We start from the raw sequence: 114622 nt of genomic DNA on the forward strand, positions 1-114622 counted from the left end.
GATTCCCACTCGCGGCGAGCCGGTCGACGAGCTCGGAGAGCGAGCCGATAGCCACCAGGGCCACCTGCGCCTTGTCGAAATCAGTGCCGGGCGTCGCAAGGTAGTCCATCACGGCGTCCGTCGCCTCGAGGATCGCAGAGGTGTCTTCGTCGCTTGTGCCGAGGATCGCCTGGGTCGTATGCAACGACAGCGGAAGGATGACGTCGAGGTAGAGGTCGCCGCCGGAGCCCGTCAGCGCCTCGAGACGCGAGGTCGCCTGATCTGCCAGCGACGACGGCAGATCAGCGAGAACCGTCTTCGTGAGGTTCTTCGCCAGCGATCGCCGAATCAGGGATTGCTTGGGCGGGTCGGAGAACACGAGCCAACGAGCGAAGAACTGCTCGACCGGGAGCACCACTCGGTACTCCTCCGGGGGCAGATCAGCGACCCCCGCGGGGACGCCGCGTGCTCGTAGCCGATCGTCCCGGGACATCATGGTCACCAGAGCGGACGACAGGACGTACCAGGATCCGGTCTCGTCGTTCCAGACGACGTCACCGCCGCCCCGCAGCCGCGCGTACGCGGCGTGCGGGGCGGCGATGGCCGCCTCGACCAAGGATCCGGAACCTGTGTCTGACACGGTCGCGGATCCCGGGGTCACGGTGCGAGCACCTGACCGTTGAACCGCGGAACGAGCTGCAGCTCGCGGATGTCGTCGTGGGCGAGCGCCCACATCAGCCACCGCTCGACGCCGAGGCCGAAACCTGCGGTCTGCAGCGGGGAGTGATCCTTCATCTGCAGGTACCAGGCGTAGTCATCCTCGGGTACCTCATGATGAACCAGCGCCTCGCGAGCCTGCGCCCCGGTGACATGTCGTTCGCCACAGCCGACGACCTCGCCGATGCCGAACAGGAGATCCCCGTTGAGCGACGTGCGCTTCTCGTCATCGCCGTACGCCTGATAGAACGGCACCGACAGGTGGTCGAAGTGCGTGACCCACACGAACGGATCGATCTCGTTCATCAGACGCCTCTCACCGAATCGGGTGAGAACGCGCCAGCCACCTTCGTCATGACGCACCGACTGTCCGTCATCGCCGAGGTGCGCGACGGCTTCGTCGAGGGTCAGCCGGGTGAACGGCGCCGATCGCACCATGGCTTCGAGGTGTGCCGTGCCTCCGGCGTGCTCGTTCAGCTGATCGCTCAGTCTCTCGAGCGCGGCTGAGGCCAGAGCGCGGACGTACTCCTCGGAGAGGGCCATGACATCTCCGAGATCGCCGAGGATCTCGGCCTCACTGTGGAAGAACTGGTTCAGATGCGTCTCGTCTGCGTCCTCGCCGCGGAAACTCGGCATCAGATACCACGCGCCCTCCGGAGCGAGTCGGCATCCGTACTCCAGCATGAACTGCATGGAGTCGGCGAGGTAGGTGTCGACCCCGAACATGCTCACCTTCACGGGAAGGCTGTCACTTCCCAGCCCCATGGGACTGGAGATCGTGTTGGTGGTGATCGGAAGGTGCAGATTCTTCGCACCTTTCGCCGCCCAGAATCCCGCGGACTCCTGCAGGACGAGATCCTGAAGCTCGACCAGGAGTCGAGTCCTGGGATCGTCGAGAATCTTCAGGAACCGATCAGGTTCGACGACGAATTCATTGATTTCACGGACACTGCTCATTGCAGAGTTCCCCCCTTGGTTCTGCGTTGGATTCGCGCCGACGGCGAATTCGAGACACGCCGTCGGCTCAATTGGTGTCCGAGCCTAACCAGTGCCCTTCGAATCGCGAAACGCGACTCGCCGCTGTCCGACGCGATCAGATCGGTCCCCTCGAACCGCTCCGCGAGGCCGACTAGGATGGACGGACACCCACCGCTCGGAGTCATCGACGCGCGCCGTCCGTCGAGTTGCGAGGCCGCGTCGGCCGAGGTCGGGTGATCGAGGAACCGAGGTATAGGTGACGAAGCACGCGCTCTCCATGCAGGATGCGATCTTGAAGCTCCAGGAGTACTGGGCAGGCGTCGGGTGCATGGTGATGCAGCCGTTGAACGCCGAGGTCGGTGCCGGTACGGCAAACCCTTCGACAGCACTCCGGGTGCTCGGTCCCGAGCCGTGGAGCGTCGCCTACGTCGAGCCCAGCGTGCGCCCCGACGACTCTCGCTACGGCCTCAACCCGAACCGTCTGCAGACCCACCACCAGTTCCAGGTGATCTTGAAGCCGGAACCGGGCAACCCGCAGGAGCTGTACCTCAAGAGTCTCGAGGCCATCGGCGTCGACCTTCAGGCGCACGATGTCCGCTTCGTCGAAGACAACTGGGCCTCACCGGCGCTCGGCGCATGGGGGCTGGGGTGGGAGGTCTGGCTCGACGGCATGGAGATCACCCAGTTCACCTACTTCCAGCAGCTGGGAGGCATCAACCTGAGCCCGATCCCGGTGGAGATCACCTACGGGCTCGAGCGGATTCTCATGGCCCTCCAGGGTGTCGACCACTTCCGTGACATCGAGTACTCCAGTGGCGTCTCGTACGGCGAGATCTTCGGCCAGTCCGAGTATGAGATGAGCCGGTACTACCTCGACGACGCGGACATCGAGACCTCGAGACAGCTGTTCGACGCGTATGCGCTCGAAGCCCGCAGGCTGGTGGAGAACCGGCTTCCCGTCCCGGCATACAGCTTCGCCTTGAAGTGCAGCCACGCGTTCAACGTTCTCGATGCCCGCGGTGCCGTGAGCACGACGGAACGCACCAAGGCCTTCGCCCTGATGCGGAACCTGGTCCGCGACTGCGCACGTCTCTGGGTCGAGATCCGTGACGAGCTCGATCACCCCCTCGGCGAATCGCCGGTTCCACACGCGGCGGCACACGCCGACGCCGTTCCCGTGGACCCCGAGACAGCCCCCGCGGACGTGCTGTTCGAGATCGGACTCGAAGAGCTGCCGTCCTCGGAGGTCTCGGCGATCGCCGAGAGCGTTCGCCATCTCCTCGAGGGCGCCTTGGCAGCGACCCGCCTCGGCTTCGAGGATCTCCGGGTGGACAGCACCCCCCGCCGAGTCGTGGCGCGGCTAACCGCCGTACCCGCCATAGAGTCAGAGCTCGAGCATGTGGCCCGTGGTCCCCGCTGGACCGCGGCTTTCGATGCCGACGGCGCCCCGACCAACGCCCTGAACGGATTCCTCCGGAAGAACGAGGCGACCGTCGACGAGATCGTCGAGGTCGACGTCAACGGCGTCCGCCACGTCGCCGTGAAGCGGACACTCCCCGGCCGCTCGGTGACCGAGGTGCTCTCCTCCGTCTTCGAGCAGGTCGTCCGAGGGCTCCGCGCCGACAAGAACATCCGATGGTCGGATCCCGAGCTGAGCTACGCGCGCCCGATCCGGTGGTTGCTCGCGCTCTGGGGCTCCGTGGAGATCGCGTTCACGGTCTCCACCGTCACCTCGGCGCACAGCACCAGGGTGCTGCGGACCAGCGAGCCTCCCGTGCGCGATGTGGGATCTCTCGAGGAGTTCGACCGGATCCTTCGCGAGGAGAACATCATCCTCGATCGGGAGGAGAGGCGTGCGCTGATCGTCACGGCCGCCGAGAGGCTCGCCGCATCCGTCGGCGGCGTGATCGACGTCGACGGAGACTCCGGCCTCATCGACGAGATCACCGATCTCGTCGAAGCCCCCGGTCCGATCCTCGGCTCGTTCAGCGCCGAGTATCTTCAGGTTCCGTCGTCTGTGCTCACCACGGTCATGAAGAAGCACCAGCGCTACCTCCCGATCTGGGTGGACGGCGCACTGAGCAACTCGTTCATCATCGTCGCGAACGGTCCGTTCGATGAGGCAGTCGTCCGCGGCGGCAACGAGAACGTGCTGCGTGCCCGGTTCGAGGACGCGAAGTTCTTCTGGCGCGCGGATCTCGAGAAGACCCCAGCCGAATTCCGGCTGATGCTCGACAAACTGCTCGTCGAGGATCGTCTCGGTTCCTTCCTCGACCGTTCGCGACGGATCGAAGCGCTCGCCACGGAGTTCGCTGAGCTCGCTGAGCTCGCCGCAGAAGATCGTGCGGTCGTCCGAGAGGCCGGTGCTGTGGCGAAGTTCGACCTCGCCTCGCAACTCGTCATCGAGTTCTCCGGCCTTGCGGGCACCATGGCGAAGGAGTACGCGCTCCGCGCCGGCCTGGACGAGGCGACGAGCACGGCGATCGAAGAGATGGAGCGCCCGCGCTTCTCCGGCGCGGTTCTCCCCGAGACCACGCCCGGTGCCGTGCTCTCGCTCGCGGACCGTTTCGACCTGCTCACCGGCCTCACCGCCGTCGGGATCAGCTCGACCGGCAGCTCCGATCCGTTCGGTATCCGTCGAATCGCCGGCGGGATCATCGGCGTGCTGCGCAGTCGGCCCGACCTCAGCATCTCCATCGGCACCGGCATCGCCCGCGCCGCATCCGGACTGTCCCTCCAGGGACTTGAGGTGACGGACTCCGTCCGTGCCGCTGTGGTGGACGTTCTCGAGAAGCGCTATTCCCAGCAGCTCGTATCCGAGGGACACGATGTCGCGATCGTCCGCGCGGCCCTCCCCCTCATCGACAGCCCCAGCGCGGCCGATCACGCGATCGAGACGATCGAGACCTGGCTGGGATCAGAGAACTTCACCGCGGAGTTCGAGGCGCTTCTGCGCGTCGTCAACATCACCCCCGCCGATATCGTCGGCGAGATCGATGGCGGTGGAGGGACCGAAGACGTCGCTTTCGCCGAGCACGTGCGAGTCTTCGACTCCGCTCTGACGGAGAACGACGGCATCGACGTCTTCCTCACCGAGCTCCGACGTCTGGCCCCCCACATCGACCGATTCTTCAACGACGTGCGCGTGCTGGACGATGACCCCGCTGTCCGTCAGACACGACTGGGTCTGCTCGGAGTGATCGCTGGACGCGCCCGCGCACTCGCGGAGTGGGCCGAACTCAAGCCGCTGCTCCCCTGAGGGCCGCCGGCCCGAGAGTTCGAGAGAGAAGGTGCGCGCCCCCAGTGGGCGCGCACCTTTCTTCACCATCGGCCGAGAGCCACCGAGAGAACTGCTATGGCCGCAGGCCCTGCCGTCGACGTGCGCAGGACCGTATCGCCGATCAGCACGCGTTCCGCACCCGCGGCAGTGAGCTTCGCGATCTCCGCGTCGGAGATACCCCCCTCGGGGCCGACGACGAGCACCAGGTCACGCCCATCCGGCTCGACAGCCGACAGACGCGTCGTTGCACCGGGGTCCAGTATCAGCACGCGTTGAGACGACGCGCGCTCCATGAGCTGTGTCGTGGAGACCGGCGGTGACACCGCCGGCAGCCACGCCCGATGCGACTGCTTGGCGGCTTCTCGGACGATCGTCGTCCAGCGTTCGCGCCCCCTGACCGCTTTGGGGCCTTCCCACCGAGACACGCTCCGGCTCGCCTGCCACGGCACGATCTCATCGACGCCGAGCTCGCAGGCCGCCTGCACCGCGAGCTCGTCGCGATCACCCTTCGCCAGCGCCTGGACCAGGACCAGTCGCGGAATCGATGCGGCTTCCTCCGACCGTGCGGAGATGCGCACATCCACGCGAGACGGAGCGACCTGCTCGGCGACGCCGGTCAGCCAGACGCCGGCCCCATCGCCGATCGTGATCGCCTCGCCGACCCGCACCCGACGCACGACCGCTGCGTGCTTCGCCTCCGCACCCGTCAGTGACACGACGCCGCCGACCACGGCGTCCGAAGCGGATTCGAGGAGGAAGTGCAGAGCCATGGGTCAGTGCTGTCCGCGGAACCGGTCGCGGAGCTTGGAGAACAGACCCTGCTGGAACTGCGCGAGCTGCGGACCCGGGGACTTCGCCTTCTTGGCGAAGTCCTCGATGAGTGCGCGCTGCGCCGAATCGAGCTTGGTGGGTGTCACGACCTGCACGCCCACGCGGAGGTCGCCGCGCTGCGTGCCGCGGAGCGGCGTGATACCTCGCCCTTTGATCGTGAGCACGTCACCGGACTGCACGCCAGGACGGATCTCGAGGTCCACCTCGCCGTCGAGCCCCTGGATCGCGGTCTCGGTTCCGAGGATCGCATCGGTCATCGACACCTCGAGCGTTGCGAGCAGATCGTCGCCGTCACGGCTGAAGGCCGCGTGGGGGTTCACCGTGACCTCGACGTACAGGTCGCCGTGGGGGCCGCCTGCCTTGCCCACCTCGCCGGAGCCGGGAAGCTGCAGACGCAGACCGGTCTCGACGCCTGCCGGGATGTCGAGCGACACGGTGCGGCGCGAGCGCACACGGCCCTGCCCTCCGCAGGTTCCGCACGGGTACGGGATCGTGGTGCCGTAGCCCTCGCACGTGCCGCAGGGCTGCGAGGTGACGACATTGCCGAGCAGACTGCGCACCTGGCGCTGCACGTGGCCGGAACCGCCGCAGATGTCGCAGGTGACGGGCGATGTGCCTTCCTGGCAACAGGACCCCTGACAGGTCTCGCAGAGCACTGCCGTGTCGACCTCGATGTCACGATGCGCGCCGAACACGACATCGCCGAGGTCGAGGGTCACGCGGACCAGAGCGTCCTGGCCGCGTTCCCGACGTGAGCGCGGCCGTCCGCCACGTCCGCCGCCCTGCGCGGCACCGAAGAACGTCTCGAAGATGTCGCCGAAGCCACCGAACCCTCCGAAGTTCCCGGCCGCGCCGTCTCCGCCGCCCATGTCGTAGCGACGGCGCGACTCGTCGTCGCTGAGCACGTCGTACGCGTGGGTGACGAGCTTGAACTGCTCTGCGGCATCCTCCCCCGGATTCACATCCGGGTGCAGCTGCCGCGCGAGGCGCCGGTACGCCTTCTTGATCTCATCGGTGGAAGCGTCCCGGGACACCCCGAGAACCTCATAATGGTCCGCCACAATCGCCTTTCTGCGCGTGTCTGTCGTCTGGGAGCCGCGGTCAGCGGCTCGCCTCGTCTTCATCGAGCATCCGCGTCAGGTAACGGGCGACCGCCCGCGCTGCCGCGAGGTTGCTCGGATAATCCATGCGTGTCGGTCCCATGACGCCGACACGTGCCATCCCGCTGGGGGCGGCGTAGTTGCTCGCGACGATCGAAGCCTCACCGAGGCCGAACGGCGCATTCTCCGTACCGATGCTCGCCGCAAGGCCGTGCTCGTCGGTCACCATCTCGCTCATCAGCCGCAGCAGGGTCACCTGTTCCTCGATGGCCTCGAGGAGCGGATGGATGCTGCCGCGGAAGTCCTGCTCGCGGCGAGCGAGCGTCGCGGCACCTGCCATGACGAGCTTCTCCTGACGGAACTCACCCAGCTCGTCGATCACGATCGCGGCGAGCGTGCGCAGCGCCGCGTCGTTGGGCGTGTCCGCCATGGCGAGGAGGCCCTGCAGACGATCCGCCGCGTCGCTGACGGCACGGCCGGTGATCAGTGCGGAGAGCCGAGCGCGCAGCAGCGCCAGCTCCGTCTCGTCGAGCTCGACCGGGAGCGGCACGATGCGCTGCGACACACCACCGGCATCGGTCACGAGCACGATCAGGAGCCTGTTGGGGGCGAGCGCGACGAGTTCGAGGTGCGTGAGGTGCGCGCGAGCGAACGACGGGTACTGAGCGAGTGCCACCTGGCCGGTGAGCTGGGTCAGCACGCGCACGGTGCGAACCATGAGGTCATCGAGGTCCGCCGGCTCCGCAAGGAAGGACTCGATCGCCGAGCGTTGCGCCGCAGACATCGGCCGCAACTGGGCGAGGTGATTGACGAAGACGCGGTAGCCCTTATCGGTCGGCACCCGGCCGGACGACGTGTGCGGAGCCGTGATCAGCTCCTCGTCTTCGAGCAGCGCCATGTCATTGCGGATCGTCGCAGCAGACACGCCGAAGGAGTGCCGGTCGACGATCGAGCGGCTGCCGACGGGTTCGTGGGTCTCGACGTAGTCCTGCACGATCGCGCGGAGAACCTGGAGTCCTCGCTCGGTGACCATCGACTTCCCCTTCCGCTGGCACTCGGATACTCAGAGTGCCAATTCTACCGGTGCGCAGAGCTTTCCGCCGCCTCGCCGCTCGACTCCTTCGTGAACGTCCTCGCCGTGCGAACCGCCTACGATGACGAGCATGACGTCCGATCCCCAGATCACCCTCCGCGCCGGCACCGTCCAGGGAACCACGACGGACGGCATCCACCGCTTCCTCGGCATCCCCTACGCCGCGCCACCCTTCGGCGAGAACCGCTTCCGCGCGCCGCAACCAGTCGCGGCTTGGGACGGCGTGCGCAGCGCCACCGCGTTCGGTCCCACCGCGCCGCAGCTCCCCTATCCCGGGGCGATCGGCGAACTGCTCGGCTCGGTCCACATCCCCGGCGACGACATCCTCACGGCGAATGTCTGGGCGCCTGCGAATGCGGCCGGTGCGCCCGTCGTGCTCTGGATCCACGGCGGTGCTCTGGAGCGCGGCACGGCTGCACTCTCGCTCTACGACGGCGCCGTGTTCGCGAGGGCAGGCATCGTCTTCGTGTCGATCAACTACCGCCTCGGTGCCGAGGGGTTCTCGGTGCTCGATGATGCCCCGCGCAACCTCGGCGTCCGCGATGTCGCCGCCGCACTCGAATGGGTGCATGCCGAGATCGCGGCGTTCGGCGGCGACCCCGCGCAGACCACCGCGATGGGGGAATCCGCGGGAGGAGCCCTCGTGGCCGCTCTCCTCGCTCGCGAGGACTCCCGCGCGCTGATCGCGCGCGCCATCATCGAATCGGGTCCGCTCGAGGCGCAGACCCCCGCCAAGGCCGGTCGCGTCACCACCCAGATGGCGAAGCGACTCGGGGTCCGCGCCGATCGCGCCTCGTTCGCCGCCATCCCACCCGAGGATCTCCTCGAGGCCCGCCGTCAGCAGTCGGCCGGCTCATCACCGCTCGGCGGAGCGCCCGGATTCCAGGTCGCGATCGACCCCGAGAGCCTCCCGCAGTCGCCGCACGACGTCCTCGCAACGATCGACACTCCGCTGCTGATCGGCACCAACACCGACGAGTACCGGCTGTGGTTCCCTCCGGAGGCGCTCGCCGGCATCAACGAGACGAAGCTCTTCCTCGCGTCGCTGGCCCTGCGCATCCCCCGCCGCGCGGTGAAGGCGTATCGCGACGAATGGCCCGGCGCCTCCACCGGCGAGGTCTTCGGTCAGCTCGCCACCGACATGATCCTGCGCCGCGGGCTCACCCGTGTGGCACAGGCGAAGCCGTCATCGACGTTCGTGTACGAGTTCGCCTGGCCGAGCCCGGTGCGCGATCTGCGTGCTGCGCATGCCCTCGAGCTCGGCTTCGTGTTCGACAGGCTCGACGATGAAGAGGCGCACCGGCTCGCCGGGCCGGATGCGCCGCGACGTCTCGCCGTGGAGATGAACGCCGCCTGGGTCGCGTTCATCACGACCGGCGACCCCGGCTGGCCGGCGTATGGCGCATCCCGCACCACGCGCCTGTTCGACACCGCCACCACGACGGTCCCGCAGCGCCGGACGACCGGGCTCGATCTGCTCCCGCGCTGAGCGTCAGTCAGTCAGTTCCCGCACCACGGCGTCTGCGAGCAGCCGCCCGCGCAGCGTGAGAGTCACGCGCCCACGCAGCGCAGATGCGGCGTCGACCATCCCGTCGGCGATGAGTCCTGCCACCCGTGTGCGGCTGCCCTCCGGGAGCTCGGCGACGGCGATCCCCTCGGCGAGGCGGCTGAGCAGGAGCACACGCTCCAGCGTCCGGGCCTCGGCGTCCGGACGCTCGGTGCCGGCGGCCGGAGACTCGGCGGCGGCGAGGCGCTGCGCGTAGGCGGCGGGGTGCTTCACGTTCCACCAGCGCAGACCGGCGACGTGGCTGTGCGCGCCGGGACCGAAGCCCCACCAGTCGCTCCCCCGCCAGTACGCGAGGTTGTGGCGTGATCGCTGCTCGGGGCTACGTGCCCAGTTGCTGACCTCGTACCAGTCGAACCCGGCCGCTCCGAGTCGCGCATCGGCGAGCTCGTACATATCGGCCTGCACATCGTCGTCCGGAGTGGGGACCTCACCGCGTCTGATCTGTCGAGCGAGCTTCGTGCCGTCCTCGATGATCAGCGCATAGGCCGAGATGTGGTCCGACTCCAGCGCGAGAGCGGCATCGAGTGACGCTTCCCAATCGGCGAGCGACTCCCCCGGCGCACCGTAGATCAGATCCACGCTCACCGCGAGACCGGCGTCCTTCGCGGCAGCGACGGCGGTGCGCACGTTCTCCGGCCGGTGCGTGCGGTCGAGGGCGGCGAGCACGTGCGGCACAGCCGACTGCATCCCGACGGACAGGCGCGTGACACCGGCCTGCGCCAGAGTGCGCGCGACCTCGGGCGTGACGGTGTCGGGGTTCGCCTCGACCGTCACCTCTGCTCCGTCCGCCAGCCCGAAGGCCGAGACGGCGGTGTCGAGCATCCGCGCCAGGTCTCCGGCCGGCAGGAGCGTGGGCGTTCCTCCGCCGAAGAAGACCGTGTCCATCGGGCGCAGCGCGCCGGCGTCGCCGAGCACCCGGCGCGCAAGAGTGATCTCGGCCTCGAGGGTGCTCGCGTAGTCCTCCTGCTTCGCGCCGCGGAGCTCGCTGGAGGTGTAGGTGTTGAAGTCGCAGTACCCGCAGCGCACACGGCAGAACGGGATGTGCAGGTACGCCGAGAACGGCACGCTCGTGTCGATCGGCAGATCGTCGGGAAGCTGACCGTCGGCCGGTGCCGGATCCCCCAGCGGAAGAGGTCCCGCCATCAGAGCGGGGTCGCGTAGAGCGGGGAGATCGCCCGGAGGTAACGGGCGAAGAGTTCGCGACGGCGACGCTTCACGAGCGCGGGGACTGTGCGGTACAGCAGAGAGTTCGGGGAGTCGAAAGCGCGCACGGTGAACCAGACCTCGTCGTTGTCCTCACGCCAGACGAGGTCGAAGGACTCCTCGCCGCTGACGACCGAACCACCGACGGTTCCCAAGACGAAGCCGATCCGGCGAGTCTCCTCGGTCACCGAGATGACGCGGAGCTCCGCGTCGGCGCGCATGCCTCCCACACGGCCCCGCAGGTGCAGCGTCATCCCGGGGCCGACGAACGGCATCCCCTCCGCGTCGTAGCGAGGCTCGACGTCGCGTTTGCTCGGCGCGATCGGATTGCCCTCTGCATCGAAGCTCACGCCCGCGTAGGCAGGACCGGGCGCGGGACGCACGTCTTCGACGTCGAGACCGGCGGCGCGCTGGGCGGTCCAGGAGAGCAGCGCCTCGCCGGCGCTCTGGAAGCGCTCGACCCCGCTGCCGATCCGCCAGGAATCCTCCGCCGGGATGCTGCGCTCCGGCGGATACTGCATCAGATCGGGCGCGTGGGTCGCACCCACGGCCGCATAGTCCACCGTGTCGTCTCGGAAAGTCCCGCGCCGCATGATTTCCACCCTACTGGGGGTTACCTGAGCGAACACCCCCACGCGCCGCCGCACGACACATCGCCGCGCCGAGCAGCGCCCATGCGGCGTCAGCGCGAAGCCGCGGCGATCTCGGACTCGACGATGCGGATATACCTGCGCGATACCGAGAGCTGCAGCGCGCGGAGCGCCGGAGAGGCGAGATGCCAGAAGAGGTTCGACGGGCACGAGAGAGATCGTGCGGTGAAGAGGTCGCCGTCGAGGACGAAGGACTCCTCCCCGTAGAGCGGATGCCCCGGGCGCGTCTCATAGCCGAAGCCCTCACGCCCCGCCCACACCACACGCACAGGCTCGGCGAACCGGACACCGAACAGCCGCTTCGCGAGAACACCGTCTGCATCAGCGTCCGGATCCTCCGCAGGGACCTCGAAACCGGCTCGTCGCTTGAACTCCCATGAACTCACCAGCGCAGCCACGGCCTGCCGAGCGTGCACGGGAACGGAGATGGAGCGCTCTGTGAGACGCAGGCCAGCCGGCGCGGCATCGAGCGGATGACGGGTCACCCCGCGCTCATATGCCGGGAACGGCATCCCTACTTCTTGTCCTTGCCGTCGACGTCACCGGAGAGCGCTGCGATGAACGCTTCCTGGGGCACCTCGACGCGACCCACCATCTTCATGCGCTTCTTGCCCTCCTTCTGCTTCTCGAGGAGCTTGCGCTTGCGGGTGATGTCACCGCCGTAGCACTTGGCCAGCACGTCCTTGCGGATCGCGCGGATCGTCTCGCGGGCGATGATGCGTGCACCGATCGCGGCCTGGATGGGCACCTCGAACTGCTGACGGGGAATCAGCTTGCGCAGCCGCTCCGCCATCATCGTGCCGTAGCTGTAAGCCTTGTCCCGGTGCACGATCGAGCTGAATGCATCGACCTTCTCGCCCTGGAGCAGGATGTCGACCTTCACCAGGTCCGCCTCCTGCTGGCCGGAGGGCTCGTAGTCGAGCGAGGCGTACCCCTGGGTCTTCGACTTCAGCTGATCGAAGAAGTCGAAGACGATCTCACCGAGAGGGATGTTGTAGCGCAATTCCACGCGCTCCTCGGAGAAGTACTCCATGCCCAGCAGCGTTCCACGACGCGACTGGCACAGCTCCATGACCGTGCCGACGTAGTCCTTGGGGAGCAGGATGGCGGCCTTCACCATCGGCTCCGAGACCGAGCCGATGCGACCGTCGGGGTACTCGCTGGGGTTCGTGACCGTGACGGTCTCGCCGGTGTCGGAGGTGAGCACCTCGTAGATCACGCTGGGAGCGGTGGTGATCAGGTCGAGACCGAACTCGCGCGCGAGGCGCTCGGTGATGATCTCGAGGTGAAGCAGACCCAGGAATCCGCAGCGGAACCCGAACCCGAGCGCCACGGACGTCTCGGGCTCATACACGAGCGACGCATCCGACAGCTTGAGCTTGTCGAGCGCCTCGCGCAGCTCCGCATAGTCGCTGCCGTCGATCGGGTACAGACCGGAGAACACCATGGGCTTGGGATCCGTGTAGCCGGGGAGCGCATCGGTCGCCGGCTTGCGCGCGGTCGTGACCGTGTCGCCCACCTTCGACAGGCGCACGTCCTTCACGCCGGTGATGAGGTAGCCCACCTCACCGACGCCGAGTCCCTTCGAGGGAATCGGCTCCGGGCTGGACACACCGATCTCGAGGAGTTCGTGGGTCGCGCCCGTCGACATCATCTGGATCCGCTCGCGGGGCGAGAGGCTGCCGTCGATCATGCGCACGTAGGTGACGACACCGCGATAGGCGTCGTACACGGAATCGAAGATCATGGCGCGCGCCGGAGCATCCGCGTCACCCTTCGGGGCCGGGATCTCCTCCACGAGGCGGTCGAGCAACTCCTCGACGCCCACGCCCGTCTTGCCCGAGACGCGGAGCACGTCCTCCGGCTTGCCGCCGATCAGCGAGGCCAGTTCTTTGGCGTACTTCTCGGGGTCGGCAGCCGGGAGGTCGATCTTGTTCAGCACCGGGATGATGTGCAGATCGTTCTCGAGGGCAAGATAGAGGTTCGCGAGCGTCTGCGCCTCGATGCCCTGAGCCGCGTCGACGAGCAGGATCGCGCCCTCGCACGCTGCGAGGGAACGGGACACCTCGTAGGTGAAGTCGACGTGGCCCGGGGTGTCGATCATGTTGAGCGCGAACACATCGTTCGGTCCCTGAGCCTGTCGAAGGGCCCACGGCATGCGCACGGCCTGGCTCTTGATCGTGATGCCGCGCTCGCGCTCGATGTCCATGCGGTCGAGGTACTGGGCGCGCATGTCACGGTCAGCGACGGCGCCGGTGATCTGGAGCATGCGGTCGGCGAGGGTCGACTTGCCGTGATCGATGTGCGCGATGATGCAGAAGTTGCGGATCTGCGCCGAAGGCGTCGCGGCAGGCTGAAGTGGAGTGAGAGCGCGTGGTGACATGTCCCGTCGATTCTACGGTGAGGGGCGAGGATTCCAGATTCCGCGGGCACGAGCCGCAGGCACGCAGAATGGGCGGCCCCTTTCGGGACCGCCCATTCCGGGGTGCGCAGGGTTTACTTGGCCCAGCCCACGTTCTCCCAGTGGTTCGTGCCGGTGACCGACTCGAACTGCGAGGGACCGTAGTTCACGAGACCCTTGGCGACCGCGTACTGGTTCGGACGCGCCGCCAGCGGGATCGTGACGGCCTCGCTCATGATGATCTTGTCGATCTCCTTGGCGATGTCGAGACGAGCGTCAGGGTCCAGCTCGGCGTTGGCCTTGGCCCAGAGTCCATCGAGTCGCTCGTCCGCGACGCCCGGGAAGTTCTGTCCCGAGTCGGCGGGGTTGAAGATCGACTCCGTCGACGAGATCGGGTAGGGCGTACCCTGCCAGGCGAAGATCGTGGCCTCGAAGTCACGGGTCTCCGTGGTGATGTACTTCGTGAAGAAGTCCGCAGAGGGAACCGTGTCGATCTTGACCTCGAAGCCCGCCTTGGCGGCCATCGGCTGGATCTGCTGCGAGAGCAGAGCCGAGTTCGGGGTCTCCGACGGGATGACGAGGCGAACGGTCAGCTTGGTGCCGTCCTTCTCGCGGATTCCCTTGTCGCCCTCGACCCATCCGGCGTCCTCGAGCTGCTTCTTCGCCGCGTCGACGTCGAAGGCGATGTCGGCGCTGTCGTCCTCGTAGCCGTTCTGGCCGTTGAGGAAGATGAGGTTGTTCAGAACCTCGGGCTCGACGCCGAGCGGCTCGATGACGGCCTGCGCCATGATTTTCCGGTCGAGCGACTTCGCGAACGCCTGACGCACCTCGACGTCCTGGAAGACACCGGCGGTTCCGTTGAGCGTGACGTGGCTGTACGTCACGCCCTTCGAGCTCAGGATCTCGGAGTCGGAGCGTGCCTTGGCGGACTCCAGCGTGTCGACGCTCGAGTTGATCGGGATCGCGTCGAACTCCTTGTTGGCGAACGCGTTGCCCACCGTCGAGCGGTCCGTGGCCTTGAAGTTGATCGTGTCGAGCTTCGGCTTGTCGCCCCACCACTGCGGGTTCGGCTCGAACGTGATGGTCTTGCCGGTCGCGTCGAACTTGCTCACGACGAAGGCGTTGCCCGAGACGAAGGTCGAGCCGTCCGGCGCGAACGGTCCGTTGGCCCATGCCGTGTTGAAGCTCTCCGGGCTCGCGGTGAGCCAGCGCGGGTAGATGCCGCCGAGGATCGACGGCCAGTCCGCGTTCTTGTTCGCGAACGTGATGAGCACGTCCTGGTCGTTCTCGCCGGCCTCGACCGACTCGATGTCGGACCACACGTTGGTCGACGTCGGCGCGTAGGCCTCCACCTTGCCGTTGAGGGCGTTGAACATGCCCTGGATGTCCTGGTAGCCGATCGCGGTGCCGTCCGACCACACGGCGTCGGGGTTGATCTTGACCTCGACGACCTGCGGGTCCTCGCTCTTCAGCTCGACCGACGTCGCGAAGTTCTTGTCAGCTTCCCAGCTGCCGTCTTCCTTCACGACGACGAATCCGGGGAGGAACAGGCTCGAGATGGTGTTGTCATCGACCGTGCCGGAATCGAGGTTGTACAGGTTCCAGTTGGCCGGCGTCTCATCGAGCGGCAGGTTCAGCGTGCCGCCGTCTGTGATCGCGTCACGGTCTGCGGCCACCCACCCCGTCGCGGGCAGCGCCGACGGCGAGGAACCGCCATCGCCCTTGTCTCCGCCCGTGTTTCCGGGCGCGCATGCAGAGATGGCCAGCGCGACGCTGGCCAGCCCGGCGAGAGCCGCCCACTTCTTGGAGCTCGACTTCATCGATCTCCCCCTTCTGTCGTTATGTGCAGAGTGCACAGGACTCGTCCGCGGACCTCAGCGCTCGAAGCGCCCAGTCGCGGAGCAACATGATCGATGATCACCCCGGAAGCCCGCGCGCCAGGTGCGTGTTGTCCGGATCGTTACCTAGTTGTCGTTGAAACGGTGTCACGCACGTCCGATTCCCACACACATGACAACATGAGACGCAAGAACTGCGGGTCCATTCATCGCAATCAGTGAAGATATGCCGGTGTTTTGGACAGACGACGAGGCCACGCCTAAAGTAGCCAAGCCGCAACAGACCTCAGGTGCGCGGCGATCCCGCGCCGAAGGAGCTCCATGATCGGATTCATCGCCAAGCGATTGGTGAACTATCTCATCCTCACCGTCATCGCCACGCTGGCCGGATACGCCCTCGTCTCGACCACGCTTCAGCCGGCGGCGCGATTCATGGGCAAGAATCCCCCGGTCCCGCAGTCGTCCATCGACGCCGCGCTCGACAAGATCGGCGCGAACCCCGACGTCTCGCTGCTCCAGCGCACGATGGACTGGCTCGTGCAGCTGGTCACGACCGGGTCTCTCGGAATCTCCGCGCGCGGAACGCAGGTGACCGCCGACATCTTCGACCGCGCGGGAACCAGCCTGCGGCTGCTGATCATCGGCTCCATCCTCGGAGCGATCTTCGGCATCCTGCTGGGCGTCTGGGGCGCGATCCGGCAATACCGTGCGAGCGATCAGATCATCACCTACGCCTCGTTCACGGTGCTGGCGACCCCCATCTTCGTGATCGCGGTCGTGCTCATGATCGGCGCGACCTGGCTCAACAACGCCGCCGGACAGCAGCTCATCAACTTCACGGGCGAATACAGCGTGGGCGTCACCGGATTCTGGCCGGTGATAGGCGACCGGTTGACGCACTTGCTGTTGCCGACGATCGCGTTGACCGTCACGGCGGCGGCCTCGTACTCCCGCTACCAGCGCAGCGCGATGCTCGACGTGCTCTCCTCCGACTTCATCCGCACCGCGCGCGCGAAGGGGCGCACCCGCGGGTCGGCGATCATGCGCCACGGCGTGCGCGTGGCGCTGATCCCGATGTCGACGTTCTTCGCCTACTCCTTCGGCACGATCCTCACCGGTGCCGCAGTGACGGAGAAGATCTTCAGCTGGCACGGAATGGGTGAATACCTGATCGACTCCGTCTCGAACAACGACATCAACGCGGCGACGGGATCGATCCTGTTCGCCGCGATCCTGGTGCTCATCGCGGGCACACTGGCCGACGTCCTCTACGCGGCCCTCGACCCCCGAGTGAGGATGTGAGATGACCCTCGATCCCACACAGCTGGACGCGCCGGTGCTCGAACCCGAGACCGACAACGCTCCCTCCATCCCGCGCTGGCGGCTGATCCTCCTGCGCACCTTCTCCGCGAAGCGCGCGTGGATCGGCGCCATCGCACTGGTGCTGATCTTCCTGCTGGCCTACGTCGGCCCGTTGCTGTATCCCTGGTCGTCGACCGACCAGGACTACCTCGCCTTCAACAAGGGCCCGAGCCTCGATCACTGGTTCGGCACCGACACGATCGGGCAGGACATCTTCGCCCAATCGATGGCAGGGCTGCAGAAGTCCCTTTTGATCGGTCTGATCGTCGGACCGCTCACGGCGATCATCGCCGGTCTGGTCGGAGCGATCGCCGGCTACGTCGGCGGCGTCTGGGACCGCGTGATCGTCTGGATCATCGATCTGCTGCTCGTCCTCCCGAGCTTCTACATCCTGGTGCTGCTGAGCCCGCTGTTCAAGGACCTCGCCTGGGTGGCCCTCGTCGTCTTCCTGCCCCTCTTCGGCTGGATGGTGCTCGCCCGCGTCATCCGCGGACAGACCATGTCGCTGCGCGAGCGCGACTACGTCAAGGCCGCGCGCTTCATGGGGGTCGGCGGCTTCACGATCATCCGCCGCCACATCCTCCCCAACGTCGCCTCGCTGCTCATCATCGATGCGACCCTGGGTGTGGGTGCCGCGATCCTGGCCGAGACGACCCTCAGCTACTTCGGATTCGGCATCCAGCCGCCGGACGTGTCGCTGGGCACCCTGCTCGCCGCGGGAAGCGCCGCAGCGACCACCCGCCCCTGGCTCTTCATCCCCCCGGCGATCCTCCTCGTCGCCACCGTGCTCGCATCGAGTCTGCTCGGAGATGCATTGCGTGACGCCGTCGACCCGACATCGGAGAACAACCGTGCCTGAACCCCTGCTCCGCGTCCGCGACCTCAACGTCACCTTCGAGACCAAGGCACGCACCGTCCACGCCGTGCGCGGCGTCAGCTACGAGGTCAACCGCGGCGAGTTCCTCGCGATCGTGGGCGAATCCGGCTCCGGCAAGTCGGTGTCGTCGATGGCCGTCATGGGGCTGCTGCCCAGCACCGCGAACGTCACCGGCTCCATCACCTACGACGGCAGGGAGCTCCTCGGCTCCACCGACCGGCAGCTCTCCAAGATGCGCGGCTCGGATATCGCGATGGTGTTCCAGGACCCGCTGTCCGCACTGACCCCGGTGTACACGATCGGTCAGCAGATCATCGAAGGTCTGAAGCTGCACCAGCCCGGTCTCAGCACGCAGGCACTGGAGGCCCGGGCGATCGAGTTGCTCGACGTCGTCGGGATTCCTGAGCCCCGCCGTCGCGTGAAGTCCTTCCCCCACGAGTTCTCGGGCGGAATGCGCCAGCGCGCCATGATCGCGATCGCGATCGCGAACAACCCCAAGCTGATCATCGCCGACGAACCGACGACCGCGCTTGACGTCACGATCCAGGCGCAGATCCTGGATGTGCTCCAGACCGCGAAGGACATCACGGGCGCAGCCGTGGTGCTCATCACGCACGACCTCGGTGTCGTCGCCGGCAACGCCGACCGCGTCGCCGTGATGTATGCGGGCCGCATCGTGGAGACCGCGCCGGTCGACGATCTGTTCGAGCGGCCGACCATGCCGTACACGATCGGGCTGCTGCGCTCGATGCCGAACATGGTCGACAGCCGCTCTGCGCGACTCGTGCCGCTCGAGGGGCGCCCCCCGCTGCTCACCGAGATCCCGACGGGGTGCCCGTTCGCCGATCGCTGCCCCGCGGTGATCTCGGCGTGCCGCGACATCGAACCCGACCTCGTGCCCGTCGCCCCGATGCAGGCGGCCGCGTGCATCCGTTCGACCGAGATCGTCGACGGCCGACTCCCGCGCGACGAGGTCTTCTCCCCGCCTGCTCCGGTCGAGGAGATCGTGCGGGAAGTCGAGACCCGCGGCACGGTGCTCGAGGTGGAAGGCGTGAAGCGTCATTTCCCCCTCACCAAGGGCACCGTGTTCCGCCGTCGCATCGGCACCGTCCGCGCGGTCGACGGCGTCAGCTTCGAGCTCAAGGGCGGCAAGACTCTGGGTCTGGTCGGCGAGTCCGGCTGCGGCAAGTCGACCACCGTCATGGAGGTCATGGAACTCGCCAAGCCTCAGGCCGGACGGATCGCCGTCAACGGCGTCGACACCGCCACGCTGTCACCGTCCGAGCGCCGCGCTCTGCGGACCGACATCCAGATCGTGTTCCAGGATCCCGCCGCATCGCTCGACCCGCGCATGACGGTCGAGGAGCTCATCGGCGAGCCGCTCACGGTGCACGATGTCCCGGCGAAGGAGATCTCGCGGCGAGTGCGACGGATGCTCGAGCTCGTCGGTCTCGAGCCGAGCTACGCCCGACGGTATCCCCACGAGTTCTCCGGTGGCCAGCGTCAGCGCATCGGCATCGCCCGTGCGCTCGTGGTCGAGCCGAAGATCCTCGTGCTCGACGAGCCCGTGTCCGCGCTCGACGTCTCGGTGCAGGCCGGTGTCATCAACCTGCTGGAAGACCTCAAGCAGCAGCTCGGCCTCTCCTACCTGTTCGTCGCGCACGACCTCGCGGTGGTGCGCCACATCGCCGACGACGTGGCGGTGATGTATCTCGGACGCATCATCGAGTACGGCGACTCCGACGCGATCTTCAGCAACCCGCGTCATCCGTACACGCGCGCGCTGCTGTCCGCTGTGCCGATTCCGAACCCGCAGATCGAGCGCACGCGTGAACGCATCCTGTTGTCGGGCGATCTCCCCTCGCCGACCGAGTCGATCACGGGATGCGCGTTCCGCAAGCGCTGCCCCCTGTATGCGATCCTCCCGCCCGAGCAGCAGAACGAATGCGAGACCAGGGCTCCCGAGCTGCGCACGGTGGAAGGACGCGATGTGTCGTGCCACTGGGCGGAGCAGGACATCCTGCAGCCGGCGTGAGTCAGCGAGGTCGCGGGGCAGGACGTGCAGACGACCAGGTCGTGATGCGCGGTGCGTCCGGGTGGTGGATCAGCGGCGCATTGGCCGCACTGTTCGTCTTCATGCTCGCCGATGCGGGGATCCGCTCCGAGTGGTCCACGATCCTCCTCGCCGCGCCCTGGATGGCTGCCCTCCTGATCCTGTGCTGGGCACTTCTGATCCGTCCCTGCCTCGTCGTCTCGCCGGAGGGACTGACGATCGTGAACGTGCTGCGCACGCACACGCTGCCGTGGGGTGAGATCGCCGGCCTCCAGGTGCGCTATCAACTGATCGTCACTCGGACCCACGGCGCGATGGTCCGGGCGTGGGGCTCCCCCACGGTGCATCCGCGCCGAGATCAGGAAACCGACGGATCACCGCTGCCGGCCGGCCGCCGTTTCGTCGGCGTGGTCGAGGCGATCGAGCAGGCGCGCGAGGAGCTCGGGCCGCCGGAGCACCCCCGCACGGAATCCGCCACGACCTTCGCGTGGGCTCCCGTCCTCGCCTTCAGCATCGCGGTGGCGCTCGGCATCCTCTCCGCGAACCTGCTGGGCTGACCGGCACGACGGCCCGGACGGGCGCCCGCGCCGAGCGCGACAGGACGTTCTAGGCTGATCACGTGAGCGTCCAGATCGTCCTCGTGCACGGCATCCGCACGTCCGCCACCATGTGGCGCTCCCAGGTCGCGTATCTGGATGAGAACGGCTATGCCTGCACGGCGGTGGATCTCCCCGGGCACGGCACGCGGATGGACGAGGACTTCACGCTCCACGAGGCGCTCCACACGATCGATGCCGCGGTGCGTGCTGCTGCCGAGCGAGGTCCCGTGCTCCTGGTCGGGCACTCCATGGGCGGACTGCTCTGTCTCGCGTACGTCGGCGGCGGCACAGAACCGCCCGTCACCGCGCTGATCGCCGCGTCCTGCACCGCGTTCCCCCGCGGAACCAGCCTGTCTGCCTACCGGATCGTCGCGCGCGCGGTGGATCGGCTCCCGGATCGCGGGCTCTGGCTCACCGAACGCATCCTCGACGCGACGATCCCGCTCGAGACGCGCGCCGACTTCGCGGCCGGTGGCTACGCGCTCGATACGCAGGACCGCGCCCTGCAGAGCCTTGCCGATCTCGACATCGCGGCCGCGCTCGAACGCATCCGCATCCCGCTCTGGTTCGTTAACGGGCAGTACGACCAGCTGCGCGTCAACGAGAACCTCTTCCGACGGCTCGCACCGCATGCCGAGCTGATCATCGTGCCGCGCACGACGCACCTGGTGACAGCCATGCGCCCTCGGGTGTTCAACGCCGTGCTGCAGCTCGCGATCGCGACGGTGGAGACGCAGTCGATCTCATGACCGGGCTGGCTGCCGCGCGAGAGCGGTGAGCACTCCCCCGACGATCGAGAGCACCGCCGCGGCGACGAAGACCAGCCAGAACCCGCCGACGAGCGCGACCAGCCCCGCGCCCAGCACCGGCCCGATCAGCTGACCGAGCGCCGCCGTGACGTTCACGATGCCGAGGTCCCGCGCGTGGTCCTGCTCGTCCGGCAGGAGATCCGCAGCGAAGGCGAGTCCGACGGTCGAGAACGCGCCGTAGCCGAGCCCCATCAGCGCCGCCGCGACCATCGTCATCTCGAACGTGGGCACCAGGGCGATCGCCACGCCCGAGGCGGCCTGCACCACTGTCGCCGCGACCGTCAGTCGCCGCCGGTTGCCGGTGCGATCGGAGATGATCCCGGTGAGCACCGAGGCCAGCACCACGAACACCGTGTAGACCACGATCAGCAGCAGGAGGTTGTCCTGCGCCGCCGCGTTCGGTTGCCCGAGGCCGTGCAACAGGAAGAACAGGAACAGCGCGGTCCCCAGCGCGTTGCCGATGTTGGTCACCAGACGGCCGGAGAGCATCCATGCGAAATCGCGGTCGCGCAAGGATCCCAGTCGGCGCCTGCCCTCGCGGGGTGGCCGCATCTGCGCGGTCGCGGGCGGATCTGGCAACAGCAGCGCCGCCGCCGTTCCCGCCACCGCGATGATTCCCGCGAGCAGCAGATAACCCGCCTGGATCCCGAGCCCCAGGAGCACGACCAGCCCGACACCGAGCACGATGCCGACCGCCTGGCTGGAACCCACGGCCGCGGATGCCGCCCCGCGCTGCGTCGAAGGCAGCTGGTCGGCGATGAGAGCGGTGAACGCCGCCGACGACACGGCGACGCCGATCGAGACGCCGACCCATGCGGCCCCCACCGCCCACGGGCCTTCGGCGTACCCGGTGAGGACGAGGCACACGGCCGTGAGCCAGACGCCTGCGAGCGCCCACGGTCGCCGGCGTGGTCGTCCCACGCCGGCCCGATCCGACAGTGCACCGGCCGCCGGTCCAGCCACGATGCCGGCCAGCCCACCGATGCCGAGCACCAGACCTGAGGAGACCACTCCGCGGATCCAGTCGTCCTCCGGAGTGTCGAGCTGCAGCGGCAGCAGCAGCTGCACGGGCGTGAGCTGCACGGTCCAGATCGCCAGCCACGCGAGCGTGAACACCGTCATCCAGCGGCCGCCGACCTTCGTCGTCGTGGTCATCGCGTCTCCTCCGTCTGCATGGTGCGGGGCTGCGCGTGCTCTCTGCGTGCGCTCGCGATGAGGTCGCGGTACCAGTCGTACGAGGCTTTGGGAGTGCGCTCCCCGGTCGCGAAATCCACATGCACCAGACCGAAGCGCTGAGTGTAGCCGTCGGCCCACTCCCAGTTGTCCAGGAGCGACCACACGGTGTACTCCTCCACAGGGACGCCGCCGGCGACGGCCTCGGCCACTGCGGCGATGTGGCGGGAGAGGTAGTCGATCCGGTCGTGATCGTCGACCCGCCCGGCACGGTCCCGCTCCGGGAACGACGCCCCGTTCTCCCCGATGATCACGGCGGGCATCCGCGGGTGGCGGGCATGCAGATCGATCAGGAGGTCGCGGAGCGCCTCGGGCACGATCGGCCATTCCGGACCGAACCCGGTGACCGGCGCGCCCGGCGTGGGGACGATGTCGAACGGGATCGGGCTCGCCGGATCGGCGGCCGTGACCGTCGTCGGGTTGTAGAAGTTGATGCCGTAGAAGTCGATCGAAGACCCGATCGCCTCGAGGTCGCCGTCGAAGACGGGCATGTCGGGGAGGCCGAACACCGCGAGGTCCGGGTACGACCCGGCGAGCAGGGGCTCTCGGAAGACGCCGTTGTGGATCGTGTCATACGCCAGGGCGGCTGCCCGGTCCTCCGGCGTATCGTGCAGCGGCTGCACCCAGGTGTGATTGTTCACGAGCCCGACCGCGGTGGCGCCGTGTGCGCACAGGACAGTTGCGGCGCGGGCATGCGCGAGAAGCTGATGGTGCACGGTCGGCAGGGCATCGAACAGCAGCTGCCGCCCTGGAGCGAGCACCCCTGTGGCGTATCCCTGCAGCGTGGTCATAGCCGGCTCATTGAGCGTGTACCAGTGCGTCACCCGGTCGCTCAACCGCTCGGCCACGATCGACGCGTAGTCGGCGAACCGCTCGGCGCTGTCACGATTCAGCCAGCCACCGTCCTCCTCGACCGCGCTCGGCATCTCCCAGTGATACAGGGTCGGGAACGGCGTGATGCCTGCGTCCAGGAGCGCGTCGACGAAGCGGGAGTAGTGGTCGAGCGCGGCGCTGTTGCCGGATCCTCGGCCATCCGGTTGCACGCGCGCCCATGGGATCGAGAACCGATAGCGGTCGAGCTTCAGTCCGGAGGCGAGCGCCACATCGGCGTCCGGGTGCCGATAGCTGTCGCACGCAGGGTCTGCTGTCGAGCCGTCCTTCACCGCTCCGGGCGTGGCGATGAAGTCATCCCAGATCGATAGCCCTCCGCCATCCGCACGGGGTGAGCCCTCGATCTGCTTGGCGGAGGTAGCGGCAGACCAGCGGAAACCGGCAGGCAGGACCAGGCGGACGGGATCGGGGCTCATTGCGCTCCTTGACGTCGATGTCGGGATAAGGATGATTCTGCACCCGGTGCCACGCCTCCCGCGACTGAGTTTCGAGATTGCTCTGCCATTCGCCTCCACCGGACACCGCGCCACGACCTCGTTTCGCGTGATCCTGCCCACTGCTGGTAGAGTTGGTTCTTGGCTTGCGTGTGGGTTCTTCCCTCACGACCGTCGTGCAGCAGCCCTCTTCTGATGCCGACACTCCGAATCACTCCTGTACAGAAAGTGTCCACACGTGGCAAACATCAAGTCGCAGATCAAGCGCAACAAGACCAACGCCAAGGCGAACGAGCGCAACAAGGCCGTGAAGAGCGAGCTCAAGACGCTCATCCGTTCGACCCGCACCGCCGTCACCGCCGGCGACAAGGCCGCAGCTGAGGCGTCGTTCAAGAAGGCGTCCGTCAAGCTCGACAAGGCCGTCAGCAAGGGTGTCCTGCACAAGAACCAGGCGTCGAACCGCAAGTCGGCTCTCGCCAAGCAGGTCTCCGCTCTCTGAGCTGAAGCATCTGAGAAAGGCCCGTCCCGTTTTCGGGGCGGGCCTTCTTCGCATCCTCGCCGCATGTCCGGGAGGCGACGTCGTACGACTAGTCCTCGCCGAACGGCTGCCGCGTCGCGATGACGGTGACCATGCGCTCGAGCGCGAAGATCGGATCGCGCGCAGCGCCCTTCACCTCACCATCGGCCCGAGCGGTCGCCTGGATCGCCAGGCCCAGGGAACGCTCGTTCCAGCCCGCGAGGTCGCGGCGGGCACGATCGACCTGCCAGTCCTTCATGCCCAGACGCTGGGCGAGCTGCCTGCTCGGCTCACGGTTTCCTGCAACCCGGGCCATGGTTCGCAGTTTCATCGCGAACGCGGCGACCATGGGCACCGGGTCAGCGCCGGACGCCAGTGCGTGCCGCAGCGCGATCAGCGCCTCGCCGTAGCGGCCGGAGATCGCGGTGTCGGCGACGACGAACGCCGACACCTCCACACGTCCGCCGTAGTACTTGGTGACGATGTCTTCCGTGATGTCGCCATCGACATCGCCGATGAGCTGCTGGCAGGCGGCGGCCAGTTCGGTGAGGTCGTCGGCGAACGCCGATACGAGTGCCCGCAGCGCGGGAGGCGCGATGCGCTTCTTCGCCGTGCGGAACTCCCCCGCCGCGAAGTCGACCCTGTCACCGTCGCGCTTGATCGCCGGGCACGCGATCTCGATCCCGCCGCCTGTGCCGGCGCGGAGAGCGTCGAGCAGCTTCTTGCCGCGAACGCTCGCGCCGGTGTGGCGCAGAACCACGGTCGCCCCCTCCTGCGGGTGCTCGAGGTACGAGACGGCCTCTTGGATGAAGGCGTCGGAGCAGCGTTCGACGCCTGAGACGCGCACCAGTCGCGGTTCGCCGAACAGCGACGGCGAGGTCAGCGCGAGCAGCGTGCCGGGGGCGTAGTCGTCGGCGCGGACGTCGGTCACCTCGAGCGCGGGGTCTTCGGCTCGCAGGTAGTCGCGGACGCCGGCGATCGCACGTTCGGCGCAGATCTCTTCGGGACCCGAGACGAGCACCAGAGGCGCCGGCCGAGGCTCCCGCCAGGAGACCTGAGGGATCTTCGTCGGCTTCGCCCCGCCACGGGATGAGGTACGCGGAGCAGCCATGCCCCCAGCCTACCCGGGGCCGCCGACGCTCGACTCGGTCCACACCTGCAGTTCGCCGGCCTGCATCCCGATCAGAATGCGCCCCTGCTGGTCGGTGCGCAGAAGGTGAGAGCCGGTCGCCTCCAGCAGGGCGAGGGCATCCTCGCGAGGATGCCCGTAGTCGTTGCCCGTGCCCACGCTGAAGATCGCGAGCGTCGCATGCACGGCCTCGTAGAGACCGGGCTCCTGATCCGCGCTCCCGTGGTGCGCGACCTTGACCACCGCGTACCCACCGGTGAGTTGCGCCGTGCGCATCAGCATCCGCTGGGGCGCCGCCGACAGGTCTCCCAGGAACAGCGACCGCGGTACCTCTCCCCCGGCGAACTCCACCACGACGCTGGCGTCGTTCCCCGCGGGAAACGCGACAGAGTCTCGTTGCGGCCAGAGGACCCGCCACGACGTGGCACCGAGCACACCGTGAAGACCGGCCGACGCATCGTGCAGGACGGCTCCCCCGGCTTCGAGCCGGTCCAGTGACCGCTGGTCCGCCTGATCCGACGTCGGCCCGTGGAGCACCTCGCCGACGCGCCCTTCGACCGCCTCGACCCCACCCGCGTGATCCAGATCGAAGTGCGTGAGCACGAGGAGATCGATCCGCTCGACACCCAATGACCGCAGACACGAACGGAGCGCGTCGGGTTCCGGCCCGGTGTCGATCAGCGCGATGTCGCCAGCGGACCGCACGACGAGTGCGTCGCCCTGACCGACGTCGCACGCGGCGATCGCCCACCCTTCCGGGGTGCGGAGGGGGGCCAGGGGCCCATCGAGAGCGGCCAGGCCCGCGCCCCCGCCGGAGACGACGATCAGCACGATCGCAGAGCACCTTCGGCTCCATCGCCACCACGACTGCGCGCGTCCGGACAGTGCGGACGGCCTCCGCAGCAGTACGACGCCGATGGCGGCGCTCACGGCCGCGACGAAGAGCGCGCTGGGGATGCCTGCGGGGAGCAGGACCTGCGCCAGCGGCACCTGCGCAGCCGTCGTCGCCGTGGTCGCGATCCACGCCGTGGGCAGCCACGCCGACGCCGCCAGCAGATCGGCCAGCAGCGGCACGGGCGCGGCCAGACACGCGAGCATGCCGACGACAGTCGCCACGGGGGCGGCGGGCGCCGCGAGCAGGTTCGCCACGACACCGATCAGCGACTGCTGCTCCGCGAACAGCGCGATGATCGGACCACAGACGAGCTGTGCAGAGAGCGGCACCGCGATCGCCAGGGCGAGCGGAGCGGGCAACATGCGCGCAAGGCCCCGTGCGAGTGGGGGCGCGAAGAGGATGAGGGCCGCGGATGCCGCAGCGGACAGCGCGAATCCCGGTGTCGCCGCCAGCCACGGATCGACGAGGAGGATGCCGGTGACGCCGAGCGCGAGCATCCCCGCCCCGGCTCGGGGCCGACCTATCAGCACGGTGAGCATCGCGATGCCCGCCATCACGGCGGCGCGGATGACGCTCGGCTCCGGGGTGACCAGGATCACGAAGCCGCTCAGTGCCGCAGCCGAGAGCAGCACGCGCAGACCTCGTCGACATCCGCACAGCGCCGACAGCCAGAAGACGGCGCCCACGACGATCGCGCAGTTCGCCCCGCTGACGGCGGTGAGGTGGCTGAGGCCGGTCGTGCGCATGTCGTCGTTCAGCTCGGTGGACACCGCGCGGGTGTCGCCCACGGCGAGCCCTGGAAGCAGCCCGGCACCGGGTTCCGGGAGCCGTGCAGCCCGCTCGATGAACGACTGCCGCAGATCAGCCGCGACGCCGAATACCCCTTGTGCCGCCTGGACGATCTCCGCCTCACCGGCGTAGATCACGAGGACCGACCGCTCTCCCGCATCCGTCGCCGCCGCCTCGCCGACCACGCGGATCTCCGCCCCCAGGTCGAACCCGTCGCCCGGCTCCACCCCGATCCGGACCGGCACCGACACCGAACGCGGCTCGCCTCGCACGCCGATGCTCGCCGTCTGTGCCTCGAACCACAGCCGTCCATCCTGACCGACCGATGCCGACGACGTGATGCCCGCGATCACCTCCACCACACGCCCGCCGGATTCGACGGCCTCCGTCCGTGCCGGCAGCGCCGAGCCGACGGAGATCAGCGCGGCCGTCATCACTGCGAGGGTCACGATCGCGAGGCCCGCACCGGTGGTCGCGTGGGCGCGACGCCACGCGACGACGAGGATGCTCACCGCACCGAGCGCGCATCCGCCCGCGATCCACCACGTCATCGGTGCCGAGAAGACCCCGAGCAACGTGACGGCCCACGCTCCGACGGCGACCGGCAGCAGACGCACATCCGACCGCGTCACGCTCCCGCCGGTTTCACTCGCATCCGGCCACGCTAAGACGCAGCAGGGACCTCGCGCGCAAGCGATTGCGCGACCACCGGAGAACCTCTCGTCGACGTCAGCCGTGCAGACGGAGTCGGGTGTCGTCCCGTTCAAACAGGTTCCGGCGACCGATTTCGACAGCGAGAACCTCGGCCAGACGCAGGCGGCTCGCAGCGGCGGCGGCTCGATGTGGGTCTCATCGAGCCGCCGCCGGATCCGCAGCGATCAGTCGCCGCTGCCGACCATGGCCGGCAGCGGAGCCGTCGCCCGGTGCCAGTCGAGGATCTGCTCCCCGGTCATGAAGACCGACCGCTCGTCGTTGCGGATATGGGTGAGCGCCTGATCGAAGTAGGTCAGGCGATGCGGCGCGGCCATGATGTACGGGTGCACCACGAGGGCCATGACGCGGGCGGATTCCTCCGCATCCTCGGCGAGCTGATTGTACTGATCGGTGGCGCGCTGGAGGTACTCGCGCGCCGGATGGTGCTGGATGAGCATCATCGCCACGTCGTTGCACTCCTGGGTGTACGGGATGCTGGTGAGCGGCGTCGTCTCGGTGCGCAGTTCAACGGGTTCATCGTCGAGCACCCAGTCGCAGACGTACTCGTAGCCGTTCTCCACCAGGATCTCCGGCGTCTCCCAGGTCTCGGTCAGCCCGGGACCGAGCCAGCCACGCGGATCCTTCCCTGTCACAGCCCGGATCGCTTCCGTGGTCCGGCGGATGTCCTCGCGCTCGTTCGGGACCTTCTGCATGTTCTTCTGCCCATAGCCGTGGCCCATGAACTCCCATCCGCGCTCCAGAGCGGCGTTCGAGATCGCCGGGTAGGTCGCGACAGCGCTCCCATTCACGGCGAGGACGACGGGGATTCCATGGGCGTCGAGCACCTTCAGCAGCCGCCAGAACCCGACCCGGTTGCCGTACTCGTGCCAGCACCAGTTCGGCACATCGGGCGTGGGCACGCCGCCGGCGGGTGGCGTGAGCACGGTGCGAGGCATGGGCTCGTCGTCTTTCCATTCCTCGATGTTGACGATCACCCAGACAGCCACCTTCTTGCCGTCCGGCAGCGTGCGGTGCGGCCGCTCGGAGATCGGGCTGTAGTCGAGACGTTCACTCGGTCTCATGATTCCTCCTAGTCGGTGATGGAGATGGACAGGGTCGGGAGTCCGGTGATGTGCACCGTGACGCGGTCGCCTGATTCGATCGCGGACACGCCTGCCGGAGTACCGGTGTAGATGAGATCCCCCGGCTCGAGGGAGTAGAGAGCGCTCAGCTGAGCCACGATCTCCGGCACGCGCCAGATCATGAGGTCGAAGCTGGTGCGCTGACGGGGTTCGCCGTTGACGGCCAGCACGAGGGCGCCGGTGTCGATTCCCGCGACCTGCGCGCGCGGGACGATCGTGCCGCACGGCGCAGACCGATCGAACGACTTGCCCGGTTCCCACGGGCGGGCCTGCGTCACCGAGGCCCTCTGCAGGTCCCGACGCGTCAGATCGATGCCGGCCGCGAAACCGAACACGGCATCCATCGGATCGCCGGACGGATCGGGGCGCTCCCCTATCGCGATCACGAGCTCGCCTTCGTACTGCAGATCCGCGGTCGCGGCGGGATAGGGGATCTCCGCACCGTCGAGTTCGATCGCATCCGAGGGCTTCTGGAAGAAGAAGGGGTCATCACGTTCGTCCCCCTCGCGCATCTCTCGGATGTGGTCGACGTAGTTGCGTCCGACGCAGTAGATCCGGCGGACGGGGAACCCCTCGTCCGAATCAGCGATCGGTACGAGCTTCTGGTCGGTGGGCCACAGGGATTTCAATGTTCACTCCTCTGAACGGTGGTGGATGCGAGCCGACTGAAGTCGACGTCGCGGAGGACGAGCGCCAGGACGGCCGAGACGACGGACAAGCCGGCGATCTGGATGAGACCGGCGACGTTCCAGCCGGCAGCACTCACGATCAAGCCGAACAGGAGTCCGGCGAACCCGGCCGGGATGTAGATGCAGCTCGTGAAGAGGCCAGACGCGCGAGACGAGTGGTCTTCGCTCATGCTCTTCACCAGCGCGGTCGCCAGACCGACGTAGATGCCGGAGCTCGCCACCAGCCCGAAGAAGAACGACCATGTGGCGTGCCACGCGAGGTCCGTCGGTCCGGCGAACAGCGCGACACCGCAGACGGCCTGGGCGATGCTCAAGACGAAGATCACTCGCTTCGGATTGAACCTGTCGATCAGGAGCCCGCCCAGGGGCGAAGCGAAGGCAGCGAGCCCCGACAGTCCGATGGCGAAGGCGGCTTCGGCACTGCTGAAGCCGAGATGCTCGATGGTGAAACTCGCGTACATTCCGATGTACCCGAAATCGATCAGACCGAACAGAATGGTGATCACGCCCAGGATGAGCGGGTTGCGGCTGAGGAAGGTGGTCGAACCACCGATGTGATGCGCGATCTCGGTCGAGGACCGCTGCTCCGTGAATCGTGATCGCACTCCCACCCACACGAGCAGCGCGGCGATGATCCCGATGACGCCGAACGCGATCATCGGAGCGCGCCAGGTGTCGAACTGCTCGTGCAGCAGGACGCCGAGGTTGGGTCCGATGAGCGACCCGGTCGCGAAGGCGACGTTGACCGACCCGATCGCCACTCCGCGTCGGCGAGGGAAGGCATGCGACGCGATCGTGAGGATGGCGACCAGCTGCAGCGCCTCGCCGACGCCGGAGAGCACCCGCCAGGCGACCATGTCCCAGAATCCAAAGCTCATGACCGTCAGCACGGTCGCCGCGGAGAAGAGGATCGTGCCGAGGATGAGCACGTTCTTGCGGCTCCAGCGACGCAGTGCGATCCCAGCGGGAATGCCGGTCAGGCCCATTCCCAGCGCGAACAACGTCGACTGAAGTCCCGCCTCGGGCAACCCGAAGCCGTATTCGAGGCGGACCTCCGGCAGGAGCACCGGGAAGACCATACGATCCATCGCATTGACGGAATAGGCGACCAGTATCAGCAGGAACATCAGCACCGAGGCGCGCGGACCGGTCGTCGCCGGCGCTCTCTCCGAGGTACGGGATCTGTCCGCGCGGCTTTCGGTCACGGGGATGTGATTGTGGCTCATCATCGTCGACTGCCTTTCATTTCCAGGGTCAGTTGTCCGTCCACGTACCGGCGTCACGGGCGCGCCGGACGAGGGCGTCTCGTCGTTCGTTCGCAGAGGAGATCGCGTGCCGCGCGGAGTCCTGCACGAGGGCGCCGGAGCGCATCAGGACTCGTCCATCGCAGATCGCCGTGCGGATCGCGGAGGAGGTGCCGTTGTAGATCAGGCTCTCGACGAGGTCTCCACTCGGGAGCAGGGAGGAGTGGGAAGCGTCGAGCAGGAGCAGGTCGGCCCTCTTGCCCGGGAGCAGGGATCCGGTGAGGTCCTCGATCCCGAGGTCACGAGCGGCGCGGATGGTCGCCATCTCCAGCGCGATCCGCGGTGTCAACGTCGCACGCCCGCTTCGCGCGTGCTCGGCGGACAGAAGCGCGCGGAGGGTGCTGAGAACGTCGGCATTCGCCGGCATCGCCAGGGTGTCGACCGACAGGGAGGTGAGTGCTCCGGCCTCGAGGAACTCGGTCACCTGGGGGAAACCCATCGTGCGCATCTCCGAAAGCGGGCTGACGGAGATCTTCGTCCCGGTACGCGCGACGGCTTCCACGTCGGCTGGCGACGCGTGGATCGCATGCACCACCTGCACATCGGGTCCCAAGAGCCCCTCGCGGTCGAGTCGAGTAAGCCCGCAGGAGGTGCAGCCGTTCTCCCGAAGACAGCGGTCGCAGTGCATCGTGATCGGCATGCCGCGCTCGCGGGCGCCCCGCCATTCCCGCTGCGACAGGTCGGTGGATGTCCGATACGGACCGCGCAGCGCGACGCCGAAGTGGATGCGGTGATCCAGACGCGCGGCAGACCATCTGGCGCGTGCGGCGTCGAGTCCCTCGAAGTCCATCATCTCCGTGGCAGCGGACGAATCGCGGGGACCGTAGGAGAAGCGGCCCCGGAGGCCGGAGTCGATCTGCGCCTGCAGGTTGGCGTCGACATCCCCGGCGTCGCGGACGTTGTGGTCCCAGTTATGCACGGTGGTTATGCCGTTCTGCACCGCTTCGGCCAATGCGAAACGTGCCGACCAGTAGAAGTCGTCGAGGTCGAAGTGCGGTGCGATGCCCCGCTTGACCGAGAAGTAGTCACGTCCCGGCGCATCGCCCACGGTGCCTCGGAGCAGCGAATTCCACAGGTGCCAATGCGTGTCGATGAAGCCCGGCATCGCGATGTGGCCGGTCGCGTCGATCACCTCCACGCCCGCGGGAGCGGTGAGCCCCTGCCCGATGGCCGCGAGGACACCGTCGCGGATGAGGACGTCGCCCCTTCCTTCCGGAACATCCGCCTCCAGAGAGAGGATGTGGGCGTTGCGCAGGAGCAGGTCTGAACGTTCAGGAAGCATTTTTCACCAGGAGGACGAGGAACACGATGAGTCCGAAGGTCACGACAGACCAACGGAGGAGGGGGACAGGAAGACGACGACCGAATGCCGCGCCCAGCCATCCGCCGAGCAGGCCGGCGATGGCGATGACGGCGGCAGCCGGCCACGCCACGGTGGCGAAGGTCGCGAAGTACACCAGGGAGACCGCACTGGCCACGACGGAGAGGACGCTCTTGAGCGCATTGACTCGATGCAGGGTCTCGTGCAGGGCGATGCCGAGCACACCGAGCATCATGATGCCGAGACCTGCGTTGAAGTAGCCGCCGTACACGGCGACACCGAGCTGGCCCAGGCCTGCCCAGCGCAGCGCTTCGCGAGGGCGAGCGGACGCCGAGGCCGAGAGCGCCGACCTCCGGACCAGTGAAGTGAGCATCGGTTGCGCGGCGAGCAGGAGCGTGGAGCCCAGGACGAGCCACGGGACGACAGCGGTGAACGTGCGCTCGCTTCCGAGGAGGAGGAGCGCGGAGCCGAACACTGCGCCGGCCACCGTGACGATGCCGAGAACGACGATGCGCCGACGTTGGCCGATGAGCTCACGCCGATACCCCCACGCTCCGCCCAGATAACCGGGCAGCGCGGCGACCGTGTTCGTGATGTTCGCGATCACGGGCGGGTACCCCAGCGCCAGCAGAGTCGGAAACGTGACGAGAGACCCACCGCCGGCGATCGCGTTGATCGCGCCGGATGCCGTACCCGCGAGTGCCAGCAGCACCACCGTTTCGAACTCCATCGACTACCTCCGAACACGATGGTATGCATTGCATGCAAAAAGTGCAAGCACGAATTACGCATGCGATGTATGCTCGACGGATGAACAGATCTGAGACCGCGGTGGGATCGACTCGATCGGTTTATGACGTCATCTGGTCTCGATTCCTCGATGGCTCGTACACGTCCGGCGAACGTCTACGAGAGGCCGCTCTCGCAGAGGAACTCGGCGTCAGCCGCACTCCCGTGCGGGAAGCACTCGGACGGATGCTCGCCGAGGGGCTGGTCTCGCCCGTCGCTCGTGGAGTGGTCGTCGCGGGGCTGGACCACGACGCCATGCGGCGACTGTTCGACTTCCGGCGCGACCTCGAAGGGTTCTCCGCTGCGCTCACCGCCGACCGCGTACGCGCGGGCCTGATCGCTCCGGTGTGGTTCAAGGATCTCGAGCAGGCGGCGGACGACTTCGCCGATGCGGTGAGCCGCGGAGACTCGGCGGCGGCCACGACGTCGAACATGCTCTTCCACGGCCTCATCGTCGAAGCGAGCGGGAATGAGTTCCTCGCCGATGCGCACCGTCGCGCCATCGCCCGCCTCGCGGTGTCGACGGCGCTCAACCTCGAGCGCGCGGAATGGGCTCTCGAAGCGGCGCGGCAGCACGATCTGATCGCCAAGGCGTTGACCAATGGCGACGCGCAGACTGCCCGTGAACTCGCTGAGGCGCACATCCACGGGGCGAGCCGCGTCTTCGACGGCCTCTGAGGCAGTCGCTGTTCTCACCGCGCCGTGGAACTCCCGACCACCTCACTCACGGGGCGGCGGCGCAGACGCCTGTGCCGTCGGGGCGATTCACACACAGGCGACTTCCCTCGTCGGCCAGCCCGGAGAGCGCGGACAGGCGACTTTCGAGCTCAGCCTCGGTGGCATCCCCCGCCAACACGAGCGTCGTGCCGCGTGGCGTGCTCACCAGTGAGGTGACGTCGCCGTCTGCGAGCAGGTCACCCGCGGACGCGACGATGTCTCCGAGTCTCGACGGTGCCGCCGACACGCTGAGCGACGGCTCATCGGGGTCGCCCACGGTCACCGTCAGCGTTGTGAAGGCCACCGATTCGGGACGTGCCGACAAGGCCGCCGCCGTGGTTGTCGCCTGCGCCACGGAATCGACGAAGAACTCGGTCCGGTCGTCATCTGTCCACACGTTCCGCACGCCCGAGACGTCCGCAGGCGCCACCGCACCGAGCAAGGTACGAGCCGAATCGCCGGATGCATCCGCGCCGAGCAGAACGAGCGGGCTCGCGAAGACGACCACCAGAGCTACCGCCGTCGCGGCACTGAGCGCCTGCGCTGCGGCGAGATCCGCTTCTGTCGCGAGCGTGAGCTTCAGCCGTCCGGGCTCGGCGCGCAGACCGGTGACAGGCACCTCGTTCGACACCGCGTGCCAGACCTGTTCGACGCCGTCGACCCAGACGCCCGCGTTCCCGTCGATCCGTACCCGATCCTCCGCAGCGATCGTCAGATGCAGGTTCGCTCCGCCGGTGACGTCGTCGAGCAGCACGGGAACGGTGCGGGCGAGGTCGAAGGCTGCGACGGGGCTGCCGGCGTCCGAGAGGCGGATACTCACGGCCGTGACGACCTTCGCCTCGGTGCGCGCGCTGAGGACGACGGAGTCGACTCGATCGTCATCCACAAGATCGAGCCCGCGTGCCATCGCACCGGTGCTGATCTCGGCATCCGCGAAGACGGGAACGGTCAGATCGGCGGCCTCGACGGTGATCCGCACATCGTCAGCGTCATGTTCGCGCGCGAACTCGCTCAGACGGCCGACCAATGCCACTAGCTCGTCAGCGGAGGCACCGTCACGCGCCCGCACCTCGGCGCTCAGCCCGTCCGTGAACGGCATGTTGTCGGCGGTCGAGAGCTCGAACCCGCCGACCGCGTCGTCTTCTGCGAACGCCGCGCGAAAATCCGCGTGCAGAGCGGATCCGCTGCAGGCGGTGAGAAGCACCGCCGTGACCGCCACGACAGCACCGATCGCACCGAATCGCCGCGCCCACTGACTCGTCGCCCCCATGGCTCTCAGCGTATCGAGACGAGCGCGGCCGAACGTTCAGCCCGCCGTACCCGCGTACATCTCCCCCACCGGTACGGCGACCGACAGCACGTTTCCCGGCTGCGCGAGCGGGCACGCCCATGCGGGGTCGTACGCGCAGGAGGGGTTGTACGCGAAGTTGAAGTCGAGCACGATCGTGCCCGCCGCGGCATCCGATCCGAGGTCGGCACCCTTGATCGTGTCGATCAGATAGCGTCCACCGCCGTAGGTCCCGCCCGGCCGGCCGGCGAGCGCATCGCGCACGGGGATGAACAGCCCGCCACCGTAGGACTTCAGTCGCCAGACGTCGAGCGCGCCGACATCCGGAACCTCGACGATGCCGATCCGCTCGAACGGAACGATGCCGTCGGTCCCGGTCGCGAAGTCGAACCCACCGGGTTCGGCCTCCAGGATGGGCAGCTCGAAGCGCCACTGCGGATCGTACGAGGCAATGGGCAGTCCCTCGAAGAGAGCTCGATCCGCTGCCGACAGGGCTGTCGCGGGATGGTGGAGCATGAGCTCGTCCCTCTCGATCCGCCACAGTTCGTGCGCCTCTTCCGGGGAGTCCGACTGCCGCACGGCGGCATACAGGGCGAAGACACGGCGGCGCCAGTCGACGACCTCGGCGGCGGTACGGGCATTCGTGAGCGTCATGCTCTCCAGGCTACGGGCCTGAGGGCCGAATCGACCTCGACGTTCCCGCCCCGCGATCAGACCCGGGCTCCTTCGCGGATCGCCTCCAGCAGCTTCTCCCCGATGCCCGGCACGGCCAGGAGGTCGTCGACCGACTGGAATCTGCCGTTCTCCTCGCGCCATGCGATGATCCGTTCAGCCAGCGCCGGACCGATGCGCGGCAGGGTCTCGAGCGCCGACTGGTCCGCGGTGTTCAGGTCGATCCGGTCGTCGGCAGAGCCCGTGGAGGGCGCACCGGGCTCGGCTCGGGCTCCCACGACGGGCACCACGATCTGCTCTCCATCGGTCAGGACGCGCGCCAGGTTGACCGCAGTCAGGTCGGCGTCATCCGTGGTCCCTCCGGCGGCTGCGACCGCGTCCACCAGACGGGCATCGAGGTCGAGCACGTACAGCCCCGGGCGCTCCACCGCTCCCAGCACGTGCACGTAGAGGTCCCCGCCGGGTGCCGGAGATGCAGCGGACGCTGTGAGAGGGACGGATTCGCTCGGGGCGGCCTGCCCCCGCATGATGCCCAGGCCGACTGCTGTCGAGAGCACGACGAGCCCCAGCACCACTGCCGCTCCGATACTCAGTCGCAGCCGATGCGGGCGCACGCGCGACACCTCACCAGGAGACGCTTCTGAGGAGACCATCCCGCCAGGCTACGAGCACCCGGGCACACTCCGTCCCCTCCGCACCCGGGGCGGTGCATAACCGCACTCGCGCGACGGGCGTGCAGACGGAGTCGCCGGCATTCGACTCTGCGGCGGTCGATCGTTACGGCTCTGTTGCCCATCTCCTCGTTTCCCCCGTTACCGTCGAAAGAGGAGGTGGCACGAATGCGACGGATGACAGCGATCGCGCTGCTCGGCCTCGCGATGCTGCTCAGCGGTTGCGGGCTGGTTCCCGGCATCGGTCCCGACCCCCGTAGCGAGGCGACGCCCGTCGCCGAGGTCGCCTGCCCCGAGACGTATGAAGACGGCTACGCCGAAGGCGGTCGGGTCCCGGAGGGCTTCACCGCGGTCGCCGTGCTGAGGTGCGACCCCTACGCTTCCCAGGACGATGCAGAGGGAACATGGTCCGGTGTGATCCTGGAGCGACTGGAGGGTGACCTGGGACCCGTGCTCGCGGCCCTGGCACAGCCCAGCGATCCGCACTCGCTCGGCCCCTGCCCGGCGATCGCCTACGTGGTGCCCGAACTCTGGCTCGAAGGCGACGACGGAACAGTGATCCGTGTCGCGATCCCGACCGACGGCTGCGGCGCCCCCAAACCCGTCGGTCTGGAAGCGGCGCTCGCGGCGTTGGACGCGGCGGAGAAGACGTTCACCGCGACGTCTCTCGTCGATTCGCGCGCCGCGAGCTCGGCCGGGTGCGACACGCAGCCACAGTTCCTGGTCATCGCTGGTCTGGACGACATCGATCTGCAGGATACCGAGCAGCTGCGACCGGGGAGCACGCCGCTCCCGGACGATGCGGTCATCCCGATGGCGATGCCCTCCTGGCCGGATGCAGACGCCATCACCGGCGCACGGCTCTGCGACTACGCCGCAGTGTCGTCGACACCGCGCACGTCGGGCGCGGACACGACCACGTTCGTCGCCGTGCGGGAGCTGGACGCCGACACCGCACGGGAACTCACCGCCCTCGCACGTACGGCACCGTCGGAGGCACGCTCGTGCACGGCCACAGCGACCGCCGTGGCCGTCATCCACCTGGAGCACACGGGCGGAGAAGTCGCCGCGACGGTCGAACTCGACGGATGCACGCGCCTGATCGACCCTGGCATGCGGGCACGTACCGCCCCCGCCGAGCTGTTGGCGCTGCTGGCCCCGGAGACCTGAACGCCGGCCCCGCCATCGATCTGGCGGGGCCGGCGCGCGAGCAGGGTCGGCTCAGCCCTTGACGGCGATGCTGACGATCTTCGGTGCGCGCACGATGACCTTGACGATCTCGCGATCGCCGATCGACCGGATCACGCGCTCATCTGCCATCGCCAGCGCCTCGAGTTCGGCCTCGCCGATGCGCGCAGGCACCTCGAGCTGCGCCCGCACCTTGCCGCCCACCTGCACGACGGCTGTGATCGTGTCTTCGACGAGCAGAGCCGGGTCTGCAGAGCGCCAGGTGACGAGACCGACGGACGGCTCGTGGCCGAGGATCTCCCACATCTCCTCCGCGGTGTGCGGAGCGATCAGGTCGAGCATCACCGCGACGGTCTCGGCCGCCTCGCGCACGGCAGGGTCTGCCGCGCCTGCTCCCCCGTCGATGGTCTTGCGGGTGATGTTGACGAGCTCCATGAGGCGTGCGACCAGCACGTTGAACTTGGTCTGCTCCACGAGTGCCGGCGCTTCAGCGAGCATCTTGTGCGTCGCACGACGCAGCGCGGCGTTGCCGCCGTCGAACACCACGTCGACGGGGCTGGAGACCTCCCCGGCGATGCGCAGAGCGCGCGCCAGGAACTTCTGCGCACCGGTCGTCGAGACGTCGGCCCAGTCCTTGTCGTCTTCGACAGGACCCGCGAAGGCCAGGCCCACGCGCAGCGCGTCAGCACCGTGAGCGTCGAGCTCGTCCTGGAACAGCACCAGGTTGCCCTTGCTCTTCGACATCTTCGTGCCGTTCAGGATCACCATGCCCTGGTTGATCAGGTTCGAGAACGGCTCCGTGAAGTCGATCAGGCCCATGTCGAACAGCACCTTGGTGATGAAGCGCGCGTAGAGCAGATGCAGGATCGCGTGCTCGACACCACCGATGTACGAGTCGACGGGGGCCCACCGGTCCGCCTGAGCGGGGTCGAACGCGACGGTGTCGCTGTTCGGCGACAGGAAGCGCAGGAAGTACCACGAGCTGTCGACGAAGGTGTCCATGGTGTCGGGGTCGCGCAGCACCGGGTCGCCCGTCTCAGGATCGGTCGTGCGCACCCAGCTCTCCGCCCCGCCGAGGGGTGAGGTGCCCTTCGGCGACAGGTCGAGTCCGTCGACGCTGGGCAGCTTCACCGGCAGCTGGTCCTCGGGGACCGGGATGATGCGGCCGTCATCGGCATGCAGCATCGGGATAGGAGTGCCCCAGAAGCGCTGGCGCGAGATCAGCCAATCGCGCAAGCGGTAGTTCTTCGCCGCCCGTCCGGTTCCTCGGGATTCCAGCTGCTCGATCGCCCGCGCGATGGCGTTGCGCTTGGAGAGGCCGTTGAGCGCGCCCGAGTTGATCATCCGGCCCTCGCCGGTCAGGGCGATGCCGGTGGAGGCCGGGTTCTGCTCGTCGAGTGCGGCACCGGTATCGATCGGCACGCCCTCGTCGTCGACCTCGATCACGGGCATCGCGCCGGTGATCGGCGCGGTCGTGTCGACCACGACCTTGACCGGCAGGTCGAAGGCGCGGGCGAAGTCCAGGTCGCGCTGGTCGTGTGCGGGAACCGCCATCACCGCGCCGTGACCGTAATCGGCGAGCACGTAGTCGGCGGCCCACACCGGCAGCTTCTCCCCGTTCACGGGGTTGATCGCATAACGCTCGAGGAACACACCGGTCTTGGGACGATCGGTGGCCTGACGATCGATGTCGGTGGTCTTCTGCACCTGCGCCAGGTAGTCCTGGAAGCGCTGGCGCACGTCGGCCGGCGCATCCGCGGCGAGCTCCGACGCGAGGTCGGAGTCCGGCGCCACGACGAAGAACGTCGCGCCGTGGAGCGTGTCGGGGCGCGTCGAGAAGACGGTGACCGGCTCGGTGCGTCCTTCGATCTCGAAGTCGACATCCGCACCGATGGAGCGACCGATCCAGTTGCGCTGCATCTGCAGCACCTTGTGCGGCCAGAAGCCCTCGAGCTGGTTCAGGTCATCCAGGAGACGATCCGCGTAGTCGGTGATGCGGAAGTACCACTGCGTGAGCTTCTTCTTCACGACCTCGGTACCGCAGCGCTCGCAGCGCCCGTCGATGACCTGCTCGTTCGCCAGGACCGTCTGGTCGTGAGGGCACCAGTTGACCGGGCTCTTCTTGCGGTACGCCAAGCCGCGCTCGTAGAGCTTCAGGAACAGCCACTGGTTCCAGCGGTAGTACTCGGGGTCCGAGGTGTGGAGCACCCGGGTCCAGTCGAAGGAGACGCCGTAGGACTGGAACCCCTCCTTCTGCTGCGCGATGTTCGAGTACGTCCACTCACGCGGATCCGCGCCGCGACGGATCGCCGCATTCTCGGCGGGCAGCCCGAACGAGTCCCACCCGATCGGATTGAGCACGTTGTGCCCGCGGTGACGCCAGAAGCGCGCCACGATGTCGGAGTAGAGGTAGTTCTCGGCGTGCCCCATGTGCAGATCGCCGGAGGGATAGGGGAACATCGCGAGCACGTAGCGCCGAGGGCGGGTGTCCTCGTCACCGCCCGTGAGGAATGTGCCGTTGTCTGCCCAGTACTTCTGCCATTTGGCCTGGATGGCATGCGCCGACGACGACTCGTCCTCGGCAGGAGCTGTGGACAGGTTCTCAGACAACGAACACACGACCAATCTGATGGAAAAACGGGATCAGTTCAGGATATCGGAACCCCAGCGCACCGGCAGGACGGCGCCGAGCGCGGCCAGCGGCGCTCGTGCCTTGGTCGCCACCTCGGCGACCTCTGCGGAGGGATCGGAGCCCCAGGTGATTCCTCCGCCCGCGCCGACGACGGCAGCGTCGGCATCGATCACGATGCTGCGGATCACCATGGCCAGATCGAGGCTGCCGTCGATCCCCACGTACCCGAAGCATCCGGCGTAGATCCCGCGCGGCCCGCCCTCGAGGTCATGCAGTCGCGTCATCGCCGAGAGCTTGGGCGCTCCCGTCATGCTCCCAGCGGGGAAGGCCGCCTCCAGCAGCGAACCCACCGTCATCCCCGCCGCGACGCTGCCGCTGACCGTGCTGACCAGCTGATGCACCGCCGGGTAGCTCTCGACAACCCAGAGGCCGTCGACGCGAATCGTCCCGGGCACGCAGACACGGGAGAGGTCGTTGCGCATCAGGTCGACGATCATGACGTTCTCCGCGCGTTCCTTGGAGTTCACCGCGAGCTCTGCGGCGAGCGCAGCATCCTCCACGGGATCGACGGAACGAGGACGGGTCCCTTTGATCGGCCGGGTGCGGATGACTCCTCCCTCGGCGTGCAGGAACTGCTCGGGGCTGGCACTGAGCAGGACTCGCTGCCCGATGCGCACGAATCCGCCGTGGTGCGCGGGGGTCGCCGCTCTCAGGCGCAGGTACACCAGGAGGGGGTCGTGCTCACCTGGCACGGAGAATCGCGTCGTGAGACACAGCTGATAGGCGATACCCGCGCGGATGAGCTCGCGGCATCGCTGGATGAGTCCTGCGTACTCCTCCGGGTCATGCCGAGCCTCGGCGATGAGGGGTGCCCCCGTGTGCACCGGTGGGAATCCGGGGGCGGGGATCGGCATCGTCGCCACCACTGACGTCCAGGCTTCGAGGTCATCGGCGTCTGCCAGCACCCACGACTGACGCGCCGCATGGTCGAAGGCCACGACGTGCGTGGCACGGAGCCACGAACCTGCCTCGTCCGTGCGGAAGACAGGTGCTCCCACGGCCCGGGCTCCGCTCTCATAGTCGAGCCACCCGACCCACCCTCCCGCGAACGGAGGCAGTCGCGCATCGGGCGGCGCGACGTCCAGTCGCACGTTCGAGGGGAGTTCTGCGGCGGTGCCGCGGCCGATGAAGCTCCACCCGGTACGGGCATCCGCTCCCGCGTCCAGCCAGAACACGTCGGCATGCGCGGCTTCCAGAGATCGGAACACGGCCACCGGGTCGACCCAGGCGGGGAGCAGACGGGCGCTCAGGCGTTCAGGCACGCTTACAGACTAGGACTGCTGCGCTCCCGTATCCTCATGGGGTGGATGACCTGCTGCTGTGGATGTTCGACGTCGTGCAGTCCATCGATCCGGTCACCCGCACCCTGATCGCCGGTGTCGCGGTGCTCCTGGAGACGAGCGTGCTCATCGGTCTCATCGTCCCCGGTGACACGATCGTCATCATCGCCTCGATGGGCGTCGCGACTCCTGTCGAGGGTCTGTTCATGGTGCTCGCCGTGGTGATCGGCGCCTTGATCGGCGAGAGCATCGGCTTCGTGCTCGGGCGTTGGCTCGGTCCGCGTATCCGCGTGTCCTGGCTCGGACGCCGCATCGGCGAGCACAACTGGGTCAGAGCCGAGCGCTATCTGGAGCGCAGGGGCGGGGTCGCGATCTTCCTCTCCCGCTTCCTTCCCGTGCTGCACTCCCTGGTTCCTCTCACGGTCGGGATGAGCGGCTACTCCTATCGGCGGTTCCTCGCCTGGACGGCACCCGCCTGTCTGCTGTGGGCGACCGCCTATGTCTCGGTGACGTCTCTCGCCGCCGGCGGATTCCGTGAGCTGGTGGATCGGGTGCACTTCGCCGGGTACATCTTCGTCGGCGTCATCGCCCTGTTCCTGCTGCTGATCTTCCTCGGCAAGAAGCTCCTGACGCGGCTCGAGTCGCGTCATCTGGACGCACCCGACGCGGAACACGAGAGCGACGTGAAAGACTGAAGCAATGGCTTCCGCACCCCCGGCGCCCCGAATCCACTGGTTCGCCCGTCTTGAACACCGCCTCCACGTGTGGCGCGAAGGTCGAGCGCGCCGTCGTGGCCGCACGGCGACGATCGTGCCGTTCCCCGGTTACGGCGGTCCTGGCTGGGTCCGCGTGGTGGGGCGCGTGCTGATCGTCCCCGCGCAGCGTCGCACCAAGGACGGCGAGCTGGCGAGTGTGCGGGGTTGGCGCAGCTTCGTCGGCATCCCGGTGAGCTTCGCGGCCGTCGACGTGCACATCGGCGATACCACCCACCACGTGGTCGCCGACCGCGGCGGGGTGGTCGATACCCGGATCTCCGCAGACCTGGAGCCCGGCTGGCAGACCTTCACGATCTCGGTCGAGGGCCAGGAGCCCGTCGAGGCGCGGGCGTTCATCGTCGCCGAGTCCACGAACTTCGGTGTGGTGTCGGATGTCGATGACACCGTGATGGTCACGGCACTTCCCCGTCCGTTCATCGCGTTCTGGAACTCCTTCGTGCTCGACGAGCACGCACGCATTCCGGTGCCGGGCATGGCCGTGCTGCTGGATCAGCTGCTCCGCCAGCACCCTGGTGCCCCCATGGTCTACCTCTCCACGGGAGCCTGGAACGTCGCCCCCACGCTCTGGCGCTTCCTCGGACGGCATCTGTTCCCCGCCGGCTCCATGCTCCTCACCGACTGGGGTCCCACGCACGACCGCTGGTTCCGCAGCGGCCGCGAACACAAGCTCACGAACCTGCGCCGCCTCGCTGCCGAGTTCCCCGACGTGAAGTGGCTGCTGATCGGCGACGACGGACAGCACGACGAGTCCATCTACACGCAGTTCATGGACGAGCATCCCGAATCCGTCGCCGGGGTCGCCATCCGTCGCCTGCTCCCCGCCGAAGCCGTGCTGGCCGGTGGCCGTGCCGGACGAGAGCCGCACTCCGAAGACACCGCGCCGTGGGTGAGTGCGGAAGACGGCGCCGGCCTGCGCGATCTGCTCGGCGAGGCCGGCATCCTGCACTGACATGGCACTCTCACGCGCCGAGTGGCACCTCAGGGAGATCGCCCATCAAGAGCGAGCGGATGCACTGACGGCAGACCATCGAGCGCGCTCGCAGCGCGGCGAGAAGCACCCCGTCTGGGACTTCCTGTTCACGTACTACAGCTACAAGCCCGCGCAGCTGCGGCGCTGGCATCCCGGTGCCGGAGTCGAGCTGGAGGATGCCCCGGAGCGTACCGGGTGGCGATGGTACTCCCCCGGTGCCGCTGCCGGCGGCGTCGTGCCAGACGCGGCCTCGTTCGCCAGAGAGAAGGCCGACCTCGCGGGGCTGGTGGAGCGGATGCTCCGGCGCACGGCCTCCAGGCCGGGACAGTTCGGCTGCTTCGGGCTGCACGAGTGGGCGATGGTCTATCAGGCCGACGAACTGCGCCACTCGGTTCCCCTGCGGCTCGGGAAGGCCGGAACGGATGCCGTGGTCGAGAACCACGACCTGCGCTGCACCCACTTCGACGCCTTCCGGTTCTTCACCCCGGAGGCCGTGCCACGCAACCGCACCGCGCTGACCCGTGAAGACCAGCCGCTGTTCGAGCAGCCCGGATGCCTGCACGCCGGAATGGACCTGTACAAGTGGGCGACGAAGCTCGGACCTCTCGTGCGCGGTGAGCTGCTGCTGGACGCATTCGAGCTCGCGCGGGACATCCGCCTGCTCGACATGGAGGCCGCGCCCTACGATCTCTCCCCCTGGGGAGTCACCCCGGTGCCGATCGAGACCGCCGAGGGAAAGGCCGAGTACGTGCGTCGGCAGCGGGTCTTCGCCGACCGTGGCGCTGCCCTGCGCACGGCGCTGCTGGAGTCGTGGCTCGGCACCCCGGTCAGCGCGACCTGACGACTCAGTCCGCGGGTGCGCAGTCGGGACACACCGTCCACGCGGAGGTCGCCGACGACAGCTGCAGCCGCAATGCCATGACGCGGGTGGCCGCATCTTCCAGCCGCTCCGGCGGAAGAGCCCCGGCATCGACCGCCGCAGCGATCGCCGCGGCCATCTGACCGGCCGTCTCTCTCGTCGAGCCGGCGATCATCAGCACCAGATCGTTCCCCGCCGAGACGGCAGTGACGGCGTTGGCGATCGGGTCGGCATACGCGGGCACGCCCGACGACGTCAGCATGCCGAGGTCGTCAGTCACGGCGACGCCGTCGAACCCCAGCTGCTCACGAGCGATCTCGTGCCAGGTCGCCGACATCGACGCGGGTGCTGCATCGACCGCGGTGTACGCCAGGTGGCCGAACATCAGCAACGATGCTCCGGCGTCGATTCCCGCGGCGAACGGCACGGCGTCGGCAGCCCGCCACTCCTCGACGCCCATCCCGGTGGAGGGGATCGCGTGATGCGAGTCTCCGGGGGCGGCACCATGGCCGGGGAAGTGCTTGAGGGTAGACCCGAGGAACTGCTCCTGCACGGTCGTCGCGGCCGCGACGCGTTCCGCGGCACCCGCCGGATCCGTCCCCAGCGCACGCCCGTAGATGAACGAACCCGGGTCGGCGGTGACATCGGCGACGGTGCCGAAGTTCACCGTGATCCCCGCGCGGGCGACCAACGAGCCTCGCGCGGCGAACCCCGCGGCAGTGTCGCTGACGGGCAGATCCTTGAGCGTCGTGGATGCCGGGTAGTCATCCCCGACGAGCCGAGAGACGATGCCGCCCTCCTGGTCGACCGCGACCAGGGGTGGAAACGCAGGGTCGACCGCGAGCGCGGCCGTGAGCGTCTGCAGCTCGACTTCAGAGGCCGGGATGTTGGTACCCATCAGGATGAAACCCCCGAGACCGCTTTCCATGTAGGCGTGCAGATCTGCGGGGTCCGTGCCGGCGACATGCCCCATCACGATGCTCGCCGCCTGCTCGGCGGTGGTCATCTGCGCCACGATCTCGGCCGCGCGCGCTGAAGGCCCTGTGCTCGGTGTCGATGCCGCGGCGGTCGCCACACGGGGCGCCGTGCTGGCGAGCGCGGCAGCCGGAGCCGACGCCGCAGCCAGCACGACGAGCCCCAGGCCCGCCGCCACCACTGCACGCCGCCCGTTCACACTTCCCGCCCGCCCGCTCATCGGAGACCCGATCAACAGCCGATCGCGTCGGCGATGGGCTCGGAGGACTCGGCATCTCCGTTGCCGAAGCGGATGGTGCGACCGATCGTGCAGGGCTCGACCAGCGCGGCAGCGATCACCGCGGCCACATCCGCGCGCGCGACGGCCCCGCGCCCATCCGGGTCGATCTGGATCCGCCCGGTCGGCTCGTCGAAGGTCAGCGTGCCCGGAGCGAGGATCGTACCGTCGAGCGACCGGCTGCGCAGATGCTCGTCCGCCGCCCACTTGGCATCGGCGTAGGCGAAGAAGGAGTCCTCCGGCGGCACGCCATGGTCGGCCGTGGAGCCGAGCCAGGACACCATCACGTAGCGACGCACACCTGCTCGCCCGCTCGCGTCCATGGAGCGGATCGCCGCATCGCGGTCGACGGCGTAGGTGCGCTCCGGCGAGCCCCCTCCGGCTCCCGCAGACCACACCACGGCATCGTGGCCGCGGATGACGTCGGCGATCGCATCGACATTCATCTGCTCGACGTCGGCCACGAGAGCCTTCGCCCCGCCCGCCTCCACCTCCTCGGTGTGTGCTGGATTGCGGATGATCGCCGTCACCTCGTCGCCACGTGCTACCAGGAGCGGTGCAAGAAGCAGGGCGATACGGCCGTGTCCACCGAACACGATGATGCGGGACATGGTTCCTCCTCTGTGTGTCCTGCTGGATCTCAGCGGGGCGTCTGCGAGCTGTCGATGACGAAGGCCTGCGGGTGGCCGGGCAGGTAGCGCACGACGACCGGTTCCCCCGTCGGGATGTACGCGTCGCGGTCGGGGTACACCGCGGGCGTGAAGAAGTTGCTCTCCAGCGTGTACTCCACGCCGTCGGCCGTCGTGAAGGTGACCCAGTCGCCGTCCATGGTGGCCGTCGTCGGGCGGCCGTTGTCGTAGATGTAGGCGCGAGTCACGGGGACACCGGTCAGACTCAGGATCCCGATCACGAGCGCCCCGAGCATCACGACGGCGAGGATCCGGAAGACGATTCGCTGCACGCGCCCCACGATCTGCCCGCGCGGCCGATCCTGCGCCCTCAGCAGACTCTCCCGCTCACGGATCTCCCGCAGTCGACCGCCGGATGTCGCTCCCCCGGCCGACATCGCGAACAGGCCCAGAATCGAGAACCCGGCGATGAACACCATGGTGTAGCCGTGCGCGGCAGGGAAGTTGAGCAGCCAGAACACCGAGTCCATCGGATTCATCGCGCCGCCTCCTTCTCGATCGTGATCGCGATCGTCTGCGGATCCTCGCGCCGGTAGAACGCCCAGATGGGAGCGCCGACCTGGAGTCGCGTTATCGCCTCGGGGTACACGAAGACGGTCGTCTCGGCCTCCCAGGTCGCCATGCCTTCCGGAGCCATCAGCACCCGAAGGGCGAGCTCGCTCTGCCCCTCGCGGCGCTGGCCGGTCGGACGCACCTCCAGGACGGATGCCGGCACCTGCGTGCCCGTGGTGCGCGCTCTGACCTGCCGCGGATCGATGAGGCCACGCTCGATCCGCCACGCGATCAGCGCATCGGACACCGCAGGGTCGTTGGGATCGGCGAGCTCGACGATGTCCTGGTCCGCAAGACTGTACTTCACAGCCAGCGGCTGGCCGACCTGAAGCGCACCGAGGTCGCTCGGCTCTACGAGCATCCTCAACTGCGCGATGAACTCCTGCTCGGCACGCGGAGTCACCCGGATGAACAGGTCGTACTGCGGAACGTCGTTGACGGTGAGACCCGTACGCGAGACCTCGACGATGCGACCGACGCCGATCTGGGCTTCACCGCGCACCTTCTTGCGGCGCCCCAGACCCGACATGGTGCCGCCGAACGTCAACAGCAACCCCCATGCGACGCCGATCATGATCGGAGCGCCCAGCGTGTCCTCGCCGGAGAACGGCAGGATCGACTCGCGCTGGTTCACCCCGAACAGCCCCTCGCCCACCCAGATGAGGAGCCACACCGAGAGCACGAGCCAGATGATCGTGAAGACGACGCGAAGCATTCCTTCAGCGTACCGACGGCACCCGACGCCCGCGCTTCAGGCTTCGACGCGTGCGGTGTCGTCTCAGGAGCCGGCCACCATCGCAGGCAGTGCGGCCAGAGCGCGCTGCACGCCCTTCGCGGCAGACCGCCCCGCGCGATTCGCGCCGATCGTGCTGGCGGACGGCCCGTATCCCACCAGCTGGATGCGCGGATCCTGCACCGCAGTGGTGCCACGCCCATCGCGATCGAGCTGGATGCCTCCCGCAGAGCTGCGCAGATGCAGCGGCGCCAGGTGACTGATCGCCGGGCGGAACCCGGTCGCCCAGAGGATCACATCGACTCGTTCGAACGAACCGTCCGCCCACCGCACACCGTCCGGCTCGATGCGCGCGAACATCGGTCGCCGAGAGGCATACGCACCGAGCCTCTCGGCGGCGCGCTCCTGCGGCCGCAGCATGAGTCCGGTGACGCTCACCACACTCTGCGGAGGAACCCCTGCGCCACCCGCTGCTCCACCAGGGCGACCGCCGCAGCTCCCGCCTCCGGCGTGAAGTCATCGGTCCGCCAGATCGGCTCACGCCGGGTCGCCCAGACGGTGTCGGTGAGCGGGGCGAGCGCGCCGAGGAACTGCACAGCAGATGCGCCGCCGCCCACCACCAGCACACGTTTGCCGAGGAAGTGATCCGGCCCGGGATAGTCGACCGTGTGCAGCTGCTCGCCCAGGAAGGTCTCCATACCCGGGTAATGCGGCAGGAACGGGTGCGTCCATGTGCCGGTCGCGTTCACGAGAGTGCGCGCCCGCCACTCCCGCTCCCCTGCGCGCACGACGAGCGTCCCGTCCTCGTCATCGACGCGCTCGACAGCCACCGGCCGGATGACCGGCAGGGCGTGGGCACGCTCGTAGGCGGCGAAGTACTCCGGGACGGCGACGTTCGCGCGCTCTCCGTCACGCGGCGGTGGAGTGTCTCCCGGCAGTTCGGCCACGCCGTGCACATCGCGCATCGTGAGGGCATCCCAGCGGTGCCGCCACGCGCCCCCTGGCTCCGCGTCCGCATCCAGCACGACGTGCGAGATGCCGAGACGCGCCAGATGGTACGACGACGAGAGCCCGGCTTGTCCTGCGCCGATCACGATGCTGTCGAGGATGCTCACGTCTGGGTGAACGCGAGCGGGGGCGCGGTTGTTCCAGCCCGCAACGGTCGGCGAACGAAGATCAAAGCTCGATCTCGTAGTGGGTGAACCCGGTATGCGATGCGACCCGGTCGTACAGGCGGCGCGCGGTCGCGTTGCCGTCCTGCGTGAGCCAGTAGACCTTCTCGCACCCCTGCTGCTCCGCCCAGGCGCGCACGTGCGCGATCAATGCCCGACCGGTTCCCGCACCACGCGTGCTCGGATCGACGAACAGATCCTCCAGATAGCAGTACTCGGATGCGCTCCACGTGGAGGGGTGCGTCAGCCAGTGCACCAGTCCGATCGCCGTGCCGTCGTCGTCGCGCGCGATCGCTCCGTGCACCCCGTCATCGGCGGTGATCCGACGGAAGGTCTCGCGTGTCACGTGTGCCGGCACCTCGGACTCGTAGAACCGGAGATAGCCGTCCCACAGCTCGGACCACTCGTCGAAGTCCTCGGGGCGGATGGGCTGGATGCTCGTCATGCGCTCAGCCTAGAGTGCGGCACGCCCGGGAGGTCGGCGCCGATTGGTGTTCGCGTCGATTCGTGTAGTACTCTTTTCGAGTTGCCCCGCGGTACGAAAGGGCAGCGTGAGGGCCTGTGGCGCAGCTGGTAGCGCACCTGCATGGCATGCAGGGGGTCAGGGGTTCGAGTCCCCTCAGGTCCACAACAAACCCCTGGTCATCCAGGGGTTTTTGTGGTTCTGCGGGACCTGGTTCCCGGCGACTCTCGATCTACTCGCGACTTACGACACGTCGCGACCACGCCCAGCGGCAAGCGACGACGAACGTCCAGCGTGACTGTGATCCGCAGGTTGGTGTCGACCGCGTCGGTTGCCTCTCGAGGTTGTCCGCTGCGGCCACGCCGCTGCTGTAGCGTGCGCCTGGTCGCCATGCGTCGAGATTCCACGGTGACGTGAACGGTGCGATATCAACGTCGCACCGCAGATGGTTGCGGACCTGCCACGCCGCGGACTGGATACCTCGGACATCACCCGAACACCTGATACTTGGGACACGGGTAAGTTCTTCAAGATGGAATCATCGCACCAATGGCGGCCTGTGATCGCGGTCCTCGCGAACCCGGAGACACGACGCGTCGCGGCGGAGCTGATGCTGGGTCGCACGCTTGAGGACGCCACAGCGGAGCTCTCTCGCTCGAAGCGTCGCCGGGTGACGGAGGCGATCGAGAACAGCGGAATGGTTCTGCCCGGCACTCAGATGTTCGCGCCTGGCGTGTTTCGGTCGATCCTCGAGTCGAATCCGATCCCCCAGCGCGTAGGCGTCGAGAGGTTCGTCGATGGAAAGCGAATCAGGCAGTACCCGGCGAACCTCGAGGAACGAGGACAGCTGCTCGCGTGGGTGGCACGCAGCGTCTTCGCGACGGGAGACGTCCTCACCGAACGCGAAGTGAACCGCAGACTCCTCGAGTACTCAGAGGATGTCGCCGTGCTGCGTCGATACCTCGTCGACTACCAACTCCTCGAACGCCGTTCGGACGGCACCGAGTATGCGCTGACGGGGAGCGGGCCGGTGTTGACCCTCGAAGACCCTCAAGAGACGACGGATCCCGACCGTCGTCCCTGACGCACCAGAATGGCATCGTCGCGACGAGCGAGCTCGGACGCGAGCGCACCCCGAGCTACGCGACAGTGACGCGGTCGGGGCGAAGTGCTCTCCAGACTCGCGCGCCGATGAGGAACGCGATCGTGACGATGAAGGCAGGAACCCCGAGCCACGCCCATTGACTGGTCCACCCGATCCCGACGCTGTCGGGTGTCCAGAACGCCTCGACCTGGACGAACAGGAAGTATGCTTGCGCGCGCGCCGACGCGGTGCTCTCAACGGCAGCGAGCATTCCGCCGACGAACGACAGGAACAGCGCCCAGTAGATGAGCAGGGCAGTTCCCGCGGTGATGATGCCGATCGACCACAGGGGCCGCAGCGTGTCATCGTCCGCGTACTGTGCGGCGAGAGCGCGCGGCGATCCCAGATCGCGGAGAGCGCTGGACAGCTTCCGATGATCCGACAGAAGCTCCGCTCGCAGCGAATCCACGGCTACTCGACGCTCTGCGCCCGGCAGAGCCCCCTCGAGGTGCCAGTCCACCCGGACCAGGAAGCTCTCGATCCTGAGGCGCTCCAGCCAGGTGCGCGCCCGGTACTGCACCTCACGGGATGCGTCACTCATGATTCAGCCCCTCCATGAAACGTATGTTGTCGATGACATCGGAGACGACTCTCCACTGCCCGCTGGCGTAATCGCGGGCATCCCGCCCGGCGGAGCTGATCGCGAAGTACTTGCGAGGCGGACCGTCCGGAGAGGGAGCCATCCGCGTGGTCACCAGACCGTCTCGTTCGAGTCGGGTGAGCACCGGATAGATCAATCCCGTGGTCACCTCGAGTCCCTCGTCAGACAGCCGCTCGACGAGCTCGTATCCGTACGACTCCCTCGCCTCGACCATCGTGAGGATCAGCAGCGGAAGCGCAGCACGCACTACCTGCGCATCCTGACGGGCCTGTATCCGAGACATGCTATTACTGAAACATAAATAGCCACAGGGCGCAAGTGCAGAAGAGTCTCGGCGACCCGACCGATGTCGCGCAACGACAACGTCAGGTCAACGCGGCGCTCAGGGCGGCAGCCACCAGGCCCAGAACCACGACCAGAAGCACGATGGCGAATCCTCGTCCCGACCTGGACGCCGCGAAGAGGGCCACGCGTTCGACGTCGCGGCTCCTCCAGTGCTCTGCGATCTCCGCGGAGAGCGGAGCATCTGGCTGCGACAAGACGGCGACAAGACGACCGACGTCGCCGACCCAGCGGCAGGCGACCGGGTCCGTCAACGGCAGTGTCTTCCGGGCGATCACGTAGATCCGCCCCGCGTCGACCTCGACGCCGATGTGGAGCGGATGTTGCGCGGCGTGGCGAGCCGAGGGCTGGCTCCACACGTCTCCGCGCTTCGTGACGATGGTCATCGACGGCACCATGGACGGAGGATCCAGCGCGACGTAGCTCGAGCTGTGCTCCACCATCGAGCGCGCCATGCTCCGCTCGAAGCGATAGGTGCCCACCGCCAGCCCGGGGAGCTCGACGCGGTCGTCCAATCGATATGGGCTACCTTGCCCTGGGAACCGAACACGATCGTGATCACCGCCGGCGCCGCGGACGCGGAGACCGCTGTCGATGTGAGGTCGGCGGCGGATGAGCTCGAGCCGTTGGGCGCGTCGAACGCCGGTCAGGCTGGAGTCAGCCTCACCGGTATGGACGCCCGATACGGTGCGTGGTCGGCCGCGGAGTAGTCTTCCCTGAGCCGTCGGCGGACACCCCAGGGTTCCCGCGCCTAGGCGGGCGGCGGGGGCAGATGCGGGATGGCGACCGGGCGGGTCGCCCTGCTGACGCTCAGCATGCGCTGGACATCGTCGAGAACCGCGAGGGCGGAGCCATAGCGGGTGGCGAGCGGCAGATCGCGCAGCCAGACGACCTCCACCTCGGTGTCGTCCAACTCATACACACGCGCCACCGCATGCCGAGAATCGTCCGGCGGGTAGCGCAGGTCGCTGATCACCCATTCTGATCGTGAGACTCGGCGCAGTGCGCATCTCGGATCCGGTACGTCAGACATTCCTCAGCCCTCCCAGACCTCGTCCCCCACAGATGAGTGTGTGGGCAGAAGACGCAGGAGGATAGGCCCTTGACAGGATCTCCGCCGTGACCAGAGTCAGTGGATCGCGGCCTCGGCGGACGCGACCTGCGCACGCCACCACGGGGTCTCGATGAACCCGCGCTTCATGAACACCAGTTCCATCGCCGCGTTCCATCCACGCACGCCCTTGAGGTGAGCGATGGTGCCGGTGAGGAAGTCGTGCAGCGTCTCCGTCGAGGGCAGGATGATCTCGCAATACAGCGAGTTCTCCTCCAGCACCGTGGCGAGGAAGCGCACCGACACGTGCTGAGCGAGCGTCTGAGCGACGGAGGCGAGGTGCGAGGGCTCGACCCGGAGCATGAGCAGTGTCTCGGCGCTCATGCCCAGCGCCGACGCGGGCACCATCGTCACGGTGGTGAGGCACCCCGCACTGCGCATGCGCTCGTACCGGCGACGCACGCTGCTCTCGTTCATGTCGAGCTTCGCCGCGATCGAGAGGAACGACGCCCGCCCGTTGATGCTGAGCTCTTTCACGATCGCGCGATCGGCGTCGTCGAAGTGCGTGGGATCGCAGGTGTTCGGTGCGGGCATGTACGACTGCGGGTCGGCCGTGGGCTCAGCGTGCGAGTCGTACAGTTGGCGACCCCAGTCGAAGCTCACCTTGTAGGTGTGCACCACGAGATCGCTGCGCCAGCGCTCGACGCCGGGGATGCCCTGCAGGTCGGTGAGCACGTGCGCGTAGTTCGCGGAGTCACCCGGGATCACCACCTCGGCGAAGACGTCGAACTTGCCGGTCACCAGCGTGACGAAGCGCACATACGGCGATCCGATCAGCGCCTGCGCGACGGCGAGCTGCGCGCCGGGGGTGCAGTTGATCCGCACGAAGAACGTCTCGACATGGCCCTCGCTGCCGAGAGTCGGCACGATGCCCACCCTCACGACGCCCTCGGCAAGCAGTTGCTGCCCGCGTCGCGTGACGGTCGATACGGATGCACCGGCGAACTCGGCGATCGATGTCCAGCTCGCCCGTCCGTCCTGCTGGAGGGCGACGACGATGCGTCGATCGAGGTCGGTGACGTCTCGAGAGATGTGCACTCCACTCATCGTGTCGGCGGGCACACCCGGTGCAGGAACGCTCGCACTGTTCTGGTCCACGCCTCTGCCTCCTCGATCTGCGGCGAATGTCCCGACTTCTCGAACACCACCATCTCAGAATCCGGGATGAGATCGGCGATCACCTGGCTACACGATACTGGCGTGATCCAGTCCGTCCGGCCCACGGTGATGAGTGTCGGCACTCCGATCTCGTGCAGCCTGGGCTTGAGATCGTAGTTCGGCAGGTTCACCGAGAACGCGTAGTTGTGAGCCTGATAGCGGTACGGGGTGGCCTGCACCTTGCGCTCGACGGCATCGGGATCATACGTGAAGTCGTACAGCGGCAGGATCTCCCGCCAGCAGTCCTTGAGGTCTTCGTCGTCGTACACCTGCCCGACATCGATGCGATCGAACTTCTCCATGTCGATGGTCACCCGGTCCGAGGCGAGGGCATTCTCGCGCGCGAGATGCGCGTTCGCGTTGTCGGGCGAGGTGTCGCGCAGCACGACAGCCGACACCCGCTCCGGGTACCGCAGGGCGTACTCCATCGACATGAACCCGCCGTACGAGCCGCCGGCCATCACGATCTTCTCCGCGCCGATCCACTCACGCAGACCGTCGATGTCGGCGGCCCACTGCTCGTGACTGTAGGTGCCGTTCCCTTCGCTCTGGCCGCTGCCGCGCGCATCGAACACGACCACGCGGTACTCATCGGCGAGGCGGCCGAAGCTCGCACGAGGTTCCGCCCGTGATCCCAGGCCAGGGGCTCCGTGGTGGGTGATGATGACGGGCGCTCCTTCGGGCCCGAGCACCTCCACGGCCAGGTGGTTGCCGTTGATCTCGACCCACTGGTGATCGGTCGTGGCGGCGGCGAACTCGGGAGACACCTCGGGGCTCGATGACATGTGATCCTCTTTCTCGAATGGTCGTGTGCGCTCAGAGCGCGATGATGCAGTCGTCGAGCCCGCGGGGGAAGGTCGTCAGCGCCTCGGCGCCACCGGCAGTCACGAGCATGCTGTCGCTGATCCGGTACCCCGCGTGCCCCGGCACATAGATGCCGGGCTCGTTGGATACGACCATTCCCGCTTCGAGCACGGTCGCATCACCGTCCTCCAGCCACGGCGCCTCATGCATGCCGAGTCCGATCCCGTGCCCCTGGCGGTGGCGGATGAACGCGCCCAGACCGGCATCGCGGATGACGTCGAGGCACAGCCGGTTCGCCTCGCGGCACTCGAGACCGGCGCGGATCGTGTCTCGCCCTACCTGCTGCGCGGCACGGATGGTGTCGTGGTAGCGGCGCTGATCGCCCGTCGGCTCGCCGAGCACGAAGGTGCGCTCCCCTTCGATGAAGCGACCGCCGACGGCGCATCCCAGGGACAGCATGAACGTGTCGCCCGCTGCGAGCCGGTTCACAGACGGGAGCCCGTGCGGAAATGCCGAGTTCGCCCCCGAGTAGACCAGGCCGCCCGCGAGGAGCGAGGCCACGACGACATTGCGATGCTCGGCGTACATGAGCCCCGTCCCGACCGAGGTGACGTGGCGTTCGAGCTCCGCCTCGGTGGGCAGCGCTCCCCCGGCGACGACGGCGTCGGTCACCAACTGCACACCGGCCTCCAACATCCGATCGGTGATGCGCGCGGCCTCGCGGTGCAGCACGACTTCCTCAGGGAACTTCACGTACCTGGCCCGGGTGATGAGGTCGGAGCCGACGAACTCCGTGTCAGCCATGGCAGCCCGCGCGGCGCTGAGCCGCTGATAAGACATGGTCGAGGCGAAGCCCACCCTGCCCGTGCGCCCGACGACATCGGCCAGCACCGCGAACGGCGGCACGACGCCGGGGTACTCGAAGAAGGCGACGAGTTCGGCGCGTGCGGACTGCGATTCGGCATACTCCCGCTCCAGCTCCGGCAGCAGCAGCACGACGCGTCCGGTCGTCTCGATCCAGATCGCGACGGGCCTCTCCGATGGGTGATGGAAGAACCCGGTGAGGTAGGCGATGTCCTCGGGGTGATCAGTCAGGAAGGCATCGAAGCCATCCTCGGCGATCCGCTCCTGCACGCGTGCCTGCACGCGATCGAAGAACTCGGGAGCGAGTCGCTGGTCGAACTCGGTCATGTCGGGCTCCTAGCGGGCGAGGTGGCGCGGGTTGCGCGCATCGTTGTACGAGATCGAGAGCAGCGTCGCCGAGAGCACCAGGATCAGGATCGCGATCGAGGGGAACAGCGTCAGCCACCACGCGCTCACCATCGCCCCGGCCTGCTGGGCCTCGTAGAGGATCCGCCCCCACGACCAGGTGGTCGGATCGCCGAGGCCGAGGAACGCCAGACCTGCCGCCGAGAGCACGGCGCGCGACGCGGTGACCACGACCGACACCACCACGACCGGGGTCACGGCCGGCAGCACGTGGCGGGTGATGATCCACAGCGGCGAGGTCGTCATGAGCCGAGACGCATCGACGTACGGGAGTCCGACAACGGTGAGCGCCTGCGAGCGGACGAGCCGGGTCACTTCGGGCCAGGAGAACGCCGCGACCACGAAGATGATCGTCGAGGTGCTCGGACCGACCAGCGCGGCGATGAGGATCATCAGTGGGAGCACCGGCAGCGAGAGGGTCATGTCGACGATCACGCTGATGAAACTGTCCAGGCGTCGGAAGTACGCTCCCACCACGGCGATGATCGTGCCGAAGATGATGGCGATCACCGATGCTGCGACCGCGACGAGCACGCTCTGCTGCGTGCCCCAGATGACTTCGGAGAACACATCGCGTCCGAGGGCATCCGTGCCGAACCAATGGTCCCCGCTCGGCGGACGCAGCACGTCGGGGCCGTAGCTGGCGGGGTACGGGGCGATCAGGGGTGCCGCGAGTGCGATGATCACCAGCACGAGCAGGAGCCCGAGCGAGATCATCCCGAGCGGGTCGCGTCGGAACGCACGCCAGGTGTGGGCGCTCGCGCGCTCGCTTCCGGCGGCGGTCGGCTCGCTCGGAGCCAGGGTCTCTGCGGAGGGAATCGGAGCGGTCATGAGGTCTTCACTCTCGGGTCCAGGTAGCCGTAGACGATGTCAGTGAGCGTGTTCGCGACCACCACGGTGGCGGCGAGCATCAGGAAGGCGCCCTGCAGCACCGGGAAGTCGAGTTGGGTGACAGCCTCGTAGATGCCGCGTCCGATGCCCGGGTAGGCGAACACGGTCTCCGTCAGCACGGCGCCGCCGACCAGGAAGCCGAGCTGCAGCCCGATCAGGGTCGTCGTAGGCAGCAGCGCGTTGCGCAGCGCGTGCTTCCAGAGGATGCGCCGGCCGCGGAGCCCGTTCGCCTTCGCGAGGAGGATGTAGTCCTCGCCAAGCGTCTCGATCAGCGTCGAGCGCATCGTGAGCACGTAGGAGCCGACCTGGATGAGCATGAGCGACACGGCCGGCAGCACGAGGTGCTGCGCGACGCTCAGATACCACTCGAGTCCGTAGGTGTTGTTCGTGTATGCGCCACCGATCGGGAACCATCCGAGGTTCAGGCCGAACACGAACAGCAGCAGGATCGCGACGCTCGGAACGAACAGCGACTGTCCTGTCACTCCGACGATCTGCACAGCGCGGTCGATGAATCGCCCCTTGTGCGATGCCGCGGCGACGCCGAGCGGGATGCCGATGATGATCGTCAGCACGAGTGCAGTGATGGTCAGCAGAAGCGTCCAGGGCAGACGCTGCAGGAGAACGTCGAGAACGGGAATCGACTGGGTGAACGAGATACCCAGGTTCCCCTGCAGCAGCTGCCACATGTACAGGCCGTACTGGACGATCAAGGGCTGATCGAGCCCGTACTGCTCGAGGATGGTCGCCCGGATGGCATCCGTCATGTTCGGACTGGCCAGCGCCAGTGCAGGGTCACCGGGTAGCAGCCGCAGGAGCAGGAACGTCACAGTCACGGCGAACCAGATCGTGAGCAGACCTCGACCTGCGCGACGGAGAATGAACGATGCTCGGGACACCCGGGCGACCTTCCTCGAGATTTCGGTGGTTGTTACTCGACCGGGTGCGCGCTCGCGAGCGAGAGCGGGTTCACGATCGAGAGCAGTTCACTCGGCTTCGAGATGAAACCGGCCCACTCGTCGCTGGCGGCGAAGAACAGGTTCTGCGTGTACATGATGTTGTCGTAGACCTGCTCGTGCACGATCTTGTTCGCCTCGCGCATGATCGAGATCTTGTCATCCTCGTCGAACGTGACCATGCCCTCCTCGATCAGGGCGTTGAGGTCGGAATCATCCACATGGGTGTAGTTGATCGCTCCCCCGGGGAGGTAGGACAGCGCGAAGTTCGTGACCGGGTCATCCATGATCGCGAAGTTGCCCGCGTAGATGTCGTAGTCACCCTCGCTCGTCTGCGACAGATACGTGTTGCGTTCCGTACCCTGCAGCTCGATCGTGATGCCCGCCTCTGCCGCGCTGTCCTTCACCATCTGCGCCCACTGGCTCGTGACGCTGTCCTGCAGCGAGTAGATCAGGCGGAACGAGACCGGGAAGTTACCACTGGCGTCTGCCGTGTAGCCGGCCTTCTCCATGAGCTCGCGCGACTTCTCGGGGTCGAACTCGTACTCCGTCACCGAGTCGTCGTAGTACTTGGCGAGCACCGGCATCAGCGCGCTGGAGCCGGTCGAGACGGCCTGCCCCTGCAGCACGACGGTGCGGATCGCCTCATAGTCCACCGCGTGGGCGAGCGCCTGACGGACCTCGGTCGTCGCGAGGTCGGGCTTGTCCATGTTGTACACGAGGTGCGCGTAGCCGAGCCCCGGCGCCTCGATGACCTGCAGGCCATCGGTGTTGCTGAGCTGCTCGACCTGTGCCGGCGGGAGCGCGTTCGCGATCACGTCGATCTCGCCGCTCTGCAGGGCGAGGATCTCGGTGTTCACGTCCGGATACACGCGGTACACGACCTCTGCGGGTCCAGGGACGCCGCCCTCCACGAGGGGGTAGTCCTCCACGCGCTCGAGCGTGTAGTGCTGGCCGACCTGGAAGTCGCTCATGATGAACGGGCCCATGCCCACCCAGCCGCCATCGCTGCCGTCGTTCGCGAACTCGGCGATCGACCCCTGGGGATCGAACACGTGCTTCGGCACGACCACACCCCAGAAGCCGATCTCCTCGATGATCGAGGAGTCCGGCTGCGTGAGCGAGAGCTCGACGCGGGTGTCCGACACAGCCGTGGCCGTATCGAGGTTGCCGAGCTGACCATAGAAGGTACCGGGAGCCTGATCGCGCTTGACCGCGTTCAGCGTCCATGCCACGTCCTCGGCCGTCAGCGGCTCACCATCGCTCCAGGTGAGATCGTCGCGGATCTCGTAGAAGCCGGTGGTGTCGTCCACATAGCCCCAGTCGGTGGCTACGTGAGCCTCCTTGGTGCCGTCGTCGCTGATGCTCAGCAGATGCGGGTACATCAGGTTCGTGATCCAGGAGTCGGTGCGGCTGTTGCCAAGCACCGGGTTGAAGTTGACCACATCAGTCGTCGTGCCGATGCTGATCGTCTCGTCGCTCGGGCCGGTGCTGCCCGAGGACTCCCCCGGCTCCGGAGCGGACGGGGCGCACCCGGCGAGACCGACGGCGAGAGCCGCGGCTGCGCCCAGGGCAAGGAACTTGCTGTGCTTCATCAGACCCAAACCTCCTCGAGTACGCGCATGGTGTTTCCACCGACGACGGCGCGAATCTCGTCGTCGGAGTAGTCGTGCTTCACAAGCCAGCCGATGATGTTGTAGAACGCTTCCGCCGGGTTCTCGATCCCGTCGACGTACGGCTGCTTCTCGTACTCGACGTTGGCGTGCGCCTGGCCGAGCGACAGGTTCGACGAGAACGCGTCGTGCAGGCCGACGTGGTCGCCGAACAGGGTGTCGGGGCCGAAGCTCACGTGCTCCAGACCCACCAGGTCGACACAGTACTGGAAGTGGTCCATGACCGAATCCAGCGAGTGCTTCGGGTGCTGCGGCGAGATGGTCGTGTGCGGTGCCGCTTCGATGCCGATCACGCCCCCGCGCTTCGCGCACTCGATGATCGTCTCATCCGTCTTCATGCGGTTGGTCGGCCACAGCCCGCGGGCGCCGGCGTGCGTGATGAACACCGGGACCTTCGAGTGCGCGATGACGTCGAGACAGGTCTGGTCTCCCGAGTGCGAGATATCGATCGCGATGCCCAGCTTGTTCATGCGCTCGACGGCGCGCTCGCCGAAGTAGGTGAGTCCTCCGTCGCCGCGCTCCTTGAGGCCCCCGCCCAGCATGTTCGCCTCCGAGTAGGCGATGCCCATCTGACGCACGCCGAAGCCGTAGAGCACGTCGAGCCGGTCGACCTCGTTCTCGATCATGGTGGAGGCTTCGAGCGCGAAGATATGCGCGACGCGTCCGGTCTCGGCCGCGTGACGGATGTCCTTGATCGACTCGGCCTTGATCACGAAATCCTGGTGCGCAAGGTCCGCCATGCGCACGCCGAGGTCGAACAGAACGTCCTGGTACTTCCAGCCGGCGTCGCTCGAGATGCAGCAGGTGCCGTCCATGCCGTTGTCGAAGACGGCGGTCAGCCCCGAGCGGGCGAGGCCCTCGTAGCCGGTGGGTTCACGGCCCTGGCGGATGTGGTCGCGCAGCTCACCCATGTCCTCGGGGAAGACCTGGACGTGCTCGTGCAGGGAGATCACGGTCTCCTCGCGCAGCAGGCGCTCTGTGCGCTCCTTCTGCGCGTCGCTGAGCTCCAGTCCTTCATAGGCCGGAACACGGCCGATCTGCTTGGCATAACGGAACTCGCGATAGTCCTTGCCCGCCTCGAGGTAGTCGTAGGCGGTGTAGCCGGTGTAGCGGTCAGCTTTTTCGAGCACGGATGCGCTCCTTCGGTTCGATGATGCGGGTGCGACTCCCGAGCGATGCTCAGGAGATTTCACTCGAATCTCGATTATTTCGGCACAAAAGTCAACCTTGATGATGATTTTCGGCTGAGATGTTTCCTGTTCGAAACAATTCAGAGGGAGAATGCTGGCATGATGACATCCATGGAGAACACGTCCGCACCCGCGCATGGCATCGTCCTCGACGTCCACGGCCTCACCGTGACGCTGTCCAGCGACGGACGTCGCAATCGCGTCGTCGACGGTGTCGACCTCACCGTGCGCCGCGGCGAGGTGTTCGCTCTGCTGGGCGAATCCGGTTCGGGGAAGTCGATGACGGCGCGAGCGATCATGGGGCTGATCGACAAAGATGACATCGAGGCCGAGAGCATGACCCTCAGCGGCACGGACCTGCTGTCCCTGAGCAGCGAACAGCATCGTCGCCTACGCGGCGTGCGGGTGAGCCTGGTCATGCAGGATGCCCTCTCAGCCCTGAATCCCGTGCTCGACATCGGCGACCAGATCATCGACCTCATCCGCGCGCACCGCACCATGAGCCGACGGGCAGCAGAGAAGCGTGCCGTCGAGTTGCTCGGCCTGGTGGGCATCCCGACCCCCGAGAAGCGAGTGCACGACTTTCCCCACCAGTTCTCCGGCGGGCAACGCCAGCGCATCCTCATCGCCATGGCCATCGCGTTGGAGCCCGACCTCATCATCGCGGACGAGCCGACCACCGCCCTCGACGTGACTGTGCAGGCGCAGATCCTCGATCTGCTGCTCTCCCTGCGCGATCGGCTGGGCATGGGCATCCTGCTCATCACGCACGATCTCGGAGTCGTGATGGAGGTGGCCGACCAGGTCGCCGTCATGCGCGCAGGGCGCATCGTCGAAGCAGGCAGCGCTGACACGGTGCTCACCGCACCGCAGCACGAGTACACGAAGCAGCTGCTGCACTCCATGCCGCACGACGTGAGCCCGGCGAGCGGAGACGTGGATGCACCGCCGATCCTCGAGGGACGGGGTCTGGAGCGCACGTTCCGCTCCGGCAGCGGCCGTCGTGCGCATCGTGTCGCCGCAGTGGCCGGAGTCGATCTGCACCTGCGCAGCGGAGAGATCCTAGCGATCGTCGGGGAATCCGGGAGCGGCAAGTCCACGCTGGCACGGATGCTGGTCGGCCTCGACACACCGGATGCCGGCACGCTGAGCTACCGCGACCAGGACGTGACCCGCGGCCGCCTGAGGGACCGCAAGATCCTCCGCCGTGGCGTGCAGATGGTCTTCCAGGATCCATACATGTCACTGAATCCGCGCATGACCGTGCAGCAGATCATCGCCGAACCACTGGCGGCGAACAGATCGGGAACCCCGGCGGCTCGTCGCGAGCGCGTCGCCGAACTGCTGGAGCTCGTCGGGCTCACGCCCGAGATGGGCTCGCGCTTTCCGCATCAGTTCTCCGGCGGGCAGCGTCAGCGCATCGGCATCGCCCGCGCCCTCGCCCTGCACCCGGATGTCCTGGTGTGCGACGAACCCGTCTCAGCCCTCGATGTATCGATCCGCGCGCAGATCATCGACCTGCTGTGCGATCTGCGCGAACGGCTGGGCATGTCGATCGTCTTCATCGCCCACGACCTCTCGCTGGTGCGCCACATCGCCGACCGCGTCGCCGTGATGTATCTGGGCAACATGGTCGAGATCGGCGACACAGAAGACGTCTACAAGAACCCGACACACCCCTACACCCGGTCGCTGCTGTCGGCGATCCCGCCGCAGACGCGCACCGAACGCGGCATGCTGCAGCGACGCACAGCACTGTCGGCCTGAAACGAGTCGCCGCCCCCGGAGCTGCTCACGCAGTACGGGGGCGGCGATATCAGGGAGTCACTCTCCTGAGACGGGTTCCGCAAGCTCGATCGGCACGACCGGGCAGTCCTTCCACAGGCGCTCGAGGTCGTAGTAGACCCGCTCCTCCTGGTGGAAGACGTGCACGATCAGATCACCGAAGTCCAGCAGGATCCAGCGCGATTCTGCGCGCCCTTCACGGCGCACGCGCTTGTGACCGGACTCCAGGAGCTTGTCCTCGACCTCGTCGGCGATCGCGGCGACGTTGCGCTCGCTGTTACCGGTGACGAGAAGGAAGATGTCGACGAGCGGAAGCGGTTCAGAGACATTCAGGGCGACGAGGTCCTCACCGCCCTTGGAGGCAGCGGCGTCTGCGGCGATGCGCAGCATTTCTTCGGCAGTTTCAGGTGATTGCATCAGAACACATTCGTGGTGAAGGCGAAAATGAGGACGACGCCCAGGGCGAGCGCAAGGCCGCCGGCCGTGATCGCCAGGATGAGCATGAGCTTGTTGCCCTTTTCTGGCGCGGGGGGACGAATCACCTCGCCGGCGGGCTTGATGGTGCTGACCGCGGAGCTCGCCGCGATCGGCGTGGGTGATGACGCGGGAGGCAGTTCGCCGTCGATGAGCACGGCGTCCACCTCCTTGCCGTCGGTTGTGCCGTGCGCGTGCCCCTGCGAACCGATGCCCTGAGGCAGCTCGTAGGAACCCGTGACCAGGATCTCTCCGGTGGACGCGACGGGTCCGGAGAGGGATCCTTCACCGGGCGACGGCGTGAAGATGAGGGCGCTCGGCGCGATGTGCTGAGAGCCGGTGGAATCGCCGACCGAGAGCAACTCGTCGAACGAAGGGGTGAAGGGCTGAGGATCTTCCGCAGGCTCGCCCAGGAGTTCCTCTCCGAAGGCGGGGTTCACGGTGGGACGTTCATCCGGCCGCACGTCATCGTGTGCATCCTCGGCATCGGCGAGCACGTCATCAGGATCCGTGTCGCTCGCGAGACCGAGAGCCTCGACGCCGTCTGCAGACGCGTCGACGACCTCGAGTGGGATCTCGCCCATCGAGTCAGCGGCGCTCACAGCGCTCACGGGCTGGACGGTCGCGACGTCGTCGACGCCCTCATCGTCGTCGTCGGCATCCGAGGGCGCAGAGCGAGCGAAATCGGGAACGGCCGACACGATGCTCGGGGAATCGACGATCGTGGGCGCCTCGTCGACCGGCGCTGCCTCGGCTGCGGGCTCCTCGCGCGTGGCGTCCTCCGTCGCGGGCGCCGCGATGGTCGACGCGGTGTCGGCCTCATCGCCGGCGCCAATCACGGGATCCGCGGCGGCGCGGACGCGCTCCCGAGCCCGAGCCTGACGACGGGTGAGCGGGGCGTCGGTGTCCGAGTCGTTCTCGGTCACGGGCGCGGGCGTAACAGCGACCGGCTCGACCGGCTGCGGCAGTGGCGGAATCGGGGGCACGACCACATCGGCCGCGGCCGCCGCAGCGGCATCCTCGGGAGTGATGACAGGCGTGGAACCCGTCAGCCGGATCTCCCGCAGCTGCTTACGCGTCAGCGGACCCTGCTCCTGCTGATCCGATGTACTCATGCCTTGCTCCGATACAGGTGATGCTTCGCGATGTACTGGACGACTCCGTCGGGGACGAGGTACCAGACCGGCTGATCGTCGCGAACGCGTTCACGGCAGGCCGTCGACGAGATCGACAGGGCCGGCACTTCCAGTTGGCTGACGTTGTCGCTCGGGAGGCCGTCAGTGCTCAGGACATGTCCTGGGCGCGAGACCGCGACGAAATGGGCCAACTCCCACAACTCATCATGGTCCCTCCAACTGAGAATTTGCGCTACGGCGTCGGCTCCGGTGATGAAGAAGAGCTCCGCATCCCCACGATCGCGCTTCAGATCCTTCAGCGTGTCGATCGTGTAGGTCGGGCCCTCACGGTCGATGTCCACACGGCTGACGGTGAACTGCGGGTTCGAGGCGGTCGCGATGACCGTCATCAGATAGCGGTGCTCGCTGGGCGTGACGCCCGACTTCTGCCACGGATGACCGGTGGGGACGAAGACGACCTCGTCCAGATCGAACGAATGCGCCACCTCGCTGGCGGCGACCAGGTGTCCGTGGTGGATGGGGTCGAACGTTCCGCCCATCACGCCGATGCGTGGAGCACGCGAGGTCGCTGCGTTCATGGGGGCCTAGTGGCCGTGTCCCGCCCCGTGGCTGTCCTTGCCGTGCTTCGCAGCCCAGGCCTCGGCCTTCGCGGAGTGACGGTTGGCGACGTTCTTGTAAGACAGCGTCACCAAGCCGAGGAACGCGAAGACGACCGCTGCGATGACCCCGAAGATGAGGGTCTCGAGGGCGACGTTGCCATGGTGCTCGGTTTCGGCAGCGGCCATCGCGATCTGTGCGACGAGGTTCATCGGGGCTCCGTTTCATGACCGGGTACGGTACAGCGTCACCCAGTCTAGTCCTCAGCCGCGCGTCTGCCCTGATCCACGCGCCAGCCACTTGGTGCTGGTCAGCTCGGCCAGCCCCATCGGACCGCGGGCGTGAAGCTTCTGCGTCGAGATGCCGACCTCCGCGCCGAAGCCGAACTCCGCTCCATCCGTGAAGCGGGTCGAGGCGTTCGCCATCACGACGGCCGAATCGACCTCCGCGAGGAAGCGCTCGATGTTGCGCGAGTCCGTGGAGATGATCGACTCGGTGTGTCCGGTGCTGTAGCGGCGGATGTGGTCGAGAGCCTCGTCGAGTGAATCGACGACCTTGATCGCGACGTCCAGGCTGAGGTACTCGGTCGCCCAGTCCTCCTCCGTGGCGGGGATGACGTTCGACACGAGTCCGGCGACGATGTCGTCGCCGTGCACGGCGACGCCTTCGCTCTGCAGCGCGCTCGCGACCAGGGGGATCAGTCGCGGCGCCGCCTGGCGATGCACGAGAACGGTCTCGACGGCGTTGCAGACGCTCGGCCGCTGCACCTTGGCGTTCACGACGATGTCACGCGCCCAATCGTCGGGCGCGCTCTCGTCGAGCAGGATATGCACGTTGCCCGCACCGGTCTCGATGACCGGCACGGTGGACTCGGTCACGACGGTCTCGATCAGCCCCGCGCTCCCGCGAGGCACCAGGACGTCGATGAATCCGCGACCATGCATCAGGGCCTTCGCACCGTCCCGGCCGAAATCGTCGACCGTCTGGACCGCTTCGGGAGTGATTCCGGCCCTCTCCAGAGCCTCACGCATGACCCGCACGAGCACGGTGTTCGACTCGAGTGCAGCACTCCCTCCGCGCAGCACCACGGCATTGCCGGAACGCAGGGCGAGTGCGGCGATATCGACCGTGACGTTGGGACGCGCTTCGTAGATCGCGCCGACCACACCGAAGGGCACGCGCACCTGTTCGAGCGATACCCCGTTCGGCATCCGGTGCCCACCGACCACCCTGCCGACCGGGTCAGGAAGTGCGGCGACCTGACGCACTGCGGAGGCGAGCGCTGCGACGCGCCTCTCGTCCAGACGCAGACGGTCGATGAGTGATTCGCCGATGCCGTCGGCGCGGCCTCGGGCGATGTCGAGCGCATTGGCATCGATGATCGGCGCCGCGTTCGTTTCCAGGGCGACCGCGATAGCCTCGAGGGCGCGCGCCTTGTCGTCACTGGTGAGGGCGGCGATCGCGCGGGACGCGCCCTTTGCGCGCTCGAGGCGCACCTGAGGGGTCTGGTCGGTCATGCGCCCAGTCTAGAGCGTGGGCGAGCTCCCGGATCGGCGCGTGACGTGCATGATGCTGCGGTCAGACAGCCGGCTCGAACCACGTGCCGATCTCGGCTCCGGCAAGAGCCTTGTCGACCAGGTCAGCGCTGGTGACGAGCACGCCGATCCCGGATGCCGCGGCGAGACGAGCAGCGGAGACCTTGGTCGCCGCTCCCCCGGTGCCGACGCTGTTGACGACCGTGGCGCCGAACTCCAGGCCGCTCAGATCAGCGTCCGCGGCGATGACGTCGATCGGCTCGGCTCCCGGGTCCGTCGGGGGCTTGGTGTACAGGGACTCGATGTCGCTGAGCAGGATCAACGCGTCTGCCTGGATCAGCTGTGCGACGAGTGCTCCGAGACGGTCGTTGTCGCCGAACCGGATCTCCTGCGTCGCGACCGTGTCGTTCTCGTTCACGATCGGCAGCACCCGCAACCCCATCAGCCGCTCCATCGCACGGCGTGCATTGCTGCGCGACGTCGGGTTCTCGAGATCACCGGTGGTCAGGAGCACCTGCCCTGCGACGATCTCGAAGGGCCGCAGCGACTCCTGATACCGGTACACGAGCATCGTCTGGCCGACAGCCGCAGCCGCCTGCTGCGTGGCGAGATCCGTGGGCCGCGCGTCGAGCTGCAGGAACGGGATGCCGGTCGCGATCGCGCCGGACGACACCAGCACGACCTCTGCGCCGCGAGCGTGCGCGGCAGCCAGTGCCTCGACGAGCACCGGGATGCGCCAGGACGCCTCGCCACTGATCGAGGACGACCCCACCTTCACCACGATGCGTGATGCGGTGGCGAGGTCGGCCCGTGATCGTGCGGTCACTCGTCGTCTCCCCGGTAGGCGGCGAGACGCTGAGCTTCCACCTCTGCTCGGGCTTCGGCCTTGGCATCCATGCGCTCGTAGTAGGTCTCACGACGCTCCGAGGTGGTGCGGCGCGAGTTCGGGGCGAGTCGCGGATCCGTCCCTCGTGGTGCCGTCATGAGCTCGGCGGCCGAGGTCATCGTCGGCTCCCAGTCGAACACGATGCTGTCGGCTTCGCCGATCACGACGGTCGAGCCCTGGACGGCGCCGACGCGGAACAGCTCGTCTTCGACACCGAGGCGCTCCAGACGATCGGCCAGGTACCCCACGGCCTCCTCGTTCTGGAAATCGGTCTGCTGCACCCAGCGCACCGGCTTCTCACCGAGGATGCGGTACACGTTGCCGTACGTCCCGCCCTCCACGCGGATGGTGAACTCCTTCTTGGAGCGGCGAGGACGGATGACGATGCGCTCAGGCACCTCGACGACGGTCTCGGCGCGGTGCTTCTCGACGATCTCGCCGAGCGCGAAGGTCAGCGGGCGCAGTCCCTCATGGGAGATCGTGGAGATCTCGAACACGCGGAAGCCGCGGGCCTCGAGGTCGGGGCGCACGAGCTCGGCGAGGTCGCGTGCCTCCGGCACGTCGATCTTGTTGAGAGCGATGAGCTGCGGGCGCTCCAGCAGCGGGGTCTGTCCTTCCGGCACCTCGTACGCGGCCAGCTCTCCGAGGATGACATCGAGGTCGGAGATCGGGTCCCGACCCGGCTCGAGCGTCGCGCAGTCCAGCACGTGCAGCAACGCGGAGCACCGCTCGACGTGACGCAGGAACTCGAGGCCGAGACCGCGGCCTTCGCTGGCACCTTCCACGAGACCGGGCACATCGGCGACCGTATAGCGCGATTCGCCGGCCTGCACGACACCGAGGTTCGGGTGCAGCGTGGTGAACGGATAGTCGGCGATCTTGGGCCGTGCGGCCGAGATCGCTCCGATCAGACTCGACTTTCCGGCGGACGGATAGCCGACCAGCGCGACATCGGCCACGGTCTTGAGCTCGAGGATGACGTCACCCTCGTAGCCCGGCGTGCCGAGGAGAGCGAAACCAGGAGCCTTGCGCTTCGGCGACGAGAGAGCCGCGTTGCCGAGACCTCCCTGACCGCCCGCGGCGACGACGAAGCGCTCCCCCGGCACGATCATGTCGATCAGGACGTTGCCGTCGGGCGACTTCACGACGGTGCCGACCGGCACGGGAAGCTCGAGGTCCTCCCCCATGAATCCCGCACGGTGGTCACCCATTCCGGGGCCGCCGTTCCCCGCCGAGCGGTGCGGTGAGTGATGGTACGACAGCAGCGTTCCGGTCTGGGTGTCAGCGACAAGAACGATATCTCCGCCGTCTCCGCCGTTTCCACCGTCAGGACCGCCGAGCGGCTTGAACTTCTCGCGGTGAACCGAGACACAGCCGTTCCCGCCCTTGCCGGCGCGCAGATGCAGCGTCACGGTGTCGACGAAGCTGACCATGTCGAGTTCCCCTCAGATACACGGACGGGGCGAGCCGAAGCCCGCCCCGAACCGGATGATTGTGTGTGTCGTGCTGCGATTACTCGCCGGCGGCGACGATGTTGATGACCTTGCGGCCACCCTTGGCGCCGAACTGCACGGCGCCTGCGGCCAGAGCGAACAGCGTGTCGTCTCCTCCACGGCCGACGTTCACGCCGGGGTGGAAGTGGGTGCCACGCTGGCGGACGATGATCTCGCCGGCGTTGACCTGCTGACCGCCGAAGCGCTTCACGCCGAGGCGCTGTGCGTTGGAGTCACGACCGTTACGGGTGGAGCTTGCGCCCTTTTTATGTGCCATGTCCTGGTCTCCTCGGTCTTTACTTGATGCCGGTGATCTTGACGCGCGTGAGCTCCTGGCGGTGGCCCTGACGCTTCTTGTAGCCGGTCTTGTTCTTGTACTTCTGGATGACGATCTTCGGGCCGCGGAGGTTGCCGATGACCTCAGCCGTGACCTTGACCTTCGCGAGCTTGTCGGCGTCGGTGGTCACGGAGGTGCCATCGACGAGCAGCACAGCTGCGAGCTCGATGTTCTCGCCCTGGGCAGCCTTCACACGATCGAGCTGAACGATCGTGCCGACCTCGACCTTCTCCTGCCGCCCACCGGCGCGCACTACTGCGTAAACCACTTCATACCTGTTTCGTTGGGGAGCAAAGCGCTCCGAGAATCTCACGGGAAGACTGTTGCTTGCATGCACCGCGGGCGGCGGGTGCGAACGCAAGGCTCTCCACTCCGACCGGCGAGGACGGGGCGGCATACGCACCAAGGGACTACTTTACCGGATGGCGGACCCTGCCGCAAAGTGAGCCGCGGGGTGTGTCCGCCCATAGGCTGACAAGATGACCATACTCGTCGACGACCCGCTCTGGCCCGCCCACGGTCGGCTCTGGGCCCATCTGGTCAGCGACGACACCCTGGAAGAACTGCACGCTTTTGCGCGAGCGCACGATGTGCCTGCACGCGCGTTCGACCTCGATCACTACGACGTTCCGGAGGAGATCATCCCCCGGCTCCTCACAGCCGGCGCTCAGCACGTCGGCGGCAAGGAGCTGGTGAGGCGACTGATCGCCTCAGGACTCAGGGTCCCCGCCCGCGACCGGCGCTGAGCTCTCCCCGTTCACCGACACCGGGGTGCCGGTGAGGGCGGCCGTGCTGACCCGACGACGTCCCCGTCCCTGACCAGGCGCTTTGGGCTCAGGGAGAGCATCCAGCACCGAGTCGAGCAGCTGCTCGGCGGGCGACTTCGGGCCGTTGCGGTCCGCTCCGCGCTTCTTGCGCGCCTTCTTGGGACGCTCCGCTTTGGCGGGAGCCTCGGTCGTCGCCTCGGGGAGCTCGATAGAGGGCTCGGCGGGCTCGGCGTTCGGAGCGAGTGTCGAGGCGGCTATCTGCGCGAGCGCGGACTTCGCTCCCTCGGGGATGCTGTGGGTCACCGTGGCGGCCGGCGGAGCGCTCTGGCTCTGGCCGCCACCGTTGCCGCCGCGCTGGCGACGTCCGCCCTGACTGTTGCCGCCGCCCTGTCCACCGTTGCTGTTCCCATTGCTGTTGGAGCGGTGCTTCACGACGGGGTCGTGGTGCACGATCACTCCGCGACCGGCGCAGACCTCGCAGGCCTCGCTGAAGGTCTCCAGCAGGCCGAGGCCGAGCTTCTTACGCGTCATCTGCACGAGGCCGAGCGAGGTGACCTCTGCGACCTGGTGCTTCGTGCGGTCACGGCTCAAGCACTCGATCAGACGGCGCAGCACGAGGTCGCGGTTCGACTCGAGCACCATGTCGATGAAGTCGACGACGATGATGCCGCCGATGTCGCGCAGACGCAGCTGGCGGACGATCTCCTCGGCGGCCTCGAGGTTGTTCTTGGTGACCGTCTCCTCCAGGTTGCCGCCGGAACCGACGAACTTCCCGGTATTGACGTCGACCACGGTCATCGCCTCGGTGCGGTCGATCACGAGCGAGCCGCCCGAGGGCAGCCAGACCTTGCGGTCGAGAGCCTTCTCGATCTGCTCGGTGATGCGGAAAGCATCGAAGGGGTCGGTCTCGTCCTCGTAGGAGTCGACACGCTCGAGCAGGTCGGGAGCGACGCTCTCGAGGTAGGCGCGGATGGTGCGCTGCGCCTCCTCGCCCTGGATGAGCATCTTCGTGAAGTCCTCGTTGAACACGTCACGGACGATCTTGACGAGCAGATCCGGCTCGGCGTGCAGCAGGGCGGGAGCCTGCTGGTTCTCCACCTGCTTCTGGATGTGCTCCCACTGGCTGGTGAGACGCTGCACATCACGGGTGAGCTGGTCTTCGGTCGCACCCTCGGCTGCCGTGCGGACGATCACGCCGGAGGACTCGGGCAGGACCTCCTTGAGGATGCGCTTGAGGCGGGCGCGCTCGTTGTCCGGCAGTTTGCGGCTGATGCCGTTCATCGAGCCACCGGGCACGTACACGAGGTAGCGGCCGGGCAGCGAGATCTGGCTCGTCAGACGGGCGCCCTTGTGCCCCACGGGGTCCTTGGTGACCTGCACGAGCACACGGTCGCCCGGCTTCAGGGCCAGCTCGATACGACGCGGCTGGTTGCCGGTCTCGACGCCGTCCCAGTCGACCTCGCCGGAGTAGAGCACGGCGTTGCGGCCGCGGCCGATGTCGACGAAGGCGGCCTCCATGCTCGGGAGCACGTTCTGCACGCGGCCGAGGTAGACGTTCCCGATGAGCGATGCGTCCTGGTTGCGGGCCACGTAGTGCTCCACGAGAACGCCGTCCTCGAGGACGCCGATCTGGGTGCGACCGTTCTTGGAGCGCACCACCATCATGCGGTCGACGGACTCACGACGGGCGAGGAACTCGGCCTCGGTCACGACCGGGCGACGGCGACCGGCATCGCGACCGTCGCGGCGGCGCTGCTTCTTCGCCTCGAGGCGAGTGGAGCCCTTGATGGCCTTCGGCTCGGTGATGTACTCGACGACGCGCTGACGCTGGCGCGGCTCTTCGCGCTGGTCGTCTCCGTCGGAACCTCCGCGGCGGCGACGACCACGGCGAGCCGAGGTCGATTCCTCCTGCGGCTGCTCACGCTCGGCGATGCGGTCGAAGATGCGCTCGCGCTCAGGGCGTGCGGGCAGCGGGACGATCGCCGGTGCGTAGAAGTGGAGCTGCGTGGACACCTGCGAGACGAAGACCTCGGGCAGCAGGCCCAGCGAGACCGCAGTCACCGGGGTGGGAGCGGCAGGCTCCTCGACCGGAGCAGGAGCCTCGTCTGCGGGAGCTGCTTCCTCGGCGGGAGCGTCCGCAGCGGGAGCGTCGTCAGCAGGAGCTTCCACAGCAGGAGCTTCCTCCGCAGGAGCATCCTCGACAGAGGGAGCCTGCTCCTCAGCAGGAGCCTGCGCCTCGTCTGCGGGAGCCTCCTCGGCAGTAGGTGCGGCATCCTCCTCGCCGGAGGCGCTCACCTTCTCGACGTTCGTGGCAGATTCGGCAGAGCTTTCCGCTGCTTCTTCAGACACACCCTCGGCCTCGGAAGCGGTGGGCTCCGTCAGCTGATCCGCGGCGTCAACCGGGAAGTCGAGGGTAGGGGTGTTGTTGTCATTGTTCTCGTCGGCCATCTCTGGCTTGCTCCCTGCGCGGGCACTAGGTGCTCCGCGAAATCTCATGCGTCACCCGCGGGTGTCGCGAACTCATTCGGTCTGCGACCGGCTCATGGCTCTGATCGCTGGGGCATGGGCCCCGAAGTCTGCGTCAATACGTGTGACGGCGGCGCCGCTCATCGCATCACAGGCCATTATCGCACGCCGCACCCGTTCGTCCTACTTCTCAGCCGGGAGTAGGCGAGTCGGGGCGGTGGGCCAAAACGGGTAGGCCAAGAACCGCGGGCCAGACACTGGATGAACGCTCTCCGACCGGCGTATCACGGGTAGGAGGACCACACATTATGAGCACCAAGAAGTACCGCGCGAGGATTTGGAATCCGGAGATCAAGAAGAAGATCGACCTGGGCTACTACGACTCCGAGGAAGAGCGCGACCTAGTCGAAGCCCAGGCCAAGTTGGACCTGTCGCAGCACCGAACCCCGAAAGTCATCGAAGACCGCAGTAGGGGCGGTGAGTTGTTCGTGACGTTCGCCGAGCGCACCCTCCTGGACCGGAAGCGCCGGGTTACTCTCTCGACCTGGACCAACTACCAGGCGATGCTTCGGAAGTGGGTGATCCCCACCTTCGGTCAGATGAAGCTCCGAGACATCACGCCCCGCGACATCGATAGGTGGTTCAACGAGGTACTCCCCCAGGGCTCGCCGTCCAACGGTCAGCGCTACAGCATCCTCTCCATGGTGATGATCCGCGCGGTGAAGATGCAGGAGATCCCGTCCAATCCCTGCATCGTGGAGGGAGTCGCCGCGACGAAGACGAAGCGGAGGCCCACGTGGAGCTGGAGCGACTTCCAAGTCCTCTACGAGGCGGCGGCAACGGATCAGGAGCGCGCTCTCCTCTGGGCTCTCGCTGGCTCCGGATGTCGAATCGGTGAAGCTCTCGCGCTCAATGTCGAGGACATCGACATGCCGAACTCCGAGATCGTGGTCTCGCATCACATGGTGCGCACGCAGCGAGTCCAGGGCACCAAGGCACACCCGGAGCAGGTCCGGTACCTCACTATCCCGCCGCAGGCTCCGGAAGCTCTCCAGACGCACCTGAACGGCTCCGGGAGGGCGATGGACCAGCCGGTGTTCGTGAACTCCCGAGGCGGTCGCCTTGGCTACGACCGGGCACGCCGGACCTTCGACAGCATCCGATCATCACGGGGGTTGGACGACCTGGTGATCCACGACCTCCGCCATCTCAGCCTGACTGCATTCGGAAAGACCGGCGCGACCCTAGCTGAGATCATGCAGCGAGGTGGACACTCCGACATGCGCACGGCGCTCCGCTACCAGCACGCCTCACGTGATCGGGATCGTGCGCTGGTACAGAGGATGGCGGAGATGATCCCGTGAGTGAGCCACTGGATTTTGATGACCTGCTTGCGCTGGAAGACAAGCGCGAGGCGGATGCTCGGATGACGGCGCGTTGGTCGCCGCTCTGGGAAGAGGCGGAATCGGCGCTGCGGACTGACGTCGGGCTAGTGATCGAACTGGCGAAGGAAGTGAACCGGGTCATCGAGTTCGAGCAGGGCCGCGAAGCGCGGAGCGAGCGCGCCCGGCAGGCGAGCTTGCGCAGTGCGGCGACACGCGCCGCACGAAAGGCCCAGCGTGAGTCCGCTGGTGAGGGCTAGAGATCCTCGCTAACCGACACGGCGTTACCCCATACCCAGCACCGGAACGTCTCATCGATGCCGTGGAACTCGATCCCGGCTGCGAGGGGGGTGGATCGCACGATCTTCGCGTCCACTCGGACGGCCTCAGCTCCGAACCGCACCCATGCATGCACCCGGCGCTGGAGAGCGTACGGGTAGACCGTGACAGGGTGTTCGCGTAGGGCTAGTTCCCGATCCGAGAGCGTCTGGAGAGGACCACGCCGGGCTGCTGCGGAGATGGCGGCACGCGCGCTGCGGACGTCGTTCGACGCCTTCAGCCTGTCGCTCGCTCCCACGCTTCCGCCTCACTTTCGCGGCTCTTTCGAGGGTAGCAAGAGTCGAACATTTGTTCTATTCGGACAGGGCTCCGGTGTCGGTGCTCCCGGATACGCTGTAGCGGTCTGCGAAACGTTGAAGACGATGCTGCGTCTCGGTCGCATCGGCTTTCTGGGGGAACATGCTGAACAACCGTGAACTGGCATCGGTGATTCTGATCGGGCTACTCATCCTGATCGCGCTCGCGCTGCCCAAATGGCGGGACATCTTGGTGTCATCGATCCGGACTGTCGCACAGTCACTCTTCCAATGGGTGATCCTGCGCATCTTCGGCCTCTTCGTCGTTTGGGTTGCTCTGTGGATCTGGCTCGCGTGGCTGATCGGTGCATGGGACCTGGCCCTGTTGAAAGACACCGTCATCATCCTGTTCGGTATCGGATTCCCGCTTCTGTCCAAGGCCATACAGGCCAAATCGGGGCCGGAGATCGTCGGTCATATCCGTCGCGAGACTCTGACGTTGTCCGCGCTGTTCTTGTTCTACCTGAACCTGGAATCACTCCCATTGTGGGGCGAGCTGATCGCCCAGCCGGTGATCGTGATCTTGTCCGTCATGACGGCGTTCGCTCAGCGTGACGAGAAGGGGCGGAGAGTCGTCGGCTGCTTCTCCATCCCGCTCTTCCTGATCGGAATCGGGCTGGTCGTATGGACCACTGTGCAGACGGTGAACGACTGGGACAAGCTCGACTGGCCGGAGATGTTGGCCCAGCTAGCTCTCTCCGTCTGGCTCCCGTTTACTATGTTCCCCTTCCTGTACATAGTGGCCTTTTACGCGGCCACCGAGATGATCTTGAAGCGGTTGCTCTGGATGAACACCAAGATGCCCCTCCGCGCTCGCCTTGGCGTGCTCGTAGGGCTACGAGGGTCCGTTCGCTGGGCAAAGGAACTCACGGGGCGGTACAACCAGGTGGCTGAGGCCAGGACGTTTCGACAGGCCCTGTCCAGGATGCGAGACTTCCGCGACGATGTTGAACGTCGTCACACCCGGGAGGCGAATCGTCTCGCCGACCTGGAGGGCTTCGCCGGTCAGGTCGGCGTGGACGGTAATGGCGCTCAGCTCGACCGGCGCGAGTTCGATGGAACGAAGAGAGCGCTCGAATTCGTCCACACTGCCCAGGCGCTTCGCTACGAGCGCCTGGGGGAAGTCTTCTGGGATGACCTCACCGACATGGTCATCAGTCCAGCGTCGAAATGGGGCTTGCCAGATCAGCACGGCATCGTGGTCGAAACGACGAGGGATAAGAAGAAATGGCGGGCATGGCGGCGTTTGCCATCCGGCTGGGTGCTGGGGATCGGAGCGACTGGGCGCTTCGGGGAGTACCGTTACGCCGGTGAACAACCGCCGACGTCCTGGCCGGGAGCATCCGATGAGTGGATCGACGCTGCGGTCGCGCTCGGTCCCGTCGATTGGGAACGGAACGACGGGTCACGTCTGTAGGCCTTAGGGCCTTTCCCGGGCCATGGGCTATTCCGTGGTGAGGTCGTCGTGGCGGGGACCGTAGTCCGGGGGCTCGCCGTTCTCGCCCCCGACCGGCTTGCCGTCTGGGCGCTTCAACGGGACGTGACAGGTCTGGCAGATGATCCAGTCGACGTCGTCGTCGTCCTCGTCCTCGCTCGGGAGATGATGGCCGCGAGCCAGGCATTTGGCTGCGTTGGCGTCGCTGCCCTCGCGGAAGCTGAGCATCATTCGGATGCTGTCGGCATCGTTCACGAAGTAGCCGCCATCGCGCCGCACCCAGAGTCCGGCGGTCTCCAGCTCGACCGCGGTCAGCGTCGTCGCCGCGGCAATGGCCTCTAGGTAATCGTCTGTGACGAATCCAGGGGTGCCGCGTTGGAAGCTCTCGGTGATCGCGAAGTGGTGGAGCTGGAACGCTGGCATGCTCAGCGCCGGAAGCCCTTCAGCCTGGAGGAACGTCTCGCGGTCGTCGTCATCGTCCATGAGTACAGCGTGGCAGACGGTACCGACGAGAGGCGGACGAAGCGGGCGTTCAGAGCGTCGCGATCACTCGGTAGAGCGTCGCCTGAGAGATCTCGGTCATGCGGGCGATGTCGGCGCGGCTGTGGTCGCCGGAGGCCAAGAGCTTCTTGATCGTCGCCAGCTTCTTGGAGTCCACGACGGAGGGACGACCGCCGACACGGCCCTGCGCCTTCGCGGCGTCGAGACCGGCGCGTGTGCGCTGCACGATGGTGGTGGCAGCCGTGCGAGGCATCACGGCCTTTGCGCCTGTTGGCGATCATCTCGCTGACCGTCTCGCGGGCCTGAATCGATATCGGAACCTCCTGGTCCACGGCGTGTGGCTCTGGCGACGGGGAGCCGTCATGGTGGTGAAGCGCTCCCTCGACTCAGGCGGGGAGCGCATGGTCGAGTACGACACCCTCACGTTCGAAGAGATCCATGAGCTGGTGCGTGACTACCAGCGGCTCGGCAAGTTTGCGGACCGGTTCGTCGCCATCCTCACGAAGAACATCGCGCGACCGTACGAGGACCTCTACCGGTGCCCGAATGACGGGACGCCGCTGAAGGGCTCGCTCGTGGACGACATCATGGTCCAGCTCTGTCCAGCCTGCGGATATACCGCCAAGGCGACACCCACCTTCTAGCTGACGAAGCCAGCCGCACCAGTGGGCCATGAGGTGGGCCATGATCTATGGCCCACCCTTGCTACTGTTGGCCTCGCAGAGAGCTCTAATTTCAGAAATAGCAGTGACTTCTGGGCATAGCCGTCTTTATCGCACCATGTGGCCGTGATCGTGGCATCTCGTCTCCGACGCGGTGTTTTCTCCGGTGCGTTCACGCCACATCCATAGCAGCCGCTGAGATAATCCACATATGAGCGAGCAGCGCACCCGCCCCGTCATCTATGCCGTCTGGCTGATCATCGCGAGCGTGGTGGGCTGGTTCGCCGCCTTCCAGCTCACAGTCGAGAAGTTCGCTCTTCTGGAGAACCCGCAAGAGGCCCTCTCCTGTGACCTGAGCCCATTCATCCAGTGCAGCACCAACCTCCAGTCGTGGCAGGGGTCCGTGTTCGGGTTCCCGAACCCGATCATGGGACTCACCGGCTGGATGGCACCCCTCGTCGTCGGCGTCGCGATCCTGGCTGGGGCGCGCTTCCCGCGCTGGTTCTGGGCAGCTTTCGGTGTGGGGATCACCTTTGCGTTCGGACTCGTCTGCTGGTTGATCGGCCAGAGCCTGTACGACTTGTTCGTCCTGTGCCCGTGGTGCATGGTCACCTGGGCCGTCACGATCCCGACATTCTTCGCCACGATGCTGCACCTCACGCGCAACGGAACCTTCACCAGCAACGAGAAGGCCCAGGCTCGTGCAGACAAGCTGATGGCCTGGGTTCCGCTCCTGACGATCGTTTCCTACGCGATCATCATCCTGCTCGCGCAACTCCAGGGTCTCGACTTCCTGGGTGAGATGGTCAAGATCCTGTTCTGACGCCTGCCGTGAGATCGACGAAGGCCCGCCCACTTCACAGTGGGCGGGCCTTCGTGCGAACGGGCTCAGTCGAACCAGATGCCGAGCTCGCGGGCCGCGGACTCGGGGCTGTCGGAGCCGTGCACCAGGTTCTGCTGCACCTTGAGGCCCCAGTCGCGACCGAAGTCGCCACGGATCGTGCCGGGTGCGGCGGTGGTCGGGTCGGTCGTTCCGGCGAGCGAACGGAAACCCTCGATCACGCGGTTGCCCGCGAGTCGGATAGCGACCGAGGGGCCGGAGAGCATGAACTCGAGGAGCGGCTCGTAGAACGGCTTTCCCTCGTGCTCGGCGTAGTGCTCGGCGAGCAGGTCGCGATCCGGCTCCACGAGACGGATGTCGACGAGCGCGTAGCCCTTCGCTTCGATGCGGGCGAGGATCGCGCCGGTCAGGCCGCGCGCGACGCCGTCGGGCTTGACGAGGACGAGGGTTTCTTCGGTGGCCATGTCATTCACTCTCTGTCTGAGTCTCTGTCGAGGGCTCGGCGGGACGTCGTGCGTCCAATCGGGCCCCTCCGATGGTCGCATACGCCCACATGCCGCCGAAAATCACGACGACGAGCAGGATTGCGGGAACAAGGATCGCGGCGAGGGCGAGGATCACCTGGATCACCCATCCTGCCGTGATCGCCCAGGGCTTCGCCGCCATTCCGGCGGTGGCGATGCAGGCGAGTGCCAGCACGGCACCGCCCACGATCCCCCACCACTGCTCGACGCCCGCAGGCAATGCCTTGAGCCCGAACACCGTGAGACCGGCGAGGAACACGACGATCGCCTCGAAGCCGAGGACGATCGGCGCCAGCTTCTGCACGAGCGTGCGCGGCGGACGGGGAGCCCGGGCGGGGGTCGCATCGGCGCTCATGCGCGCCACCCCGATTTCCAGTCCTCTTCCTCCGACAGCGCGATGGCCTCACCGGCGAGCACGACGGATCCGGCGATCACGACCGCGCGGCGGTCGGACGATGCGGCCCACTCCCGGGCGGCATCTGCTGCCTCGGCCAGCGTGTGGTGCACGGTGGCGCGCCGGCCGGTCTGCTCGACGAGGTCGGCGATGGCATCCGCTTCGCTCGCCCGGTCGGAGTCGGGAGCCGTGGCGAACACGTGCGCGACGCCGGGCGCAAGCTGCGCGACGATGCCCGCCGCGTCCTTGTCGCTCAGGATGCCCAGCACCAGACCCCACTCGTCGAAGTCGAAGCTGTCGTCCAGCGCCTGCGCCAGCGCATGCGCGCCGTGCGGGTTGTGGGCGGCATCGACGACCACCGTGGGGGCGATGCCGAGCAGCTGCAGACGACCAGGCGAGGTCGTCCCCTGCAGGCCGTCCGAGATGATGTCTGCCCCGATGCGCTGCGTGGCACCGCCGATGAGGGACTCGACCGCGGCCACCGCGAGTGCCGCGTTGTGGCCCTGGTGCGCGCCGTACAGCGGCAGGTACTCCTCGGAGTACTCACCCGCGAGTCCGCGGATCGAGATGAGCTGGCCGCCGACGGCGAGCTTCTGATCCGTGAGGCCGAACTCCTCGCCCTCGAACGCGATGGTCGCGTGGCGCTCGGCGGCGACGCGGCGCAGCACCTCTGCGGCCTCTGCGGGCTGCTGAGCAGAGACGACCGCCGCCCCCTCCTTGATGATCCCGGCCTTGACCTGCGCGATCTCGGTGATCGTGTCGCCCAGGCGATCCGCGTGGTCGATGTCGATCGGCGCGAACACCGCGACGTCGCCATCGGCGGTGTTCGTGGAGTCCCACTCCCCGCCCATGCCGACTTCGAGCACCAGCACGTCCACGGGCGCGTCCGCGACCGCGACGAAGGCGAGCACGGTCAGCAGCTCGAAGAACGTCAGCGGTTCTTCGCCGTCGGCCTCCAGCTCGGCGTCGACGATCCCGACGAACGGTTCGATCTCGTCCCAGGCGTCGGCGAACGCCGCATCGGCGATCGGCTCGCCGTCGATCAGGATGCGCTCGGTGAAGCGCTCCAGGTGCGGGCTCGTGAACAGTCCGGTGCGCAGCTCGTGCGCCCGCAGCAGGCTCTCGATCATGCGCGCGGTGGAGGTCTTGCCGTTCGTGCCGGTGATGTGCACGACGCGGTAGGTGCGCTGCGGGTCGTCCAGGTACGCCAGGATTCGCGCGGTGCGCTCCTTGCGCGGCTGCACCCAGCGCTCCCCCGAGCGGCTCAGGAGAGTCTCGTAGACGGCATCCGCCCTGTCCTTGTCGGTCATGCGTCTGCTCCGATCCGGCTGACGGCGATCGTGAAGTCCTCGCGGTTGGCGTACGTACCCTTCGGGATCACCGCCGTGAACTCGGCGAAGGGCAGCTCCGCGTCGCCGCGCAGCAGCGAGTGCTCCAGAGCGAGCGTCTCCCCCGCGACCTCGGCGATCTCGAACGCGGCCGAGACGGCGTCCGCATCCTCATCGCTCGCGAAGCGCAGGTCCAGACGGATGCGGTCGCTCACGTCGAAGTCCGCGTTCTTGCGGGTCTCCTGCACGGCGCGGATGACGTCGCGCGCAAGGCCCTCGGCCTCGAGCTCCGGCGTGGTCTGCGTGTCCAGCAGCACGAAGCCGCCCGTCGGCACGATGGCGAGAGCCTCTCCCTCCGGGCGACCGGTCGTCTCGAGCACCAGCTCGTACTCCGACGGCTCCAGCGCGATGCCTCCGGCCGTGACCACACCAGCGGTCTCGGACCAGTCCCCGGCCTTCGCCGCCTTGATGACGGTCTGCACGTTCTTGCCCAGACGCGGACCGGCCGCGCGGGCGTTGACGCTCAGACGGTGGTCGATGCCGTAGGACACCGCTGTGTCGTCGGCGAGCGTTACGAGCTCGACGGACTTCACGTTGAGCTCCTCGCGGAGGATGTCCTCGAACTGTCCGAGCGAGGCCGCGAGCGGAGAGACGACCGTGAACCGTGCGAGGGGAAGCCGCACGCGCAGCTTCTCCTTCTTGCGCAGCGCGTTGCCGACGCTCGACAGCTCGCGCACGGCATCCATCGCGTCGCGGATCTCGTCGGCTGCGGGGAACTGCTCGTCATCCGGCCAATCCGTCAGGTGCACGCTGCGGCCACCGGTGAGGCCCTGCCAGACGCGCTCGCTGATCAGCGGCACCAGCGGCGCGGCGACACGCGTCAGCGTCTCGAGCACCGTGTAGAGCGTGTCGAACGCCTCCCGGCTCTTCGGATCGTCGGTCACGCCGACCCAGAACCGATCGCGCGAGCGACGGATGTACCAGTTCGTCAGCACCTCGGCGAAGTCGCGCAGCCGCGCGGCCGCGGTGGTCGAGTCGAGACCTTCGAGGTCGGCGCGCACATCGCGCACCAGATCGCCGAGTCGGGCGAGGATGTAACGGTCGAGCACGTCGGTCGAGTCCGTGCGCCACTCGGCTTCATACCCGCCGCTGGGCTGGGTCCCTGAGCTTGTCGAAGGATCCGAAGCGTTCGCATACGTCGCGAAGAAGTACCAGGAGTTCCACAGCGGCAGCAGGAACTCCCGCACACCGGACCGGATCCCTTCCTCGGTCACCGCCAGGTTTCCGCCACGCAGCACGGAGCTCGACATCAGGAACCAGCGCATCGCGTCGGAGCCGTCTCGGTCGAGCACCTCCGACACATCCGGGTAGTTGCGGAGCGACTTGGACATCTTGTAGCCGTCGCTGCCGAGCACGATGCCGTGGCAGCTCACGCCCGTGAAGGCGGGGCGGTCGAAGAGCGCGGTCGACAGCACGTGCATGACGTAGAACCAGCCGCGCGTCTGCCCGATGTACTCGACGATGAAGTCCGCAGGAGCGTGAGAATCGAACCATTCCTGGTTCTCGAACGGATAATGCACCTGCGCGTAGGGCATCGAACCCGAGTCGAACCACACGTCGAAGACGTCTTCGATGCGGCGCATCGTGCTCTTGCCGGTGGGGTCGTCGGGGTTCGGACGGGTGAGGTCGTCGATGTACGGCCGGTGCAGGTCGATCTCGCCCTCCGGGTTGCGCGGCAGCGTCCCGAAGTCGCGCTCGAGGTCCTCCAGCGACCCGTAGGCATCGACGCGCGGGTACTCCGGGTCGTCGCTCTTCCAGATCGGGATCGGCGAGCCCCAGTAGCGGTTGCGGCTGATCGACCAGTCGCGTGCGCCCTCGAGCCATTTGCCGAACTGCCCGTGCTTGACGTTCTCCGGCACCCAGGTGATCTGCTCGTTGTTCGCGAGCATGTCGTCCTTGATGTCCGTCACACGGATGAACCAGCTCGACACGGCCTTGTAGATCAGGGGGTTACGGCAGCGCCAGCAGTGCGGGTACGAGTGCTCGTAGCTCTGCAGACGGACCAGGCGTCCGCTATCGCGGATGAGACGCACGAGCGGAGTGTTCGCGTCCATCCAGAGCTCGCCGGCGACGTCTGTGACGTTCGGGAGGAACCGCCCGCCGTCGTCGAGCGAGAGGATCGTGGGGATGCCGGCGGCACCGGCGACGCGCTGGTCATCCTCACCGTACGCCGGTGCCTGGTGCACGATGCCGGTGCCGTCGCTGACCGTGACGTAGTCGTCGACCAGGATGCGCCAGGCGTTCTCGGTGCCGTAGGTCTCTTCGTCGGCGTAGTAGTCGAACAGACGGTCGTAGGTCACGTCCTGCAGCTCCGCGCCGCGGACCGTCGCATCCACCGCGGCGAGCGCGTCATCGACGCTCTCGTAGCCGAGATCCTTGGAGTATCCGCCGAGCAGTTCGCGTGCGAGCAGGTAGCGGTGCGCCGAGGCCTCGACCGCGGCATCCGTCGTCCCGGCGGCCTGATGCACGTCGGCCGCGCCGTTCGGACCGGCCGGCAGCACCACGTATTCGATCTCCGGACCCACGGCGAGCGCGAGGTTGGTGGGAAGGGTCCACGGGGTGGTCGTCCAGGCGAGCGCGCGCACTCCGGTGAGGCCGAGGGCCTCGGCCTTGGCGCCGGTGAGCGGGAAGGTCACGGTGACGGACGGGTCCTGGCGCATCTGGTAGACGTCGTCATCCATGCGCAGCTCGTGCGCGGACAGCGGGGTCTCGTCGCGCCAGCAGTACGGGAGCACACGGTATCCCTCGTAGGCGAGGCCCTTGTCGTAGAGGGTCTTGAAGGCCCAGAGCACGCTCTCCATGTATCCGAGGTCGAGTGTCTTGTAGCCGCGCTCGAAATCGACCCAGCGCGCCTGACGGGTGACGTAGTCCTGCCACTCACGCGTGTAGGCGAGGACCGAGTCCTTGGCCTTCGCGTTGAAGACGTCGATGCCCATGGCCTCGATCTCGCTCTTCTCGGTGATCCCGAGCTGCTTCATCGCCTCGAGCTCGGCCGGGAGCCCGTGGGTGTCCCAGCCGAAGACCCGGTCGACCTTGTGACCGGTCATGGTCTGGAACCGCGGGAACACGTCCTTGGCGTAGCCGGTGAGCAGGTGACCGTAGTGGGGCAGGCCGTTGGCGAACGGCGGGCCGTCGTAGAACACCCACTCGGGCGAGCCCTCGCGCTGCGCGATCGAGGCGCGGAAGGTGTCGTCCTTCTCCCAGAAGGCGAGCACCTCCTCCTCGATCTGCGGGAAGCGGGGGCTGGGCGCGACGGAGGCAGCGGCGGGGCCGAAGGAAGAGGTCCCTGAGCTGGTCGAAGGGCGGGGGTAGGTCATCGTGTCTCGCAGTGGTCGTCGTGGCGGATGCTCCTGCGAGGACGACCCTCGCGGACCGCGGTACCACCTCGCGTGCCACGCCTGACGACGCGACCACTCTCACTGCGGCTGTGACGGGCCTGCCCCGCTCGGTTCTACTGGGTCCGTCTCCGGACTGTTCTTCCGAGAGCTCCCCGGTGATGCCGGATCGATGCTCGTCCCTCCAGTGTACGCGTGTGTCAGGCTTCGGAGATCGGCCACATTCAGGAACGTTTCGCGGCCGGCGATCCGAGATGCTGCAGAAATCCGAAGTCATGCGCGCGGCACGCGGTGGAGTCCTTGCGCGACAGCGTGCATGATCAAGTCGTGCACGACGTGCCACTGATCCATCACCTGCCGATACCCCACGCGGATGACGTGGTAGCCGAGCATCTTCAGCTCGGCGTCATGGCGGATGTCTGGAGTCGACGAGCGAATCCGGATCGCGTGGGATCAACGGACGCGCCCAGTGGACACGCACTCCCTGGTCCGTGCGCACCGCGGCTCGAGGCGCTGCTCCGACATGACAGAGACCGTCGTCTTCGTGCACCCAGAGGCCCAGCCGGCGGGCCTGCGTGACGCAGGTGAGCACCACTCCTCGTCTCGCCGCGTCGATCAGCATCGGATCTGCCTGCGGAAGAGCGATCCAGCCCTGTCGCACCGCGAACGCCGCCGAACCGGCCACTGCGTGCGCGATGTCGTATCTGCTGAGTCCTCGCGCACGAAGCGCGGAGGTTCGGGCGACACCGCCCAGCATCATGACCTCCTGGATGAGTCGGGGCGTATGTGTCGACATCCATCGACCCTGCCTTCTCCTCATCCGCCTCCCGCGCCCTCAGGCCGCGCGTGGTGCACCCGCAGCCCCAGCTTCTCTCTGTGTAGGAAAAGTGAGACCCGGACTTCTGCCGCATCTCGGAGGACGTTGGGCGCAGCTGTCCGAGATGTCGCAGAAATCCGAAGTCCCGCCCCGCCCCTCCCCTGTCGGCAGCACCCCGTACCCTCGACACATGGCCCGCACCGAATCCCCCGCCGAGCCGCGGGTCTCACCACCCGATCTGCCCGAGGAGTTCACCCCGGCCGCCCCGGCCCGCAACGCCGACCTCATCGCGGCGACGCTCGATGTCAGCGGCACAGTCGACCTCGCCTATGCGTCGCTCGAACAGTGTCGGATGACGGCGGATGCCGATGCCGTCGACCTGACCGGCGGCACGATCCTCGACGTCGAACTCACCGACGCACGCATCGCCTCGCTGCGTCTGCGCGGCGCCGGTGTGCGTCGACTGCGCATCGTGGGCGGACGCATCGGTACCCTGGATCTGAGCACGGCGCGCATCTCGGAGCTCGAGCTGACGGGTGTCCGCATCGACTACCTCAACCTCGGAGCAGCGCGCGCGACAGACGTCGAGATCTCGGACTGCCGCCTCCGCCTGCTCGACATCCCCCAGGCCGAGCTCACCCGCGTGCGCTTCACCCGCACCACGTGCGACGAGATCGATCCGCGCGGCATGCGCGCCACCGACGTCGACCTGCGCGGCCTCGACGCCCTCTCGTTCCTCGACGCGAACAGCCTCCGCGGCACCACGCTCACGGAGTTCCAGGTGCAGCAGCTGGCTCCCGTGATCGCGGCCGGTCTCGGCATCCAGATCAAGGGCTGACGGCACAGGCCCGCCCGCCCGCGGGATCCCGACTCAGCGCACCCCACTCGCGGCGAGCAGCTCTCGGGTGAACGAGTGCTGCGGCGCGTCGAACACGTCCGCGATGCTGCCCTGCTCGACGATGCGCCCGTCCTGCATCACGAGCACCTCATCGGCGACGGCGCGCACCACGTCGAGGTCGTGCGAGACGAAGATCATCGTGAGCCGGCGCTCGCGCTGCAGACGCAGCAGCAGCTGCAGCACCCGCTCGCGCACCGATGGGTCCAGCGCGGACACCGGCTCGTCCAGCACCAGCACGTCCGGATCCGCGGCCAGCGCCCGTGCGATCGCCGCACGCTGCCGCTGACCTCCCGACAGCGCGGCCGGACGCCGTGCGGCGAGCCCCGACTCGAGGTCGACCTCGGCGAGTAGCTCCTCGACCCGGCGCGGCCGCTCCCCCCGCGGCACACCTCCTGCGGCGAGCGCCTCCCGCAGAGAGCGACCGACCGACCAGCGCGGGTCGAAGGCGCCGAGGGGGTTCTGATGCACGAGCTGCACGCGGTGGCCGGGCTCCCAGCGCACCTCACCCTGATCGGCGTGCTCGACCCCCACGACCATGCGCGCCAGGGTCGTCTTACCCGAGCCGGACTCCCCCACGATGCCCAGTGTGCGACCGCGTGGAACGATGAATGAGGCATCGACCACGGCCGGGACACCCGCGAACGCCTTCGACACCGCGGACGCAGTCAACACGGCCGCTGCGTCGGCCGCAGCATCCGGCACGCGCGGCTCGTGGATCGTGGCCGCGATGAGCTCCCGCGTATACGGATGCTGCGGCGACTCGAGGACGTCCGCCACCGCACCGGACTCCACGACCTCGCCCCGTCGCATCACCAGCACCCGGTCCGCGAGGCGCCGCACAGCTGCGAAGTCGTGACTCACGAACACGACAGCGGTCCCGGCATCCGCGATCTCACGCAGCAGGTCGAGGATATGCGCCTGCACGGTCGCATCGAGCGCGGTCGTGGGCTCATCCGCGACCAGCACGGCAGGCATCGCCGCGAGCGCCGAGGCGATCAGCGCGCGCTGGCGGAGCCCCCCGGACAGCTCATGCGGATACTGCCGCACTCGGCGCTCCGGCTCCGGCATCCAGACGCGCCGCAGCAGCGCCTGCACGCGGTCACCGATCACCGCACCGTCCAGAGCGGCTGGATGCAGCCGCAGCGGCTCCGCGATCTCGGTTCCGATCCGTTGCAGCGGATCGAGCGCGACGAGGGCGTCTTGCGATACCAAGGCGATCTGCGCGCCCCGGATGCGTCGCCAGGCGGGGTCCTTCCACCCGCGCACATCGACTCCCCCGACATCCAGACGGTCGGCATCCACGCTCGCACCCGACGGCGTGAGCCCGAGCAGGGCGCGCGCTGTCAACGACTTGCCCGCCCCGGACTCTCCGACGATCGCGACGCACTCACCGGCAGACACCGTGAACGAGACTCCGTCCACGACAGGAGCAGCGGCGAAGCGTATCCGCAGATTCTGCACATCGAGCACGGGAGGTGCCATGCCGCTCATCGCATCCTCCCTTCGGAGCCGGCTCGCAGCATCCGGCCGACGATGGTCGCGGCCACCACGGTGATCGTGATGGCGATGCCGGGGAACACCGAGATCCACCACGCCTGCCCCAGCACGTTCCGGCCACCGGCGAGCATCAGCCCCCACTCCGGCGTCGGCTCGGCAGGTCCGAGTCCGAGGAAGCTGAGCCCGGAGGCGGCGAGGATGGCGGAGCCGATGCCGATGGTCGCGAGCACGCTCAGCGAGCCGAGCACACCGGGCAGCACATGCCGCACGAAGGCGGGCACCGCCGGCACACCGAGTATCCTCGCGGCCTCCACGTGCTCCGCCACGCCGAGCGTGCGGGTCTGCACGCGCGCCAGACGGATGTACACGGGCACGGCCGCCAGCGTCACCGCGAGGGCCACGTTGACGGGGCCGGGGCCGAGGATGGCGATCACGACGAGGGCGACGAGGAACTCGGGGAATGCCATCAGCACGTCGTTGACGCGCATCAGCGTGACGTCCGCACCGCGCGGCGCGATACCCGCCAGCGCTCCGACCGCGAGCCCGACGACGACAGCGATCGCGGTCGCGAGCAGCCCGACCCCGACAGACCGTCCGGCGCCGTACACCACGCGGGAGTAGACGTCCCTGCCACTCTGATCCGTGCCGAAGAGGTGCCCGTCGCCCGGAGGCAGCAGCGCGCCCCGCACGTCGGTCTGCAGCGGGTCGTGCGTCGCGAGCACGCCGGGGAACGCCGCCGCGAACGCGATCAGCAACAGCACGGCGACCGCACACCACAGCAGCACACGCTGCGACCGCCTCATCGTCGCGCTCCCGAGGCAGCGGCCGTGCGGCGCAGGCGCGGGTCGATGAGCGGATGCAGCAGCTCGACGAACAGGTTCACGGTCACGAACACCAGCGCGCTGAGCAGGATGATGCCGGAGATGACGGGCAGGTCGCGGTCGCTGATGGCGGCGAGGGTGACCCGGCCCAGCCCGGGCCGGGCGAACACCGTCTCGACCAGCACGGCGCCGCCGAGGACCGACCCGGTGAGATAGGCCGTGAGCGTCACCGCGCTGGACGCGCCATGGCGCAGCCCGTGGCGCAGGGTGAACCACCCGCGACTGGCGCCGCGCGCACGCACGGTCTCGGCGAACGGCATCCGCTCCGCCTGGATCAGCCCATCGCGCAGCACCTGGCCGAGCAGCGCCGCCACGGGAAGCGCCAGCGTGACGGCCGGCAGCACGATGGTCGCCGGATTGCGGCTGCCCGACACCGGGAACCAGCCGAGACCGAAGGCGAACACGCTCAGGAGCACCAGTCCGATCCAGAAGACCGGCGACGACAGCACGACCAGCTCGACCCCGGTGGCGACGGCGCGGGCGACCTCGCCGCGCGCGAGCAGCGCGACGGAGAGGGCGAGCACCGCCGCGATCCCGAGCGCGAGCGCCGACAGCTGCAGCGTCGCGCCGAGCTGACGGCCGATGACCTCTGTCACCGGCAGCCGCAGCTGATACGACTCACCGAGGTCGCCGCGCACGAGCTGTCCGAGATACGTCAGGTACTGCTCGAACGGCGGGCGGTCCAGGCCGAGGTCAGCACGGATCCCGTCTTTCACGGCCTCGCTGACCTGAGCCTGCGGACCGAGCATGACCGACACCGGGTCGCCCGGGATCACCCGGAACGCGAGGAACGCGACCGTGGCGGCACCCCACAGCACGACGACCACGGAGGCGAGCAGCCCGGCGATCCGCAGGAGCACAGCTCTCACCGCTCCCCCTCCACGCCGCAGGATCGCCCCGCGCTCAGCCGACCGTCACATCGTAGAACAGGGGCCGGCCGTACAGGTCGTAGTCGAGACCGTCGATGCGCTCGCCGACGGCCGTGATCGCGGACGGGCTGTACAGCGGCACGATGGCCGTGTAGGTGGCGTTCCACTTCTGCAGCTGTGTGTACAGCGCGTTGCGCTCGTCCTGGTCGCTGGTGGCGACGGCCGTGTCGAGCAGTGTGTCGATCTCGGGGTCGGACACCTGAGAGGCGTTCTGGAAGCCGTCGGTGTGCAGGTGGCTGCGGAGCAGGTCGGGGTCGACGCCGGAGAAGCCCCAGTCCGTCAGGTCGAACGTCTTGGGCCCGTACTGCTCGTTGTAGGCGCCCGGCTCGAGCACCTCGCGGACCACCTCGAAGCCGATGTCCTTGAGGTCGGACTGGATCGCGTTGGCCAGCGCGGCACGGTCGTCGGGAACCGGCGTCCAGGCGATCCAGCGCACCGAGAGGCGTGTGCCGTCCTTGGTGCGGTAGCCCTCATCGTCGCGGTCGGTCCAGCCCGCTTCGTCGAGGAGCGCGTTCGCGGCCTCGGGGTCGAACGCCCACGTGCCCTCCAGCGCGGCGTCGTAGCCCGGCGTGGTCGATCCGAGCACGCTCCACGCGCGCGGGAACTGTCCGAAGAAGATCTCCTCGACCGCCGCATCGATGTCGATGCCCCGAGCGAACGCTTGACGCACCTTCTCGTCCGCGAAGACGCCGTACTTCTCGTTCAGGTACAGCGAGTACGGGAGGCCCGGGTACTCGATGGAGTCGACCGTGACCCCGTCGCCGAGATCCTTCGCGAGGTTCGGGGGGATGTTGCTGGCGAGATCGGACTCCCCGCTCTCGATGACTCCCGCGCGCACCGACGCCTCGGGCTGGATCTCGACCCGGAGCGTCTCGAACGCCGGAGCCTTCTCGCCGTGCGGACCCCAGGCGTAGTCGTCGTTGCGCGTGTACACGAGCTCCTGATCGGGCGTGTACTCGGTGAGCTCGAACGGCCCGGTGCCGACCGTGATGCCGGGGCCGCCGGCCTTGAGCTTGTCGGCCGAATCGGCCAGCACGGCCGGCGAGTAGAAGCCGAGCTGCGGCGTGCTGGCCGCCTGCAGGAACGGCGCGTACGGCTGAGAGAAGCTCACCTTCACGGTGTGGTCGTCGATGACTTCCGTGCCCTCGTAGAAGTCGGCACCGAGCATGCTGGCTGCCTGCGCCGACGCGGTCTCAGGGTCGACGATGCGGTCGAAGTTCGCCTTGACCGCCGCCGCATCGAAGGGCTCTCCGTCGTGGAAGGTCACATCATCGCGGAGCGTGAAGGTGTACTCCGTGCTGTCGGGCGACACCTCCCAGTCCGTCGCGAGCCACGGAGAGAAGGTGCCGTCGTCCTCCTGGAAGACCAGGGAGTCGAGCACCGCCCGCTGCACCATGCCGGACACGTCGAGCTGGCTGACCTGCGGGTCCATGTGCCCCGCAGAGAGGTTCGCCCCTTCGATCGACCAGACGAGTTCGGCGTCGGAGTCCCCGCCGTTCTGCGCTGCGGGAGTGGCGCACGCGCTCAGCACGAGAGCGGTGGTCGCGGCGAGCGCGGCGAAGGGCAGGAGACGACGCACGGATCTTGCGGGCATGGCGATTCCTCAGAATGAACGGATCGGGATGCTCTCAGTCTAGAGCGGATTCTTGGACTGGGTCGAAGAGTGACGACATCCGCCCGCGTCGGCACCTCGGTAGAATGAGGCGCACACCCCACACTCAGGCACGCTCACACAGTGCCGCATACATCGCTCAAGGAGACCCTCATGTCCGTGATTCCCGACAAGCCCGCACTCGAAGGTCTCGAAGCGAAGTGGGACACCACCTGGGCAGAGCAGGGGACGTACCTTTTCGACCGGCTCCGTGCCGCCCAGTCCGGCCGTGAGGGCGTGTACTCGATCGACACCCCGCCGCCGACCGCCTCCGGCAGCCTCCACATCGGCCACGTGTTCTCGTACACGCACACCGACGTCAAGGCGCGCTTCGAGCGCATGCGCGGCAAGACCGTGTTCTATCCGATGGGGTGGGACGACAACGGCCTCCCCACCGAGCGCCGAGTGCAGAACTACTACGGTGTGCGCTGCGACCCCACGCTCCCCTACACCGAGGACTTCACGCCGCCGTTCGAAGGTGGAGACAACAAGTCCAGCCGTGCCGCCGACCAGGTGCCGATCAGCCGCCGCAACTTCATCGAACTGTGCGAGCGCCTCACCATCGAGGACGAGAAGCAGTTCGAGGCTCTGTTCCGCCAGCTCGGGCTGAGCGTGGACTGGACCCAGACCTACCGCACGATCTCCGATGAGACGATCCGTCAGAGCCAGCTCGCGTTCCTGCGCAACATCGAGCGCGGCGAGGCCTACCAGGACCTGGCGCCCACGCTCTGGGACATCGACTTCCGCTCCGCCATCGCGCAGGCCGAGCTCGAAGACCGCGACCAGCAGGCCGCGTACCACACCATCGAGTTCCCGTTCGCCGACGGCTCCGGCTCCATCGCGATCGACACCACCCGCCCCGAGCTGCTTCCCGCGTGCATCGCGATCGTGACGCACCCCGAGGGTCCGCACAAGCACCTGATCGGCACGAAGGTGCGCACGCCGTTCTTCGGCGCGGAGATCGAGATCCACGGACACCACCTCGCGCAGCCCGACAAGGGCACGGGAGCGGCGATGGTGTGCACCTTCGGCGACGTGACCGACATCGTCTGGTGGCGCGAGCTGCGCACGGTCGCCGACCAGCACCTCCCCAACATGACCACGATCGGTCTCGATGGCCGCTTCCTGCCAACGGCGCCGGAGTCCGTCGGGAACGCGGAGGCCATCGACTGGTACGCGGAGAACCTCGCAGGCAAGACGGTGTTCAGCGCCCGCAAGGCCCTCGTGGAGAAGCTGCAGGAGACCGGAGACATCACCGCGGTCGGCAAGCCCTTCACCCACGCCGTGAAGTTCTTCGAGAAGGGCGACCGCCCTCTCGAGATCGTATCGACGCGTCAGTGGTACGTCCGCAACGGCGCCAGGGACGTGACGCTGCGCGACGAGCTCATCGGCCGCGGGCAGGAGCTCACGTGGCATCCCGACTTCATGCGCGTGCGCTACGAGAACTGGGTCGGGGGCCTCACCGGTGACTGGCTCGTGTCGCGTCAGCGGTTCTTCGGCGTGCCGATCCCGCTCTGGTACGGCCTCGACGAGAACGGCGAGCGCGACTACGACCGGGTGCTCACGCCCGACACCGCTTCGCTGCCGATCGACCCGACGATCGATGTGCCGGCGGGCTACACCGAGGACCAGCGCGGCGTGGCCGGGGGCTTCGATGCCGAGGCCGACATCCTCGACACCTGGGCGACCTCGTCGCTGACCCCGCAGCTCGCCGGCGGATGGCAGCGCGACGAGGAGCTGTGGCAGCTCACCGCCCCGTTCGACCTGCGCCCGCAGGGTCAGGACATCATCCGCACCTGGCTGTTCTCCACCATGCTGCGCTCGACGCTCGAGGACAGCCGCGCGCCGTGGCGCAACGCCGCGATCTCCGGCTTCATCGTCGACCCCGACCGCAAGAAGATGTCGAAGTCGAAGGGCAACGTCGTCACCCCGGCCGACATCCTGGACGCGCACGGCTCCGACGCGGTGCGCTACTGGTCGGCTTCGAGCCGCCTGGGCACCGACGCGGCCTTCGACCCGCAGAACCCGACGCAGGTGAAGATCGGTCGCCGCCTGGCGATCAAGGTCCTCAACGCCGCGAAGTTCGTGCTGTCCTTCCCGGTCCCCGAAGGAGCGCAGGTCACGCACGCGCTCGACGCATCGATGCTCGCGTCGCTCGACGGTGTGATCGCCGATGCGACCGCCGCGTTCGAGAAGTACGACCAGGCCCGCGCGCTCGAGATCACCGAGGCCTTCTTCTGGACGTTCTGCGACGACTACCTCGAACTGGTGAAGGAGCGCGCGTACGACCAGAACGATGTGGGACAGGCCTCGGCCGCCCTCGCGCTGCGCCTCGCGCTGTCGACGCTGCTCCGGCTGCTCGCCCCGGTGCTGTCGTTCGCGACCGAGGAGGCGTGGTCGTGGTTCGAGGAGGGATCGATCCACACCGCATCCTGGCCCGAGGCTCTCGGCATCGACGGTGATCCCGCCGTCCTCACCGCCGCGAGTGAGGCGCTGATCGGCATCCGTCGCGCCAAGACAGAGGCGAAGGCATCGCAGAAGACGCCGGTCGCCCGCGCCGCCATCGCCGCTCCGGCCGCAAGGCTCGACGCCCTGCGTGCCGCCGCCGACGACCTGCGTGCGGTCGGCCGCATCGCGGAGCTCGAGTTCACCGAGGCGGAAGCATTCGCCGTCACGGCGATCGAGCTCGCCCCGGTCGAGGCCTCCTGATGCAGTTGGGGACGCGCTGGGCGACCGGTACCGAGGCTCCGGCCTCGGTACCGGCGTCGCTGCGACCCGCCATCGCCGAGGTCGAGAGTCGCGGACTCGTCGGGCACTGGACGCTCACATGGCTCGAGGGTCGCGCGATCGCCGAGCTCGACGCCGGCTGGGAGGTCCTCCAGTCGGCCTCCGGCGAGATCATCGCCCGCCCCTTCGAGGACTGAGCCACGGGCGCGTCCCACGGTGGTTAGGCTCGGAGGATGACCGATACCGCGAACCCGCTGCTCCAGCCGTCGACCTTGCCGTACGGCATCCCCGACTATCGTGCGATCCGTCCCGAGCACTACATCCCGGCGTTCCGCGCCGCGTTCGAGGAGCACCTGCAGGAGATCTCCCGCATCACGATGGTGCGCTCGATGCCGACCTTCGAGAACACGATCGAAGCGCTGGAGCGGGCGGGCGGGACTCTTGAGCGTGTGGCCCACGCGTTCTACACGGTCAGCTCGGCCGATGCGACCCCCGAGATCCAAGCCGTCGACGAGCAGCTCGCGCCGTTGATGGCAGCGCACACCGATGCGGTGTCGCTGAACGGCCCTCTCTACTGGCGCGTGCAGCAGGTGTTCGACCAGCTCGACTCCCTCGACCTCACCCCGGAGCAGCGCTATCTCGTCGAGCGCCATCACCGCGAGATGACGCATGCGGGCGCGGCTCTTGACGACGAGGCGAAGGCGCATCTGACTCTGCTCAATCAGCAGCTCTCCACGCTGAGCAACACCTTCGAACGCAACCTCCTGAACGACACGAACGATCTGGCCGTGGTCTTCGACGCCGCCGAGCAGCTCGACGGATTGAGTGCCGGCGAACTTTCCGCCGCCGCTCGCTCGGCCGCCGAGCGCGGGCTCGACGGTCATTACGTCGTCTCGCTCACCCTGTTCACCGGGCATCCGTACCTGGCACAGCTGCGCAACCGCAACTCCCGCCGTGCGATCATGGCCGCCTCGCAGGCGCGCGGATCCCGTGACAACGCGAACGACAACCGCCCCGTGCTGCGCGAGATCGTGCGCCTCCGCGCCGAGCGCGCGGCACTCCTCGGTTACGAGTCGCACGCGGCTTACGTCACAGCCGACGAGACCGCCGGCAATCCCGGAGCCGTGGAAGACATGCTGCGCGCCCTGGCTGCACCATCCGCCGCGAATGCGCGCGCCGAACGGGAGGCGCTGCAACTGATCGTCGACCGCACCGAACCAGAGCCCTTCCCCGTCGAGGCGCATGACTGGGCGTTCTACACCGAGAAGGTCCGCGAGGCGCTGTACGACATCGATACCAGCGCCCTGCGTCCCTGGTTCGAGGCCGAGCGGGTGCTGCAGGACGGTGTCTTCTTCGCGGCGACGCGCCTGTACGGCGTGACCTTCGCCGAGCGCCCGGATCTGGTCTCATATCACCCCGGTGCGCGGGTCTTCGAGGTCAGCAACGCCGACGGGTCTCCTCTGGGTCTCTACATCCTCGATCTGTACACCCGGGATTCCAAGCGCGGCGGCGCGTGGATGAACCCGATCGTGAGCCAGTCGCGCCTACGCGGTACCTCCCCGGTCGTGGTGAACAACCTCAACGTCCCCCTCCCTGGGGACGGCGAGCCCACCCTTCTCACACTCGACGAGGTCACGACCCTCTTCCACGAGTTCGGGCACGCCCTCCATGGTCTCTTCGCCACCGTCACCTATCCGCACTTCGCGGGGACGAACGTGTTCCGTGACTTCGTCGAGTTCCCGAGCCAGGTCAACGAGATGTGGATCCTCTGGCCCGAGGTGCTCGACAACTATGCCCGCCACCATGAGACCGGCGAGCCCCTGGACCCCGCGATCGTAGAGCGTCTCCGCGCTACCGAGACCTTCGACCAGGGACACGCGACGAGCGAGTATCTCGCGGCGGCATGGCTCGATCAGGCCTGGCACCGGGTCGGGACGGATGCCGAGATCGACGACGTCGCCGCTTTCGAAGCCGCAGCGCTGGCCGATATCGGTCTGGACGACCCGGTGGTGCCGACCCGGTACTCCTCGACGTATTTCGCCCACGTCTTCTCGGGCGGATACAGCGCCGGGTACTACTCATACATCTGGAGCGAGGTGCTCGACGCCGACACGGTGGACTGGTTCCGCGAAAACGGTGGACTCACCCGCGAGAACGGCGATCGGTTCCGCCGACTGCTGCTCGGTGTGGGCGGATCGAAGGATCCCCTCGAGGCGTACCACGACTTCCGCGGCCGTGTCGCCGACATCGCCCCGCTGCTCAAGCGCCGCGGACTCGAGGCCTGAGAAGCGTCAGACGGCCGGTCTCGCGGAGTCGAGCCTCACGGGGACGTCGTGACGACGTCCCCGTGCACGAGGTGATGGTCGGCTGTCAGGCGCTCTTGCGCTTGCGCTCCAGCACGATCGTGGGAGGCGCACCTTCGTCGACCGCCGCGCGGGTGATGATCACCTTCGCAACGTCGTCCGCCGAGGGGATCTCGAACATGATCGGGCCCAGAACGTCTTCCAGGATCGCGCGGAGCCCGCGCGCACCGGTCTTGCGCTCCACAGCCAGGTCGGCGATCGAGCGCAGCGCGTCCTCGTCGAACTCGAGCTGGACGCCGTCGATCTCGAACATGCGCTGGTACTGCTTCACCAGCGCGTTACGCGGACCGGTGAGGATGTCGATGAGCGCGGCCTGGTCCAGAGGCGACACCGAGGTCACCACAGGCAGACGCCCGATGAACTCGGGGATCAGCCCGAACTTGTGCAGGTCCTCTGGCAGCACCTCGCCGAAAAGGTCGAGGTCCTTCCCCTTGTCGTGCAGCGGGGCACCGAAGCCGATGCCGTGCTTGCCGACACGTGCCGAGACGATGTCTTCGAGCCCGGCGAATGCACCGGCCACGATGAACAGCACGTTCGAGGTGTCGATCTGCAGGAACTCCTGGTGCGGGTGCTTGCGTCCGCCCTGCGGCGGCACCGAGGCGACTGTACCCTCGATGATCTTCAGCAGTGCCTGCTGCACGCCCTCGCCGGACACGTCGCGCGTGATCGACGGGTTCTCGGCCTTGCGCGCGATCTTGTCGACCTCGTCGATGTAGATGATGCCCTGCTCGGCCCGCTTCACGTCGTAGTCGGCGGCCTGGATCAGCTTGAGGAGGATGTTCTCGACGTCTTCGCCGACGTAGCCGGCCTCGGTCAGCGCGGTCGCGTCGGCGACGGCGAACGGGACGTTGAGCTGCTTCGCCAGCGTCTGCGCGAGATAGGTCTTGCCGCAGCCGGTCGGACCGATGAGGAGGATGTTGCTCTTGGCGATCTCGACCTCGTCGGCCTTCTGCTCGGCAGTCTGCAGCGTGCCGCGTGCGCGAATCCGCTTGTAGTGGTTGTAGACGGCCACAGCCAATGCGCGCTTCGCAGGCTCTTGACCGACGACGTACTCCTCGAGGAACGAGAAGATCTCTCGCGGCTTGGGCAGATCGAACTCGGCGACGCCGTCCGCGGAGGACTCCGCCATGCGCTCCTCGATGATCTCGTTGCACAGCTCGACGCATTCATCGCAGATGTACACACCGGGGCCAGCGATGAGCTGCTGCACCTGCTTCTGACTCTTTCCACAGAATGAGCACTTGAACAGGTCAGCGCTTTCACCGATACGGGCCATGCGCGTCCTCCTAGGGGATCCAGAGATCGTCATCCGAGCCTAACCGCTGCATCCGACACCGGGACGCATTGAGGCGTACTCTCCTGAACCGAGTCCGAGACGATACAGAAGGACCCGCAACGCATGGTGCGCGCTGCGGGTCCCTGTGTATGCGAAGCGATCAGACCATGCTCTTGGTGTGCCACACCGTCTTGATCTCGGTGAAGGCGCCGATACGCTCGGGCGACGCGACGACCTCTCCCGGCGGGAGCACACGCGTGAGCGTGTCGGCAGCAGCGATCTGCAGGTCGACCCAGTCGAGGTTCCCCGCGCCGGCGAGATCGAGGGCGTTCACGTCCTGGTGCGAGGCGAGCCACGGCGCGATCTCGGCGGGCGATCCGGTGAGGACGTTGACGACTCCCCCGGGCACGTCACTCGTCGCCAGCACCTCGGCGAGGCTGATCGCCGAGAGCGGGTGCTGCTCGCTGGCGATCACGACGACGGTGTTGCCGGCGACGAGTGCCGGAGCGACGACCGAGACGAAGCCCAGCAGCGCCGAGTCCTGGGGCGCGACGATCGCGACCACGCCGGTCGGCTCGGGGAGCGAGATGTTGAAGTACGGACCGGACACCGGGTTCGCGTTGCCGGCGACCTGCGCATACTTGTCGCACCACCCCGCGTACCAGACCCACAGGTCGATCGCTTCGTCCACCTGCGAGCCTGCGGCCGCGGCCGACACGCCTTCCTGTGCGATGATCTCGTCGATGAACTGCGCGCGGCGTCCTTCCAGGACCTCCGCGACGCGGTAGAGCACCTGTCCACGGTTGTAGGCGGTGGCCCCCGACCAGCCCTTGACCGCGGCGCGGGCGGCCACGACGGCATCTCGGGCGTCCTTACGGGATCCCTGCGCGGCGTTCGCGAGGAAAGCGCCCTTCGCGGAGAGCACTTCGTAGGTGCGACCGGACTCGCTCCGCGGGAAGGCCCCGCCGATCGCCAGCTTGTACGTCTTCGGCACGCTCAGTCGCTTGCTCACGATGCGGCTCCCTTCAGGTAGGCGGTGAGCCCCTGTCGTCCGCCCTCGCGGCCGTATCCGGACTCCTTGTAGCCGCCGAACGGGCTCGACGGATCGAATCGGTTGAACGTGTTCGCCCAGATGACACCGGCCCGCAGCCGATCGGCGACCGCGAGGATCCGCGATCCCTTGTCCGACCAGATACCGGCCGAGAGACCGTAGGGAGTGTTGTTCGCCTTGGCGATCGCCTCGGCCGGGGTGCGGAAGGTGAGCACTGACAGCACAGGTCCGAACACCTCGTCACGGGCAATGCGGTGCGAGGCCTCGACTCCGGTGAAGATCGTCGGCGCGAACCAGAAGCCCTTCTCCGGGATCACGCAGTCGGCGGTCCAGCGCTCGGCGCCTTCGGCCTCTCCGATGTCGCTGAGCTCGCGGATGCGCGCCAGCTGCGCGGCCGAGTTGATCGCACCGATATCGGTGTTCTTGTCGAGCGGGTCGCCCAGACGCAGCGTCGACAGGCGGTTCTTCAGCCGATCGATGACCTCGTCGTGGATCGACTCCTGCACGAGCAGACGGCTGCCCGCGCAGCACACGTGTCCCTGGTTGAAGAAGATGCCGTTGACGATGCCCTCGACGGCCTGATCGATGGGAGCGTCGTCGAACACGATGTTCGCGGCTTTGCCACCGAGCTCGAGCGTGAGCTTCTTGGGCGTCCCGGCGACGGCACGGGCGATGTCGCGTCCGACGCCGGTGGAACCGGTGAAGGCGACCTTGTCGACGTCCGGGTGGCGCACGAGCGCGGCACCGGTCGCACCAGCACCCGTCACGATGTTCACGACACCCGCGGGCAGGTCGGCCTGCTGCAGGATCTCGGCGAAGATCAGGGCCGTCAGCGGGGTGGTCTCGGCGGGCTTGAGCACGACCGTGCTGCCGGCCGCGAGAGCGGGAGCGACCTTCCACGCCAGCATGAGCAGCGGGAAGTTCCACGGGATGATCTGCCCGGCGACGCCGAGCGCGCGGGGGTTCGCGCCGAGTCCGGCGTGATCGAGCTTGTCAGCCCATCCCGCGTAGTAGAAGAACCAGGATGCGACCAGGGGCACGTCGACGTCGCGGCTCTCCTTGATGGGCTTGCCGTTGTCGAGGCTCTCGGCCACCGCGAGTTCGCGGGCGCGCTCCTGCACCAGGCGGGCGATGCGGAACAGGTACTTCCCGCGGTCGCGGCCGCTCATCTTCGACCAGGTCTTGTCGTACGCACGGCGGGCCGCAGCGACCGCGCGGTCGATGTCTTCGTCGCTGGCCGAGGCGATCTCGGCGATGCGCTTCTCGCTCGACGGCGAGATCGTGGTGAAGCTGGAGCCGGTGCCGTCGACGAACTCGCCGTCGATGAACAGTCCGTAGCTGTCCTTGAGGTTCAGGACTGCCGTGGACTCGGGAGCCGGAGCGTATTCCAGGAATGACATATGAGGCTCCTAGTCGATCGTGACGTAGTCGGGGCCGGAGTAGTGGCCGGTGGTGAGCTTCTGGCGCTGCAGCAGCACGTCGTTCAGAAGGCTCGAAGCGCCGAAGCGGAACAGGTGCGGCTGAAGCCACTCCTCACCGACCGTCTCAGCGACGGTAACGAGGTACTTCACCGCGTCCTTGGACGCGCGGATGCCGCCGGCCGGCTTCACACCGATCTTCGCACCCGTGCCCTGGTGCCAGTCGCGCACCGTCTCGAGCATCAGCAGGGTGGTCGGAAGCGTGGCCGCAGGCTGCACCTTTCCGGTCGACGTCTTGATGAAGTCGCCGCCGGCGAGGATGCCGAGCCAGGACGCCCGCTTGATGTTGTCGTACGTGTTGAGCTCACCCGTCTCGAGGATGACCTTGAGCGATGCGGAGGAGCCATCCGCGCGACGACATGCCTCCTTCACCTGGACGATCTGGTCGTAGACCAAGCCGTATCGACCGGACAGGAACGCCCCGCGGTCGATCACCATGTCGATCTCGTCAGCGCCGGCCGCGACGGCTTCAGCCGTGTCGGCGAGCTTGATGGCAAGCGAGGAACGTCCGCTCGGGAACGCGGTTGCGACGGCGGCGACGGAGATCAGCCCATCGTCGGGATCGCCGTGCTGGGCACCGAGAGCGGCCACCGCATCCGGCACCATGTCGCCGTAGACGCAGACGGCGGCGACCTGGGGGGTCGAGGCGTCAGCAGCATCAGGGTTCTTGGCCTTGGCGACGAGCGAACGCACCTTGCCGGGAGTGTCCGCGCCCTCCAGAGTCGTCAGGTCGATCAGCGAGATGATCTTGTCGAGGGCCCAGGCCTTCGACGTGGTCTTGATCGAGCGAGTGCCGAGTCCGGCCGCGCGCTGCTCCAGGCCGACGGCGTCGACGCCGGGAAGGCCGTGCAGGAAGCGACGGAGGGTGGCGTCATCCGGCTCACCGCCGAGGACATCCACCGCCGTCCTGCGGCTGAGTTCTGTGGTCGTCACTGTTCCTCCAACAATGCTCGTGCTGTGGTCTCATCGGTCACCAGAACGCTGCACAGGCCGCTGGTGACCACGGTGCGCGCGATGTCGTGCTTGGCGCGGCCGGCGGTCACGAAGATCGCCCGCTCCGCGCCGCGAAGTCGGTCCAGGGCGACACCTACCGTGCGGGCGTCGAGCTGGGAGTCGACGACGTTGCCCTCGGCGTCGACGTAGCGTCCGAGCACGTCTCCGACTGCTCCTCGGCGCGCGAGCTCTTCGACGTCCTCTGCACTGAGATAGCCGTTCTCGACATGGGCGGATGACGCGTCGCAAGGACCGGCCGTGAAAAGGAATGCCTGCGCATCCGCCGCCTCTTCGAGGATGGCGGCGACGGTGCGGTCCGACTCGATGGCCTGCTTGGTCTCCACACGTTCGAGGATCGCGGGGCTCGGCAGCAGCGAGACATGTCCGGACGCGCGCTGGGCGATCGTGACGGCGAGGCCGGCCGCTCCCCCGGAACGACGGTTGAGGCTGACGCCTCCGTTGAGCTGCACGACGGTCACCCCGCTCGCCCACCCGTCCGGCAGCGCCTCGGCGACCGCTCGCAGAGTGCGGCCCCAGCTCACACCCAGCGTGCGAGGCACGGGGCGCAGAGCTGTGAGGTAGTCGGCCGCCGCCTGTGCCACGCGCTCGAGGGTGCCATCATCGCCATCCGGTGCCGGCACCACGACGGCTTCGGCGAGCCCGTGCCGCTCGATCAGGAGCCGCTCCAGTCCCAGCCGTCGCGCCCGCGGGTGAACGATCTCGATGCGGACGATGCCGCGTTCCCGCGCCTGAGTGAGCAGACGCCCGACCTTCCAGCGCGAGACCTTGAGGAGGGCGCCGATCTCGTCCTGAGTCTTGTCCTCGTCGTAGTACAACTCGGCGATACGGACCATGAGCAGTTCGTCTTCCACGGCAACCTCCTTCCGTGTACAGCGTACGACTGTTCCCTCGGAGGTGCACGTCGATGCTCATATGAGCAGATCGCCCGCTGCGCTCTGCGCATCTGCCGCCCAGACACGAAGAAGGGGCGGCAGTCGCGATGACTGCCGCCCCTTCTCGGTGATCGTTACGCGCGCTTGCGCGAGGTGAGCACCTGGTCGACGATGCCGTACTCGAGCGCCTGCTCGGCCGAGAGGATGTTGTCGCGGTCGATGTCCCGGTTGACCTGCTCGGCCGGCTTACCGGTGTGCTTCGCCATGGTCTCCTCGAGCCAGGTGCGCATCCGGAGGATCTCCGCCGCCTGGATCTCGATGTCGGACGCCTGGCCCTGCCCAGCCTCGCCCATCGCGGGCTGGTGGATCAGCACACGGGCGTTCGGCAACGCGAGACGCTTCCCGGGGGCACCCGCTGCGAGCAGCACGGACGCGGCGGAGGCCGCCTGGCCGAGCACGACGGTCTGGATCTGCGGTGCGACGTACTGCATCGTGTCGTAGATCGCCGTCATCGCGGTGAACGAGCCACCGGGCGAGTTGATGTACATCGTGATGTCACGCTCGGCGTCCTGGCTCTCCAGCACGAGGAGCTGCGCCATCACGTCGTCCGCCGATGCATCGTCGACCTGGACGCCCAGGAAGATGACGCGGTCTTCGAACAGCTTGTTGTACGGGTCCTGGCGCTTGAAGCCGTAGGCCGTGCGCTCCTCGAACTGCGGGAGCACGTAACGGCTGGACGGAAGGTTCCCTGCGGATTGGAAAGTGGGGGTGTACATGGTGTCCTTTCGAATCCGGTTTACTCTGCGGCGTCCGCAGTGCCGCCGCCACCGGCGACGTCGCTGGCGTGCTCGCGGATGTGGTCGACGAAGCCGTACTCGAGCGCTTCTTCCGCCGTGAACCAGCGGTCGCGGTCGCCGTCCTCGTTGATCTGCTCGACAGACTTTCCGGTCTGTCCCGCCGTGATCTCGGCCAGACGCTTCTTCATCGACAGGATGAGCTGCGCCTGGGTCTGGATGTCGCTCGACGTGCCACCGAAGCCACCGTGGGGCTGGTGCAGCAGCACGCGCGCGTTCGGCGTGATGTAGCGCTTACCCTTGGTGCCGCTGGTCAGCAGCAGCTGCCCCATCGACGCGGCCATGCCGATGCCGACCGTGACGATGTCGTTCGGCACGAACTGCATCGTGTCGTAGATCGCCATTCCGGCGGTGATGGAGCCACCGGGCGAGTTGATGTAGAGGTAGATGTCCTTCTCAGAGTCTTCTGCGGCGAGAAGAAGGATCTTCGCGCAGATCTCGTTGGCATTCTGGTCTCGCACCTCTGAGCCCAGCCAGATGATGCGATCTTTCAGCAGTCTGTCGAAGACGCTCGTTGCGACGAGGGGTTCTGCAGCCATGTCAGCTCCTGATTCCGTGTTTCAGTGATTCGAATCTACCGGCGACAACGCGGGCCCCAGCCCGTGTTCGCCGTCGGCATATCAGCGTGGCGGACCGCTCAGCTCGCGGGCGTACGCGGAGACGGAGCGCGTGTACCGCGGTAGGTGCGGCGCCAGAGCTTCGAGCGCGACGGCAGCACCGGCGCGCGCATCGCCCTGCGACACCAGCGCCAACGCGTAGAACGCGGACGCCGCATCCTGGAACGCGCCTCCGCGGTCTCTCTCGATCCTCAGCATCTCGACCGCCTCATCGATGCGACCGAGGTTGCGCAACGTGCTCGCCAGTTGGATCACGGCCTGAGGACGATGCTCGTCGTCCAATCCGGCAGCCAGCGCCTCGCGGTACAGCGTCTCGGCCTCCGCCTCGAGTCCCGCGGAGTCGCGCGCGCCCGCTCGCTCGAACAGGGCGCGCGCGTCGGCTACGGGTCGTTCGTGCGCCAGCTCGTCGATACGCTCGATGCGTTCCGCGTCCGTCAGGGCGGCGTCATCCCACACCGCGTCGATCCGCGCGTCCCAGGTGTCCATCGTGATCCTTCGTGTGACGAGAGAAGGGGCGGATGCCGCAGCATCCGCCCCTTCTGGTGATTCGATCCGCGATCACTCCGCCTTGTCGGCGGCCTTCTTCGCGGGAGCCTTCTTCGCCGCCGGCTTCTTGGCCGCAGGCTTCTTCTCAGCCGGCTCCTTCTCGGAGTCCGCAGCGTCGTCGGCCTTCTTGGCCGGAGCCTTCTTCGCAGCCGGCTTCTTGGCCGGAGCCTTCTTGGCAGGCTTCTCCTCAGCCTCAGCCTCAGCCTCAGCGGCCTCATCATCGACGACGATGAAGTCGGAAAGGTCGACGGTCTTGCCGTTGCTGTCGACGACGTTCACCTTGCCGAGAGCGATCGCGAGCGCCTTGTTGCGTGCGACCTCTCCGACGAGCGCCGGAAGCTGGTTGGAGGACTGCAGCGCCTCGACGAACTCCTGGGGAGCCATTCCGTACTGCGCAGCGGACTGGACGAGGTACTGGCTGAGCTCCTCCTGCGAGACCTGCACATCGGCCTGCTCGGCGATCGTGTCGAGCAGCACCTGCGTGCGGAACTGCTTCTCGCTCGCCTCGGTGACCTCGGCACGGTGCACGTCGTCCTCGAGACGACCTTCGCCCTCGAGGTGGTTGTGCACCTCGTCCTCGATGAGCTTCGGCGGAACCGGGATCTCGATCTGCTCGAGCAGCACCTCGACGAGCTTGTCGCGGGCTGCGGAGCCCTGCGTGAAGACGCCCTGCTGCGCGACACGCTCGGCGAGGCTCTCACGGAGCTCGGCGATGGTGTCGAACTCGCTCGCGATCTGCGCGAAGTCGTCGTCGGCAGCAGGAAGCTCGCGCTCCTTGACAGCCTTGACGCTCACGGAGACCTCGGCCTCGGAGCCGGCGTGGTCGCCGCCGACGAGCGCGGAACGGAAGGTGGTGTCCTCACCCGCGGTGAGCGACTCGATCGCGTCGTCGATGCCCTCGAGCAGCTCACCGGAGCCGATCTCGTAGGAGACGCCCTCGGCGCGGTCGATCTCGACGCCATCGATCGTGGCGACCAGGTCGAGCTCGACGAAGTCGCCCTTCGCTGCCGGACGGTCGACAGGGATGAGCGTGCCGAAGCGCGCGCGCATGTTGTCGAGCTCCGCGTCGAGCGCAGCGTCATCGGCCTCGACGGCGTCGACGGTCACGGTGATGCCGTCGTACGGGGGCAGCTCGATCTCGGGGCGCACGTCCACCTCGATGTCGACCAGCAGGTCGCCCGAGAAGTCCTTCTCGTTCGGCCACTGGGTGATGTCGGCAGCCGGACGTCCGACGACGCGGAGCTTGTGCTCGACCGTGGCCTCGCGGAAGAACTTGTCGAGGCCCTCGTTGACGGCATGCTCGATCACCGCGCCGCGACCGATGCGCTGATCGATGATCGGGGCCGGGACCTTGCCCTTGCGGAATCCGGGGATCTGGACGTCCTGAGCGATGTGCTCGTATGCGTGAGCAATGCTCGGCTTGAGGTCGTCCGGGGTGACCGTGATGCTGAGCTTGACCCGGGTCGGGGTCAGCTTCTCGACGGTGCTGTTCGCCATGCTGGTGTGTTCTCCTTGTGGTTTCCGCGCTGACACGCGGCTTGAAGGCTTGTCGAGCCGTGTCGGGGCGACAGGAGTTGAACCTGCGACCTCCCGCTCCCAAAGCGGGCGCTCTACCAAACTGAGCTACGCCCCGGGGAATCCGCACGCAGATTCAGCCCCATCGAGTCTAACGGACAGGAACACCCTCGACAGTCCGCTATGATGGACAGGTCGGTTCGTGATCTCCGAGATCGTCCGACAACGGGGCTGTAGCTTAGTGGTAAAGCCTCTGTCTTCCAAACAGATGATGCGAGTTCGATTCTCGTCAGCCCCTCCACAGAGAATCCCGGTCAGACCAGCAACGGTCAGGCCGGGATTTCTGCGTCGACACCCCGAACCGCGCGATGATGACGGGGCCCGGCTTCCGCGGTATCGACAGAACCAGAGCGATCGCTGTCGCAGCGACACCGGGGCGGCAGCACCCACCCCCGGCGGCGGGTCATCCGGGAATGGCTGACTAAACTCGTCGCAATGTCCATGCCTTCGCTCAGGCGGAAGGGAAGCCGTGAACGACGTGAGTGCGAGCGAGTCTCGGGATGCCGCTCTGCCCGGAGGGCATGCGCTGCCCCCGTATTTCTCTGCGTCGCCACCCCGGACCCGCATCCGGAAACGCCGCCCGGGGCTCCTCTGGGGGCTCGTCGGGGGTATCGCCGTCATCGCGACGGTCTCCACGCTCCAGCTCACAGCCGACGCGAGCTATGACGCGGCGGAGGTGCAGTACCGGGAGGCCGCGCAGACGGCAGCAGGCGCACGGCTCACGCTCGACGAGGCGACCGCTGATCTGCGCGACGTCCAGGAGTCGGCGGCCCTGATCCTGGAGAGCGACACGGGGGCGCTGGTCGACCCCGCCGCCAAAGGCGACGTGACCGCGTCGGTCGCCGACGCAGAGGATGCGGCTGCTGCTGCCGATTCTCTCCTCGCGGAGGCCGTCCCCGCCGTCGGAGAGAAGCCCACCTGGTTCTGGGACCTGTATGCCGGTGCCGGTGCGCTCGACGAGGACCGCCGGAGCGTTGCGCGTCTCGAGGACCGGATGCAGAGCGAGCGCGAGGCGATCGGCACCGCGGGCGACGCGCTCACGGAGTCGGGACTCTCCCTGCTGACGACAACGGCCTCGGCCGCCGCAGATCACGAAGCGGCCCACATCTCGGCGCGCAACGACGACGTCATCGCTCTGCGCGAGGCTGCGGCGACAGCATCCGCCGTCACGACGATCGACGCCGATGCGGTGACCGCGTTCACGTCTCTGCAGTCCGCGGCCGCTCAGCTCGTCGCTTCCGAAGACGCGGAGCTCGCGGAGAAGTCCGGACCGTTGCTGGCCACGCGTCTGGAAGTCGAGGCGTTCGCGCGCTCGATCGCTCCTGGCGTCCTGCTCGAGTTCGATTGGGCGCCGATCGTCAACGGCGTCGGATACAACGGCAGCATGGGCGGCTACACGACCTGGTGGTGGGACGAACCCGGGCGCGCCACGATCCAGCTGTCGAACTCCGTCGCCGAGCAGTGGCCGGCCGACCGGAGCAAGGCGCTGGTGGTGCACGAAGTCGGTCATGCGATCAGCGTGAAATGTGCCGACATGTACGACGCCTCCACGCAGGACAGCATCGAGAAATGGGCGACCGCCTGGGCGATCAGCATGGGATACACCGATGACGCGAACGGTGTCTGGGCCTACGGATACCCACCGCAGAACTACATCGACGCGGCGGCCGGATGCCGCTGACGGAAACGACGAAGCCGCCGCGATCATTCGCGGCGGCTTCGTCTTTCGTCAGGTGGAGATCACTGTCCCCGACGCTCTCGGAGCTGATTCAGAGCGTCGTCGAGAAGCTGAACGGCTTCTTCGTCCGTGCGGCGCTCCTTCACATAGGCGAGGTGCGTCTTGTACGGCTCGGCCTTCGCGAGGGCAGGAGGGTTCTCCTTGTCGCGGCCGGCGGGAAGCCCGGACTGCGGATGATCGATCGTCTCGGGGATCTCCTCCTCGGGGAGCCCGGCGGCGAAGTAGCGCACCGTCTCGTTGCCGAGGCCGTCCCAGTAGGAGACCGCGATGCGGTCAGCGTGGTAGCCGTGATCCTGCTCCCCCATGGGACCGGAACCGACACGTGTACCGCGAATGGCGTTACCACCGGTAGCCATCAGATCACCTCGAACTTCGTGATGAGGCCCAGCGCGACGATCGCCACGAACCAGACCAGGGCCAGAACGACAGTGAAGCGGTTCAGGTTCCGCTCCGCGAGACCGGAGGATCCGACTGCTGAGGTCATGCCCCCACCGAACATGTCGGAGAGGCCACCACCGCGACCCTTGTGCAGAAGGATGAGGAGGGTCAGCAGGACGCTGGTGATGCCCAGCACGACCTGCAGGACGAACTCGAGAATTGCCACGAGAAAGAGCCTTTCGCTGGGGCAGGAGCGCCCCCGTAACGGTCAAGTATACGGTGCAGCGGGGCCGGAGCCCCGCCGCACTCACACGCCGACGTGCTTCTCGAAGCGGATGATCGCGGCGAACTCGTCGACGACGAGGCTCGCCCCACCGACCAGCGCACCGTCCACGTCGGGCTCACGCATGTAGCTCGCGATGTTCGCGGACTTCACCGACCCGCCGTAGAGGACACGCGTCCGTGCGGCCGCGTCATCGCCCAGCACCTTCGCGATGACGGCGCGCAGCGCGGCGCAGACGTCCTGCGCCTGCTGGGGCGTGGCAGCCTGTCCCGAGCCGATCGCCCAGACGGGCTCGTACGCGACGACGATGTCCGCCGTCGGCGCGACACCCCGCAGTGCGGCCTCGAGCTGACCGGCCGGAACGGCGCTGGCACCGAACTTCTCCAGGTCTTCCGCGGTCTCCCCCACGCAGATCACCGGCACGAGTCCGTGCTTCAGCGACGCCTGCACCTTGGCGGCCACCACGTCATCGCCCTCGGAGTGGTACTCACGACGCTCGGAGTGACCGATGATGACGTATTTCGCGTCGAGCTTCGCGAGGAACGCCCCCGACACCTCTCCGGTGTACGCACCGGAGTCGTGAGCCGAAAGATCCTGAGCACCGAGCGAGAACGGGATCTTGTCCGCATCGATCAGGGTCTGCACGCTGCGGATGTCGGTGAACGGCGGGAAGACCGCCACCTCGACGGAGCCGTCCTCGTGCTTGGCATCCTTGAGCGTCCAGTGCAGCTTCTGCACGAACGCGACCGCCTGCAGGTGGTCCAGGTTCATCTTCCAGTTGCCCGCGATCAGCGGGGTACGGGGCGTCACGCCCATCCGAGCACCTCCAGGCCGGGTAGTTTCTTGCCCTCGAGGAACTCGAGGCTTGCGCCGCCGCCGGTCGAGATATGACCGAACTGGTCGTCGCTGAAGCCGAGCTGACGCACGGCAGCGGCGGAATCGCCACCACCGACCACGCTGAGGCCATCGACCTCGGTGAGCGCCTGCGCGACGGTCTTGGTGCCGGCCGCAAAAGCCGGGAACTCGAATACGCCCATCGGGCCGTTCCAGAACACCGTCTTGGATGCGCGGATGACCTCGGCGAACCGAGCCGCGGTCTCCGGTCCGATATCGAGGCCGATGCCCGAGGCGCCGAAGGGCGTCGTCTCGATCGCATCGGCCGCGGCGACCTCATGCGCCGCGTCGGCGCCGAAGGACGCAGCGACGACGACATCGGTCGGCAGCACGATCTTCACGCCGCGCTCGGCGGCTTCCGCGAGGTACCCGCGGACCGTCTCGAGCTGATCCTCCTCCAGGAGGCTCGATGCCACCGCGTGCCCCTGCGCCTTGAGGAAGGTGAACAGCATGCCGCCGCCGACGAGGATCGTGTCGACGCGCGGCAGCAGGTGCGAGATGACGCCGAGCTTGTCACTGACCTTCGAACCGCCCAGCACGACCGCGTATGGCCGCTCCGGGTTCTCGGTGAGACGGTCGAGCACATCGAGCTCGGCTGCGATCAGCAGACCGGCAGCAGACGGCAGCAGCTTCGCGAGCTCATAGACGCTCGCCTGCTTGCGGTGGACGACACCGAAGCCGTCCGAGACCAGTACGTCGCCGAGGGCGGCGAGCTCCGCTGCGAACGCCGCACGAGTGGCGTCGTCCTTTGCGGTCTCACCGGCGTTGAAGCGGAGGTTCTCGATCACGACGACTCCGCCGTCTTCGAGCGATGCCACAGCTTCCTGTGCCGATTCGCCGACAGTGTCACGCGCGAACGCGACCGGCTTGCCGAGCAGCTCCGACAGTCGCTGGGCGACCGGCTCGAGGCTGTACTGAGGATCGGGCGCGCCATCCGGGCGTCCGAGGTGGGAACACACGACGACGCGGGCACCCGCGTTGATCAGTGCGTTGAGGGTCGGCAGCGAGGCGCGAACGCGGCCATCGTCCGTGATGATCCCATCCCGCAGGGGGACGTTGAGATCACAACGGACGATGACGCGCTTGCCTTCGAGCGACCCCAGCGTGTCCAGGGTGCGCAGAGTCATGTATCTGAGCTTAGAGGCGCTCGGCCACGTACTCGGTCAGGTCGACGAGACGGTTGGAGTAACCCCACTCGTTGTCGTACCAGCTGGAGACCTTGACGAGGTTGCCGCTGACGTTGGTCAGCGTCGCGTCGAAGATCGAGGAGTGCGGGTTGTGCACGATGTCGCTGGAGACGATCTGGTCCTCGTTGTACTGGAGGAACCCGGCAAGACGCCCCTCGGCAGCGGCCTTCTTGTACGCCTCGTTCACCTCTTCGACCGTGAGGTTCTCGCGGTCGGTGATCAGCGTCAGGTCGACGATCGATCCGGTGGGAACCGGAACACGGTACGACGAGCCGCTCAGCTTGCCCTGGAGCTCCGGGAGCACCTCGCCGATCGCCTTGGCAGCACCGGTCGAGGCCGGGGTGATGTTGATCGCCGCGGCACGCGCACGACGGAGGTCGCTGTGCGGGCCGTCCTGAAGGTTCTGGTCAGCGGTGTAGGCGTGCGCGGTCATCATGAATCCGCGGTCGATGCCGAACGCGTCGTTGAAGACCTGCGCGAGCGGCGCGAGGCAGTTGGTGGTGCACGACGCGTTGGAGAGGATGTGATCCGTCTCCGCGTTGTAGGTGTCCTCGTTCACGCCCATGACGAACGTGCCGTCGACGCCGGTGCCCGGCGCCGAGATGAGGACCTTCTTCGCGCCGGCATCGATGTGCTTGCGTGCCAGCTCGGCCTTGGTGAAGAAGCCGGTCGACTCGATGACGATGTCGACGCCCAGCTCGCCCCACGGGAGGTTGGCGGGGTCGCGCTCGGCGAACGCCTTGATCTTCTTGCCGTTGACCGTGATGCTGTCGTCGTCGAAGCTGATCTCAGCGTCGAGGACGCCTCCGACCGAGTCGTACTTCAGCAGGTGGGCAAGGGTCTTGTTGTCGGTGAGGTCGTTGACCGCGACGATCTCAAGGTCTGCTCCCTGCGCGAGGGCCGCGCGGAAGTAGTTGCGTCCGATACGGCCGAAGCCGTTGATACCGATCTTGACAGACACTCAGGTCTCCCTGTTTCTCGTGCGCCGAGCGCTGCATTCCTGCAGACGCGAAGCGCGGGGGGTTTTTGGCTGAGATGGCGTCCCGGCGAGCCGAAACCCACCGGGACGCGACCCGGTTACGACAGTACCAGCAGGCCGTTCGTCTGCTTACGGGCGACTTCGAAGCGCTGGGCGACGTTCTCCCAGTTGGCGATGTTCCACGCCGCCTTGACGTAGTCGGCCTTGACGTTCAAGTAGTCCAGGTAGAAGGCGTGCTCCCACATGTCCAGCTGGAACAGCGGGATGGTACCCTGCGCCGTGTTCGCCTGCTGGTCGAAGAGCTGCTGGATGATCAGGCGCGATCCGATCGAGTCCCAGCTCAGAACCGCCCAGCCGGAGCCTTGGATGCCGGTGGCTGCGGCGGTGAAGTGCGCCTGGAACTTCTCGAAGGAGCCGAAGTACTCGTCGATGGCCGCCTGCAGCTCGCCCTCGGGCTGGCCTCCGCCGTTCGGCGACAGGTTGGTCCAGAAGATCGAGTGGTTGACGTGCCCGCCGAGGTTGAACGCGAGGTCCTTCTCGAGCTTGTTCACATTGGCGAGGTTGCCGCTGTCACGGGCTTCGGCAAGCTGGTCGAGTGCCGTGTTGGCGCCGGCGACGTAGGCCGCGTGGTGCTTGTCATGGTGGAGTTCCATGATCTTGCCGCTGATGTGGGGCTCGAGAGCTGCGAAATCGTAGGGAAGGTCAGGGAGCGTGTAGGTCGCCATGTCGCTTTCATCCAATCCGCGCCGCGCCGCGGCGCTTGCCGATCCTCCGCGCCACCGATGTGCGGCGTAGAGCGGACGTAACTCATCCTACTGACGACAACGCGCGCATGTCCCGGAACCTTCCGACGTGTGACGCAAAAGAACCGGCCCCAGGACGGGACCGGTTCTGAAGTCGTCGCGGCGCTCAGACGTCGAGCCCTGCCGGCACCGCAGCTTCGGTTCCGGGGATGCCCTCCTGCTGCGCCCGCTTGTCCGCCATGGCGAGCAGGCGGCGGATACGGCCCGCGACCGCGTCCTTGGTCAGAGGCGGGTCAGCATGGTGGCCGAGTTCGTCGAGGCTCGCGTCGCGATGCGCGAGACGCAGTTCTCCCGCCACCTTGAGATGGTCGGGGACTTCGTCGGCAAGGATCTCGAGTGCACGTTCCACGCGCGCGCAGGCGGCCACGGCGGCCTGCGCGGAACGCCGGAGGTTCGCGTCATCGAAGTTGACCAGGCGGTTGACACCCGCGCGGACCTCGCGACGCTGCCGCAGCTCTTCCCACGCGACCGCGGTCTTCTGTGCGCCCATCTCGCTCAGCACGGTGCGGATCGCCTCGCCTTCGCGGACAACTACGCGCGGCATCCCGCGGACTTCCCGCGCCTTCGCGGCGACGCCGAGACGATGCGCCGCCCCGACCAGTGCCATAGCCGCTTCAGACGACGGGCAGGCGACCTCGAGCATCGCGGAACGACCGGGCTCGCTGAGCGTTCCCGCTGCGAGGAACGCACCGCGCCACAGTCCGGCGATCTCGGCACGCGAGCCGGTGGTCAACCGGTTCGGCAGCCCGCGAACCGGACGACGGCGCTGGTCCAGCAGACCGGTCTGACGGGCGAGCGTCTCTCCTGCGCCGATGACGCGGACCGCCCAGCGTGCGCCCTCGTTCGCGGTGCTCGACTGCACCTGCGCGATCTCGGGGCGGACACCGTAGATCTCCGCGAGATCGCGCGCAACGCGGCGCGCCAGCGTCTCCGCATCCACCTCTGCTTCGACGGCCACCCGGCCGGCGATGGAGTGCAGCCCACCGGCGAACCGGAGGATAGCGGTCACCTCCGCGACACGCACCGTGGGGGGTGCATTACGGATGCTGACCAGCTCAGCCTTGACGTCGGTGGTTAGTGCCACGAGGCTCCTCTACGTTCACGCGCCGGATCGCGACGCAAACGTCCAGCTTACCCGGCTGGGCGCACTGCTCACTCCCTGCCGAGGTCCCTGTGACGCACATTGACGGCGACGCCGGGGATCGCGGCAATCCTTCGAGCGAGCTCTTCAGACATCGCCACGGAGCGATGCTTCCCACCTGTGCAGCCGATGGCGACCGTCGAGTGGCTCTTGTTCTCCCGCTGATAGCCCTCCAGCACCGGCACGAGAGCGGCGGCATAGGCGTCCAGGAACTCCGCCGCTCCCTCACGGGTGAGCACGTAGTCCCGCACAGGCTCGTCCTGCCCCGTGAGCCCGCGGAGTTCCTCGTTCCAGAACGGATTGGGCAGGAAGCGCATGTCGGCCACGAGGTCGACGTCAGTGGGCAGTCCGTACTTGAACCCGAAGCTGAGCAGCGTCACCCGGTGCCTGGCTTCCCCCTCCTCCGAGAAGAGATCGGAGACCTGGGTGGCCAGCTGGTGGATGTTCAGCGACGACGTATCGATCACCAGGTCCGCTGCTTCTCGGATCGGCGCGAGGCGGTTGCGCTCGATTCGAATGCCGTCGAGCAGCGTGCCGTCGCCCTGCAGCGGCTGTGGGCGCCGCACGGCCTCGAAGCGCCGGACGAGCACATCATCGGAGGCGTCGAGGAACAGCACCCGCACCGAGCCACGGGAGCGGAGAGCCCTGGCCACGCCCGGGAAGTCGTCGAAGAGGTTGCCCCCGCGCACGTCGACCACCGCGGCGACCTTGGGGAGCGCTTTGCCGCCCATGTCCGTGAGGTCCAGGAGGGGGCGGAGGATCTGCGGAGGGAGGTTGTCGACCACGTACCAGCCAAGGTCTTCCAGCGCGTTGGCCACGGTCGTCCGACCGGCGCCGGACATACCCGTGACAATGAGGAACTCGCCCTTGTCCCCGTCAACCATGGTTCACTGCTCCTTCTCCCCCTCGCTTCCCAGCCTAGCGAGTGGAGAGATGGGTGTGGATGTTCTGAGCGAGCACGGGACCGATCCCCTGGACTTCCTCGATCGCTCCCGGTGGAGCGGCGCGCAGCGCGGCAACGGAGCCGAAGTGCTTGAGCAGCACCTTGATGCGCGAGGCCCCCAGTCCCGGCACTTCAGCGAGCACGGAGGTGATGTCGTTCTTGCGCTTCTTACGCTGATGGACTATCGCGAAACGATGCGCCTCGTCGCGAAGGCGCTGCAACAGATACAGCGCCTCGCTCGTTCGCGGGAGGATCACCGGGAAGTCCTCGCCGGGGAGCCACACCTCCTCGAGGCGCTTGGCGATGCCGCACACCGCGATCTCGGTGTGGTTCGCATCACGTAGCGCACGGGCTGCGGCCTCGACCTGGGGCTTGCCACCATCGACCAGCAGCAGCTGCGGCGGGTACGCGAAACGGGGCTTGCGCTTTCCCGCTGTCTCGCCGTCTTCGCCGACGACCTCGTCGGAGGTCGGGTCGATGATGACGACGGGCTCAGGCCGGTCCAGGTATGCCAGGCGCCGACGCAGCACCTGATACATGGAGTCCGTATCGTCGGTGGTCTCGGCGATGCCGAACGAACGGTACTGGTCCTTGCGAGGCAGGCCGTCTTCGAAGACCACCATCGAGGCCACGACGTTGGTACCGCTGAGGTGCGAGATGTCGAAGCACTCGATCCGCAGCGGGGCCTCGGTCATGCCCAGGGCTTCCTGCAGGTCGGTGAGGGCCTGTGTGCGCGCGATGTAGTCGCTGGTGCGACGAGTCTTGTGCCGGATCAGCGCCTGTTGGGCGTTGAGAGTGGCCGTACGCATCAGGTCGGCGCGCTGACCGCGCTGCGCTACGGCGAGCTCCACCTTGCGGCCGCGTCTCGTCCGGAGCCATTCCTCGAGCTCGCGCGCATCATCCGGGAGGGTGGGCACCAGGATCCGGCGCGGCACGTCCTGCGCCTCGCCGTACGCGCGCTGCAGCACCTGATCGACCAGTTCGCCGCGGGAGATGTCGATCTCCTTCTCGATGGTCATCGCCCGCACACCGCGCACGCGCCCCTTACGGATCACGAAGTGCTGCACGGCGGCGGAGAGCTCATCTTCCGCGATGCCGAACAGATCTGCGTCCTCATCAGAGGGCAGCACCAGTGCGCTCTTCCCGAGCACGGCTTCGATGGCTGACAACTTGTCGCGGTACTTCGCCGCAGCCTCGTAGTCCATCGCCGCCGAGGCGGATAGCATCCGCTTGGTCAGCTCACGGGTGAATCGCTCGTCGCCGCCAGCCATGAACGCCACGAAGTCATCGACCATGGCGCGGTGCTCTTCGACGGTCACCGTCATCGAGCAGGGGCCGCCGCACTTGCCGATCTGACCAGGGAAGCAGGGGCGCCCGGTCTGCATCGCGCGCTTGTAGCTCGCGTCACTGCAGGTGCGGATCGGGAATGCCTTGATCATGAGGTCGATCGTCTCGTGCACTGCCCAGACCTTGGGGTACGGTCCGAAGTAGCGCGCGCCGGGGATCTTTCGATTCCGCGTGACGATCACCCGCGGTGCTTCATCCGCAAGCGTCACCGCCATGAACGGGTAGGACTTGTCGTCCTTGTAGCGCACGTTGAATGGCGGATCGAACTCCTTGATCCACATGTACTCCAGCTGGAGGGAGTCGACGTCGGTCGGCACAACGGTCCACTCGACCGACGAAGCCGTCGTGACCATCCTCCGCGTCCGCTCATGAAGCGTGCGCAGCGGCGCGAAGTAGTTCGATAGACGCTGGCGGAGATTCTTCGCCTTGCCCACATAGAGCACACGCCCCTCGGCGTCACGGAAGCGATACACCCCTGGGTCTGTCGGGATCTCGCCCGCCCTCGGCTTGTACGGCAGCACGTCTGCCATCAGCTGGCCTTCCGCGCGGCGCGCCCTTCCCCGAGGATCTCTGCGAGGAACTGCCCGGTGTGGCTGCCCTCGGCGCGAGCGATCTGCTCAGGGGTCCCCGTCGCGATGATCTGTCCGCCGCCGGATCCGCCCTCGGGCCCCAGGTCGATGACCCAGTCCGCGGACTTGATGACGTCGAGGTTGTGCTCGATGACGATCACGGTGTTGCCCTTGTCGACCAGTCCGTTGAGCACTTCGAGGAGCTTGCGCACGTCTTCGAAGTGCAGACCCGTGGTCGGCTCGTCGAGCACGTAGATGCTGCGTCCGTTGCTGCGGCGCTGGAGTTCGGTGGCGAGCTTGACGCGCTGCGCCTCGCCGCCGGACAGCGTGGTCGCGGACTGTCCGAGGCGGACGTAGCCGAGCCCCACATCGACGAGCGTCTTCATGTAGCGGTGGATCGCCTGGATCGGTTCGAAGAAGTCTGCCGCTTCCTCGATCGGCATCTCAAGCACCTCGGCGATGTTC

Annotated in this window: 107 protein-coding genes, 3 tRNA genes and 1 pseudogene (2 of these 111 running past the window's edge); 29 read left to right on the plus strand and 82 right to left on the minus strand. The window is 67.3% G+C overall.

Translation table 11 applies throughout. The annotated features are described in order from the left end of the window. Both KZC51_RS12905 and KZC51_RS12910 read right to left on the minus strand, forming a co-directional pair. On the minus strand, positions 1 to 619 hold the 5' portion of the coding sequence (locus tag KZC51_RS12905) for a cytochrome P450 (protein ID WP_247630348.1). The gene continues 581 nt to the left of window position 1, outside the view; the window shows 619 of its 1200 coding nt (coding positions 1-619); the start codon lies at positions 617 to 619; the stop codon falls past the left edge of the window. 17 nt (positions 620 to 636) lie between these two features. Continuing rightward, complete coding sequence (locus tag KZC51_RS12910) at positions 637 to 1653, minus strand: amino acid--tRNA ligase-related protein (RefSeq protein WP_247630349.1); 1017 nt, start codon at positions 1651 to 1653, stop codon at positions 637 to 639. Positions 1654 to 1930: 277 nt separating this feature from the next. Between KZC51_RS12910 and KZC51_RS12915 the strand changes: the two genes are divergently transcribed. Continuing rightward, a complete protein-coding gene (locus KZC51_RS12915) occupies positions 1931 to 4933 on the plus strand; it encodes a glycine--tRNA ligase (RefSeq protein WP_247630350.1) in 3003 nt (1000 codons plus the stop codon). Between the two features lie 62 nt (positions 4934 to 4995). Here KZC51_RS12915 and KZC51_RS12920 read toward each other — a convergent pair whose 3' ends face one another. From KZC51_RS12920 to hrcA, 3 genes are read right to left on the minus strand one after another with little or no spacing between them, the layout of a single operon-like run. Next, positions 4996 to 5724, minus strand: a complete 729-nt coding sequence (locus tag KZC51_RS12920; RefSeq protein ID WP_247630351.1) for a 16S rRNA (uracil(1498)-N(3))-methyltransferase — start codon at positions 5722 to 5724, stop codon at positions 4996 to 4998. Between the two features lie 3 nt (positions 5725 to 5727). Then, the gene (gene dnaJ / locus KZC51_RS12925) at positions 5728 to 6846 is read right to left on the minus strand and encodes a molecular chaperone DnaJ (protein ID WP_247630352.1); all 1119 of its coding nucleotides are present in this window, start codon (positions 6844 to 6846) and stop codon (positions 5728 to 5730) included. Between the two features lie 40 nt (positions 6847 to 6886). Continuing rightward, a complete protein-coding gene (hrcA, locus tag KZC51_RS12930; protein WP_247630353.1) occupies positions 6887 to 7918 on the minus strand; it encodes a heat-inducible transcriptional repressor HrcA in 1032 nt (343 codons plus the stop codon). A 130-nt stretch (positions 7919 to 8048) separates the two neighbouring features. Between hrcA and KZC51_RS12935 the strand changes: the two genes are divergently transcribed. Further along, positions 8049 to 9467, plus strand: a complete 1419-nt coding sequence (locus tag KZC51_RS12935; RefSeq protein ID WP_247630354.1) for a carboxylesterase/lipase family protein — start codon at positions 8049 to 8051, stop codon at positions 9465 to 9467. A gap of 3 nt (positions 9468 to 9470) precedes the next feature. Here KZC51_RS12935 and hemW read toward each other — a convergent pair whose 3' ends face one another. From hemW to KZC51_RS12960, 5 genes are all read right to left on the minus strand, one after another. Then, entirely contained in the window at positions 9471 to 10688 is a 1218-nt protein-coding gene (hemW, locus tag KZC51_RS12940) for a radical SAM family heme chaperone HemW (RefSeq protein ID WP_247630355.1), read from the minus strand. Further along, a complete protein-coding gene (locus KZC51_RS12945) occupies positions 10688 to 11341 on the minus strand; it encodes a DUF1990 domain-containing protein (RefSeq protein ID WP_247630356.1) in 654 nt (217 codons plus the stop codon). The genes hemW and KZC51_RS12945 overlap by 1 nt, the downstream gene beginning before the upstream one ends. Before the next feature lie 89 nt (positions 11342 to 11430). Beyond that, positions 11431 to 11910 (minus strand): DUF1990 family protein, encoded by a 480-nt coding sequence (locus KZC51_RS12950; RefSeq protein WP_247630357.1) that lies wholly within the window; start codon positions 11908 to 11910, stop codon positions 11431 to 11433. Between the two features lie 2 nt (positions 11911 to 11912). After that, positions 11913 to 13781 (minus strand): translation elongation factor 4, encoded by a 1869-nt coding sequence (gene lepA / locus KZC51_RS12955; RefSeq protein WP_247630358.1) that lies wholly within the window; start codon positions 13779 to 13781, stop codon positions 11913 to 11915. A 113-nt stretch (positions 13782 to 13894) separates the two neighbouring features. After that, entirely contained in the window at positions 13895 to 15619 is a 1725-nt protein-coding gene (locus tag KZC51_RS12960; protein WP_247630359.1) for an ABC transporter family substrate-binding protein, read from the minus strand. Positions 15620 to 15958: 339 nt separating this feature from the next. Between KZC51_RS12960 and KZC51_RS12965 the strand changes: the two genes are divergently transcribed. The 5 genes from KZC51_RS12965 to KZC51_RS12985 all read left to right on the plus strand — a co-directional run bounded on the left by KZC51_RS12965 (position 15959) and on the right by KZC51_RS12985 (position 21277). After that, positions 15959 to 16939: an ABC transporter permease gene (locus KZC51_RS12965; RefSeq protein WP_247630360.1), complete on the plus strand. Its 981-nt coding sequence runs from the start codon at positions 15959 to 15961 to the stop codon at positions 16937 to 16939. Between the two features lies 1 nt (position 16940). Further along, positions 16941 to 17858 (plus strand): ABC transporter permease, encoded by a 918-nt coding sequence (locus KZC51_RS12970; protein WP_247630361.1) that lies wholly within the window; start codon positions 16941 to 16943, stop codon positions 17856 to 17858. Continuing rightward, a complete protein-coding gene (locus KZC51_RS12975; protein ID WP_372491784.1) occupies positions 17809 to 19911 on the plus strand; it encodes an ABC transporter ATP-binding protein in 2103 nt (700 codons plus the stop codon). Before KZC51_RS12970 ends, KZC51_RS12975 begins: the two co-directional genes overlap by 50 nt. After that, positions 19908 to 20486, plus strand: coding sequence for a PH domain-containing protein (locus KZC51_RS12980; protein ID WP_247630363.1), 579 nt, complete (start codon positions 19908 to 19910; stop codon positions 20484 to 20486). The genes KZC51_RS12975 and KZC51_RS12980 overlap by 4 nt, the downstream gene beginning before the upstream one ends. 62 nt (positions 20487 to 20548) lie before the next feature. Beyond that, positions 20549 to 21277 (plus strand): alpha/beta fold hydrolase, encoded by a 729-nt coding sequence (locus KZC51_RS12985; protein ID WP_247630364.1) that lies wholly within the window; start codon positions 20549 to 20551, stop codon positions 21275 to 21277. Here KZC51_RS12985 and KZC51_RS12990 read toward each other — a convergent pair. Beyond that, positions 21272 to 22492, minus strand: a complete 1221-nt coding sequence (locus KZC51_RS12990) for an MFS transporter (protein WP_247630365.1) — start codon at positions 22490 to 22492, stop codon at positions 21272 to 21274. The two genes, KZC51_RS12985 and KZC51_RS12990, sit on opposite strands and share 6 nt — an antisense overlap. Then, positions 22489 to 23877: a GH1 family beta-glucosidase gene (locus tag KZC51_RS12995; RefSeq protein ID WP_247630366.1), complete on the minus strand. Its 1389-nt coding sequence runs from the start codon at positions 23875 to 23877 to the stop codon at positions 22489 to 22491. The genes KZC51_RS12990 and KZC51_RS12995 overlap by 4 nt, the downstream gene beginning before the upstream one ends. Positions 23878 to 24133: 256 nt before the next feature. Here KZC51_RS12995 and rpsT point away from each other — a divergent pair, with 256 nt between their 5' ends. Beyond that, complete coding sequence (gene rpsT / locus KZC51_RS13000) at positions 24134 to 24394, plus strand: 30S ribosomal protein S20 (RefSeq protein ID WP_247630367.1); 261 nt, start codon at positions 24134 to 24136, stop codon at positions 24392 to 24394. A gap of 88 nt (positions 24395 to 24482) precedes the next feature. Here rpsT and holA read toward each other — a convergent pair whose 3' ends face one another. From holA to KZC51_RS13035, 7 genes are all read right to left on the minus strand, one after another. Further along, positions 24483 to 25523: a DNA polymerase III subunit delta gene (holA, locus tag KZC51_RS13005; protein ID WP_247630368.1), complete on the minus strand. Its 1041-nt coding sequence runs from the start codon at positions 25521 to 25523 to the stop codon at positions 24483 to 24485. Between the two features lie 9 nt (positions 25524 to 25532). Beyond that, on the minus strand, positions 25533 to 27857 hold the full coding sequence (locus KZC51_RS13010) for a ComEC/Rec2 family competence protein (protein WP_247630369.1): 2325 nt from the start codon (positions 27855 to 27857) through the stop codon (positions 25533 to 25535). Positions 27858 to 28103: 246 nt separating this feature from the next. Continuing rightward, complete coding sequence (locus tag KZC51_RS13015) at positions 28104 to 29000, minus strand: polysaccharide deacetylase family protein (protein ID WP_247630370.1); 897 nt, start codon at positions 28998 to 29000, stop codon at positions 28104 to 28106. Positions 29001 to 29008: 8 nt separating this feature from the next. Further along, the gene (locus tag KZC51_RS13020; RefSeq protein ID WP_247630371.1) at positions 29009 to 29689 is read right to left on the minus strand and encodes a fumarylacetoacetate hydrolase family protein; all 681 of its coding nucleotides are present in this window, start codon (positions 29687 to 29689) and stop codon (positions 29009 to 29011) included. Further along, entirely contained in the window at positions 29686 to 30954 is a 1269-nt protein-coding gene (locus KZC51_RS13025) for an MFS transporter (protein WP_247630372.1), read from the minus strand. Before KZC51_RS13025 ends, KZC51_RS13020 begins: the two co-directional genes overlap by 4 nt. 49 nt (positions 30955 to 31003) lie before the next feature. Beyond that, complete coding sequence (locus tag KZC51_RS13030) at positions 31004 to 32335, minus strand: amidohydrolase family protein (RefSeq protein ID WP_247630373.1); 1332 nt, start codon at positions 32333 to 32335, stop codon at positions 31004 to 31006. Beyond that, positions 32325 to 33104 (minus strand): sulfite exporter TauE/SafE family protein, encoded by a 780-nt coding sequence (locus tag KZC51_RS13035; RefSeq protein WP_247630374.1) that lies wholly within the window; start codon positions 33102 to 33104, stop codon positions 32325 to 32327. The genes KZC51_RS13030 and KZC51_RS13035 overlap by 11 nt, the downstream gene beginning before the upstream one ends. Positions 33105 to 33184: 80 nt before the next feature. Between KZC51_RS13035 and KZC51_RS13040 the strand changes: the two genes are divergently transcribed. Further along, complete coding sequence (locus KZC51_RS13040) at positions 33185 to 33841, plus strand: GntR family transcriptional regulator (protein WP_247630375.1); 657 nt, start codon at positions 33185 to 33187, stop codon at positions 33839 to 33841. Positions 33842 to 33887: 46 nt separating this feature from the next. Here the strand turns inward: KZC51_RS13040 and KZC51_RS13045 are convergent, their stop codons facing one another. The 3 genes from KZC51_RS13045 to KZC51_RS13055 are packed head-to-tail and all read right to left on the minus strand — an operon-like array spanning position 33888 to position 36493. Further along, positions 33888 to 35150, minus strand: a complete 1263-nt coding sequence (locus KZC51_RS13045; RefSeq protein ID WP_247630376.1) for a hypothetical protein — start codon at positions 35148 to 35150, stop codon at positions 33888 to 33890. A 36-nt stretch (positions 35151 to 35186) separates the two neighbouring features. Continuing rightward, positions 35187 to 35822, minus strand: a complete 636-nt coding sequence (locus KZC51_RS13050; RefSeq protein ID WP_247630377.1) for a DUF1684 domain-containing protein — start codon at positions 35820 to 35822, stop codon at positions 35187 to 35189. Between the two features lie 56 nt (positions 35823 to 35878). Beyond that, entirely contained in the window at positions 35879 to 36493 is a 615-nt protein-coding gene (locus tag KZC51_RS13055; RefSeq protein ID WP_247630378.1) for a ComEA family DNA-binding protein, read from the minus strand. Between the two features lie 186 nt (positions 36494 to 36679). On the opposite strand from KZC51_RS13055, the gene KZC51_RS13060 reads away from it, so the two are divergent. Further along, complete coding sequence (locus KZC51_RS13060; protein WP_247630379.1) at positions 36680 to 37681, plus strand: hypothetical protein; 1002 nt, start codon at positions 36680 to 36682, stop codon at positions 37679 to 37681. A 51-nt stretch (positions 37682 to 37732) separates the two neighbouring features. On the opposite strand, the gene leuS is transcribed toward KZC51_RS13060, so the two are convergent. Continuing rightward, positions 37733 to 40309 (minus strand): leucine--tRNA ligase, encoded by a 2577-nt coding sequence (gene leuS / locus KZC51_RS13065; RefSeq protein ID WP_281731752.1) that lies wholly within the window; start codon positions 40307 to 40309, stop codon positions 37733 to 37735. A gap of 33 nt (positions 40310 to 40342) precedes the next feature. Continuing rightward, positions 40343 to 41653, minus strand: coding sequence for an anthranilate synthase component I family protein (locus KZC51_RS13070; RefSeq protein ID WP_247630381.1), 1311 nt, complete (start codon positions 41651 to 41653; stop codon positions 40343 to 40345). Positions 41654 to 41694: 41 nt separating this feature from the next. On the opposite strand from KZC51_RS13070, the gene KZC51_RS13075 reads away from it, so the two are divergent. From KZC51_RS13075 to KZC51_RS13085, 3 genes are read left to right on the plus strand one after another with little or no spacing between them, the layout of a single operon-like run. Further along, positions 41695 to 42366, plus strand: coding sequence for a DedA family protein (locus KZC51_RS13075; protein ID WP_247630382.1), 672 nt, complete (start codon positions 41695 to 41697; stop codon positions 42364 to 42366). A 4-nt stretch (positions 42367 to 42370) separates the two neighbouring features. Next, positions 42371 to 43396, plus strand: a complete 1026-nt coding sequence (locus KZC51_RS13080) for an App1 family protein phosphatidate phosphatase (RefSeq protein ID WP_247630383.1) — start codon at positions 42371 to 42373, stop codon at positions 43394 to 43396. Position 43397: 1 nt separating this feature from the next. Continuing rightward, positions 43398 to 44258 carry a 3-methyladenine DNA glycosylase gene (locus tag KZC51_RS13085; RefSeq protein WP_247630384.1) on the plus strand — a complete coding sequence of 287 codons (861 nt, stop codon included), beginning with the start codon at positions 43398 to 43400 and terminating at the stop codon, positions 44256 to 44258. A gap of 4 nt (positions 44259 to 44262) precedes the next feature. Here KZC51_RS13085 and KZC51_RS13090 read toward each other — a convergent pair whose 3' ends face one another. From KZC51_RS13090 to KZC51_RS13115, 6 genes and pseudogenes are all read right to left on the minus strand, one after another. Then, a complete protein-coding gene (locus tag KZC51_RS13090) occupies positions 44263 to 45450 on the minus strand; it encodes a glycoside hydrolase family 3 N-terminal domain-containing protein (RefSeq protein ID WP_247630385.1) in 1188 nt (395 codons plus the stop codon). A 32-nt stretch (positions 45451 to 45482) separates the two neighbouring features. After that, a complete protein-coding gene (locus tag KZC51_RS13095) occupies positions 45483 to 46139 on the minus strand; it encodes an SDR family oxidoreductase (protein ID WP_247630386.1) in 657 nt (218 codons plus the stop codon). 29 nt (positions 46140 to 46168) lie between these two features. Beyond that, a complete protein-coding gene (locus KZC51_RS13100) occupies positions 46169 to 46696 on the minus strand; it encodes a hypothetical protein (RefSeq protein ID WP_247630387.1) in 528 nt (175 codons plus the stop codon). Then, positions 46693 to 47484 (minus strand): hypothetical protein, encoded by a 792-nt coding sequence (locus tag KZC51_RS13105; RefSeq protein ID WP_247630388.1) that lies wholly within the window; start codon positions 47482 to 47484, stop codon positions 46693 to 46695. The genes KZC51_RS13100 and KZC51_RS13105 overlap by 4 nt, the downstream gene beginning before the upstream one ends. A gap of 63 nt (positions 47485 to 47547) precedes the next feature. After that, positions 47548 to 48617, minus strand: a pseudogene (locus KZC51_RS13110) (NAD(P)-binding domain-containing protein). A gap of 61 nt (positions 48618 to 48678) precedes the next feature. Further along, positions 48679 to 49119: a GNAT family N-acetyltransferase gene (locus tag KZC51_RS13115; RefSeq protein ID WP_247630389.1), complete on the minus strand. Its 441-nt coding sequence runs from the start codon at positions 49117 to 49119 to the stop codon at positions 48679 to 48681. A gap of 110 nt (positions 49120 to 49229) precedes the next feature. Between KZC51_RS13115 and KZC51_RS13120 the strand changes: the two genes are divergently transcribed. Together KZC51_RS13120 and KZC51_RS13125 are read left to right on the plus strand one after the other, a co-directional pair. Beyond that, positions 49230 to 49302: transfer RNA gene (locus KZC51_RS13120), tRNA-Ala, on the plus strand. A gap of 280 nt (positions 49303 to 49582) precedes the next feature. After that, positions 49583 to 50221 carry a DUF2087 domain-containing protein gene (locus KZC51_RS13125; protein ID WP_247630390.1) on the plus strand — a complete coding sequence of 213 codons (639 nt, stop codon included), beginning with the start codon at positions 49583 to 49585 and terminating at the stop codon, positions 50219 to 50221. A 55-nt stretch (positions 50222 to 50276) separates the two neighbouring features. Here the strand turns inward: KZC51_RS13125 and KZC51_RS13130 are convergent, their stop codons facing one another. From KZC51_RS13130 to KZC51_RS13140, 3 genes are all read right to left on the minus strand, one after another. Further along, positions 50277 to 50822 carry a hypothetical protein gene (locus KZC51_RS13130; protein WP_247630391.1) on the minus strand — a complete coding sequence of 182 codons (546 nt, stop codon included), beginning with the start codon at positions 50820 to 50822 and terminating at the stop codon, positions 50277 to 50279. Next, positions 50815 to 51165: a PadR family transcriptional regulator gene (locus KZC51_RS13135; RefSeq protein ID WP_247630392.1), complete on the minus strand. Its 351-nt coding sequence runs from the start codon at positions 51163 to 51165 to the stop codon at positions 50815 to 50817. Before KZC51_RS13135 ends, KZC51_RS13130 begins: the two co-directional genes overlap by 8 nt. A gap of 82 nt (positions 51166 to 51247) precedes the next feature. Continuing rightward, positions 51248 to 51739 carry a hypothetical protein gene (locus KZC51_RS13140; protein WP_247630393.1) on the minus strand — a complete coding sequence of 164 codons (492 nt, stop codon included), beginning with the start codon at positions 51737 to 51739 and terminating at the stop codon, positions 51248 to 51250. Between the two features lie 15 nt (positions 51740 to 51754). On the opposite strand from KZC51_RS13140, the gene KZC51_RS13145 reads away from it, so the two are divergent. Continuing rightward, a complete protein-coding gene (locus KZC51_RS13145; RefSeq protein WP_247630394.1) occupies positions 51755 to 51934 on the plus strand; it encodes a hypothetical protein in 180 nt (59 codons plus the stop codon). 41 nt (positions 51935 to 51975) lie between these two features. On the opposite strand, the gene KZC51_RS13150 is transcribed toward KZC51_RS13145, so the two are convergent. The 8 genes from KZC51_RS13150 to KZC51_RS13185 all read right to left on the minus strand — a co-directional run bounded on the left by KZC51_RS13150 (position 51976) and on the right by KZC51_RS13185 (position 60216). Next, entirely contained in the window at positions 51976 to 52200 is a 225-nt protein-coding gene (locus KZC51_RS13150; RefSeq protein ID WP_247630395.1) for a hypothetical protein, read from the minus strand. A 153-nt stretch (positions 52201 to 52353) separates the two neighbouring features. After that, positions 52354 to 53433 (minus strand): Lrp/AsnC family transcriptional regulator, encoded by a 1080-nt coding sequence (locus KZC51_RS13155; RefSeq protein ID WP_247630396.1) that lies wholly within the window; start codon positions 53431 to 53433, stop codon positions 52354 to 52356. Then, complete coding sequence (locus tag KZC51_RS13160) at positions 53379 to 54278, minus strand: alpha/beta fold hydrolase (protein WP_247630397.1); 900 nt, start codon at positions 54276 to 54278, stop codon at positions 53379 to 53381. The genes KZC51_RS13155 and KZC51_RS13160 overlap by 55 nt, the downstream gene beginning before the upstream one ends. Positions 54279 to 54309: 31 nt before the next feature. Continuing rightward, positions 54310 to 55488 carry a M24 family metallopeptidase gene (locus KZC51_RS13165; RefSeq protein WP_247630398.1) on the minus strand — a complete coding sequence of 393 codons (1179 nt, stop codon included), beginning with the start codon at positions 55486 to 55488 and terminating at the stop codon, positions 54310 to 54312. Between the two features lie 9 nt (positions 55489 to 55497). Further along, the gene (locus tag KZC51_RS13170; RefSeq protein ID WP_247630399.1) at positions 55498 to 56397 is read right to left on the minus strand and encodes an ABC transporter permease; all 900 of its coding nucleotides are present in this window, start codon (positions 56395 to 56397) and stop codon (positions 55498 to 55500) included. Then, positions 56394 to 57356: an ABC transporter permease gene (locus tag KZC51_RS13175; protein WP_308194301.1), complete on the minus strand. Its 963-nt coding sequence runs from the start codon at positions 57354 to 57356 to the stop codon at positions 56394 to 56396. Before KZC51_RS13175 ends, KZC51_RS13170 begins: the two co-directional genes overlap by 4 nt. Before the next feature lie 32 nt (positions 57357 to 57388). Continuing rightward, complete coding sequence (locus KZC51_RS13180; RefSeq protein ID WP_247630401.1) at positions 57389 to 59008, minus strand: ABC transporter substrate-binding protein; 1620 nt, start codon at positions 59006 to 59008, stop codon at positions 57389 to 57391. After that, entirely contained in the window at positions 59008 to 60216 is a 1209-nt protein-coding gene (locus KZC51_RS13185) for a dipeptidase (protein WP_247630402.1), read from the minus strand. The genes KZC51_RS13180 and KZC51_RS13185 overlap by 1 nt, the downstream gene beginning before the upstream one ends. A gap of 159 nt (positions 60217 to 60375) precedes the next feature. On the opposite strand from KZC51_RS13185, the gene KZC51_RS13190 reads away from it, so the two are divergent. Then, the gene (locus KZC51_RS13190) at positions 60376 to 62043 is read left to right on the plus strand and encodes a dipeptide ABC transporter ATP-binding protein (protein ID WP_247630403.1); all 1668 of its coding nucleotides are present in this window, start codon (positions 60376 to 60378) and stop codon (positions 62041 to 62043) included. Positions 62044 to 62100: 57 nt separating this feature from the next. On the opposite strand, the gene rsfS is transcribed toward KZC51_RS13190, so the two are convergent. The 9 genes from rsfS to rplU form a co-directional block, all read right to left on the minus strand. Next, positions 62101 to 62478, minus strand: coding sequence for a ribosome silencing factor (gene rsfS, locus KZC51_RS13195; RefSeq protein ID WP_247630404.1), 378 nt, complete (start codon positions 62476 to 62478; stop codon positions 62101 to 62103). Further along, positions 62478 to 63650, minus strand: a complete 1173-nt coding sequence (locus tag KZC51_RS13200; RefSeq protein ID WP_247630405.1) for a hypothetical protein — start codon at positions 63648 to 63650, stop codon at positions 62478 to 62480. Before KZC51_RS13200 ends, rsfS begins: the two co-directional genes overlap by 1 nt. Next, positions 63647 to 64249 (minus strand): nicotinate-nucleotide adenylyltransferase, encoded by a 603-nt coding sequence (nadD, locus tag KZC51_RS13205; RefSeq protein ID WP_247630406.1) that lies wholly within the window; start codon positions 64247 to 64249, stop codon positions 63647 to 63649. The genes KZC51_RS13200 and nadD overlap by 4 nt, the downstream gene beginning before the upstream one ends. Positions 64250 to 64255: 6 nt before the next feature. After that, on the minus strand, positions 64256 to 64480 hold the full coding sequence (locus KZC51_RS13210) for a hypothetical protein (protein ID WP_247630407.1): 225 nt from the start codon (positions 64478 to 64480) through the stop codon (positions 64256 to 64258). 51 nt (positions 64481 to 64531) lie between these two features. After that, the gene (locus KZC51_RS13215) at positions 64532 to 65785 is read right to left on the minus strand and encodes a glutamate-5-semialdehyde dehydrogenase (RefSeq protein WP_247630408.1); all 1254 of its coding nucleotides are present in this window, start codon (positions 65783 to 65785) and stop codon (positions 64532 to 64534) included. A gap of 61 nt (positions 65786 to 65846) precedes the next feature. After that, positions 65847 to 66629 (minus strand): glutamate 5-kinase, encoded by a 783-nt coding sequence (proB, locus tag KZC51_RS13220; RefSeq protein WP_247630409.1) that lies wholly within the window; start codon positions 66627 to 66629, stop codon positions 65847 to 65849. Then, the gene (obgE, locus tag KZC51_RS13225; RefSeq protein WP_247630410.1) at positions 66626 to 68122 is read right to left on the minus strand and encodes a GTPase ObgE; all 1497 of its coding nucleotides are present in this window, start codon (positions 68120 to 68122) and stop codon (positions 66626 to 66628) included. The genes proB and obgE overlap by 4 nt, the downstream gene beginning before the upstream one ends. Positions 68123 to 68201: 79 nt before the next feature. Beyond that, complete coding sequence (rpmA, locus tag KZC51_RS13230; RefSeq protein ID WP_247630411.1) at positions 68202 to 68459, minus strand: 50S ribosomal protein L27; 258 nt, start codon at positions 68457 to 68459, stop codon at positions 68202 to 68204. A 19-nt stretch (positions 68460 to 68478) separates the two neighbouring features. Continuing rightward, positions 68479 to 68787: a 50S ribosomal protein L21 gene (gene rplU, locus KZC51_RS13235; RefSeq protein ID WP_247630412.1), complete on the minus strand. Its 309-nt coding sequence runs from the start codon at positions 68785 to 68787 to the stop codon at positions 68479 to 68481. Between the two features lie 211 nt (positions 68788 to 68998). On the opposite strand from rplU, the gene KZC51_RS13240 reads away from it, so the two are divergent. After that, positions 68999 to 69265: a DUF4031 domain-containing protein gene (locus tag KZC51_RS13240; RefSeq protein ID WP_247630413.1), complete on the plus strand. Its 267-nt coding sequence runs from the start codon at positions 68999 to 69001 to the stop codon at positions 69263 to 69265. Here the strand turns inward: KZC51_RS13240 and KZC51_RS13245 are convergent. Continuing rightward, positions 69230 to 71734 carry an Rne/Rng family ribonuclease gene (locus tag KZC51_RS13245; RefSeq protein ID WP_247630414.1) on the minus strand — a complete coding sequence of 835 codons (2505 nt, stop codon included), beginning with the start codon at positions 71732 to 71734 and terminating at the stop codon, positions 69230 to 69232. The two genes, KZC51_RS13240 and KZC51_RS13245, sit on opposite strands and share 36 nt — an antisense overlap. 326 nt (positions 71735 to 72060) lie before the next feature. Here KZC51_RS13245 and KZC51_RS13250 point away from each other — a divergent pair, with 326 nt between their 5' ends. The 3 genes from KZC51_RS13250 (at position 72061) to KZC51_RS13260 (ending at position 75186) form a co-directional block, all read left to right on the plus strand. Then, positions 72061 to 73116, plus strand: a complete 1056-nt coding sequence (locus tag KZC51_RS13250; protein ID WP_247630415.1) for a tyrosine-type recombinase/integrase — start codon at positions 72061 to 72063, stop codon at positions 73114 to 73116. After that, positions 73113 to 73394, plus strand: coding sequence for a hypothetical protein (locus KZC51_RS13255; RefSeq protein WP_247630416.1), 282 nt, complete (start codon positions 73113 to 73115; stop codon positions 73392 to 73394). The genes KZC51_RS13250 and KZC51_RS13255 overlap by 4 nt, the downstream gene beginning before the upstream one ends. Positions 73395 to 73872: 478 nt before the next feature. Then, a complete protein-coding gene (locus tag KZC51_RS13260; RefSeq protein ID WP_247630417.1) occupies positions 73873 to 75186 on the plus strand; it encodes a hypothetical protein in 1314 nt (437 codons plus the stop codon). Positions 75187 to 75213: 27 nt separating this feature from the next. Here the strand turns inward: KZC51_RS13260 and KZC51_RS13265 are convergent, their stop codons facing one another. Both KZC51_RS13265 and KZC51_RS13270 read right to left on the minus strand, forming a co-directional pair. After that, positions 75214 to 75687, minus strand: coding sequence for a hypothetical protein (locus KZC51_RS13265; RefSeq protein ID WP_247630418.1), 474 nt, complete (start codon positions 75685 to 75687; stop codon positions 75214 to 75216). Between the two features lie 49 nt (positions 75688 to 75736). After that, positions 75737 to 75958 carry a helix-turn-helix domain-containing protein gene (locus KZC51_RS13270; RefSeq protein ID WP_247630419.1) on the minus strand — a complete coding sequence of 74 codons (222 nt, stop codon included), beginning with the start codon at positions 75956 to 75958 and terminating at the stop codon, positions 75737 to 75739. 109 nt (positions 75959 to 76067) lie between these two features. Between KZC51_RS13270 and KZC51_RS13275 the strand changes: the two genes are divergently transcribed. Both KZC51_RS13275 and KZC51_RS13280 read left to right on the plus strand, forming a co-directional pair. Next, positions 76068 to 76349 (plus strand): TFIIB-type zinc ribbon-containing protein, encoded by a 282-nt coding sequence (locus tag KZC51_RS13275; protein WP_247630420.1) that lies wholly within the window; start codon positions 76068 to 76070, stop codon positions 76347 to 76349. Between the two features lie 229 nt (positions 76350 to 76578). Then, on the plus strand, positions 76579 to 77190 hold the full coding sequence (locus tag KZC51_RS13280) for a vitamin K epoxide reductase family protein (RefSeq protein WP_247630421.1): 612 nt from the start codon (positions 76579 to 76581) through the stop codon (positions 77188 to 77190). A gap of 65 nt (positions 77191 to 77255) precedes the next feature. Here the strand turns inward: KZC51_RS13280 and ndk are convergent, their stop codons facing one another. The 5 genes from ndk to KZC51_RS13305 all read right to left on the minus strand — a co-directional run bounded on the left by ndk (position 77256) and on the right by KZC51_RS13305 (position 83645). Next, positions 77256 to 77672, minus strand: coding sequence for a nucleoside-diphosphate kinase (gene ndk, locus KZC51_RS13285; protein WP_017830321.1), 417 nt, complete (start codon positions 77670 to 77672; stop codon positions 77256 to 77258). A gap of 1 nt (position 77673) precedes the next feature. Further along, entirely contained in the window at positions 77674 to 78087 is a 414-nt protein-coding gene (locus tag KZC51_RS13290; RefSeq protein ID WP_247630422.1) for a DUF4233 domain-containing protein, read from the minus strand. Beyond that, a complete protein-coding gene (locus KZC51_RS13295) occupies positions 78084 to 79436 on the minus strand; it encodes a bifunctional folylpolyglutamate synthase/dihydrofolate synthase (RefSeq protein ID WP_247630423.1) in 1353 nt (450 codons plus the stop codon). The genes KZC51_RS13290 and KZC51_RS13295 overlap by 4 nt, the downstream gene beginning before the upstream one ends. Further along, entirely contained in the window at positions 79433 to 82831 is a 3399-nt protein-coding gene (gene ileS, locus KZC51_RS13300; RefSeq protein ID WP_247630424.1) for an isoleucine--tRNA ligase, read from the minus strand. The genes KZC51_RS13295 and ileS overlap by 4 nt, the downstream gene beginning before the upstream one ends. Before the next feature lie 424 nt (positions 82832 to 83255). Next, entirely contained in the window at positions 83256 to 83645 is a 390-nt protein-coding gene (locus tag KZC51_RS13305; protein ID WP_247630425.1) for a hypothetical protein, read from the minus strand. Positions 83646 to 83856: 211 nt separating this feature from the next. On the opposite strand from KZC51_RS13305, the gene KZC51_RS13310 reads away from it, so the two are divergent. After that, positions 83857 to 84504, plus strand: a complete 648-nt coding sequence (locus KZC51_RS13310; protein WP_247630426.1) for a pentapeptide repeat-containing protein — start codon at positions 83857 to 83859, stop codon at positions 84502 to 84504. Positions 84505 to 84537: 33 nt separating this feature from the next. On the opposite strand, the gene KZC51_RS13315 is transcribed toward KZC51_RS13310, so the two are convergent. From KZC51_RS13315 to KZC51_RS13330, 4 genes are read right to left on the minus strand one after another with little or no spacing between them, the layout of a single operon-like run. Next, positions 84538 to 86055, minus strand: a complete 1518-nt coding sequence (locus tag KZC51_RS13315; RefSeq protein WP_247630427.1) for an ATP-binding cassette domain-containing protein — start codon at positions 86053 to 86055, stop codon at positions 84538 to 84540. Continuing rightward, positions 86052 to 86864 carry an ABC transporter permease gene (locus tag KZC51_RS13320; protein WP_247630428.1) on the minus strand — a complete coding sequence of 271 codons (813 nt, stop codon included), beginning with the start codon at positions 86862 to 86864 and terminating at the stop codon, positions 86052 to 86054. Before KZC51_RS13320 ends, KZC51_RS13315 begins: the two co-directional genes overlap by 4 nt. Then, positions 86861 to 87811, minus strand: a complete 951-nt coding sequence (locus tag KZC51_RS13325; protein WP_247630429.1) for an ABC transporter permease — start codon at positions 87809 to 87811, stop codon at positions 86861 to 86863. Before KZC51_RS13325 ends, KZC51_RS13320 begins: the two co-directional genes overlap by 4 nt. 34 nt (positions 87812 to 87845) lie before the next feature. After that, positions 87846 to 89465 carry an ABC transporter substrate-binding protein gene (locus KZC51_RS13330; RefSeq protein WP_247630430.1) on the minus strand — a complete coding sequence of 540 codons (1620 nt, stop codon included), beginning with the start codon at positions 89463 to 89465 and terminating at the stop codon, positions 87846 to 87848. Between the two features lie 171 nt (positions 89466 to 89636). Between KZC51_RS13330 and valS the strand changes: the two genes are divergently transcribed. The 3 genes from valS to KZC51_RS13345 are packed head-to-tail and all read left to right on the plus strand — an operon-like array spanning position 89637 to position 94534. Then, positions 89637 to 92231 carry a valine--tRNA ligase gene (valS, locus tag KZC51_RS13335; RefSeq protein ID WP_247630431.1) on the plus strand — a complete coding sequence of 865 codons (2595 nt, stop codon included), beginning with the start codon at positions 89637 to 89639 and terminating at the stop codon, positions 92229 to 92231. Next, the gene (locus tag KZC51_RS13340) at positions 92231 to 92446 is read left to right on the plus strand and encodes a hypothetical protein (RefSeq protein ID WP_247630432.1); all 216 of its coding nucleotides are present in this window, start codon (positions 92231 to 92233) and stop codon (positions 92444 to 92446) included. The genes valS and KZC51_RS13340 overlap by 1 nt, the downstream gene beginning before the upstream one ends. A 36-nt stretch (positions 92447 to 92482) precedes the next feature. Further along, positions 92483 to 94534 carry a M3 family metallopeptidase gene (locus tag KZC51_RS13345; RefSeq protein ID WP_247630433.1) on the plus strand — a complete coding sequence of 684 codons (2052 nt, stop codon included), beginning with the start codon at positions 92483 to 92485 and terminating at the stop codon, positions 94532 to 94534. A gap of 85 nt (positions 94535 to 94619) precedes the next feature. Here KZC51_RS13345 and clpX read toward each other — a convergent pair whose 3' ends face one another. The 10 genes from clpX to KZC51_RS13395 form a co-directional block, all read right to left on the minus strand. Continuing rightward, the gene (gene clpX, locus KZC51_RS13350) at positions 94620 to 95888 is read right to left on the minus strand and encodes an ATP-dependent Clp protease ATP-binding subunit ClpX (RefSeq protein ID WP_247630434.1); all 1269 of its coding nucleotides are present in this window, start codon (positions 95886 to 95888) and stop codon (positions 94620 to 94622) included. A gap of 160 nt (positions 95889 to 96048) precedes the next feature. Beyond that, entirely contained in the window at positions 96049 to 96900 is an 852-nt protein-coding gene (locus KZC51_RS13355; protein WP_247630435.1) for an aldehyde dehydrogenase family protein, read from the minus strand. Then, on the minus strand, positions 96897 to 98339 hold the full coding sequence (locus tag KZC51_RS13360; RefSeq protein ID WP_247630436.1) for an aldehyde dehydrogenase family protein: 1443 nt from the start codon (positions 98337 to 98339) through the stop codon (positions 96897 to 96899). Before KZC51_RS13360 ends, KZC51_RS13355 begins: the two co-directional genes overlap by 4 nt. Before the next feature lie 9 nt (positions 98340 to 98348). Further along, positions 98349 to 99317 (minus strand): deoxyribose-phosphate aldolase, encoded by a 969-nt coding sequence (gene deoC / locus KZC51_RS13365; protein WP_372491798.1) that lies wholly within the window; start codon positions 99315 to 99317, stop codon positions 98349 to 98351. A 29-nt stretch (positions 99318 to 99346) separates the two neighbouring features. After that, positions 99347 to 100282 (minus strand): sugar-binding transcriptional regulator, encoded by a 936-nt coding sequence (locus KZC51_RS13370; protein ID WP_247630438.1) that lies wholly within the window; start codon positions 100280 to 100282, stop codon positions 99347 to 99349. A 155-nt stretch (positions 100283 to 100437) separates the two neighbouring features. After that, positions 100438 to 101079, minus strand: a complete 642-nt coding sequence (locus tag KZC51_RS13375) for an ATP-dependent Clp protease proteolytic subunit (protein ID WP_247630439.1) — start codon at positions 101077 to 101079, stop codon at positions 100438 to 100440. 20 nt (positions 101080 to 101099) lie between these two features. Beyond that, positions 101100 to 101696 (minus strand): ATP-dependent Clp protease proteolytic subunit, encoded by a 597-nt coding sequence (locus KZC51_RS13380; protein WP_247630440.1) that lies wholly within the window; start codon positions 101694 to 101696, stop codon positions 101100 to 101102. A gap of 81 nt (positions 101697 to 101777) precedes the next feature. Next, on the minus strand, positions 101778 to 102260 hold the full coding sequence (locus tag KZC51_RS13385) for a tetratricopeptide repeat protein (RefSeq protein ID WP_247630441.1): 483 nt from the start codon (positions 102258 to 102260) through the stop codon (positions 101778 to 101780). A 72-nt stretch (positions 102261 to 102332) separates the two neighbouring features. Next, positions 102333 to 103817: a trigger factor gene (gene tig / locus KZC51_RS13390; RefSeq protein ID WP_247630442.1), complete on the minus strand. Its 1485-nt coding sequence runs from the start codon at positions 103815 to 103817 to the stop codon at positions 102333 to 102335. Positions 103818 to 103879: 62 nt separating this feature from the next. Next, a tRNA-Pro gene (locus KZC51_RS13395) sits at positions 103880 to 103953 on the minus strand. A gap of 109 nt (positions 103954 to 104062) precedes the next feature. Between KZC51_RS13395 and KZC51_RS13400 the strand changes: the two genes are divergently transcribed. After that, positions 104063 to 104136, plus strand: a tRNA-Gly gene (locus KZC51_RS13400). Positions 104137 to 104364: 228 nt separating this feature from the next. Continuing rightward, a complete protein-coding gene (locus KZC51_RS13405) occupies positions 104365 to 105576 on the plus strand; it encodes a hypothetical protein (protein WP_247630443.1) in 1212 nt (403 codons plus the stop codon). A gap of 59 nt (positions 105577 to 105635) precedes the next feature. On the opposite strand, the gene KZC51_RS13410 is transcribed toward KZC51_RS13405, so the two are convergent. From KZC51_RS13410 to uvrA, 10 genes are all read right to left on the minus strand, one after another. Next, entirely contained in the window at positions 105636 to 105989 is a 354-nt protein-coding gene (locus KZC51_RS13410) for an RNA polymerase-binding protein RbpA (protein ID WP_247630444.1), read from the minus strand. Beyond that, a complete protein-coding gene (secG, locus tag KZC51_RS13415; RefSeq protein ID WP_247630445.1) occupies positions 105989 to 106237 on the minus strand; it encodes a preprotein translocase subunit SecG in 249 nt (82 codons plus the stop codon). Before secG ends, KZC51_RS13410 begins: the two co-directional genes overlap by 1 nt. A gap of 81 nt (positions 106238 to 106318) precedes the next feature. Continuing rightward, positions 106319 to 107110, minus strand: coding sequence for a triose-phosphate isomerase (tpiA, locus tag KZC51_RS13420; protein ID WP_247630446.1), 792 nt, complete (start codon positions 107108 to 107110; stop codon positions 106319 to 106321). Continuing rightward, complete coding sequence (locus tag KZC51_RS13425) at positions 107101 to 108315, minus strand: phosphoglycerate kinase (RefSeq protein WP_247630447.1); 1215 nt, start codon at positions 108313 to 108315, stop codon at positions 107101 to 107103. The genes tpiA and KZC51_RS13425 overlap by 10 nt, the downstream gene beginning before the upstream one ends. 10 nt (positions 108316 to 108325) lie before the next feature. After that, positions 108326 to 109336, minus strand: a complete 1011-nt coding sequence (gene gap / locus KZC51_RS13430) for a type I glyceraldehyde-3-phosphate dehydrogenase (RefSeq protein WP_247630448.1) — start codon at positions 109334 to 109336, stop codon at positions 108326 to 108328. A 116-nt stretch (positions 109337 to 109452) separates the two neighbouring features. Next, on the minus strand, positions 109453 to 110079 hold the full coding sequence (locus KZC51_RS13435) for a superoxide dismutase (protein ID WP_247630449.1): 627 nt from the start codon (positions 110077 to 110079) through the stop codon (positions 109453 to 109455). 184 nt (positions 110080 to 110263) lie between these two features. After that, a complete protein-coding gene (gene whiA, locus KZC51_RS13440; RefSeq protein ID WP_247630450.1) occupies positions 110264 to 111241 on the minus strand; it encodes a DNA-binding protein WhiA in 978 nt (325 codons plus the stop codon). 68 nt (positions 111242 to 111309) lie between these two features. After that, positions 111310 to 112182, minus strand: coding sequence for an RNase adapter RapZ (gene rapZ / locus KZC51_RS13445; RefSeq protein WP_247630451.1), 873 nt, complete (start codon positions 112180 to 112182; stop codon positions 111310 to 111312). A 34-nt stretch (positions 112183 to 112216) separates the two neighbouring features. Further along, positions 112217 to 114118 (minus strand): excinuclease ABC subunit UvrC, encoded by a 1902-nt coding sequence (uvrC, locus tag KZC51_RS13450; RefSeq protein WP_247630452.1) that lies wholly within the window; start codon positions 114116 to 114118, stop codon positions 112217 to 112219. After that, positions 114118 to 114622 carry the 3' portion of an excinuclease ABC subunit UvrA gene (uvrA, locus tag KZC51_RS13455; RefSeq protein ID WP_247630453.1) on the minus strand. It continues 2384 nt past the right edge of the window, so 505 of the gene's 2889 nt are visible here — the last part of the coding sequence; its start codon lies beyond the right edge, outside the window; the stop codon is at positions 114118 to 114120. Before uvrA ends, uvrC begins: the two co-directional genes overlap by 1 nt.

Source organism: Microbacterium croceum, assembly GCF_023091245.1.
Taxonomy (GTDB): domain Bacteria; phylum Actinomycetota; class Actinomycetes; order Actinomycetales; family Microbacteriaceae; genus Microbacterium; species Microbacterium croceum.

Bases quoted from the DNA above. Each gene is read 5' to 3' on its own strand.
- KZC51_RS13215 (WP_247630408.1), bottom strand. From the start codon at position 65,785: ATGACCGACCAGACCCCTCAGGTGCGCCTCGAGCGCGCAAAGGGCGCG.
- KZC51_RS12945 (WP_247630356.1), bottom strand. From the start codon at position 11,341: ATGCGGCGCGGGACTTTCCGAGACGACACGGTGGACTATGCGGCCGTG.
- KZC51_RS13135 (WP_247630392.1), bottom strand. From the start codon at position 51,165: ATGTCTCGGATACAGGCCCGTCAGGATGCGCAGGTAGTGCGTGCTGCG.
- KZC51_RS13290 (WP_247630422.1), bottom strand. From the start codon at position 78,087: ATGAGCGCCGATGCGACCCCCGCCCGGGCTCCCCGTCCGCCGCGCACG.
- KZC51_RS13295 (WP_247630423.1), bottom strand. From the start codon at position 79,436: ATGACCGACAAGGACAGGGCGGATGCCGTCTACGAGACTCTCCTGAGC.
- KZC51_RS13410 (WP_247630444.1), bottom strand. From the start codon at position 105,989: ATGGCTACCGGTGGTAACGCCATTCGCGGTACACGTGTCGGTTCCGGT.
- KZC51_RS13360 (WP_247630436.1), bottom strand. From the start codon at position 98,339: ATGTCATTCCTGGAATACGCTCCGGCTCCCGAGTCCACGGCAGTCCTG.
- KZC51_RS13425 (WP_247630447.1), bottom strand. From the start codon at position 108,315: ATGACTCTGCGCACCCTGGACACGCTGGGGTCGCTCGAAGGCAAGCGC.
- KZC51_RS13170 (WP_247630399.1), bottom strand. From the start codon at position 56,397: ATGACCGCTCCGATTCCCTCCGCAGAGACCCTGGCTCCGAGCGAGCCG.
- tpiA (WP_247630446.1), bottom strand. From the start codon at position 107,110: ATGGGCGTGACGCCCCGTACCCCGCTGATCGCGGGCAACTGGAAGATG.
- KZC51_RS12995 (WP_247630366.1), bottom strand. From the start codon at position 23,877: ATGAGCCCCGATCCCGTCCGCCTGGTCCTGCCTGCCGGTTTCCGCTGG.
- KZC51_RS13320 (WP_247630428.1), bottom strand. From the start codon at position 86,864: ATGAGGCGGTCGCAGCGTGTGCTGCTGTGGTGTGCGGTCGCCGTGCTG.
- hrcA (WP_247630353.1), bottom strand. From the start codon at position 7,918: ATGGTCACCGAGCGAGGACTCCAGGTTCTCCGCGCGATCGTGCAGGAC.
- KZC51_RS13240 (WP_247630413.1), top strand. From the start codon at position 68,999: ATGACCATACTCGTCGACGACCCGCTCTGGCCCGCCCACGGTCGGCTC.
- nadD (WP_247630406.1), bottom strand. From the start codon at position 64,249: ATGAACGCAGCGACCTCGCGTGCTCCACGCATCGGCGTGATGGGCGGA.
- obgE (WP_247630410.1), bottom strand. From the start codon at position 68,122: ATGGTCAGCTTCGTCGACACCGTGACGCTGCATCTGCGCGCCGGCAAG.
- KZC51_RS13060 (WP_247630379.1), top strand. From the start codon at position 36,680: ATGCGACGGATGACAGCGATCGCGCTGCTCGGCCTCGCGATGCTGCTC.
- KZC51_RS13085 (WP_247630384.1), top strand. From the start codon at position 43,398: ATGGCACTCTCACGCGCCGAGTGGCACCTCAGGGAGATCGCCCATCAA.
- rpmA (WP_247630411.1), bottom strand. From the start codon at position 68,459: ATGGCACATAAAAAGGGCGCAAGCTCCACCCGTAACGGTCGTGACTCC.
- KZC51_RS12950 (WP_247630357.1), bottom strand. From the start codon at position 11,910: ATGCCGTTCCCGGCATATGAGCGCGGGGTGACCCGTCATCCGCTCGAT.
- holA (WP_247630368.1), bottom strand. From the start codon at position 25,523: ATGGCTGCTCCGCGTACCTCATCCCGTGGCGGGGCGAAGCCGACGAAG.
- KZC51_RS12935 (WP_247630354.1), top strand. From the start codon at position 8,049: ATGACGTCCGATCCCCAGATCACCCTCCGCGCCGGCACCGTCCAGGGA.
- lepA (WP_247630358.1), bottom strand. From the start codon at position 13,781: ATGTCACCACGCGCTCTCACTCCACTTCAGCCTGCCGCGACGCCTTCG.
- KZC51_RS12990 (WP_247630365.1), bottom strand. From the start codon at position 22,492: ATGACCACGACGACGAAGGTCGGCGGCCGCTGGATGACGGTGTTCACG.
- rapZ (WP_247630451.1), bottom strand. From the start codon at position 112,182: ATGGTTGACGGGGACAAGGGCGAGTTCCTCATTGTCACGGGTATGTCC.
- KZC51_RS13045 (WP_247630376.1), bottom strand. From the start codon at position 35,150: ATGGGGGCGACGAGTCAGTGGGCGCGGCGATTCGGTGCGATCGGTGCT.
- KZC51_RS13275 (WP_247630420.1), top strand. From the start codon at position 76,068: ATGGTGGTGAAGCGCTCCCTCGACTCAGGCGGGGAGCGCATGGTCGAG.
- KZC51_RS13190 (WP_247630403.1), top strand. From the start codon at position 60,376: ATGATGACATCCATGGAGAACACGTCCGCACCCGCGCATGGCATCGTC.
- KZC51_RS13435 (WP_247630449.1), bottom strand. From the start codon at position 110,079: ATGGCGACCTACACGCTCCCTGACCTTCCCTACGATTTCGCAGCTCTC.
- KZC51_RS12975 (WP_372491784.1), top strand. From the start codon at position 17,809: ATGCATTGCGTGACGCCGTCGACCCGACATCGGAGAACAACCGTGCCT.
- rsfS (WP_247630404.1), bottom strand. From the start codon at position 62,478: ATGCAATCACCTGAAACTGCCGAAGAAATGCTGCGCATCGCCGCAGAC.
- KZC51_RS13380 (WP_247630440.1), bottom strand. From the start codon at position 101,696: ATGGCTGCAGAACCCCTCGTCGCAACGAGCGTCTTCGACAGACTGCTG.
- KZC51_RS13250 (WP_247630415.1), top strand. From the start codon at position 72,061: ATGAGCACCAAGAAGTACCGCGCGAGGATTTGGAATCCGGAGATCAAG.
- tig (WP_247630442.1), bottom strand. From the start codon at position 103,817: ATGGCGAACAGCACCGTCGAGAAGCTGACCCCGACCCGGGTCAAGCTC.
- KZC51_RS13040 (WP_247630375.1), top strand. From the start codon at position 33,185: ATGAACAGATCTGAGACCGCGGTGGGATCGACTCGATCGGTTTATGAC.
- KZC51_RS13200 (WP_247630405.1), bottom strand. From the start codon at position 63,650: ATGAGTACATCGGATCAGCAGGAGCAGGGTCCGCTGACGCGTAAGCAG.
- uvrC (WP_247630452.1), bottom strand. From the start codon at position 114,118: ATGGCAGACGTGCTGCCGTACAAGCCGAGGGCGGGCGAGATCCCGACA.
- KZC51_RS13315 (WP_247630427.1), bottom strand. From the start codon at position 86,055: ATGAGCGGCATGGCACCTCCCGTGCTCGATGTGCAGAATCTGCGGATA.
- KZC51_RS13305 (WP_247630425.1), bottom strand. From the start codon at position 83,645: ATGTCGACACATACGCCCCGACTCATCCAGGAGGTCATGATGCTGGGC.
- valS (WP_247630431.1), top strand. From the start codon at position 89,637: ATGTCCGTGATTCCCGACAAGCCCGCACTCGAAGGTCTCGAAGCGAAG.
- KZC51_RS13385 (WP_247630441.1), bottom strand. From the start codon at position 102,260: ATGGACACCTGGGACGCGCGGATCGACGCGGTGTGGGATGACGCCGCC.
- KZC51_RS13165 (WP_247630398.1), bottom strand. From the start codon at position 55,488: ATGACCGAGTTCGACCAGCGACTCGCTCCCGAGTTCTTCGATCGCGTG.
- KZC51_RS13280 (WP_247630421.1), top strand. From the start codon at position 76,579: ATGAGCGAGCAGCGCACCCGCCCCGTCATCTATGCCGTCTGGCTGATC.
- KZC51_RS13340 (WP_247630432.1), top strand. From the start codon at position 92,231: ATGCAGTTGGGGACGCGCTGGGCGACCGGTACCGAGGCTCCGGCCTCG.
- KZC51_RS12920 (WP_247630351.1), bottom strand. From the start codon at position 5,724: ATGGCTCTGCACTTCCTCCTCGAATCCGCTTCGGACGCCGTGGTCGGC.
- KZC51_RS13330 (WP_247630430.1), bottom strand. From the start codon at position 89,465: ATGCCCGCAAGATCCGTGCGTCGTCTCCTGCCCTTCGCCGCGCTCGCC.
- KZC51_RS12965 (WP_247630360.1), top strand. From the start codon at position 15,959: ATGATCGGATTCATCGCCAAGCGATTGGTGAACTATCTCATCCTCACC.
- KZC51_RS12970 (WP_247630361.1), top strand. From the start codon at position 16,941: ATGACCCTCGATCCCACACAGCTGGACGCGCCGGTGCTCGAACCCGAG.
- hemW (WP_247630355.1), bottom strand. From the start codon at position 10,688: ATGGCGGGACCTCTTCCGCTGGGGGATCCGGCACCGGCCGACGGTCAG.
- KZC51_RS13050 (WP_247630377.1), bottom strand. From the start codon at position 35,822: ATGACGCTCACGAATGCCCGTACCGCCGCCGAGGTCGTCGACTGGCGC.
- KZC51_RS13345 (WP_247630433.1), top strand. From the start codon at position 92,483: ATGACCGATACCGCGAACCCGCTGCTCCAGCCGTCGACCTTGCCGTAC.
- KZC51_RS13270 (WP_247630419.1), bottom strand. From the start codon at position 75,958: ATGCCTCGCACGGCTGCCACCACCATCGTGCAGCGCACACGCGCCGGT.
- KZC51_RS13245 (WP_247630414.1), bottom strand. From the start codon at position 71,734: ATGGCCGACGAGAACAATGACAACAACACCCCTACCCTCGACTTCCCG.
- KZC51_RS13100 (WP_247630387.1), bottom strand. From the start codon at position 46,696: ATGAATCCGATGGACTCGGTGTTCTGGCTGCTCAACTTCCCTGCCGCG.
- KZC51_RS13125 (WP_247630390.1), top strand. From the start codon at position 49,583: ATGGTTGCGGACCTGCCACGCCGCGGACTGGATACCTCGGACATCACC.
- KZC51_RS13055 (WP_247630378.1), bottom strand. From the start codon at position 36,493: ATGGTCTCCTCAGAAGCGTCTCCTGGTGAGGTGTCGCGCGTGCGCCCG.
- clpX (WP_247630434.1), bottom strand. From the start codon at position 95,888: ATGGCCCGTATCGGTGAAAGCGCTGACCTGTTCAAGTGCTCATTCTGT.
- KZC51_RS13375 (WP_247630439.1), bottom strand. From the start codon at position 101,079: ATGTACACCCCCACTTTCCAATCCGCAGGGAACCTTCCGTCCAGCCGT.
- KZC51_RS13210 (WP_247630407.1), bottom strand. From the start codon at position 64,480: ATGAACCTCGTCGCACAGATCGCGATGGCCGCTGCCGAAACCGAGCAC.
- KZC51_RS12960 (WP_247630359.1), bottom strand. From the start codon at position 15,619: ATGAAGTCGAGCTCCAAGAAGTGGGCGGCTCTCGCCGGGCTGGCCAGC.
- KZC51_RS13260 (WP_247630417.1), top strand. From the start codon at position 73,873: ATGCTGAACAACCGTGAACTGGCATCGGTGATTCTGATCGGGCTACTC.
- ndk (WP_017830321.1), bottom strand. From the start codon at position 77,672: ATGGCCACCGAAGAAACCCTCGTCCTCGTCAAGCCCGACGGCGTCGCG.
- KZC51_RS13180 (WP_247630401.1), bottom strand. From the start codon at position 59,008: ATGAAGCACAGCAAGTTCCTTGCCCTGGGCGCAGCCGCGGCTCTCGCC.
- KZC51_RS13160 (WP_247630397.1), bottom strand. From the start codon at position 54,278: ATGTCATCGAGCCCCGAGGTGTCTCCCGAGTTCGCCGCCGCCACGACC.
- KZC51_RS13095 (WP_247630386.1), bottom strand. From the start codon at position 46,139: ATGTCCCGCATCATCGTGTTCGGTGGACACGGCCGTATCGCCCTGCTT.
- ileS (WP_247630424.1), bottom strand. From the start codon at position 82,831: ATGACCTACCCCCGCCCTTCGACCAGCTCAGGGACCTCTTCCTTCGGC.
- KZC51_RS12910 (WP_247630349.1), bottom strand. From the start codon at position 1,653: ATGAGCAGTGTCCGTGAAATCAATGAATTCGTCGTCGAACCTGATCGG.
- KZC51_RS13030 (WP_247630373.1), bottom strand. From the start codon at position 32,335: ATGCTTCCTGAACGTTCAGACCTGCTCCTGCGCAACGCCCACATCCTC.
- KZC51_RS13115 (WP_247630389.1), bottom strand. From the start codon at position 49,119: ATGACGAGCATCCAGCCCATCCGCCCCGAGGACTTCGACGAGTGGTCC.
- KZC51_RS13080 (WP_247630383.1), top strand. From the start codon at position 42,371: ATGGCTTCCGCACCCCCGGCGCCCCGAATCCACTGGTTCGCCCGTCTT.
- KZC51_RS13015 (WP_247630370.1), bottom strand. From the start codon at position 29,000: ATGAGACCGAGTGAACGTCTCGACTACAGCCCGATCTCCGAGCGGCCG.
- KZC51_RS13105 (WP_247630388.1), bottom strand. From the start codon at position 47,484: ATGCTTCGCGTCGTCTTCACGATCATCTGGCTCGTGCTCTCGGTGTGG.
- KZC51_RS13265 (WP_247630418.1), bottom strand. From the start codon at position 75,687: ATGGACGATGACGACGACCGCGAGACGTTCCTCCAGGCTGAAGGGCTT.
- KZC51_RS13035 (WP_247630374.1), bottom strand. From the start codon at position 33,104: ATGGAGTTCGAAACGGTGGTGCTGCTGGCACTCGCGGGTACGGCATCC.
- KZC51_RS13310 (WP_247630426.1), top strand. From the start codon at position 83,857: ATGGCCCGCACCGAATCCCCCGCCGAGCCGCGGGTCTCACCACCCGAT.
- KZC51_RS13130 (WP_247630391.1), bottom strand. From the start codon at position 50,822: ATGAGTGACGCATCCCGTGAGGTGCAGTACCGGGCGCGCACCTGGCTG.